The sequence below is a fragment of the Brevibacterium sp. NPDC056726 genome, from assembly GCF_042790515.1.
Classification (GTDB): Bacteria; Actinomycetota; Actinomycetes; order Actinomycetales; family Brevibacteriaceae; genus Brevibacterium; species Brevibacterium sanguinis.
The window spans coordinates 511,941-614,810 of sequence record NZ_JBHTYZ010000002.1 but is presented as its reverse complement, the minus strand read 5'-3'; the positions used below and the strand labels follow the sequence as shown (position 1 = coordinate 614,810).

Genomic DNA, 102,870 nt, shown 5'->3' with positions numbered 1-102,870 from the left:
GTTCTCGTGGGAAGACGGGATCGGTATCCAGTCAGGATGGGGCGGACGACGTCGGTGACACACCCGGCACGGACACACTTTTTGGCCTATAACCCTAGAGGCGGGCCTCCGCGTCGGCGAGAGCGGGATCGCCCAGACGCCAGTGGAACGCCTCGACGTGATCGAGGGCGGCAGCATTCGCAGTCATCAGCGACCACCGCCCATCACGGAGGCGACGGCGGCGCGCTGACGCGGGGTCAGCGGCGTGTTGGCCAGGCGCTCACCGGCACGGCGACCGGCGGCACGGGCGACGGCGATGACGGGATCGAGCCCATCAGACTGCGGAACGGGGGTCGAGTCCTGGGCGATCCCAGGACGGTCCAGCGCGGAAGCGCGGGGAGCGTCGATAACGACAGACATCGGAAGACCTCAGACATGAGTGTGCTTCCGGTTCCCCGCCACCGTAGTTGGGCTGTTTGACCGGCTACTCATCCGGGAGCAGAACCCCGCGCTTCAAAGTCGCGGCCCCGGTGGGATCTTCTTGTCTGTAACCATTCTCCCATGACTCGACTCACCATTGCAATGACGAGTCGAGCCATGAGTCAGTCGCGTCTCGGCTCTATCCGAATGAGATCGGGGTCGAACTTCACGTGACCAGGAACGATGGGCTCGATGGTCACCGTCACCAGTTCGTCCACGAGCATCCGGCGACGGTCCACGTCCAACTCCTTCCACTTCGACTCGACCACCTCGCGGCGCTCCGCGGTGCCGACCGGCTCGTCAACGTCCGCGAGCAGCTTCGCCGCCACCGACACCGATCGGTCGAGCAGCTCCGCGTCGATCTCGTCGATGCGAGCCTTCACGTCGTTGATCGCCGCGGTGATCTCCAGCACGGGCTGGTGGATGTCGCGCAGCAGCGGGCTCAGCTCCTTGACGCGCTCGACCAGGGCGTTCCGCTCGGTCAGCAGCTCTTCGCGGTCCGGCCCAGCGTCTTCCTGCGGCATCACGAGGTCGTGCACGTCCGCCGAGGACAGTCGGGTGAGCACCGCCTCGGTGACCATCGCGTCGACGGGCTCGCGCTGGCGGGTGAGGTGGAACTGCTCACCGCAGCGGTACGTCGGCTGCTTGCGGCTGTTCGTCCCTGAGACGAGCGTCGCGCCGCACTTCCCGCACAGCCCGATCGTGGACAGGAGGTACTTCGGTTGGTTGCCCTGCCTCGCCGACCTCCGCACGTTGTCCTCCAGCTTCGCCACCGCAGCCCGCCATGTCTGTTCGCTGACGATGGGCGGGAACCCCTCGCCCTGCACCGGGTACAACTCGCCCGAGTCGTAGTGCTTGATGTAGCCAGCGTAGAGCGGATTCGCCAGCAGGTACCGCACGGCATCGACGGAGAACTCCGACCCGCGCGCGGTGAGGTGTCCGGCCTTGTTCAGGTCCTCGCGGATGCGACGGATTGACAGCGACGGCTCGCCGAGGAACGCGTCGAAGGCCCGCCGAACCGCGTTGGCCTCTTCCTCGATCAGCTCGCCCTCCCGCGTCCAGCCGAACGCCTTCCAGGTGGACGCCGGTATGCCCTCGGCACGTCGGCGCTCGTTCGACCGGATCTGACGCTCGGCCTTGCGACGTGCCTCGAACCGGGCGAGAGCGGCGAGCATCGTCGCCCGGAACTCGCCGTCCGCCGTCGAGAGGTCGATCTCGCCGTCCACCGTGACGACCCGCAAACCGAGGTCGATCAGCGTGTTCAAGTCCTTCGTGCTGCGCAGCAAGCGGTCCATGTCCACGGCGACGACCATCGAGAACCGACCCGCCCGGGCGTCGTTCAGCATCTCGGCCCACCGAGTGCCAGCGCGGCGCTTCTTCGTCGCCGACACCGCGTTGTCGTCGTAGACCTCGACGACCTCCCAGTCCTTCGCCTCGGCCAGCGCCCTGATCTTCCGCAACTGGGTCTCGACAGTCCACCGGTCGCCCTTGCGGTCCAACGAGGCGCGGACGTACGCCGCCACCTCGTTCGTCTTCCTCAGCGATACCAGTTCGACCATGCAACCAAGCTTACGTCAACGAGTGTTGCAACCTCGATATGTGCTACCGCATGTCGATGACGCCGGTGCCGACCTCGATGTGCTTCGTCTTCGCGGCGATCGCGCTGAGGACGGGGATCGGCGACGCCGCCTGTCTGGCGAAGTGGTGGACGCGGAAGTACGCTCCGTTGACGCCGATCTCGTCGGCGCCGACGCCGATCTCGACAGCCTGCTTCAGGGCTTCCTTCGCGCCGTACTCCCCTGGGGCCGCGCCGGGTCCGTAATGGCCGAAACTCAAGAATCCGAATGCCTTCATATCCATGCCAACCTGGTTGAGGTTTCAATTATTCCGGCCGGTCGCAGGCGGTGCGCGGCTTCCTGCTGGCTGCACGGGCCCCGCATACCCATGTGGGTGTGCGTGCGGGCATTCAGGGAACGACAAAGGCCCCGTCGGGAACGACGGGGCCTTGCTCTGCTCCCCCGGCTGGGCTCGAACCAGCGACCCTTCGATTAACAGTCGAATGCTCTGCCAACTGAGCTACGGAGGAATGTGGCAGTGACCTGCGCACGAGAAATCAGCATAGCAAAGGTGAGCCGACCTCGCCAAAGCGGCGCCCAGTGCGTTAGGTCACACCCGCCCCGCTCGCCCTGGGCCAGCGGTGCCCGAGGCGGACAGCTCCGGTTTCCCCCACCTCGGGGAGACGGGGAACCGGACAATTCCCCCGCGCGCACGACGCTCGCGCGTACTGCACTGTAACATCGGGGGTGACCCTTGCGAGCCATCCCCGACGGAAGCAGAACACGTGACCATTGTGGCCATCGCCTTAGCCGTTCTGGCAGCTGTGGCCCTCGCGTTCGGGGCCCTCTACCAGCACGACGCCGTCGCCGATCAGGACAACTCCCATGACGGTCTGAGCTGGGCGCACTTCAAGGAGCTGCTGGGGAACCGGAAATGGCTGCTCGGGCTCTTCATCCTCGGCCTCGGCACCCTGGGGAACTTCCTCGCCCTCGCCCTCGCCCCCGTCATGGTCGTCCAGCCGATCGGGGCGTTCTCCCTCATCGTCTCCGTCCTCCTCGGCGTGAGGTACCGCGGGCTCAAGGTCAACCGCCGCCTCGTCCAGGCCGTCGTGTGGTGCACCGTCGGCGTCACGGTCTTCGTCGCCCTGTCGGCCACGACTGCGCGGACGTCGGTCCACCTCGGCGCCGATGCCCTTCCGCTCGTGTGGATCACCGGCGTCATCGTCGCCGCCGGGCTCATCGTCATGCTCTTCTTCCGCCACGCCCCGCAGCTCGTCCTCATCACCGCGGCGGGCCTGCTCTTCGCGTGCGTGGCGACGAACGCCCATCTCGTCAGCGTGCAGTTCCTCCGCGCCGGCATCGAGAACGTCACGTGGCTCAACGTCGCAGCCCTCATCGTCGCCGCAGCCCTGGGCTCCTGGTTCGTGCAGAACTCGTACGCCGCCGGTCCCCCGGAGATGGTCATCGCCGGGCTCACCGTCGTCGATCCCATCGCCGCGGTCATCCTCGGCTCCGTCGTCCTCGGTGAGGCCCACGCCGCTCCCCCGTGGCTCGTCGTTGTCATCACGATCACAGGATTGGTCGCGTGTCTCGGGGTCGTTGTATTGTCTCGGTATCATCCCGATGTCAAGGATCGCGAGGACGAACGCCGCGACGCCCGCCAGAACGATCAGTTGACCGACACCGAGGAGAGTTGAGCTCTGTCCGCACAATCGACCCGTCGCATCCTCATCCCCACCGAGACCTACGCCCCCGAGGTCAACGGAGCGGCGAAGTTCGCCGAACGCCTGGCAGCGGGACTCGCCGCCCGCGGACATGACGTCCACGTCGCCTGCCCCTCGGCGACCGGCACCCCCTCGGTGAGCGTGGAGAACGGCGTCACCGTCCACCGCCTCACCTCCCACCGCTGGATGCTCCACCCCACGTGGACGATCTGCATGCCGTGGGAGACGAAACCGGAGATCGCCCGCCTCCTCGACACCCTCAAGCCCGACGTCGTCCACACGCAGGCGCACTTCGTCATCGGCCGCTACGCGTTCTCCGAATCGCACAAGCGCGGCATCCCCGTCGTCGCGACGAACCACTTCATGCCCGAGAACGTCCGCCCCTACCTCCGCGTGCCCAAGCCGCTCGTCGACGGCGGCACCGCGCTTGCCTGGTGGGATCTGCGCCGGAAGTTCCAGTCCGCCGAGTTCATCACCGTCCCCACGCAGCTCGCCGCCGACCTGCTCACGCAGAACGGCTTCAGCTCCCCCATCCGCGCGGTCTCCTGCGGCATCGACCTCGACCGGTTCTCCCACCTCAAGCAGCCCGTGACCGGCGGGAAGGGCTCCTCGTCGGGCACCGAGGCGGCCGCCCCGCGGGTGCTCTTCGTCGGTCGGCTCTCGGCGGAGAAGCACGCCGAGGACATCGTCCGCGCCGTCGCACTCACCGACCCGGCACTCGGCCTCGAGGCCGACATCGTCGGGGGCGGCGATCAGGAGGAGCCGCTCAAGTCGCTCGCCGCGGAACTCGGCATCGCCGAGCGCATCCACGTGCTCGGCAAGATCAGCGACTCCGCGCTCATGGACGCCTACGCCCGGTGCACGTTCTTCTGCATGCCCTCGACGGCCGAGCTCCAGTCGATCGCCACACTCGAGGCCCTGGCCTCGCGCAAACCCGTCGTCCTCGCCGACGCCGTCGCCCTGCCCCATCTCGTCCGCGACGGCGTCAACGGCTACCTGTTCCCACCGCGGGACATCGAGGCCCTCGCCGATCGCTTCACCCGCATCTGCACGCAGACGCCCCCGCAGTACGAGGCGATGTCCCGGGCCTCCCTCGACGTCGTCGCCACCCATGACATCGAGTACACGCTCGACACGTTCGAGTCGATCTACGCCGACGTCATCGCCGGATACGTCGACACCGCGGCCTGAGACCGACTGCCTGAAACGGCCTGAGACGGACCGCCTGAAACGGCCCGCCGCTCAGGCCGCGTCGTCGGCCGGCGGGACGAACACCGTCGGCTCCGACCCCAGCCGCGCGACGTCGAGCCCGGCGATGACGTCCTCGATCGACCGCCACCGGGCACTGCCTCCGGTGGCAGACGTCGGATCGGCCCCGCCGAGGGACTCCCAGATCCATCCGTAGACATCGGCGACCGTCCAGCCGCGGGCGCGCAGCTGCTCGTACGTCACGGCGCCGTCGCGCTTGGCCAGCCGGGACCCCGACTCGTTGAGCACGAGCGGCACGTGCAGCCACGCCTGCTCGGGCAGGTCGAGGAGTTCGGCAAGACGGGCCTGCCGCGGGGCCGAGGAGGCGAGGTCGTCCCCGCGGACCACCTCGGTGATCCCACTGGCCGCATCGTCGACGACGACGGTAAGGTTGTAGGCGAACACGCCGTCACCGCGCCGGAGCACGACGTCGTCGACCGGTGCCGTGATCGTGCCGAGCAGAGCGTCGGCCACGGTGACCTCCCGGTTCTCCGAGCGCAGCCGCAGGGCCGGTCTCCGGCCCGCGGCGGCCAGGGCGGTCCGCGCCTCGGTGCGCTGCTCCTCGGAGAGGTCGCGGCACGTGCCCGGATACGCCCCCGGTGGGGCGTGCGGGGCGGAGGGGGCCTGCTGGATGTCCTTGCGCGAGCAGTAGCATTCGTAGACGAGTCCCGCCTCATCGAGACGGGCGATCGCCTCAGCGTAGACGTCGAGACGCGCGGACTGGACGAGGGGGTCGTCGTCGGGCACGATCCCGAGGTCGGCGAACACCGCCCGTTGGGACTCCGCCGCGCCCGGCCGGACCCGGTCGAGGTCCTCGACGCGCCAGAGGAAGCGCTGGCCCTGCTGCCGGGCGCGCGCATACGCGAGCACCCCGGTGCGGATGTTGCCGATGTGGAGGTCGCCGCTGGGGCTCGGGGCGTACCGACCGGCTCCCGCCCTCACCTGTCGGCGACGAGATCGGCGTACTGCGGGAACCGCTGCAGGTAGTCCTGGACGTAGGTGCACAGCGGGACGATCGTCTCCCCGTTCGCCCGGATCTCGTCGAGGGCGTGCGTGACGAGGGTGCGGGCGAATCCGCGCCGGGAGAAGCCCTCGGAGATGATCGTGTGCTGGAGTTCGAGGGTGCTGTCGCCGATCCGCTGGTAGGCGAGGAACCCGACGAACGCCTCGGGATCGTCGGTGGTGAAGAGTTCGAAGCGCTCCCGGTCACGGTTGTGGCGCATCGTCACCGGGGTGGCGCTGAGTTCGGGTTCCATCCTCACGTCCCTTTCATCGTCGGTGAGCTGCTCAGCGCACCGGTGCCGTCGTCAGCCCTTCGCCCTCGACGTCGGCGGTGGTCTTGCGCTGCAGTCGCCTCTCGAGCCACCGCGCGAAGCTCGCGACGATCATGTTGATGATGATGAAGAGCGCGGCACCGACGATGAACGTCGGCAGAAGGTTATTGTACTCGCGGCCGATGAGGTTGACCTGGTAGAGAAGGTCCTGGTAGGTGACGATGAAGCCGAGCGCCGAGTCCTTGAGGAGGACGACGATCTGCGCGACGATCGTCGGCATCATCGCCCGCAGCGCCTGCGGCATGAGGACGAGGCTCATCACCTGTCCCGGTCGCAGGCCGATCGCCATCGCCGCTTCCCGCTGGCCCTTCGGCACGGCGAGGATGCCGGCCCGGATGATCTCGGCGAGCACCATGCCGTTGTAGAGGGTGAGGCCGATGACGACGGACCAGAACGGGCCGATCGTGTTCCCGAAGAGGAGGAACGTCGCGAAGATGAGGAGGAGGACGGGCACGCCGCGGAAGAACTCGAGGACGATCGTCGCGGGCACGGAGATGATCCGCTTCGACGACAGCCGCAGGAGGGCGAAGACGACGCCGACGGCCAGCGCCAGCACCGAGGCGACGGCGGCGACCTTGAGGGTCGCGAGCATGCCGTCGAGGAGGACGAGCTGGATCTGGGCGAATGTGAACGGATACCACTTCTCGGGTTCGAGCTGTCCGGCGTCGGCGAACTTCCAGATGATCCATGCGATGAGCCCGGCGAGCACGATCGTCGAGACGATCGAGAGGATGACGTTGTTGCGGCGGGCCTTCGGGCCCGGGGCGTCGAAGAGAACCTCTGTCGGTGCGCTCATCGGAGGATCACCAGCTTCCGCTCGAGGTAGGAGAAGATGCGCCCGAGGATGAGCGCGAGGATGAGGTAGGCGACGGCGGTGCCGAAGAGGATCGGGATGACGAGGTCGCCGCGGAGCTCGATCGCGTTGCGCATCGCGGAGATGAGTTCGCGGTTGTTGAACGCCGAGGCGATCGACGTGTTCTTGAGCATCGCGATGATGACGCTGCCGAGCGGCGGGATGACCGTCCGGAAGGCCTGCGGCAGGATGACCTCCGTCAGCGTCTGGTTGAACGTCAGCCCGATGGCCCGGGCGGCCTCGGCCTGGCCGACGGGGATCGTCGCGATGCCCGCCTTGAGGGTCTCGGCGACGAAGCACGCGGTGTAGGCGGTGAGCGCGAGCGTCGCGTAGACGAAGGAGTTGAACGAACTCGAGTCGCCGAAGCGGATGTCGAGGAAGGGCAGTCCGAAGGCGCAGAAGAACATCACGAGCGTCAGCGGGGTGTTGCGGACGATGTTGATGTACGCCGAGGCGGCGATCCGCAGCACCGGGGTCGGTGAGACCCGCATGGCGGCGAGGATCGTGCCGAGCACCAGCGATCCGACGAGGGTGACGGTGAAGAGCTTGACCGTGCCCCAAATGCCGGAGCCGAAGAGCTCGAGCAGGGCGAGAAAGTCCATCCCGGGTTCCTTAATCGATGCGAGGGCACCGGTCGGTGCCCTCGCATCAGGTCAGTGAGGCAGCCGGTGGGCGGCCTCGGTGCGGCAAGCGGTCAGTAGCGGTCGATCTCCGGCATCTTCACGCCCTCGGCCGATCCGAGCGTGTACTCGAAGGCCTCGGTCCACTGCCCGTCGTCCATGCTCGTCTGCACCGCGTCGTTGACCGCGTTGCGCAGGGCCGTGTCGTCCTTGGGCAGGCCGATGCCGTAGGGCTCTTCGCTGAAGGGCTTGCCGACGACCTTGAGCTCGCCCTCGTTCTGCGCCGCGTACCCGCGGAGGATCGCGTCATCGGTCGTCACCGCGTCGACGGCACCGGACTGGAGGTCGGTCACGCACTTCGAGTACGTGTCGTAGGTGACGAGTTCGGCGTCTCCGTACTCGTCCTGGATCCGCTGCGCCGGGGTCGAGCCGTCGACCGAGCAGACCTTGCGGCCGGCGAGGTCCTCGGGACCGGCGATGTCGGAGTCGGACTTCACGAGCAGGTCCTGACCGGCGACGTAGTAGGGGCCGGCGAAGTCGACGACCTGCTTGCGCTCGTCGTTGATCGTGTAGGTCGCAACGACCATGTCGACGGTGCCCTGCTGGAGGAAGGGCTCGCGGTTGGCCGAGACGGTCTCGACGAAGTCGATCTGGTCAGGGGCGAAGCCGAGCTGCGCGCCAACCATCTTCGCGATCTCGATGTCGAAGCCCTCCGGGTTCTCGGAGCCGGTGGTGACGTTGCCGAGACCCGGCTGGTCGAACTTCACGCCGACCTTGAGCTGACCGGCGTCCTTCGCCGCCTGCCAGGTCTTCGAGTCGGCGACGTCGGCGCTCTCGTTGACCGGGTACTCCGGGGCCGCGGCCTGCGAACCGCCGTCGGCCGGGTTGTCGGGGGTGCCGCCCTGCCCGCATCCGCTGAGGGCGAGGAGTCCGACCGCGACCGAGGCGATCGCGACGCTGAGCTTCTTCATGGTTTCTCCTTGGTGGTGTCGAACGGAACAGAGGGTCGAATCGGGGGTGGGTCAGTTCGTGAGGATCTTCGAGAGGAAGTCCTGGGCGCGCCCGCTCTGCGGGTTCGTGAAGAACTCCTCCGGACCGTTGACTTCGACGATCTCCCCGTCGGCCATGAAGACCACGCGATTGCCGGCCTTGCGGGCGAACCCCATCTCGTGGGTGACGACGACCATCGTCATCCCCTCCTTCGCGAGTTCGACCATGACGTCGAGGACTTCGTTGATCATCTCCGGGTCGAGCGCCGAGGTGGGCTCGTCGAAGAGCATGACCTTCGGCTTCATCGCCAGCGCCCGGGCGATCGCGACGCGCTGCTGCTGCCCGCCGGAGAGCTGAGCGGGGTACTTGTCGGCCTGGTGGGCGACCCCGACGCGTTCGAGCAGCGCCATCGCCTGCTTGTCCGCGTCGGCCTTCTTCAGCTTCCGCACCTTGATCGGGCCCAGGGTGACGTTCTCGAGGATCGTCTTGTGGGCGAACAGGTTGAACGACTGGAAGACCATGCCGACGTCCGAGCGCAGCTGCGCGAGCGCCGCACCTTCGGCCGGCAGCTCCTTGCCGTCGATCGTGATCGATCCCGAGGTGATCGTCTCCAACCGGTTGATCGTCCGGCACAGGGTCGATTTGCCCGAGCCGGAGGGACCGATGACGACGACGACCTCACCCTCGTGGATGTCGAGATCGATGTGCTTGAGCGCGTGGAAGTCACCGTAGTGCTTCTCGACGTCGGTCATCGAGACCAGCGGTTGTGATTCAACTCTCATGACCACTGATCTTAGTGAATGACCTGCTCACATGAAAAACGTCACGTGTTCCCAGGACAACTGCAATGAACTTGTGACCTGAGCGACATTCACACGCTGCTGCCTGCGTGAACGATCCTCTCGCCCTCTTCGCGCAACTCGACTTTCCGGATCTTTCCGGACACCGTCATCGGGAACGAGTCGCGGACCTCGACGTACCTGGGGATCTTGAAATGGGCGAGGCGGCCCTCGGCGAACTCCCTGACGTCGGCGGCGGTCAGCGTGTCGTAGCCGTCCTTGAGGATGACCCAGGCCATGAGCTCCTCGCCGTACTTCTCGTCGGGGACGCCGATGACCTGGACGTCGCTGATCGCCGGATGCTGGTAGAGGAACTCCTCGATCTCCCGCGGGTAGACGTTCTCTCCCCCGCGGATGACCATGTCCTTGATCCGGCCGGAGATGTCGACGTACCCGTCGTCGTCCATGATCGCGAGATCGCCGGTGTGCATCCAGCGGGCCGCATCGATCGCCTCGGCGGTCTTGTCCGGCTCCTCCCAGTACCCGAGCATCACCGAGTACCCGCGGGTGCACAGTTCGCCCTTCTGCCCGCGGGGCATCGTCTGGCCCGTCACCGGGTCGACGATCTTCACCTCGACGTGGGGCATGACCCGGCCCACCGTCTGCGTTCGGGCCTCGAGGGAGTCGTCGGCGCGGGTCATCGTCGACACCGGCGAGGTCTCGGTCATCCCGTAGCAGATGGCGACCTCGGACATGTTCATGTCGTCGATGACGTGGCGCATCACCTCGACCGGGCACGGGGACCCGGCCATCACCCCGGTGCGCAGGGTCGACAGGTCGTAGTCGGCGAAGTCGGGCAGGCCGAGTTCGGCGATGAACATCGTCGGCACCCCGTAGAGGGAGGTCGCCCTTTCCTCGGCGACGGCGGTGAGGCTCGCCGCCGGGTCGAAGCCCGGGGACGGGAGGATGACCGAGGCCCCGTGGCTGAGCGCCGCGAGATTGCCGATGACCATGCCGAAGCAGTGGTAGTAGGGCACGGGGAGGACGACGGAGTCGGCGGGCGAGTACGAGAGGAGCTCGCCGATGAAGTAGCCGTTGTTGAGGATGTTGTGGTGGGACAGCGTCACGCCCTTGGGGAAGCCCGTCGTCCCGGAGGTGTACTGGATGTTGATGGGATCGTCGGCGGAGAGTTCGGCCGCCGCCTGTTCGAGGCGCACCGCGTACTTCGCTCCGGGGTCGGCGAGCAGCTCCCGGCCCTGGGTCAGCAGGTGGGCGAACGATTCGCGCTCCCCGATCGTCGCCGTTCCGGTCAGAGCGTCCGGGACGGTGTCGAGGAAGACGAGATCGAGACCCGGCACCGAGGCGGCCACCTCGGTGGCCAGGGCGTGGAAGTCCGAATGGGGCGGGGCGGCGATCTGCGAGATGAGCATCGTCATCCCCGACTGGCCCACGACGAATTCGAGTTCGTGGGCGCGGTAGGCGGGGTTGACGTTGACGAGGATCGCCCCGATCTTCGCCGTCGCGTACTGGACGAGCGCCCATTCCCCGACGTTCTGCGCCCAGATCCCGATGCGATCGCCATTGCCGAGGCCGCGTTCGAGCAGGGCACCGGCCAGCGCGTCGGTGTCGGCGTCGAACTCGGCATACGTCCAGCGTCGGTCGGAGCCGCGGTCGATGAGGGCGATCGCGTCCGGGTGGGCGGCGGCGGTGCGCCGGAAGTTCGCCGGAATCGTCTCCCCGCGCAGGGGTTCGGTCGACGGTCCGGAGGAGTAGGAGAGGTCAGCCACGTCGTTGTCGCCCTTCGTATCCCGTCAGCGGTCACTGACAGCGTGCGGTGTGATCGCCTTCACACTATTCCGGTTCGGTCCGACTCGCAAAGGCCGGGGTGCTCCTGTCGTCGGCCTCCCTGCCGAGGCGGGTGGGGGTGGTGGCGCGGAAGCTGCGGACGAAGTCGTCGTCGCTCCCGGGCCCGGCCTGTCCGTCGGCCTCGACGAGACGCGCGCGACCGGCGTCGATGAGGACGAGCGCGCGGCTGAGTGCCGCGACGTCGGCGGCGTCATGGGTGATGAGCAGGGCGCTGCGTCCGCGCAGCACGTCGGCGAGGACGGCGCGGGTGCTGATCTTCACGTCGACGTCGAGGGCGGCGAGGGGCTCGTCGAGGAGGAGGAGCGTGGGGTCGATGACGAGCGCCCGGGCGAGGGCGATGCGCGCTGCCTGCCCGCCGGAGACCTCGTCGGGGCGGCGGTCGCTGCAGTGGCCGACGCCGAGGCGGTCGAGCATCGCCTGGGCGGTGGTGCGGGCCTCGGCGCTCCGGTGTCCGTGGGCGCGGAGTCCGAACGCGACGTTGTCGAGGACGCTGAGGTGCGGGAAGAGCAGCGGGTTCTGGGCGAGGTGGACGACCCCGCGAGCGTGGATGGGCGGCCAGTGGCCGGCGTCGATGTCGAAGATCGTGCGGTCGCCGAGCCGCAGCGCCCCGGATTCGGCGGGCAGGGCGCCGGTGATGATCTGGAAGAGACTCGACTTCCCGGCCCCGTTGCGGCCGATGAGCGCCGTCGTCTGCCCGGCGGACACGTCGAGGGCGATGTCGAGTCCGCGGGTGGGCAGCTGGGCGCTCAGGCTCAGTCGCCCGTCGCCGGCCCCGGCGGCGGGACTGGTGGCGGCTCCGGCGACGGCGCCCGTGGCGGCTCCGCGGCCGATCTCCGAGGTGACGCCCCTGCAAGCGGCATGGGGTTCCGGTTGGGCCTCCGCCACCGGGAGGACAGCATCGGTGTCGTCCGGCCGGGAGGCGGGTGCGCCCGTGCGCGCGATGGTGGCGCCGGGAGCCGAAGCGCGCGGGCCGAAGCGGCGCAGACGCGGGGCGTGGGGCGAGCGGTACGCGAGGACGATGATGATGAGCGCGGTGACGACGAGGAGCAGGGAGAGGGCGATCGCCGACTGCGGGTCGGACTCGCGGACGAGGTAGATCTGCAGCGGCATCGTCCGGGTCACGCCCGACAGGGAGCCGGCGAAGGTGAGGGTCGCCCCGAATTCGCCGAGGGATCTGGCGAAGCAGAGGACGGCGCCGGTGAGGATGCCTGCCCGCAGCATGGGGAGGGTGACCGTGGCGAACACGCGCATCGGGGTCGCCCCGAGTTCGGCGGCGGCGATCTCGTAGCGCTGCCCGCGCGCGGCGACCGCGGTCTCGACCGACATCACCATGAACGGGAGGGAGACGAAGATCTGGGCGACGACGACGGCCGCCGTCGTGTACGCGAGCCCGAGACCGGCCTCGGTGAGCAGGGACCCGAGATACGCCGAGCGCCCCCACGTGTAGAGGAGCGCGAGGCCGCTGACGACCGGCGGCAGGACGAGCGGGAGGAGGATGAGGGTGCGCACGAGCCGCTGTCCCGGGAACGTCGTCGTGGCGAGCAGATAGCCGAGCGGGAAGCCGAGGACGACGCTGACGAGCGCGGAGATCGTCGACGTGAGCAGGGACAGTCCCATCGCCAGCTGCGACTCGGGGGCCCCGATGACCTCGCCGAGGTGGCCGAGGTCGATGCGGGTGACCATCCCGATGATGGGGACGAGGAGGAACGCGACGGCGAGGACAGCGGGAATCCACAGCCACCTCGGCGCCGTCGCATGCCTCCGGGCACGCCCCGTCACGGATGGTCTCCCGGTGTGGAATCACAGATCATCCACCCATTATCACCCGCAGATGCGGAGTTTCAGAGCATCTGCGTCAGCATCTGAGACTGGTAAGGGTCAGTCGCCGCCAGCGGTGTCGATCCACACCATCGTCGCCTTGACGGCCGCGGTGGCGAGGCTGCCGGGTTCGAGTTCGAGCTGACGGCACGCCTCGGCGGACATCAGGGACACGACCCGGAACGGCCCGCACTGGAGGCTGACCTGCGCCATCACCCCGTCGATGACGACGTCGGTTACGAGCCCGGTGAAGCGGTTGCGCGCCGAGCTGCGGACGTGCGTCGGGTCGTCGAGGGAACCGGCGCCGTCCTGGGCGAGCACGGCGAGTTCGGCCCCGTCGACGACGGACCGGTTCGAGGCGTCCTTGTGCTGCGCGAGCCGGCCGTCGCTGATCCAGCGACGGATCGTGTCGTCGCTGACGCCGAGGAACCGGGCGGCCTCGCTGATGCGCAGCTGAGTCATTCGAGCGCTCCCACCCATTCGTCGTCGCCGTCGGTGAAGAACTGGTGCTTCCAGATCGCCACCTTCTCCTTGACCTCGTCGACGAGCTCGCCGCACGCGACGAAGGACTCCCGGCGGTGCGGTGAGGCGACGACGGCGGCCAGCGCCACATCGCCGACGGTCAGCTCTCCGACCCGGTGGACGACGGAGAGGCGGACCGCGGGATGCCGGGCGGCCACCGCGGCGGCCACCTCGGCGATCTGCGCGGGCGCCAGCGGGTGGGATTCGTAGACGAGCCGGGTGACACCGCGGCCCGAATCGTGGTCGCGGATGATCCCGGAGAAGGTCACGGCGGCCCCGCATTCGGCGGTGACGACCTCGGGTTCGAGGTCGGTCACGCTGATCGGGGACTCGGTGATGCCGGTGGTGATGACGGTCATGACTCCCGCTTCCAGTCCCCGCTCTTGCCGCCGGTCTTCTCGAGGACCTTGATGTCCCCGATGACCGCGCGGTTGTCGACGGCCTTGATCATGTCGAAGATCGTCAGCGCGGCGACGGAGACGGCGGTGAGGGCCTCCATCTCGACACCGGTCACCGACACCGTCTTCACGGCCGCGGTCACCGTGACGGCGGAGTCCGTGAGGGTGAAGTCGACGTCGACGCCGGTCAGCGGCAGCGGATGGCAGAGCGGGATGAGGTCGCTCGTGCGCTTGGCGCCCATCACCGCGGCAATCCGCGCCACCGGCAGGGCATCGCCCTTGGGCAGGCCCGCCTGACCGATGAGGGAGATGACCTCCGGGGTCGTCGTGATCGTGGCCGTGGCCACGGCCCGCCGCCGGGTGGTGCTCTTGTCGCCGACGTCGACCATCCGGGCGGCTCCGGACTCGTCGAGGTGTGTGAGGCTCACGCGATTGTCCACGTTCTCAGCCTATCCCCCGCGGCCGCGAACGGGTCGTCAGGGTCGTCGGTGGGCGGGATGAAGACGAGGTGGGTGCTCTCGGCGTAGCTGTGGAGCAGATGCGACCGGGAGCCGCCGACGAAGGTGATGCCGTCGTCGTCGACGATCGCCCGCCGCACCTGGAGCTTGCCGGCAGGCGGGGTCTCGTCGAGGTCGGCGGCCAGCGGGTGGAAGCCGACGGGGCGGGCATCGAGGCCGGGGTCGATGCCGAGGAGGGCGGGGCGGATGAAGAGCTCAACGCTGATGAGGGCGCTCACGGGATTGCCCGGCAGGGCCACCCAGGGGTGACCGGCGAGCGTGCCCACGCCCTGCGGTCCGCCGGGCTGCATGGCGATGGGTTCGAAGAGCATGTCCGCGCCCGGGTCGAGGGTCGCGGCGAGTTTGACGACCTCGCGAGCGCCCTTCGAGATGCCGCCGGTGGACACGACGAGGTCGGTGTCGACGGCGCGCACTCGGCGCAGCAGCTCCTCCGGGTCGTCGGGCACCCGCAGCTGGGTGACCTCGGCGCCGAGGCGGGTGAGGCTCGCGGTCAGGGTGATGCCGTTGGAATCCTCGATGCCGGCGTCGGCGTCCCCGGCGATCTCGTCTCCGGTGCTGAGGACGAGGATCCGCGGGAGGGTGACGACGTCGAGGTCGACGACTCCGCAGGCGGTGGCGACGCCGAGGCGGGCGGGAGTGAGCAGCGCACCGGCGCGGAGCACGGTGGTCCCGGCGGTGACGTCGCTGCCGCGGGCGCGGACGAACGCGCCGGCTGCGGGTGCGTCCTCGACGGTGATCTCCGTCGCCCCGAAGGTGCCCGGTTCGGTGGCCTCGATGGGGATGATCGTGTCAGCACCCTCGGGCACCGGGGCTCCGGTCATGATCTCGACGACGGTGCCGGGGTCCACGGCAGCGCCCCGGGCTCCGGCGGCGACCTGCCCGACGACGGGCAGCGGGCCGAGGCGGGACCCGTCCCGCGGTGCGGTCGTCAGGGTCTGTGCGGCGACGGCGAACCCGTCCATGCTCGAGTTGTCGAAGGCGGGGACGTCGACGGCGGAGACGACATCGGCGGCCAGCTGCCTGGGCACCTGAAGAAGGGCGGTCAGGGGCATGCGCGCCGAGCCGCGCAGCGGACTGATCGTCTCGAATACCCGACGACGATGCGTGAAGGCGCTGGTCATGGGACGATGATAGCGAAGAGCTTTCGTCAAGGGAGGAGAACGGACATGGGGACGATCGGCCTGCCGACCCCGATGGTGAGGACTCCGACTCTCGACCCGGGCACGTCGTTCACCGCGCACAGCGAGGAGTCGCTCCTCGACACGTTCGGACGGCGGGCGCGGGACCTGCGGATCTCGCTGACGGATTTCTGCAACCTGCGCTGCAGCTACTGCATGCCCGCCGAGGGTGTCGAGTTCATGCCCCGCGATGCGGCGATGAGCGCCGAGGAGATCATCCGCTTCGCCCGCATCGGCGTCGAGCGGTTCGGCGTCGACCAGATCCGGTTCACCGGCGGAGAGCCGCTGACCCGCCACGACATCACCGACATCATCGCGGGCGTCGCCGCCCTGACCCCGCGGCCGAACATCGCCCTGACGACGAACGCGATCGGTCTCGACAAGCGCGCGGCGAAGCTCAAGGAGGCCGGTCTCGACCGGATCAACGTCTCCCTCGACACGGTCGATGCCGACACGTTCGCCGAGATCACCCGGCGTCCGTTCCTCCAGCGCGTCCTCGACGGCATCCAGGGGTCGAAGGACGCCGGTCTCGACCCGGTGAAGATCAACGCCGTGCTCCTGCCGGGGGTCAACGACACGCAGGCACCCGACCTCCTCCAGTGGTGCCTCGGCCACGGACTGTCGCTGCGGTTCATCGAGCAGATGCCCCTCGACGCGGGGCACTCGTGGGATCGCGGGACGATGATCACCGCCGCTGACGTCTTCGCGCTGCTCGAACCCCGCTTCGTCCTCACGCCGGACGAGGCCCCGCGCGGTGGGGCGCCGGCGGAGAAGTTCCGGGTGGCGAGCCGTGAGGATCCGGACACCGACCTCGGCGACGTCGGCATCATCGCCTCGGTCACGCGCCCGTTCTGCGCCGACTGCACCCGCACCCGGCTGACCGCCGAGGGCCGGGTGCGCACGTGCCTGTTCTCCCGCACCGAGGTCGATCTGCTCGTCGCGCTGCGCTCGGGTGCCACGGATGAGGAGATCGCGAACCTGTGGAAGGGCGCGCACTGGGCGAAGCTCGCCGGGCACGGCATGGACTCCGCCGACTTCACCCAGCCGCAGCGACCGATGAGCGCCATCGGAGGATGAGAGAGACCGTGTCGACCACCGCAGCCTCGCATGCCGCCGCACCCGCGACCGTCACCGTGCGCTTCTTCGCCGCCGCCCGGGAGGCGTTCGGCACGAAGGAGTCGACCGCCGAGGCGGCCACTCTCGCCGATCTCATCGCCGTCCTCACTGCTGGGGCCGACACCGAGGCGGTCACGGTCCTTGAGCGGTCGAGCTTCCTCGTCAACGCCCGGGCGCGCACCGACCGGCAAGCGCCCTTGGCCGCCGGAGACACCGTCGACGTCCTCCCGCCCTTCGCCGGGGGGTGAGCGGGACGAAGCGCTGTGTGAGCGCGGGTCCACATTTCGAGGGGTGACCGCCCGCTGGGGTGTGACCCCGTTTTGGGGTGCGACCGTCGGTCAGAACGCGGCGTCGATGCTGCCGCGGGAGAGGTGAGCGAGGTAGCCGCCGGAGATCGACACGGCGTCGATCCCTGCCCGGCGCAGAGCGCTGACCGTCCGGGCCGAGCGCACCCCTGACCGGCAGTAGAGGGCGAAGCGCGCCGACTCCCCCACGACCGTCGCACCGTCGGTCGCCGTGAGCAGCCCGGGATCGGCGAGGAGTCGGTCCATGGGAATGTGGGCGGCTCCGGCGACGCTGCCCGCCGACACCTCGTCGTCGTCCCTGATGTCGACGAGCACGTCGTCGCGGGTGAGGCCCTCCCACGTGATGACCGGGATGGCCTCGTCGGCAGATGGGGTCGCCGAGGCGGCAGGCGCGTTTGCCGCGGCGGGGGCGACGGCTGGCCCCGGTGCACCGCCGCTGCGGTGGTCCTCGAGGCTCGTCACGGGCCGGCGTTCGGGGTCGCGGGCGACGGGGATCGTCTCCCAGCTCGCATCGAGGCTGCTGTGGATCGAGACGGCGTCGCGCAGGGGCGTGCCGATGCCGGCGAGCACCTTGATCGTCTCCATCGCCATCGCCGAGCCGATGCTGCCGCACAGGGCGCCGATGACCCCGGCGGTCGCACAGTTGGGCACGGACCCGGGCGCGGGCATCTCGGGGTGGAGGTCGCGCAGCGTCGACCCGGTGCGGGCGTCGAAGACGGCGAGCTGTCCGTCGAAGCCGAGGATCGTGCCCCACACGAGGGGGATCCCGAGCAGCTCGCACGCATCGTTGACGAGGTAGCGGGTCTCGAAGTTGTCGCTGCCGTCGACGACGATGTCGGTCCCGGTCAGCAGCTCTTCGGCGTTGTCGGCGGTGAGCAGCACCGGGTGCGTGATGATCTCGATGTCGGAGTTGAGTCCGGCCAGCCGCCGGGCCGCGGAGTCGACCTTGCGGTTGCCGACCTCCTCCTCGGCGTGGAGGAACTGCCGGTGGAGGTTGCTCAGCTCGACGACGTCGGGGTCGATGACGCTGATGGTGCCGACCCCGGCGGCGGCGAGATAGGTGAGCACGGGCGCCCCGAGGCCCCCGGCGCCGATGACGACGACATGGGAGGCGAGCAGTCTCTCCTGGGCTTCTGCGCCGAATCCGCGGAGGCGGATCTGGCGGGTGTAGCGGGCAAGGTCCATGGTTCTCAGTCTAGGACCGGTGCGCGCACGCGCGCTCGCCGCCCGCTACCCCGCGAGGCCGGTGGCCGGCAGCGGGAGCACCTGAACGAGGTCGCCGGCGGAGATCGCCGCCGGTGCGGCGGGCACGCGGAGGATCGCGTCGGCACCGGCGAAGTCGCGCAGCCGGGCGCGTTCGGCCGGGACGACGGTGCCCTCGACGGAGACGGTGACGGGGACGAAGGACACGCCCTTGACGTGTCCGGCGAGGTCGGGGCCGGCATAGACGGCCCGCTGCCAGCGTGCGGCGAGGTCGGTCCCCGACAGCAGGGTGAGCGCGAAGAGATGGAAAGACAGGAGCGCGCCGGACGGGGTGCCCGGGAAGTGGAGCAGGGGCACGCCGCCGCGGCGCCCGTGCCCCTGCGGACCCCCGGGACGCTGGCGCACCCGGACGAACTCGGAGTCGGTGCCCTCGAGGCTCGCCCGCACGACCTCGAAGGCCCCGGCGCTGATCCCGCCGGTCGTGATGACGAGGTCGACGTCGGGGAGGAGACCGTCGAGCACGGCGAGGAACTCGGCCGGATCGTCGCTGCTCGTGCCCAGGTGCGGGATCGCCCCGGCGGTGACGATGGCGGCTGAGAGCATCGGCAGGTTCGAGTTCGGGATGATCGGCGCGGTCGCCGTCGCAGCCCCCGGGGCGGCGGCGAGTTCGTCGCCGGTGACGATGAGTCCGACGCGCAGCCGCCGTCGCACCTCGACGGTGGTCTCCCCGAGCATCGCGAGCGACCCGATCGCCGCGGCCCCCAGGCGCTGACCGCCGAGGACGACGATGTCGCCGACCGCGGTGTCCTCACCGACGTCGCGGATGTTCCACCGGCCGACGATCGTCTCCGGCAGGCCGGCGACGGTGATCGTCTCAGGGATCTCTCCGGTCCGAGCGGCATCGGTGAATTCGACGGGGACGACGGCCACGGCACCGGCCGGGACGGCGGCACCCGTCATCACCCGCACCGCTGTGCCGGCGGCGATGTCGACCGGGCGGTGACCGGCGGGCACGTCGCCGACCACGGAGACGGGGGCGCCCGTGCGGGCCCGGGCGAGGGCGCGGGCGTCGAGGGCGTAGCCGTCCATCGCCGAGGTGGCGAAGGCCGGGATCGGATCCCGGGCGACGACGTCGTGGGCGAGGATCCGACCGACCGCCTCGGCGAGGGGCACGCTCTCACTGCCGACCGGCAGAGCTCCGGCGATGATCCGGGAATAGGCCTCGGGGTCCACGCACGTCCTTTCGCTGCGTCGGGCCGGAGGAGTCGCGGTGAGTCGTCCGGTCGGGGATGTCTCCGTCGATCCTAGGACGTGGGCGCCGCTCTTCACCAATGCGCCCTGCCCGTCTCGATTAGAGTGGGTGACGTGGAGGAACAGACCGAACCGAGAAGATGGAGCGTCGTCTCACGTCCCGGGCTCGCCGCGGTCCTCCTCGCCGCCTCGGCGGTGATCCTCTTCGGGATCGGCACGGAGTTCCGGGCCGTCAAGGTGTGGGGCTATGCGCCGATGGCCGCGTCCCTCATCCTCGCGTGGACGACCGCGGACCGGAGCTTCGCCCGGGATCTCAGCGTCATCGCCGGGGCTCTCGCGCTCATCTCCGCGATCTCCGTCGAAGCCGACATCTCGTGGACGAACATCCTGCGGATGGGGATCGTGCTCAGCGCCGTCGTCATCGGGCCCTTCCTCGTCACCCGGTACTGGTTCAAGGAGAAGAGCATCGTCTACCCGCGCCGGCACGGTCAGCCGTGGTCGAAGCTCGAGTGGGGTTGGCTGATCTTCGTCGTCGTCGTCGCCTGGCTCGTCCTCCCCCAGTACTTCTTCCGCACCGGGGTCTACCTCAACTGGCCGGCGGTGACCGAATGGCATGAGATCCTCAGGCTCTTCATCGGCGTCAACGCCGTCGGCCTCTGGGACGAGCTGTTCTTCATCTGCACGGTCTTCGCCCTGCTGCGCCGGCACTTCGACTTCTGGACGGCGAACGTGCTCACGACGATCATCTTCGTCTCGTTCCTCTGGGAGCTCGGCTACCGGTCGATCGGTCCGCTGCTGACGATTCCCTTCGCCGTCGTCCAGGCGGTGATCTTCACGAAGACGAAGTCCCTGCCCTACACCGTCACGGTCCATCTCATCTTCGACGCGATCGTCTTCCTCACGATCGTCGCCGCCCACCATCCGCAGGCGCTGCCGATCTTCATCGGGGTCTGACTCCGACAGGAGAACCGCCCTGTCCGGGAAGTTCCGGACAGGGCGGTTCCCTGCGGTCTGGTCACCCGCGGTGACGGGTGTCAGACATACGGGTGTCAGAGGCGGATCAGCGCACGCCCTTGAGCATCTTGAGCATCGGCTTCGTCAGCGTCAGCGCGAGGAGCCCGAGGACGATCGAGGTGCCGCCGATCGACGTCCAGTACGGGGTCTGGTTCGCCGGATCGAAGTAGCCGCCGAGCACACCCGAGAGTGCGGTTCCCACACCGGAGGCGAGGAAGAACACGGCGATCATCTGCGACTGGAACACCTTCGGGGCGACCTTCGTCGAGAACGACAGGCCGACCGGGGAGATGAGCAGCTCGCCGAAGACGAAGATGGCGAGGATGAGGCAGACCCACAGCAGCGGCGTCGAGTTCGCCGGCGCGGTCGCATACGGCAGGAACATGAGGAATCCGAGGCCGATGAAGACGAGCGAGAGGCCCGCCTTGACCGGGGTCGAGATCTGCTTGGGACCGAGCTTCATCCACATCGTCGCGAACAGCGGCGCGAAGATGATGACGAACGCGGCGGGGATGAGCTGGATCCAGTTGATCGGCATCTCCCACCCGAAGATCGACCGGTTGAGCTGACCGTCGGAGTAGACGGTGAGGACACCGAAGATCTGCTGGTACATCGACCAGAAGACGACGCTCGTGATGAAGAACGGAATGAACGCGAGCACCCGGGAGCGTTCGGTGGCGTTCGTCTGCGGCGAGGTGTACATGACGATGAAGTAGCACGCTGCGGCTGCCGCGGAGATGCCGGCGATCCACCAGTCGAGGTTCTCGGGGTTGACGAGACCGGTCATCCACAGCACGGTGGCGAGGACGACGACGGCGACGACCGCGACGATGAAGAGGTAGAGCTTCGACTTCGGCAGCGGGTTGACCGCGGTGCGCGATTCGGCGGGCAGCTTCTTCCGGCCGCTGCCGTAGATGACGAGGCCGAGCGCCATGCCGACGGCGGCGGCGCCGAAGCCGTAGTGGAAGCCGATGTTCTGCTGGAGCAGACCGGTGATGAGCGGGCCGAAGAGGGCTCCGATGTTGACGCCCATGTAGAAGATCGTGAAGCCCGCGTCGCGGCGGGGATCCTTCTCCTCGTAGAGCTCACCGACGAGCGCGGAGGCGTTGGCCTTGAGGCCGCCGGACCCGAGGGCCACGAGGATGAGGCCGGCGGCGACTCCGCCGAATCCCGGCACGAGCGCCAGCGCGATGTGGCCGGCCATGATGATGATCGCCGAGTAGAAGAGGACCTTCTCCGCGCCGAGGATGCGGTCGGCGACCCAGGCGCCGAGGATGGTGGCGAGGAAGACGGCACCGCCGTAGGCGCCGACGATCCCGACCGCTGTGGCCTGCGGGAGTCCGAGTCCGCCGTCTGTGACCTGGAAGTACAGGTAGAGGGCGAGGATGCCGTTCATGCCGTAGTAGGAGAAGCGCTCCCACAGTTCGAGGCTGAAGAGCTGGAAGAGCGGAAGCGGGTGTCCGAAGAACCGCGTATCGCTCTTGACGACCTCGGTCGTCGAGGTGCTGGTAGACATATCGTGCTTTCCGTTGTGTCGTGCGATCGCGCGATGTAGGAGCGCGAACAACCGGTTACTCTACTCCCACGACATGGCACACAGCACATTTTCGGTGGAATGGGAAGAGGTGTCCCAGATCGCGGAATCTACGTGTGAACCACGTCTCGTTTCCGCTGGCGGAAGCGCACGAGGACGTTGAGGAGGGCGGCGAGGACGACGACGATCGCGGCCCCGATCGGAACGGCGATGGCCGTGGACGTCCCGACCTCCTCGGCGAGGATGCCGCCGAGCGCCGAGGCCACGGACTGTCCGACGATGATCGCCGATCCCGCCATCGACATCACGGTGGCCGAGCGTCCGCGGGGGCTGCGTTCGGCGGCGAGGCTGAAGAGGGTGACGAGCGACGGCCCGATCGCCGTGCCCATGAGGAGGAGCCCGATGACGACCCCGGGCATCGCAGAGGCGGTCGCGAGCACGATGGTGCCGGCGAGCAGCAGCGGGGCGAAGCACAGCAGCCTCGCCCAGAGGGCGAAGCGCGGGGAGAAGAGGGCGACGGAGATCGCGAGGATCGCCGAGCCGATGCCGAGGACACCGTAGACGAGCCCGGCCTGTTCGGGGTGGCCGAGGTCATTCATCAGCGAGGTCAGGGCCGTCAGCGTCGAACCGAAGACGAGCCCGATGCCGAAGACGCCGAGGACGACGACGAAGATCCGTCCGGTGAAGAGGTCGCGCACCGGTCCCTTGACGACGGCGGCGGCTGCGCCCGACGTCGCGATGCGACCGCTGCGGTGGAGGGCGAAGGCGGTGACGAAGATGAGCGTCATGGCGACGGCACCGATGATCGGGGCGACGGGTGAGAACCATGTGGCGAGCAGCCCGACGATGAAGGGGCCGAAGACGAAGACGACCTCGTCGGCGGCGGACTCGTAGGCCATCGTGCCGTTGAGCACCTTCGACTGCCGGGTGCCGGGCAGCACTGAGAGGATGACGTCGACGAGGCGGGAGCGCGACATCGGGGAGACCTGCGGGGCGCTCGCTCCGATGAGGAAGGACGCGAGGAGGACGACGACGTCGGGCAGCGGGGAGAAGACGACCCAGGCGAGGAAGAGCAGAGCCGCGCTGTTGATCGCCCCGACGACGAGGAGGACGGGACGCTGTCCCCAGCGGTCGGCGGCGGCGCCGATGAAGGAGCCGAAGATCGCCGTGCCGAGCCCGACCATCGCGGAGTTGAGGCCGCCGAGGCTGAGCGAGTCGCGGCCGGCGACGACGAGCGTGAGGACGCCGACGACGACCATCGCATAGGGCATGCGGGCGAGGAAGGCAATGGGGAAATAGCTGAGACCGACGGCGCGGAGCAGGCCGGGTTCGGCGGTCGGGGGCTCGGTGTGCGGTGTCCTCTGATCGGGGTGCTGCATGGCGTTCTTCGTTTCTGCCTCGCAATGCGCTGCGAGGATTCGGTGCCGCCGTGGTGAACTGCTCTGCACTCGGTAGATGCACATCGGTGGGATGGGAACTCTGCCCCCAGCCTACCTGCCGAGCGCCCGCGCCAGGCGGTGTCATCGGTCACGATCGCATCAGGCACCCTGTCTCATCGGCACAGGTCAGGGATCAGCGGACGGGGTCGCGGACACGGCTTTCCCATCCCTGACTCAGTGGACCCGCAGACGGGAGTGAAAGGATATGACCATGAACTTCCTCTTCCGAGTCGGCATCAACGCCTTCGCCATCTGGGTGGCCGTGTGGCTGCTGCCCGGCGTGAGCATCGCCGGCAATGAGCTCATCGAGGAACAGGTCGGTCCGGTCTTCGCGATGGTCGTCTCCTACCTCGTCATCGGTCTGATCTTCGGGTTGGCCAATGCCTTCATCAAACCGATCATCAGCGTGCTGTCGGCACCGATCACCTGTCTGACGCTCGGTCTGTTCTCGATCGTCATCAACGCCGCGATGCTCGCGCTGACGAGCTGGCTGAGCGGGTTCACGCCGTTCGTCTTCACGATCGACTCGTTCTTCTTCCAGGCGATCCTCGCCGCGATCATCGTCTCCGTGGTCTCCGCGCTGCTCGGCTGGCTCGCCCCGGAGCGCTCGTACGACCGGGACTGACCTCGCACGCCCGGGACTGACACGGCCCCCGCCGGAATGCCCGTGTCGTTCTCTACGGCATGTAGACTGATGGCTGATCATCGCCGTATCGCCGCAAGTCTCGGAGGAGAACATGTCCAACCCCGCCGCGCAGAGAACGCAGAACTCCGCGAACTTCGCTGACGTCGTCGTCTTCGTCGTCTGCTTCGCGCTCTTCATCTTCTCGATCTACCTCTTCGGCGCGGCGTTCTCCTCCCCCGCCGGCACCGAGTTCTGGGTGTTCTGGGCCGGCCTCGTCGTCGCCTCGATCGCCTTCATGCTGCCGATGATCTACCACGCGATCGTCGATCGTCGCTCCTGATCCTCATGTCGGGTCACCGCTGACCTGAGACATCGCTGACCGCGTCGCAGAGCATCTGCGGCGCGGTCAGTCGCGTGTGCGGGAGAACTCCTCGATCGCCGAGGCGGCCGCCTCGGGCCGCTCGTAGTGGACGAGGTGCCCCACCCCGGAGAGTTCGACGAACCTGACGTCGTCGAGTCCGCGCACGACGGAGCGCGTGACGTCGATCGGGGCGATCGCATCCCGGTCCCCCGCGATGACGAGGAGGGGCATCGTCAGGTCGGGGGCCACCTCGGTGACGGTGTGGGCGACGGACACGTCGAAGGCCTGCGCGAGGGAGCGCCGGTCGCTGAAGGTCGAGAAGTAGCGGGCGTGCTGGTCGTGGATGTAGCGGCGCAGCCCGGGATCCTTCGTCGTCGCCATCACCTCGCTCATCAGCCGGACGATGACGGGACTCGAGAGCAGGGCCCGGCCGGGTCGCTCCGGCAGGCGGGCGCCGAGTTCGTAGTAGACCCGGGTCAGTGCCGTGAGGACGCGTGCCGAGCCCTCGAGGGCGGGCGTGGTGATCGGGTTGATGAGGACGAGTTCGGGCATCGCGGCAGGATCGTCTGCGGCGAGGTGCGAGACGAGGATCGACCCGAAGGAGTGGCCGACGAGGATCGGCACGGCCTCCCACTGAGCGGTCACCTCGGCGATGAGCAGGCGGAGATGATCGAGGTAGGCGGCCAGACTCAGACCGCCGGTCAGGGGCGCCGCCTCACCGAAGCCCGGCAGGTCGGGGACGATGACGGTGCGATCGCGCATCGCGTGGGCGATCCGGTCGAGACCGTGGTGGTCGCCCCGGAAGCCGTGGATCATGAGCACCGGTCGCCCGGGCCTGCGTCCGGGGTGGACCCACACCGGGGTGGGATGCCCGGCGACGCTGAGGTCGCGGCGCTCTGGCTCCCCCACGCTCAGCTGTCGTCGGCCGCGGTGGCCGCCTCGGCGGTGTCGGAGGCCTCCGCAGGGGCGGCGCCGGACAGGGTGCGACGCGGGATGACGACGACGGGCACCGGGAGCACGCGCAGGAGGCGGCGGGCCCGGGCACCGATGAACACGCGCCCGTGACCGAGCCGGCTCGAGCCGATGAAGGCGAGCTCACCGGAGATCCATTCGACGCTCTCGGCGGCCTCCTCGATGTCGGCGCCGGCCTCCGAGACGACGGTGGCCCGGCCGGAGGCGAAGAGGTCGGAGGCGCGACCGGCGAGCATCGCTCCGCCGAACTCCTCGGCGAACTCGGTGACCTCAGCGACCTCGTCCTCGGCCATGCCGTCGTTCTCGATGAGCGCGAGCAGACGGAGGGGCACGTCGAAGGCGGTTGCGGCTTCGATCGCCGACCCGACGAGGGCGGCAGCACCGGGACGGGCGCCGAAGAGCGCAGTAATGCGCGAGACCGGGCCGATGTCCGAGCGCCCGGCCGGGGCGAGGACGACGGGGACCTCGGAGGAGTGGAGCAGCGAGGTGGCGACCGTGCCGATGCGGAACTGGCGCATGAGCGTCGTCGCACGCGCACCGATGACGATGGCGACGGCGTCCTCGTCGGAGGCGACCTCCATGAGTCCCTTCGACTCGTTCGTCGCGGTGTGGATGACACCGCGGGCGGCGATGTCGTCGGGGATGAGCGCGAGGGCCTCCTCGAGCCAGTCGTCGAGCTGCTGGGCGACGATTCCCGTCCCGTCCTTGGGGATCGACCCGGCAGCGTGGAACGTCGAGGTCTCCGGCCGGATGATCGTGACGACGAGTTCGACGGCGACGGAGCGGGCGATCGAGATCGCCAGGGAGATGGCGTCGCGTCCGCGGTCGGTGGCGATGTAGCCGACGACGAGGCGCGGCAGAGAGGCAGCGGATTCTGACATGGAGGACTCCTGGCTGGTAGCGGTTCTCTCAGCGATTCTACGTGGGCGCAGGCGGTCCGCGCTGGGCATTCCGCACATGGTGACATGTGGGTCTGCGCACAATGCCGACGCCACGGGAAATGACCGGCGGAGAGATAAAGTTCAGCAATTCTGACCAGAAGTCCCACAACACTGTAAGACTGTGATAACTTCGTGAGTGCAATTACGGATTCGCAACCATAAACAATTGCATTGTTCCCCATGAGCACTGACGCCGCTCATCGACGATCCACGACCATGAAAGGAGTGCAGCTGAGATGAATATCTTCGACATCTTCCACCCCGTCTTTCCGGACTCCGACATCCGTCCGACGACGCTCGCTGCCTGCTCGGTCGGCGGACTGGGACTCGACGGCTGATCCTTCCAGCCTGACTCGTCTTCTTCCGCCGGCACTCTGAACGCCGGCGATTCCACTGCGCCTCGCGCATCGAACGCCCCCGTGGCCCTCACACCCGGACTGTGATCCTCACGTCCTCCCTGTGATCGTCACGCGGCACGGTGCCGGTGTCTCGGAATTCTGTTCAGCGAGCATTTCACCTCATTGCTTCTCGTGCATTGCCGCACGGTCGAACCAGTGAGTTTCACTCAACACTCTTCTGGGGATTCCCCCTGCCCGAAAACAATTGAGGACTAATCGTGTCGACAACATTTGCATTCACCTTTCCCAGACGGGTCGCCCTGTCCGCGGGTCTGCGCCTGGTCCGGTGGGCTCGGCGTCCGCACGTCGCGTCAGCCGCGGTCACGCAGCGCGACGTCGACCGTCGCATCGCCGAGGTCAGCAGACTGGCCGCCCGGGAGGAACTGGCCCGGCGCCGCGAACGCGACATCGCGCGCTACCTCTGGCACGTCCGCCCGTTCGTCTGAGCGGTCCCGGGCCCGCGGCAGGTCGGACCCTGGTCGCGGGCCCGGTGTCACAGCCTGCCATCGGCGTCACCAGCGCCTTTCCGCGGGATGTGCCGAGCGTCACGCACCGCCGATTTGGCGCACAGCCCGCGCCTGAGTAATATTGATCAGGCAAGCGGGGGTATGGCGCAGTTGGTAGCGCGTCTCCATGGCATGGAGAAGGTCAGGGGTTCGAATCCCCTTACCTCCACCGCTGTGATGTGTCGCGACATCGTTCCTACGATGTCGCGGCACATTTCTCTTTTCTGACCCGGGTATGTCTCACGGCATCGTTCCGGTCTCAGCCGTGGCTGATAGTTCTTCTGCGCATCGATGAGGTGTTCGACGATGATCTCACCAGCCCTGCGGTCGATGACCATCGTCTTCGCTCCGTGGATGAGGAGGATGACTCGGGTCCCGGCGTGGGCGCGACCGATCCCTAAGTACCACAGTCTGCCGGCGTAGCGGACTGAGACCTTCCCGTCGCGGTCGACGCGGTCATAGCGGATGCGCCAGACCTGGGAGTCGACCTCGATGACGGGTTCGGCTTTCGGGGTCGCGAAATACACCTCGGCGGGAGTGGACCGCCCGATCGCCCGGTGGGGTCTTAGCGTGTTGTAGACGTGGGTGAAGCGCTGCAGTTGAGTGTTCAGGTCGGCGAGGGTCTCGGCGGGTCCGGCCGCGGCCAGCCAGCGTTTGAGGGTCTGGTGGAAGCGTTCGATCTTGCCCTGCGTCGTCGGATGGTTCGGTGCCCCGTTGCGTTGGTCGATGTGCAGATCGGCCAGGAGCTGTTCGAACCCGTTGGGCTGCCGGGCCCGTCCGTCCTTTCCCTGCGCGAACCGGGTCGTGTAGACCATCCCGTTGTCGGTCAGTGTCGCCGCTGGCAGCCCGTGCTCGTCCATCGTGGTGATGAAGGTGTCGATGACGATGGGTCCGGTGACTCTCGGGTGGGCGCTGGTGTGGAGGAGTGTGCGGGAGTGGTCATCGAGCCAGGAGATGATCTCGACATCGGTGCCATCGGCCAGGGGCCAATGGGTGAAGTCGGATTGCCAGCATTCGTTAGGGGCCGCGGCTTGAAAGCGGTGCCAGGAGGAGCGGGGGCGTTTCTGGGGTTGGGCGGTGATCTGGTTGTGGCGTTTGAGGATCCGCCAGATCGTGGACACGCTGGGGCGGGTCTGTGGGGGCAGGTGGTCCCAGATGGGACTGCTGAAGGTTTGGTTGACTCCGGGGTTTATGCCGCCAGGGCCAAGACCTCAGTACGAGGCAAGCCGCTGACTGACCGCGAGTTGCGTTTGTAGTGGCGGCAACGTCGAGCGGCGATGCTGCTGGAGCCGATGGCTTGCGCTTGCCAGGCTGGGCCGGCATGTCGGCGCTGAATCTCGCGGTTGAGCGGCCCTGCCGCGATAGACTCAGCCCTAAACGATCGAACCAGCACGCGGTCGGCGATGTGCGCATGACCTCGAAGGAGAGAACCGATGAACGAAGTTTGCAACTATCGGGTTCGATCCTGAAGTTATCAGCTGATCGATATGACAAGCACCGGCTCAGTACCCGAGACCATTCTCGAACTCGTAGTTGAGCACACTGACGAGTTGTTGCCAACCTCTGTGTTTTGTGCAGGCTTCGAGGATGGAGCATGGCGTTCAGAGGACTTGAGCTACGATCTCATCGCTTGGGCAGCTGACTGGATTCTTCCCCCGGAAGAGCTAAGCGGGTATAACCACGCGAATGGCGTCGCTCTGCTCGGAAAAGCATTGAGTCGGGTGTACAAGACAATCGACTACGAGAAGCGAGGTGAGATTGGTGAGTTGCTTCTCCACATTATCCTGCGGAAGTTCTTCCTAAGTTCGAGACTGATTTCGAGAATCTATTTCAAGGATGCCGCGAACGATACAGTAAAAGGTTTCGACTGTGCCCACATTGTCGAGTCGTCTGACGGCTCCGAGATTGAGCTTTGGCTTGGGGAGTCCAAGCTCTATCAAGACAGTTACAGTGCAGCGACGGCAATCTATGACGAACTTAAGCTGCACCTGAGTCGGGACTATCTAAAGTACGAGTTCGCGGCCATTTCTGACAAGATTCCTCAAGATCATCCACAGCGGCAGAAGCTAACAAAACTCCTTGCGCGCGAAACATCTTTGGATCAAACCTTCAAGAGTGTCGTTGTCCCAATCTTCATTTCGTACGACAGCAACGCGGCGGGCAGCCATTTGGAGAGCACGGAAAAGTATATTTCTGACCTCCAAGCGGAAGTGCTAGCCAACTGGGACAGCCTGAGTGGGAGATATGGAAAGTGGACGCTTCCACGGAAAATCCGAGCGCACGTAATTTACTTTCCGATGAGTACTAAAGCTGCACTCACATCCGCATTCGATGGAAGGCTAAAGGCGTGGCAGTCAACTACCAAGATTTAGTCGACCGTCTACACGAAACAACTGAGGAGCCTTTCCACCTGATCGCGGATATCGCCTCATTCACCGCGTTGCATGGTGTCGGAGGCGAGAGTACTGAACTGGTCATACGTGCGCTGGAGTACTTCGATCGCGACGGGGATTATGGCGAGATGCTGCGGAGCCTGATGATCCAGCACGGGCTTTACCCCTACATCGTCGGCCATGAGGGTGGAGTCGCGCTCAGGGACGCGGTCGTGATGGAGATGAATCGGCCGAATGCTACTCAGGAGACGATTTTCCATCGCATCCAATCCCAGGTCTTCCATCGGCTAGTCGAGGGGGAGAATGTTATTCTCTCGGCTCCGACGAGCTTTGGGAAAAGCGTAGTAGTTGATGCGCTAATCGAGACTGGGAACTACAGTAATGTTGTCGTAATCGTTCCTACCATTGCGCTCCTGGATGAGACTCGACGCAGATTGTCTCGTTACGTCGGATACAAGATTATTACGCATCCAAATCAGGAATTCGGGGAGCGAAACATCTGTGTAATGACGCAGGAGAGACTTCTCGCAGTCCCTGTCCTTCCCAGCATCGACCTATTCTTCATCGACGAGTTCTATAAGCTTGCCGATGAGAAGGACGGTCTCTTGGATCAAAGATCTTCAATTCTCAACCAAGCTTTTCTAAGACTCGCCCGAACAGGAGCTCAGTTCTACTTTGCCGGTCCGGTCGTTGAAGGGTTGTCGGAACTGCTGCCTGAGAATTTTCGAGCTTCGTTCATTCGTACTAACTTCTCAACTGTCGCTGCCGACACTATACGGCTTGATGCCTCCAATGATGCCGAGCGCATTGCACGTACGGTGGAGCTGGTTGGTGTTGCGTGTGAACCGACCCTTCTCTACTGCCAATCACCCCAAAAGACGCGCAAGGTTCTTGAGGAACTCATCTCTGTTAGAAGCGAAAGAGCGCAGGATTCGCCGGGGTTGCCTGACGCGGCATCATGGATAGAGGAGAACTACCACCCTGATTGGATAGTGGCGAAAGCGCTTCGCCTCGGAATTGGAGTACATCACGGTAGGTTGCCTCGGTGGCTGGCTCAGCGCGTTGTCCGAGGATTTGAGTCGGGCGATCTCGATGTGTTGGTTTGTACCAACTCCCTTATAGAGGGCGTCAATACGCGCGCCAAGCGCATCATTATCCTCGATCGAAACATCGCGAACAGAGCCTATAATTACTTCACTTTTGCCAACATTAAAGGGCGCGTCGGACGCATGTTCAAACACTTCGTCGGGCAGATTTATCTCTTCCACGACGAGCCGCGCCGTGAACTACCCAATATTGATATTCCGGGGGTAACGCAGAGCGACTCTGCTCCGGGTTCGCTTCTCGTGCAGATCGAGGAAGACGACTGGAGCGAACAGACAAGAGAACGCCTGACGCCCGTACTGGAGGATGCAGGGCTCGGAATGGCAGTTCTGCGACAGGTCAGGGGTGTAGAACCAGAGTCGGTAGCCCAGCTCGCCAACCACTTGAGAGCGCTTCCAGTAGCCAGACTTCGGGGCCTTCAGTGGTCCACGTTGTATCCCAATTGGCAGGAACTGAGTCTCGCCTGTCAACTGATTTGGGACTTCATAGCGCCGGACTACCACGTAGGTCACGGAGCTTACAGTGCGAGCCAGCTTGCATTCAGAATCAACCAGGCGGCACTTGCTGAGGGCCGCATGAAAGATATCCTTGTGAGCTTCGTGGATGACTCAAATGATGGCCGCGGAACGGTAGACGACCGCATTGAGGCAGCGTTTGATTTCGTAAGGTACTGGCTCGACCACAACTTTCCTGCGTCCCTGCGCGCACTAGGTGTGATCTCCGGCGCAGTTTTAAGCGAGCGGGGTCTGGATGCTGGGTCTTTTGACGGTTTCGCTGCCCGAGTGGAAAGTATGTTCTCTGCGCCTCACCTCGCAACTATCGAGGAATATGGCCTCCCTCTTGAGGTGTCGCGACAGCTTCTTCGAAATGTTGGTGGCGCTCGGACGCTAGACGAGATGTTGAGTGCCATCGCCTCAGTCGCAACGCGAGACGTTTCGTCCTTGTCGGTCTTTGAGCGGTCACTGCTAGATGACTTCGTAGCGTCACTGTAACTGCGCGCTCCCTTGTCGGCAGCTCGGTACGGTCAAGCCACGGCTCTACGAATGTCCCTTGTGTGCGTCCAAACCGTCATCCGGTGGATGCCGAACCACCGACAGATGGAGACCACGCTCTCGCCGTTCGCACGGGCAGTTCGGATAGCGTCCACTTGAGTCTCTGTCAGGGGTGTTCTAGCTCGTCTCCTAGGGTTTGCTACGACTCCGGGCTCGTTCTCTGCGGCACCCGGCGGCTCGTCGCGAAGACCGAGTTTCGCCTGTTCCCACGCGGTGTCTCGCCGCTCGAACATCTGCCAGGAGTTCGGTTTGAGTCCACCCGCGTCCACCGCAAGGCGAAGGCCCCGGACGAATGAGTCCGGGGCCTTCGTCGTATGCCGCCTCAGCGTGGTATCTCGCTCGATCAAGGGGCAGTGCGGATGCGGGGCCGGGCACGCGCCCGTATCCGCGCTCCCGCTTGATCGACGCGAAGAAGGCGAGATCGGCCGCCCGTGGCGATGTTCAGGGTCGGCTGAGCGCTGCACCGTGCTCGAGGTCGAGCAGCGTCTGCTTCCTCTCCTCGCCCCACGCATATCCGGTGAGCGCACCGCCGGCGCCGATGACCCGGTGGCAGGGGACGATGATCCTGATCGGGTTCTTCCCGTTGGCCGCCCCGACGGCACGCGCCGCGGTCGGGCGCTCGATCCATCCCGCGAGTTCGCCGTAGCCGGCGGTCTGACCGAAGGGAATCGTCGTCAGGGCCTCCCATACCTGCAGCTGGAAGTCGGTGCCGAGGGGGGCCAGCGGCAGGGTGAACTCTGTCCGCTCCCCCGCGAAGTACTCCCCCAGCTGCGCTCGCGTCGCGACGAGGACGTCGAGGTCGGGATCCTCAACCGGATCGGCGCCGGTGCGCACCGCGAGGCGGTCGAGGACCTCGGCGAATCCGTCGAGGTAGGCACCGGTGAGGCTGGTCCCGTCCGAGGTGAGCAGGATCTGCCCGACGGGTGAGTCGATGATCGAGTAGATGAGGACGTCGGTCCTCGGAGTCGTGAAGGTCATGGTCGTTCCTCTCAGTGGGATGGATGGTGTGGTCGACGGTGCCCTGCCGTCATGGCAGCGGGGTCGTCTGCGGTGAGGACTGCTCTGCGGTCAGGGACCCGGCGCGACTGATCGGGCGTGGAGGGCCCAGAGCAGATGGGTGAGATACGACCGCCACGGACGGGCCCGGTCGAGGTCGGGCAGCCCCCGCGCTCCGGCGTCGGCGGTGAGATCCTCGAGCGCCTTCCGCACCCCGAGGTCGGAGCCGAGGAGGACATCGGGATCGCCGAGGGCGCGCATCCGGATGTAGCCGACGCTCCACGGCCCGACGCCGGGCAGCGCGAGCAGTCTTGCCGCGGCCTCCTCCCGGTCGCAGCCGGGACCGAGGTCGATGTCGCGCCGTGCGAGCGCCTCGGCGAGGGTGCGCAGTGTGGCGATGCGCTTGGCCGGCAGCGCCCACGCGTCATCGGGCAGCTCCGCGATCGCCTCGGCGCTCGGGAACACCCGATCGACGGCACCCGTGCGCATCTCGGTGGGAAGCATCTCACCGGTGGACTCGACGAGGCGGGTGAGATGGGTCTGGGCGGCGCGGATCGAGATCTGCTGGCCGAGCACGGTGCGGACGGAGAGCTCGACCGGATCGCCGTGCCCCGGTGAGCGGATTCCCGGCACGAGGGCGGCAAGGTCGCTCAGCCCCGCCTCGGCGAGGGTCCCGTGGACGGCGGCGGGATCCGCGTCGAGATCGAGGATTCGGCGTGCCCGCGCCACTGCCGCCCCGAGGTCGCGGGTGTCGGCGAGGTGGAGGCGGCAGCTGACGAAGGCCCCGGTCCCGGCGGCGAGCGAGATCACGGCGGGCCCGTGGGCGAGTCGCAGCGACCGGGTGTAGCGCCCGTCCCCGACCTCTTCGATGCCCGGCACGCTACGGGCGGCGAGATAGGCGACGAGATGGTCGAAGTCGAACGGGGACCGGTACGCGAGCCGGACGACGAGGTCGTCGCCGCGCGGCACCCGCGAACCGGTGCGCAGCCGCCCGGGGGCCAGACCGTACGTGTCCCTGAACGTGTCGTTGAACTGACGGATGCTCGAGAATCCCGAGGCGAAGGCGATCTCGCTCATCGTCAGCGTCGTCGATTCGACGAGGGTGCGCGCGGTGCGGACCCGCTCGCTGCGGGCCAGCGCCAAGGGCCCGGCCCCGAGTTCGGCGTGGAGGACCCGGCCGAGCTGGCGGCTGCTGTAGCCGAGTGCCGCGGCCAGTCCCGAGACGCCCGACCGGTCGACGAGGCCGTCGCGGATGAGCCGCACCGCGCGTGCGCTGACATCGGCGCGGACATCCCAGTCGGGGGACCCGGGACTGACATCGGGTCGGCACCGCTTGCACGCCCGATAGCCGGCCTCGACGGCAGCGGCAGCGGTGGGATAGAACGTGACGTTCTCCCGCATCGGCGTGCGCGCCGGGCACGAGGGGCGGCAGAAGATCCGCGTCGTCGACACGGCGGTGAAGAACATGCCGTCGAAGCGCCGGTCGCGGCCGGCGACTGCCTGATAGCACTGATCCGTGGAGAGCATATGACCATTCTGCTCCCCTGCACGGTACGGTGCTAGCGGTTTTCGGACATCGCAGTGCGGGGAACGATCCGCGGCACGAGCCACACGAGGGCGACCATCGTGACGAGTTCGATGAGTGTCTGGGTGACGACGGCCGCGGTGCCCAGGCCGTCCGGATCGACAGCGCGGACGAGAGGCAGCATGACGAGCGAGTTCCTCGTCACTCCGGTGAAGATCAGGGCCCGCCGCTCCCCCGGCCCGGACAGACTCGTCCGGCCGACGAGCCAGCCGATGCCCGTCATCACCACGGCGAAGACGATGAAGGAAAGGGCCGCGGGACCGAGGTCGGAGAGATGGGGAAGGACGACGGCCGCCTCGGCGGCGGCGACGATCGCAAGGGTGAGGAGCATGAGCGGCGTCATCGCCGCGGTCGCTCCCGTGAGCACGCGCGCGGCCCCGGCCGACCGGGCTGCCGCGACCTGGAGGAGCGCCGCGGCGAGGAGCGGGACGATGATGAAGACGACGAGCGCCCAGAGGAAGGGGCCGGGGGTGAGGGCCGCGGTCGCGTCCTCGCCGAGGATGACCCGCAGCCACACCGGGAGCAGGAGGATCTGGGCGAGCATGAGGACGGGGGTGAGCGCGAGCAGCCTGTCCGCGGCCCCGCCGGCCAGCCCGGTGAAGACGATGACGTAGTCGATGCACGGGGTGAGCAGGACGATGAGCACCGGGACGACGACGGGGCCCGGCAGGGGCACAGCGAGGTGGATTCCCGCGACGACGAGAGGGACGACGAGGAAGTTGAGTCCGAGGACCGTGAGCGCGAAGCGCGGCCTTCCGAATGCGCGTGCCGCCCCGGGCAGCGGGATGGTGGCGAACGTCGAGAAGAGCAGCAAAACGAGCACTGGGGTGACGAGCTGTCCGGCGAGGTCCCCGGCACCGGGGATGAGGATGCCGGCGATGATGCCGACGGCCACGGCACCGAGGCAGCCGAGCGTCTGCCAGCCGGTCACGCGACGATCCGCGCACGTTCGTCGGGGAGGGGACCGGGCATCCGCAGGGCGTCCTCCCACGCCGCGGCCAGGCGCGGGGCGACCTCGGCCAGTTCCGCCTCGGCGACGGTGTAGGGCAGGCGGATCCACCGGTCGAGTCCGCCGATCGGGGCGAAGTTCGGACCCGATGCCAGGGTGACGCCGTGCGCCCGGGCGGCGGAGACGAGCGCCCCGGAGCGCTCCTCGGGGAGCCGCGCCCACAGCGCCATGCCGCCGTCGGGCACGGCGACCTGCCAACTCGGAAGGTGGGTGCGCACGTCGGCGACGAGGCGGTCACGGGCCGCGGCGAGCCGGGCTCGCATCTGCGCGACGAGCTCATCGTGGTTGCGCAGCAGTTCGACGGCGACGAGCTGCTCGAGGACGGGCGCCCCCAGGTCGAGGGTGAGGCGGACGGCGGCGGCTTCCTCCATCCGGGCGGCCGGCACCCGCATCCAGCCGACCCGCAGTCCGCCCCAGAAGATCTTGCTCGTGCTCCCCACGGCGATCGAATCGGGGGCGAACACCGACAGCGGCGTCTGTCCCGGCGTGCCGTTGAGGCCGAGCTCGACAAGCGACTCGTCGACGACGGGAACGACTCCGGATCTCCCGAGCTCCGCAGCCAGCGCTGCGCGGTCGGCATCGGGCAGGAGCGCCCCGGTGGGATTGTGGAAGTCGGGGATGAGGTAGGCGGCGCGCACGCGGTTCTCGCGCATCGTCTGTCCCATCGCCCTGACGTCCCAGCGGTGGCGGCCGTCGTCGTCGACCTCGAGCGGGTAGGCGACGATGCGGGCACCGGCGCCCTCGATCGTCGCGATCGCGTTCGGGTAGCTCGGGCTCTCGACGAGGACGCCGCCGGACCCGCCGAGCAGGGCGCGGATGCCGATCGCCGCGCCGCCCAGGGCGCCGGAGGTGATGAGGATGTCGTCGGGGCGGGTCGGCAGCCCGCGCTGCGTGTAGCGGTCGGCGACGAGTTCGCGCAGCGCCGGGATGCCCGAGGGATAGTAGCCGGTGCCCGGCAGATACGCGTGGACCTGCGAGACCGCGCGCTCATAGGCGTCGACGAGCCCGAGCGGTGCGACCGTGGCCGTGCACGTGAGATCGATCGAGCCCGCCGTCGGCTCCGTCGGGGAGAGCAGGTGGTCGATGCGACCGCCGGGCACCTCGGGAAGCTCGACGAGGCTGCCCGACCCCCGCCGCGTGCGGACGAACCCGAGTTCCCGCAGCCGGGCGTACGCCCGCGACGACGTCGTCCGGGACAGGTCGAGGGCGGTCGCGAGTTCGCGTTCGCTCGGCAGGCGGACGCCGACGGGGATGCGGCCATCGGAGACCGCGTGGGCGATCGCCCCGGCAAGCGACTCATAGGCCGGCGGCGCGAACGGGCCGGTGCCGATGATCCGGGCCAGCCGGCGGGCTCCCATCGCAGTCGTCATGGAACCACTTTGTCGCAATTGGCTATTTTCCGCAATGCCAATTCGCGTCATCATGGTCAGACACCGCACTCCCGTGCGGTCCTCCGCCGAAGACCGACCGAAAGTCCACGCCATGGCCTCGACTCCCCCACCGCGCCGCGAACTCGCCAACGTCGGACCGCTCCAGCAGCTGTCCGGAGGACGGCTCCCCCGCCGTCTCGTCCAGCTGCTCGTCGGCCTCTACCTCTACGGTGCGTCGATGGCGATGGTCGTCGTCGCCGGCCTCGGCATGATCCCGTGGGACGTGCTCCATTCGGGCATCCTCAGGCATGTTCCGCTGACGTTCGGCACGATCATCACGATCACCTCGGTGCTCGTCCTCCTCGCGTGGATCCCGCTCAGGCAGATGCCGGGCCTGGGCACGATGCTCAATGCCCTGCTCATCGGTCCGGCCCTCGACGTCACCCTGCTCTTCCTGCCGCGGCCCGAGGACCTGGGGTGGCGGATCGTCCTCCTCGTCTCCGGCGTCGTCCTCAACGGGGTCGCCTCGGCGATGTACATCGGCTCGCAGTTCGGTCCGGGGCCGCGCGATGGCCTGATGACGGGGCTCTCCCGGGTCACCGGACGCTCGATCCGGCTCGTGCGCACGCTCATCGAGGTCACCGTCGTCGCCGTCGGGTGGGCGCTCGGCGGGGTCATCGGGATCGGCACCGCGCTCTACGCGCTGAGCATCGGACCGATCACGCAGGCGCTCCTGCCTGTCTTCACCGTCGAGCTGCGGCCCCGCGGGACCGACCGGGCCTGATCGGGCCTGACGGCACAGGGCCCGGCACCACCGGGCCCGACAACGCCGGGCCTGACGACACTTCACCCGGAAAACGTCGACTTCACCCTGAGAACGCCGACGGCGCCGCTCTCCCTGCATCGGGAGAGCGGCGCCGTCGGATGAGGCGGGCTCACTCCATGGTGTCGAGGATGTCGACGAGGTCGTCGAAGGTCGTGAGCGGATTGACGATCGCGAACCGCGCGTTCGGACGACCGTCGTGGGAGCTGGGGACGACGAAGGCCCTCTGCTCCTCGAGCAGCTTGTCCGACCAGGCGTCGTAGTCCTCGCGCTCCCAGCCGACGCGTTCGAAGACGACCACGGAGAGCTCGGGGTCGCGCACGAGGCGGAGGTTCGGCCGCTTCTTGATCTCCGTGCTGATCTGCCGGGCGAGATCGATCGAATGGCTGATCGCGTCGCGATAGGTCTGCGCACCGTAGGTCGCGAGCGAGAACCACAGGGGCAGGCCGCGCGGGCGGCGCGTGAGCTGGATGGCGTAGTCCGAGGGACTCCACTCATCGGACTCGGTGAGGGTGTCGAGGTACTCCGCCTTCTGCGTGTGGGCGCGCCGGCCGTTGCGGGGATCGCGGTAGATGAGCGCACACGCGTCGAAGGGAGCGAAGAGCCACTTGTGCGGGTCGACGATGACGGAGTCGGCCCGTTCGACACCGGCGAACTTGTGCTTGGCGAGCGGTGAGAGCATCGCGGCGAGCCCGTACGCGCCGTCGATGTGGAGCCAGAAGTCGAAGTCGTCCTTGAGCGCGGCGATTCCGGCGATGTCGTCGATCGTCCCGAAGTTCGTCGTCCCCGAGGTGGCGACGACGGCGATGACGGCATCGCCGTGCTCCTCGAGCGCCTCCCGGACGCCCTCGGGTCGGAGGATTCCGGACTCATCGGTGGGCACGGGGGCGATGTCGACGTCCATGACGTCGGCAGCGGACTTCACCGAGGAGTGCGCCTCGGCGCTGCAGACGATGACCCACCGGCCCGGTCGCGTGTCGCCGAGTTTCGCCTTCTGCGCCTCCCGGGCCGCGACGAGCGCGGAGAGGTTGCCGATCGTGCCGCCCTGGACGAACACCCCACCGGCGGTCTTCGGGAGGCCGAACTCCGAGGCGAGCCACGACAGCACCTCGTTCTCGGCGTGGACGACTCCGGCGCCTTCGAGCCACGACCCTCCGTAGAGGGCGCTGGCGGAGACGACGAGGTCGAAGGCCACGGCGGCCTTCGTCGGGGCGCTGGGGATGAAGGAGAGGTACTTCGGGTGGTCGGTCGTGATGCACGCGGGGGCGAAGATGTGTTCGAAGATCGCGAGTGCACGGGCCGATCCGAGGCCCTCCTCGCTGATCGTCGGCCCGGCCAGCCGCGTCAGCTCGGAGTCCTTCATCGGGTGGTCGAGCGGGGTGTCGACGGCGAGGGTGCGCCGCCGTGAGTAGTCGAGCACGAGGTTGACGAGATTGCGGGTCTCATCGGAGACGACGTGCATGCGGTCGTGGGGAGTGTCGGTCATCGGGGCCTCCGAGAGAAAGTGCGGGTGTTCATTCGTCCGAGGATATCGGTTCGCCGCGGGTTTCCCGACCCCGCCCAGGCCACGGGCCGCACCGCGGAGCGGTCGGCGGCATCCGCGTGACGGTCGGCGGCATCCGCGCGGCCCGCCGATCACCAACGACGGTGACCGCTGACCACACGCTGCTCTCCCGCTGCGCCCACGCCACCGGAATCGCAAACACTGATTGATCATCATATTTCCTTGCGATTGCCGCAGACGCTGTCGTAGGCTCGAGGCATGGCCACCAGCATCGCCGCCCGCGCCCGGGAGACCGTCGCCGGCAGCGGCCTGTCCCAGCGCAGCCTCGCCCGGGCGATCGGCATCGACGAGACCAAACTGTCGAAGTCGCTCTCGGGCCGGCGCAAGTTCACCGCCGAGGAGCTCCTCGGCCTCGCGACGGCGACCGGCGTGACCGTGCGGTGGCTGCTCGGCGACGAGTCGACGGTCTCGGCGGTCCCCGCCGGACTGCGCACCGCCTCGGCGCTCGACGAGGCCGATCAGTCCTCGCCGCGCCGTCTCATCGTCGAGACCGCCTGGGACCTCTTCGCCCGCCACGGCTACGATGCCGTCCGCATCGCCGACATCGCCGAGGCCGCCGGCGTCTCGAGCGCGGCCGTGCACTACCACTTCGCCGGAAAGTCGGAGCTCTTCGACGCCACCCTCGAGTTCTCCGTCAAGCTCGCCTTCGACCGTCAGGTCGCGTGGCTCGACGAGATCGTCTCGCCGCGCCGGCGCCTCGAGCGCCTCCTCGAACTCCAGTCGCCCATCGGCCCCGACGCGCGTCGGGAATGGTCGATCTGGATTCAGACGTGGAGTCGCCTCGCCGTCGAGGACCCGGCGGAGTCCGCGTATCCCGCCGGATACGACCGGTGGTCGCGGACGGTGCGCGCCACCCTCGAAGACGGTCAGGCCAGCGGCGTCTTCCGGCCCGGCGATGCGACGGAGATGACCGACGAGCTCACCTCCGTCGTCGACGGCCTCGGCATCAAAGTCGTCACCGGAATCATGGACGTGCCGACGTTCCGTCACCGCCTCGACCGCTACCTGCGGCGAGCGATCATCACCCCCGAACCTGATGAGGAGTCATCATGAATCGCAAAGTCATTCTCACCTGTGCCGTCACCGGTGCCGGCGATACCGCGGGCAAGAGCGAGCACGTGCCCGTCACCCCGGAGGAGATCGCCGCCGACGCGATCGCCGCCGCCCGGGCCGGCGCCTCGGTCGTCCACATCCACGTCCGCGATCTCGAGACCACGCTCGGCTCCCGGGAGGTCGCCTACTACCGCGAGGTCGTCCGCCTCATCCGCGCCTCCGACGTCGACCCCGTCATCAACCTCACCGCAGGCATGGGCGGCGACCTCGTCATCGACCCCCAGGATCCGACGACGCAGATGCCGGGCACCGACCTCGTCAACGCCCTCGAGCGCCTCCCCCACGTCGAGGAGCTCCTGCCGGAGATCTGCACGCTCGACTGCGGATCCCTCAACTTCGGCGAGGGGTCGAACATCTACGTCTCGACCCCGGACATGCTGCGCGAGGGGTCGAAGAAGATCCAGACCCTGGGGGTGCGACCCGAACTCGAGATCTTCGACACCGGCAACCTGTGGTTCGCCAACGTCCTCGTCGAAGAGGGGCTCATCGACCCGCCGCCGCTCTACCAGCTGTGCATGGGCATCCCCTACGGCGCCCCCGTCGACGCCGGTCTCCTCCAGGCCATGGTCCACCTCCTGCCCAAGGGCGCGGAGTTCACCTCGTTCGCGATCGGCCGCAACCAGCTGCCGTGGGTCGCGCAGTCGGTGCTCGCCGGCGGCCACGCCCGCGTCGGCCTCGAGGACAACCTCTACATCTCCAAGGGGGTCAAGGCGACGAACGCCGGCCTGACCGACCGCGCCGTGTCGATCATCGAGGACCTCGGCGCCGAGGTGGCCACCCCCGACGAAGCCCGCGAGATCCTCGATCTGCGCGTGCAGACCGCCACCGCGATGGGAGCCGACCTGTGACCGCACCTTCCTCCTTCCCCGCCCCCGAGTCCGTGCGGACGATCACCTGCATCGGCGCGGGAACGATCGGCGGCGGCTGGGCAGCGTACTTCCTCGCCCGCGGGTACACGGTCAAGGTCTGGGACCCCGATCCCACGGCCGGTGAGCGCCTCACCCGCCTCATCGACGCCGCCTGGCCCGCCCTCGCCGAACTCGACATGGTCCCCGGTGCCGACCGCACCGCCTGGACGATCCACACCGACCTCGCCGAGGCGCTGGACGGCACCGATTTCGTCCAGGAGTCCGCGCCGGAGAACCTCGACCTCAAGCGCCGCCTCTTCGCCGACATCGACGTGCTCACCCCCGCCTCGGTGATCATCGGGTCATCGACGTCGGGGTACTCGATGACGGAGATGGCCACCGAGGTGACCCGCCCCGAGCGCTTCGTCGTCGGGCACCCGTTCAACCCGCCCTACCTCATCCCCCTCGTCGAGGTCGTCGGCGGCGAGGCCACCGACCCGGCCGCCGTGGACTGGGCCGCGGACTTCTACGCCCGCATCGGGAAGTCCGTCATCCGCATGGACCGCGAGGTCCCCGGGTTCATCGCCAACCGCCTCCAGGAGGCGCAGTGGCGCGAGGCCCTGCACATGGTCGAGACGGGCGAGGCCACCGTCGAGCAGATCGACCGGTCGATCACAGACGGTCCGGGCCTGCGCTGGCCGTTCCAGGGGCCGATGCTCACCTTCCACCTCGCCGGGGGTGAGGGCGGCATGGCCCACATGCTCGACCACTTCGGTCCCTCGCTGAAGTCTCCGTGGACGCGACTCGACGCCCCCGAGCTGACGCCTGCGCTGCGCGATGCCGTCGTCGTCGGCTGTGAGGACGAGAGTGCGGGGCGCTCGATCGCCGACCTCGTCTCCGCCCGCGATGCCGGCATCGTCGCCCTGCGCAGGCTCACCGCCGACCTCGCCTCGGGCGGGAGTGCCACTGCTGCGGCGACCCCGGCTGCGACTCAGCCTGACGCCGCCGCGACAGACGATGGCGCCGGCCCAGGCGCTGCCGACCCGGACGCGTCCGGCACCGGGCGTCGACTCAGCGAGTACCGCACCGCTGTCCGGGAGGAGTGGATCGACTACAACGGGCACCTCTCCGAGGCGTTCTACGTCCTCGTCTTCGGGTTCGCCACCGATGCGATCATGGACGAGCTCGGCCTCGATGCGGCGTATCGGGAGGCCACCGGATGCTCCCTCTACACGGTGGAGTCCCACGTCCGGTACCTCGACGAGGTCTCGCTCGGGTCGACGCTCATCGTCCGTCCGCAGCTCGTCGCCGCCGGGGCGAAGAAGCTCCATCTCGCCTACGAGATGATCGTCGACGGCCGCGTCGTCGCGACCGAGGAGATCCTCGCCCTCCACGTCGATCAGACCGCGGATGCCGTCACGGAGTTCCCCGCGGAGATCGCAGCAACGATCGCCGAGGTGGCCCGCAGCACCCCTGAATGGTCCGGTCGCCGCGTGGGCTGAGTCAGGCGAGGCTCGTCCAGCTGCCTGCCGCGGCGCGGAAGGCGGCTGGGCGCAGCTGTCCGGCGCCGGCGGGGACGGCGCCGAGCACCGGAGCGCTGTCGCCGAGGCGGCGACGGTTGTCGACGGCGACCGGAGCGGGATCGGTGGGCCACGAGCCGAGGACGATTCCGCCGATGGGAAGCCCGCGGGCCCGCAGGGCCTCACAGGTCAGTGCCGTGTGGTTGAGGGTTCCGAGGCCCGCCCGGCTGACGATGACGAATTCGACCCGGACCGCGGGATCGAGCTCGATGAGCGCGGAAGCGATGTCGGCCAGCGTGTGACCGTCGCCGAAGTCGACGAGGAGACCCCCGGCCCCCTCGACGATGACCGCGGCGGGGTCGGCCGTATCCCGACCGCACGCGAGGATCGCCTCGGCGTGGTCACGGGGCGTCGGCAGCGAGACTCCGGCCGCAACGGCGGCGGCCGCCGGTGCCATCGGCAGTCTCAGGCTCACCCCGGTCGACCAGGGGACGCCGGCGAGCGTCCCGGCGATCTCGGCGTCACCGCGGGTGACGAAGTCGGTGTAGAGGGCTTCGAGGTCGCCGCGGTGCGGGTCGTCGGCGGCGATGAGACCGGTCTGCACCGGTTTGCGGAGGTGCACCGCGACAGAGCGCTGCCGCAGTCGGACGGCGAGCGCCGCTGACACGATGGTCTTGCCGACCCCCGTGTCGGTCCCGGTGATGACGATGCAGCGCATCCTCAGCCCATCTCCGCGACGACGGCGCCGATCGCCTCGGCGGCGGTGTCGACGTCGGCCGCGGTGAGGTCGCCGCGACAGGTGATGCGCAGGCGGGAGATGCCGTCGGGAACCGAGGGCGGACGAAAGCACCCCACGGTCAGGCCCCGCTCCCGGAGTGCGTCACGCGCGGCGACGGCCGCCCGGGCCGAGGGCATCGGCACAGACGCCACGGCCCCGGCCGGCTCCTCGATTCCGAGAGCCGTCGTCAGAGCTCGCCGGTTGGCGGCCAGTTGCGCCACCGGTGCCTCACCGGCGGCGATGAGCTGGATTGCGGCGGTGGCCGCGGCCGCTGCGGCCGGGGCGAGTCCGGTGTCGAAGATGAAGGTCCGGGCGGTGTTGACCAGGGCGTCCCGGACCGCGGCGGGTCCGAGGACCGCTCCGCCTTGGGCTCCCAGGGACTTGGACAGGGTCGCCGTGACGACGACGCGGTCACGGTGGTCGACCAGTGCCGCGGCCGCGCCCGCTCCCCCGCCGACGACGCCGATGCCGTGGGCTTCGTCGATGACGAGCAGGGCATCGAAGCGTGCGCAGAGCTCGAGGAGACGCGCAAGGTCCGGGGCATCGCCGAGGACCGAGTAGACGGACTCGACGACGACGATCGCCTCGGGCTGGGTGCGCTGCCGCAGGGCCTCCTCGACGGCGGTGGCGTCCCCGTGCGGGGTGCGCACGACCTCGGCCTTCGAGAGACGGCAGGCGTCGATGAGCGAGGCGTGGTTGTGGGCGTCGGAGACGATGAGACAGTCGGGTCCGGTCAGCGCGGTGAGCACCGCGAGGTTCGCGGCGTAGCCCGAGGAGAAGACGAGCGCCGTGTCCCGCCCGGTGAGCGCGGACAGCGCCGCTTCGGCCTCATGGTGGGCCGGGGTGGTGCCCGTGACGAGTCGTGAGGCCCGCGCGGATGTGCCCCAGCGTGCGATCGCCTCGCATCCGGCGGCGATGACGCTCGGATGGTTCGCGAGTCCGAGATAGTCGTTCGAGGCGAGATCGAGACCGTGCGGCCCGGCATCGACGCGGTCGAGCCCGGCCTCGGCACGGGCTCGCGCCTCGGCGCCGAGGCGGTCGAGGATCCGGTTCGCCTCACGCACGGGCGCGGTCACGGGCAGCCCTCCGCGGCGGCGAGCATCGCCGCACAGATCCCGGCGACGTCCTCGGTCGTCGCGATGTACGGCGGCATCGTGTAGATGTGCGTGCGGAAGGGGCGCAGCCAGACACCGTGGTCCGCGGCGATGCGGGTGACGGTGCCGACGTCGACGGGGCGATGCATCTCGAGGACGCCGATCCCACCGACGACGCGGACGTCGGCGACCCCGGGCAGCGCCGCGGCCGGTGCCAGTCCCGCAGTGAGGCCCTCCCCGATCCGGGTGACGGCTGTCGCCCACGCAGGCGTGCCGTCGGGGGTGGCAGCGAAGAGCAGATCGAGGGACGCCCGCGCCGCAGCGCAGGCCAGGGGGTTGGCCATGAATGTCGGCCCGTGCATGAGGGCACGGTGAGGTGATCCGGCGATCACCTCGGCGAGATCGCTCGCACAGAGCACCGCGGCCAGGGTCATGTACCCGCCGGTCAGCGCCTTGCCGAGGCAGAGGATGTCGGGAACGATGCCGGCCTGTTCGCAGGCGAACGCGGTTCCGGTGCGGCCGAAGCCGGTGGCGATCTCGTCGGCGATGAGCACGGCGTCGAGGTCGCGGGCACGGGCGGCGAGATGGCGGAGTGCGCGGACGTCGTACGGGCGCATCCCGCCCGCACCTTGGAAGAGGGGTTCGACGATGATGCCGGCGAGCTCGTCACCGTGGCGGTCGCAGAGCTCGTCGACGGCCGCACACCACGCGTCGATCTCGGCATCGGGGGCGCCCGGCAGCGGCGGCCGCGGGGCGAAGAGCTGTTCGGTGAGCACGGCCCGGAAGTCGGCGTGCATGCTCTCGACCGGGTCGCACACGCTCATCGCACCGGTGGTGTCGCCGTGATAGGCCCCGCGCAGGGCGAGGAAGCGTCCGCGGTCGCGGCCCTGGGCGCGCTGGTACTGGATGGCGGTCTTGAGTGCGACCTCGACCGAGACCGACCCGGAATCGGCGAGGAACACGTGGTCGAGGCCCGTCGGGGTCACGGCGACGAGGCGCTCGGCGAGGTCGACCGCCGGTTCGTGGGTGAGCCCGCCGAACATGACATGGGAGAACGACCGCAGCTGGGACTCGAGTGCCTGGTCGAGTGTGGGATTGCGGTACCCGTGGACGACCGACCACCAGGAACTCATCCCGTCGAGGGCGGTGATGCTGCGCCCGTCGCGTCCGACGAGGTCGACGCGGGGGCCGCGGGCACCGGCGACCGCGAAGTGCGAGCCATCGGCGAGGGCGCCGTAGGGATGCCAGAGCAGGCCGCGCTCGCGGTCGTGGAGACCGGCGACGGTCGTGGTCTCACGCATTGGGGGCCGCGGCCGTTCCCGCCCCGCGGCGGCGGATCGTGGGGACGACGATCCCGTCGGGCGCGGTGGAGGCCGCGGCCGTCTTCCCGCACGGCAGGCTCGAAGAGGCCGGGGAGGCCTCGGGAAGAAGAGCGGCGGTGCGGGCCGCCTTCGCCGCGCGCACCTGCTCCCGCAGTTCGGCTGCGCTGTCGGCGCCGACGATGGAGAAGCCGCCGTCGACGATCATATCGAGATCCGCCTCGGCGTCCTGGCCCTCGCTCGTGAGGTAGTCGCCGAGGAACAGGGAGTTGGCGACGTGGAGGGCGAGCGGCTGGAGAGTGCGCAGGTGCATCTCGCGACCGCCGGCGATGCGCAGCTCGCTGTCCGGGCACATCAACCGCACTGCGCAGAGGATGCGCAGGCAGTGCTGGGGAGTGAGTTCGTGGGTTCCCGCCAGCGGGGTGCCCTCGAACGGGATGAGGAAGTTGACGGGGATGGAGTCGGCGTTGAGGCGACGCAGTTCGAGGATCGTCTCGACGATCTGCTCCGGGGTCTCCCCCATGCCGACGATGAGCCCGGAGCACGGGGAGAGTCCCGCATCGCGGGCCTGCTCGACGGTGTCGACGCGGTCGGCGAAGGTGTGCGTCGAGCAGATCTCGGCATAGTTGGACTCGGCGGTGTTGAGGTTGTGGTTGTAGGCGTCGACCCCGGCCGATCGGAGGCGCTCGGCCTGACCGCCTTTGAGGAACCCGAGGCACGCGCAGACCTCGACGTCGGGGTTGTGGGCTTTGATGTCCTCGGTCATCGACGCCACCCGTTCGACGTCCCGGTTGGAGGGGCCGCGGCCGCTGGCGACGAGGCACACCCGGGAGGCACCGCCGGCGAGACCGAACTCCGCTTGCCGGCGCGCTTCGTCACCGGGCAGCCATGAGTACTTGAGGATCTCCGATTCCGACCCCAGGCGCTGGGAGCAGTAGCCGCAGTCCTCCGGGCACAGTCCCGATTTGAGGTTGACGAGATAGTTGACCTTGACCGCGTCGCCGAAGTGCAGGCGGCGGACCCGCGCGGCGGCCGCGACGACGTCGAGGAGGTCGTCATCGGAGGACTGCAGAATGGCCAGAGCCTCGTCGAGGGTGGCCGGCGAACCGGAGCAGGCGCGATCGGCGATGGTGGTGAAAGACGGCATGGCCACGATCATTGAACACTGTTCAGGAAAAGTCAATCCTCCTCGCGGCTCCGCCTGTCGCCTCCCCCGGCCCCGGTCGCAGAGGATGATGGGCGCAGAGGGTGATGAGCGCACCGGTCAGGAATCGAGAAGCCTGCTCAGCTGCCCGCGAGTATCCTGGGACAAGAGCAGTTGAGGGGATCCGGACGGCCGGATCCCGGGCCCGTGAGGAGAGACATGGCAGCGACGCAGACCGCACCGATCGAGTTCGCCGGAGAGGTGTCGACGCTCGGTGATCGCACGATCATCCGGCTGAGTCCCGACGCGAGTGCGGAACTTCCCTCACGAGGTCAGGTCGCCGCCGAGGCGGTCGTCGGCGACGCGCGGTTCGCGACGGTTGTCGAGCCCGATGGGATGCGCGGTCACTGGCTCAATCTCGATGAGGTTGCGGGCCTCGCGGACGGCGCGACGGTGTCCGTGACGCTGACGCCGACGAAGGACTGGCCCGAGGTGAGCGTGCCGGAGGATCTCGCCTCGGCACTCGCGGATGCCGGCGATCTCGATGACACGTGGGCGAGCCTGACCCCGATGGCCCGGTGGGAGTGGGTGCGCTGGATCAAGGCGACGAAGAACCCCGCGACGCGAGCCAAGCGCGTCGGCGTGGCCATCGACAAGCTCGAGAACGGCAAGCGCCGACCGTGCTGCTTCGACCTGTCCTCCTGCACGGATCCGGAGCTGTCGAAGAGCGGGAAGCTCATCGACTTCCGCTGACACCCTCCCGGTCGAGCACTCCGACTCGTCGTCATGAGCGGCTGACGAGCGGCCGGCATCTCCTCGCATTTTCAGGATATCAGCGCACAGGGGGCTTGCCGCAAGGCCCCGGACAGGGTGAACAATGGGTGCCTCACCTCGCCGTTCACCCTCCAGGAGCCTCCTTGCGAACCAGCGCCTTCGCCCTGCCCGCTCGTCTTTCCGCCAAAGCCCGACCGCACCTCATCGCCGCCGACGACGCGCTGTTCTCCCGCGTCTCCCAAGCCCAGGAGACCGAGTCCGACCGGCTGACCACCCGCCTCGCCGAGCTGCGAGCGACACCCGCGGCCTCCGGTGAGGCGGCCGTCGAACGCGACGCCCTCGTCCGCGATGCCTCCGCGCAGCTGAGCCTGCTCGGCCGCTTCGACCTCGACCTGTGCCTCGGTCGGATGGTGACCACGACCGGTGAGACGATCCACATCGGCCGGATGGGCATCCGCGACGAGCATGGCGACCCACTGCTCGTCGATTGGCGCACTGCTGCGGCCGAACCGTACTTCGCCGCCACCCTCGCCTCCCCCTTCGGTCTCACGAGCAGGAGGCGATATCGCTGGCGGGACGGCGTGGTCATCGACTACTGGGATGAGCAGCTGAGTCCCGACGGCGGTGCCGATGCCGCTGTGCTCGACGACCAGTCAGCCTTCCTCGCTGCACTCTCCGCAGTGCGCTCGCCGCAGATGCCCGATGTCCTCGGCACCATCCAGGCCGACCAGGATGCGGTCATCCGCACGTCTGCTCGTCGACCGCTCGTCGTCGACGGCGGGCCGGGCACGGGCAAGACCGTCGTTGCGCTGCACCGGGCCGCCTACCTGCTCCATTCCGCACCGCAGGTGAGATCCGGAGGCGGGCTGCTCTTCATCGGCCCGACCGCATCGTATCTGCGCTACGTCGACGACGTCCTCCCCCGCCTCGGCGAGGATGCGGTGCAGATGTGCACGCTGAGCGACCTCGTGCCGGAGACTGCCACGGCTCCCGAGTCTGCGGACTCCGCCCGGATCAAAGGCGCGCTCGATCCCGCCGAGGTGGTCGACCGGGCCGTCTCGCTCTTCGAGCAGCCGCCGACCGACGACCTGAGCGTCCCGACTCCGGCCGGCGAGATTCCGGTCGGACTGGGGATGTGGGCCGAAGCGTTCCGGGCCGGGATCGGGACGACGCCGCACAACGACGCCCGTGATGAGGTGTGGGACGAACTCGTCGACATCATCGTCGACCATGCCCGGGACCTCGATGAGGACATCGACGAGGGGTTGACTCGGCGCATGGTCCGCTGCGATCCGGCGCTTCGGGCGGCACTGACCGCCGCATGGCCCGTGCTCGATCCGCTCGACGTCGTCGGCGACCTGTGGACCGTGCCGGCCTACCTGGGCATGTGCGCACCGGGGCTGGCGCCGACGCAGATCGACGCGCTCATCCGCCGTGGGCCGCGGGACTGGACAGCATCGGATCTGCCGTTCCTCGATGCCGCCCGCCGTCGCATCGGCGACCCGGACGCTCTCCGTCGTCGACGCACCGACGAGCGCGAGTCCGCCGCCGAACGCGCGCGGATGAGCGACGTCATCGACGACCTCATCTCCGCCGACGACAGCGAGCTGCGGGAGATGACGATGCTCCGCGGTGCCGACCTGCAGACCGCTCTCGAGAATTCCGGTGGTCGAACGGTGCCGCAATCGGATCGGCTCGCCGGTCCGTTCGGTCACATCATCGTCGACGAAGCCCAGGAGCTCACCGATGCCCAGTGGCGGATGATCCTCGACCGGTGCCCCTCGAAGTCGGTGACGATCGTCGGCGACCGCGCTCAGGCGAGGGATGGGTTCGCCGAGACGTGGGAGGTACGGCTGTCGCGGGCGGGGCTGAGCGTCGAGACGGTGCATCTGAGCGTCAACTATCGCACCCCTGCCGAGGTGATGGCCGAAGCCGGTCCCGTCATCCGCGCCGCCCTCCCCGATGCGAATGTGCCCGACTCCGTGCGCACCGCCGGACACCCGGTGCGCCGTGAACGGACGGAGGCGCTCATCCCCGTCGTCGAAGCGTGGCTGAGCGCCCACGAACAGGGCACTGTCGGCATCATCCCGGCCGACCCCAGTGTCCTCCCCGTCTCGGATCGCTGGCGGCGATCCGAGCGGGTGAACGCGTTCACTCCACTCGAGGTCAAGGGTCTCGAGTTCGATCTCGTCGTCCTCGTCGACCCCGATCGGTTCGGCGACGGCATCACCGGTGCCGTCGACCGCTACGTCGCGATGACCCGATCAACCGCGGAGCTGGTTATCCTCTCCTGACGCCGCCCGAATTGAGGCCATCAGTCTGGCTCAGCACAATGACACCATTCGCGCAGGCCTCGAAGAGCGCGGCGATGCCGCACGGAGCGTGCTCGCACGCGCATTCGGGGGTGACGACGAAAGGGACGGTTCGCGTCACTACGCGATGCTCATCGGCGTAGCCGCCCAGTGGCTGCTCGACCCGGACTCGGCGCCGAGTGCTGAAGAGATCACCTCGCCGATTTCGGAGGACTAAGGCGCCGTGCCGGTCTCGTCGCCACGCGACGCGGGACGAAGAGCGAGGAGGATGCCGAGACTCCCGGCGAGCACCGCGCCGGTGACCGTCCACGGCAGGCCCACAGCAGAGGAGATCCCGCCGATGAGCAGCGGACCGATCAGACCCGCGGTGTAGCCGACCACACTGATGCGGGCGATCGAGGCCGCCGGATCGCCGAACCGGGAGGCCCGGCTCAGGGTGATCGGAAACACCGGACCGATCGCCAAGCCGATGACCACGATCGACCCCACGACGATCCCGGGCACCGCGCTGAGCATTCCGATCGTCATCGCCGTCGCGGCCGTCACTGCCCCGGCACAGAGGATCACCGTTTCGCCGAGGCGGTCGGCCAGCAGGTCGGTGACTGCCCGTGATCCGACCATGGCCACGGAGAACAGCGTGAGCGCCAACGCACCCTGCGTTGCGGTGGCGCCCAGGTCACGAGTGAGCAGGAGCGCCGACCAATCGGTGATGACGCCCTCGAGCAGCAGTCCGCAGATGGCCATGACGGCGATCGCCGCCGGGAGGTGCGAGGTGAAGCGAGGACCGTCGGGAGGGCGTGCGGTTTCGGGCACGCGCTCCCGCTCAGGCCCTCGTCCCTCAGCGCGCAGGAGACCGGGAGCAGCAGTTGCCGCGAGGACAACGAGCACGGCTGCCACGACCGCGAAATGCCCCGCGACGCTCGCACCGAGGGCGGTCGCGACGAGCGCACCGACACCGCCGGCCACGACCCCGAGACTGAATCCGGCGTGAAGCCGTCCGAGCACGCCCGAGCGCAGTCGATGCTCGATGCGCACCCCTGTGAGGTTCATCGTGATGTCGCACAGGCCCCCGGCGACACCCATGCCGAAGAGAGCCGCGAAGAGCGCAACGAGGTTCGGTGCCGCGGCGATCACCGGCAGGCCGAGGGAGAACGCCGTCGCAGAGAGGAGGCTGACGAGTTCGGGCGACACCCAACGGGTCAGGTGACCGGCACACAACATCGCCGGGATGGCTCCGGCGGCGAAGCCGAGCAGAGCGATGCCCAATGCCGCGTCACCCACGTCGAGTGCGGCTGCGACCTCGGGAATGCGCGGCGACCAGCTGGCCATGACTGAGCCGTTGATGAAGAAGATGAGCCAGAGGCTCACGAGGTGGTGGCGCTGAGACATGGTGACCCCTTGGGCCGCCCTCACGATGCCTGCTGACGTCTGCCCGGACGGGTCAGGCACACGGGCACTCGCTGCGTCCAGGCTACCAATGACCGCCGTTCGGCGCACCGACCGGAGGTCGGTCCTGCGCGCCCCTGTCGGTGGCGATCGCCCACGACATCTGCACGAGGGGAATCTGCAGCGGCAGGCGCGCGAGCGCGATTGCCCGCCCGCGGGGTGAGTGCCAGTACTTGACCACGGTGTAGATGTTGGCCGGGTAGACGGCGACCATGAGTGCCGCCGAGGCGGCCCCTCCGAGGCGTCGTGTGCCAGGGTTGGCGAGCAGGGCGGCGCAGCCGAGTTCGGCGACCCCGCTCGCATAGGTCCACGCCCGCCGATTGCCGAGGGCAGGCGGGACGATCGAGTCGAATGTCCGCGGTCGGATGAAATGCATGGCTCCGGCGAGTCCGAGCAGGCCGGTCATCAGTGCAGGTCTCAGTCTCATCGGACTCCTCTGGGTGAATATGTCAGCGTCACGGACAGGTCAGTCGTCAGGCTAGTCGATCTCCGCGTGACAGTGTTACCGATGAGTATTCGAAGGCCCGGCGCACTCGGATGGACCGATCCGACGTGCGTCCCCGGGGCCGCGTCCGGTCACTCAGGTGCGGCTGGACTCCTGATCCCGTCGGATGGGTCGAGCGGCGGCAGAGGCGGCAGCGGTCGCCGGGCAAGGTCGCGCGCCTCCTCACGCGAGATCCCCACCATCCGCAGCAGGTACTGCGTGTAGGTGGCGACGACTTCATCGGACCCCCCGCGCTCAAGTCGCAGACGCATCGCCGAGAGCAGCGCCCCGAAGGTCATCGCCCCGGCCAGGGCGACGTCGTCGATGTCGAAGCGACCGCTGTCGACGCCCTTCTGGATGTCCCGGTTGGCGCGCGGACCCAGCACGTCGAGCAGCCCCGCATGGGCGAGACCGAGCCGGACGAGCAGCCACCCCCACACCGGATCGGAGATCGCCGTCGTCGCCAGGTGCCGCAGAGACACCGCGTAGACCTCGGCGGCATCGTCGAAGTCCCCGGTCAGCGCATCAAGACGCTGGCCGAAGGTCTCGACGAGATCGAAGACGACCTCATCGGTGAGCTGTTCGACGGAGGTGAAGTAGTTGTAGAACGTCCCGACGGCGATATCGGCGCCGTTCGACACAGCCCGAATCGTCAGCGCCTCCGGTCCGCCGGTGGCGATGACGTCGCGCGCGGCATCGAGGATGCGACGACGGGTCGCCTCGGCCTTGCGGGCACGCCGGTCAGGAGATTCTGCCATGGACACGATTGTGCCTGCTCAGGCCACGCCTCGGCCAGCAGGCGCGCGAGGTCGGAGGAGATGGGAACGGACGACAGCCTCGGCGCGCGGGGAGAACTCCCAGGCGGAATCCGCGGACAAACCCTTGACGGCCTCTCACCCCCTCCCCATAATGAACATAAGTTCAACGATGAACAGATGTTCACATAGGAGTGAGACATGACCCCCGCATCCGCACCCACCGTCGAACACACCGCCGATGTCGTCATCAACGGCCTCGGTCCCGTCGGCCTCCTCGCCACGATCCTCCTCGGTCGCCAGGGCTACCGCGTTCACGCCCTTGACCGGTGGCACACGCAGTACGGACGCCCGCGTGCGGTGACGTTCGATCATGAGATCGCCCGCGTGCTCGCGATGATCGGGATCGACCCCGACAACGACCCGGCGATCGACTTCCACGACGACCACTACTACTGGCTCAACGGGGACGGCGAGATCCTCATGGAGATCGACTGGCTGGGCAAGGAGGACAACGGGTTCCGCAAGCGGTACTGGTTCAGCCAGCCCGAACTCGAGGACCGGCTGCGCGTCATCGCCCAGACCCTGCCGAATGTCACCCTCCATTTCGGACGCGACACCGTCGCCTTCGCCCAGGACGAGGACGGTGTCACCCTCGACTTCCGGGAGACGGTGCCCGGTCTGCGCACCGTCGACTACGCCGAGGGCGGGGAGTCCGGTCGGATCCGGGCGCGGTATGCGATCGGGGCGGATGGGGCGAATTCGTTCCTCCGGGAAGCGGTCGGGGCGGAGATGACGGATCTCGGCTTCCTCTTCCACTGGCTCATCGTCGACACGAAGCCCGAGGTCATGCCCTCGTACATGACGCACCACTTCCAGGTCTGCGATCCCGTGCGGCCGACCACGGTCGTGCCGGGCGGACCGGGCAGGCGCCGGTGGGAGTTCATGATGCTGCCCGACGACGATCTCCAGGAGATGCTCACCCCGGAGGCGGCATGGAAGCTCCTCGAGCCGTGGGACATCCGTCCCGACAACGCCTCGCTCGAGCGCCTGGCCCTCCCCCGGTTCGAGGCGAAGTACCTCGAGAAGTGGCATCACGGGCGGACGATGCTCGTCGGAGATGCCGCCCATCTCATGCCGCCGTTCGCCGGTGAGGGCATGTGCGCGGGGCTGCGTGACGTCGTCAATCTCGCATGGCGCCTCGATCTCGTGCTCCAGGGGCTCGCCGACGGGAACCTCCTCGACGCATGGTCCGACGAGAGGCGCGATCAGGCGAAATGGTACATCGAGTTCTCCGTCGACCTCGGCAAGATCATCTGCATCACCGATCCCGCCGAGGCGGCGGCCCGGGACGCGCGCATGCTCGCCGAACATGCCGAACAGTCGAAGGTCGGGCCGCTGCCGGCGCATGAGACGATCCTCGGCCCCGGCACCTGGGTCGCCGAGGACGGCACCGCGGGCAAGACGGGCATCCAGGGGCGTGTCGCCCACCGGGGGCGGACCGGACGGTTCGACGATGCCGTCGGCCACGGCTGGTTCCTCCTATCGACTCCCGAGGCGGCCGGAGACCTCGATCCGGGTCTGGCCGCCGACCACGAGAGAGTCGGGGGCCGGCAGCTGACGGTCGGGGGTCCCGACAGCGGTGCCGAGGTCATCGATCTCGACGGCACGTATGCGACGTGGATGGGTGAGCACGGTGCCCGCCACCTCCTCATGCGACCGGACTTCTACGTCGCCTTCGTCGCCGGTGATGCCGCCGAACTCAACACGCGCCTGGAGGCGATCCTCTCGGGGATGATCGTGCGGGCGGCAGCATGAGCGACATCTCCCCCGAGCAGTCGGCGCGCGAACAGGGACTCGTCGATGAGGTCATCGCGTCGTTCGCCGGCACCGACGACGCTCGCCTCAAAACTGTCATGGAGGCCCTCACCCGGCATCTGCACGCCTTCCTCCGGGAGGTGCGCCTCACCGAGGCGGAGTGGAACGCCGGCATCCGCTTCCTCACCGATGCCGGGCACATCACGACCGAGACGAGGCAGGAGTTCGTGCTCCTCTCGGACACGCTCGGGGCATCGATGCAGGTCGTGGGCATGAACAATCCCGAGCACGCGAATGCCACCGAGGCGACGGTCTTCGGGCCCTTCTTCGTCGACGATGCCCCGGAGATCGCCCGTGGAGAGGACATGGCGTTCGGGGCGCTCGGCGAACCCTGCCTCGTTGAAGGGTCGGTCACGGACACTGAGGGCAATCCGATCCCCGGGGCGCGCATCGAGGTGTGGGAGGCCGACGAGGACGGCTTCTACGACGTCCAGTACGACGACGAGAGAACGGCTGCCCGGGCGCATCTGTTCTCCGACGAATCCGGCACCTACCGGTTCTGGGGGCTGTTTCCCACGCCGTACCCGATTCCCGACGACGGACCCGTCGGAGCGATGCTCGCCGCGACCGGGCGCTCGCCGATGCGCGCGAGCCATTTGCACTTCATGGTCACGGCACCGGGATTCCGGACGCTCGTCACGCACATCTTCGTCCGCGGTGATGAGCAGCTGGAGATCGGTGACAGCGTCTTCGGCGTCAAGGAGTCGCTCATCATGGACTTCTCGCATCATGCGCCCGGCACCCCGACCCCCGACGGACATGACGTCGGTGGCAGAGGGTGGGCTGAGACGCGTTTCGACATCGTCCTCGCCCCCGGCGATGGGGAGGGCATGCGCGTCGCGGGGTCATGACTTTCCCGCCGGTCGCCTCGCATCACCTCTGATCGTCCTACGATGAACGCAGACCGCGTCTCCGGTTGCCGCATCCCCAGCGCGATCGGCGGCGATCGCGTTCGACGAGGAGGGCGAGGCACATGAGGCAGCGCTGGCGAATTGGGGCAGCTTTCTGGGTGGCCAGCGCGCTGCTGCTGCCCGTCCAGCTCATCGTGGCCCTGCAGTGGCCGGACGGGTACTCGGTGACGCGGAATGCGATCAGCGACCTCGGTGTCACGGTCTGCGGCCCGTTCACCGAGGGCGGGGACGTCCGCGAGGTCTGCTCACCGTGGCACGTCGGGTTCAATGCGGGCATGGTCGCCTCCGGTGTACTGACGGCCCTTGGTGCAGTGCTGCTGCACGGCTGCTGGAGGCGCCGGACTGGACGCGTGGCGACGATTCTCATGGCCGTCGTCGGAGTGTGTGTCGTCGCGGTGGGCTTCGCGCCGTGGGATCAACAGCCGGCCCTGCATGACGGCGCCGCGGCAGCTCAGGCTCTCGTCCAGTGGGCGGCGATGCTCCTGCTTGCCGTTGCCGTCGGTCGCAGTGTCTTCAGGTGGCTGACGATTGCCGCCGTCGCCGTCTCGATCCTCGGATTCGCAGCATTCCTCCTTGCCCTCGACGGCGCCGCGCTGCCGGGTCTGAGCTTCGGTATCGCCGAACGTCTCTCCTTCGACACGCTCACCGTCTGGACGGCAGCGGTCGGCGTCGCCGTGCTCCTCGGTAGTCGATCTGGTCATGGATAGGCAGACAGGGCTTGGCGTAGTCCACCGGCGTCACCTCCGGACAAAGAAAATCGGCCCGAGCCGTGAAGCGAGCGGGCCGATCATGATGAACCCAGTGTAGCTGGAGTCATGGTCGGGGACCGCGGGCGGGGGGGGAACCGCTGCGACGACACCGATGACTTCTGACTTCACCGGCTGGGAATGGGAAAGGCGCCGCGTTCACGCGGCGCCTCCGACAGGGTGGAGCTAAGGGGAATTGAACCCCTGACCTCTTCATTGCGAACGAAGCGCTCTACCAACTGAGCTATAGCCCCTGACACCGCACTACTCTAGACCCGAGCACCCAGGAAGCACAAAACCGGGAGTGGTTGACTCGGGATTCCGACAGTAGAGTCTGTGACAAGGACCCCGATACAGCAAGGAGCGAGCATGGCCCAGGAATTCGGAATCGTCGTCATCGGTGCGGGAATCGGCGGAGGTCAGGTGGTTGAGGCCCTGCGCAATGACGGCTTCGCCGGCACCATCGCCCTGGTGGGCACCGATCCCCTTCCGCCGTACTACCGTCCTGATCTGTCGAAGAAGGTCATGCTCGAGGACACCGACCCCGCGGACTCCGCACTGCGCGGCGCGGAGTGGTATCCGGCCCATGACGTCACGACGTTCTTCGGCGACACCGTGACGAAGCTCGACACCTCCGCCAACACGGTGACCCTGGCCTCCGGCGAGGAGCTCACCTACGCTCAGGCGATCCTCTCGACCGGTTCGACCCCGCGCACCCTCGAGGTTCCCGGTCAGGTGCTCGCCAACGTGCACACCCTGCGCACCGCCGGTGACGCCGTGGCCATCCGCTCGCAGTTCGGCGAGGGCAGAAAGGTCGTCATCATCGGCGGCGGCTGGATCGGCCTCGAGGTTGCCGCTGCCGCCCGCACCCACGGCTCCGATGTCACCGTCGTCCTTCGCGACGCTCCCCCGCTGAAGAACGTCCTCGGCGACGAGCTGGGACAGTACTTCGAGGATCTGCAGTCGAAGAACGGCGTGAAGTTCCTCGCCGACGCCGACACCACGGGCTTCGCGGGCGAGGACTCCGTCGATACCGTCCAGACGACGAAGGGCGACCTGCCCGCTGATCTCGTCGTCGTCGGCATCGGCGCGGACCCGACGATCGAACTCGCCGAGGCGGCCGGCCTCGACATCGACAACGGCGTTCCCGTCGACGAGAAGATGCGCTCGAGCGTACCGAGCGTGCTCGCCATCGGCGACATCGCCAACGCCTTCAACACCCGACTCGACTCCCGGATCCGCGTCGAACACTGGGACAACGCGGTGCGCCAGGCCGATGTCGCCGCCTCCACACTCACCGGCGGCAGCAAGGTCTACGACTGGGAACCGTACTTCTACACCGACCAGTTCGACCTCGGCATGGAGTACGTCGGCCACGGCTCGGGAGACGACGACGTCGTCATCCGCGGGGACAAGGACTCCGGCGAATTCATCGCGTTCTGGACCAAGGACGGCACCGTCACCGCTGCGATGAACGTCAACGTCTGGGATGTCAACGACGACCTGCGCACGATCGTCGGCACGCAGGTCGACGCCTCCCGCCTCGCCGACGAATCGGTTCCGCTCGCCGACCTCTGAGGCGTCCATGCCCGCCCTCTTCGCCGACGACGCCTTCGACCGCGGCCCCCGGGTCATCGCGCCCGGGGCCGTGTGGCTGCCCGGCTTCCTCGACGATGCCGGGCAGGCGTGGATCGTCCGCCAGTACGCCCAGTGGCGGACCGGCCCTGTCCCACCGCACTCGACGACGATCATGGGGCACCCGATGAGCGTGACGACGATCGGACTCGGGTGGCATTGGCGGCCTGGCCGCTACGACCGCGAAGCCGTCGACGTCAACCGGGAGCGCGTCCCGCCGTTCCCCGACTGGATGACACGGCTCGGGCGCCAGATCCTCACCGCCGCCGCCGAGGCGGTCGATGCCGACCCCGACCACCCCACCGGGGCGGCTGACGCCTGGGGGTTCGACCCCGCGCACTACTCCCCCGACGTCGCCCTCATCAACTACTACGACGAGGCGGCGAAGATGGGAATGCACCAGGACAAGGACGAACACGATCCGGCCTCGGTCGTCTCCCTCTCCCTCGGCGACACGTGCACCTTCCGATTCGGCAACACCGAGACGCGGAACCGGCCGTACGAGGACATCCGGCTCGCCTCAGGCGACGCCTTCGTCTTCGGCGGTCCCGCCCGGTTCGCCTACCACGGGGTGACGAAGATCCACCCGGACACCGCCCCGGACTCGGCGCGGCTGAGCGACCTCGGCGGCGGCAGGATCAACATCACGATGCGCACGACCGGCCGCGACTGAGCGCGCTCACCCGAAGAGCGTCTGCCCGATCCAACCGCCCCTGCTCACGCCCGGCGGGATCGCGAAGAGCCCCGACCCCGTGTGGAGCAGGTATTCGCTCAGCGCGTCCTGGGATGCGAGCCGGTTCTGCATCGGCACATAGTGACGGGCGGGATCGGCGACGAAGGCGATGAAGAACAGACCCGCGTCGAGGTTGCCGCGCGCATCCGCGCCATCGGCGTAGTTGTATCCGCGGCGCAGGAGCCGCACGCCGCCGTTCTGCTTCGGATGCGCGAGATGGACGTGTGAGGTCACCGGGATGATCGGCTGACTGCCGGCCCCGGCCATCGCGAAATCAGGGGTCGTGAACTCCTCGCCGCCGGACAGCGGCGCGCCGGTCATCTTCGTGCGGCCGAAGATCCGCTCCTGCCCGTCGAGGCTCTCCCGATCCCACGTCTCGATGTGCATGCGGATGCGCCGAGCGACGAGGAAGCTGCCGCCGTCGAGCCATGAGCCGTCCCGGACCCACACGTTCTCGTTGAGCGCGGTGTCCTCGTCGGAGCGGATGTTCGCCGTGCCGTCCTTGAAGCCGAAGAGGTTGCGCGGGGTCTCCTGGACCGGAGACGTCGACGCCGTACGCCCGAAGCCCAGCTGCATCCACTTCGTCGAGACGATGCCGAAGCCCATCCGGATGAGGTTGCGCACCGCGTGGACGGCGACCTGCGGATCGTCGGCACACGCTTGGATGCACAGGTCCCCGCCGACGCGCGCCTCGTCGAGCTGATCACCGGGAAAATGCGGCAGGTCGATGAGCCCGACTGGCAGCTTCTTCCCGATGCCGAAGCGATCCTTCCCCTCGGCATCGGTGAAGAGGCTGCGGCCGAACCCGATCGTCACCGTGAGGTGGCCGGCGCTCAGCCCCTGCGCCTCCCCCGTGTCCTCGGGCGGAGCGTACCGAGAGCCGTCGGCGACGCCGCCCTCGACGACGGGCAGCCCCTGACTGAGATTGGCCGCCGCGGCCGTCCACGTCTTGAGGAGCTCGATGAGCTCCTCACGGTCGTCGGTGAGGACGTTGATCGCGGCGAAGCACATGCGGTCCTGGGCCTCGGTGACGATCCCGGCCTGGTGCGTGCCGTAGAAGTCGACGACATCGGAATCGGCCCCGACCGCCTCGGCGAGCGGATCATGGGCGAAGTACCCGGCCGCAGCACCGGCCGCGACGGCACCCGCCCCGATGCCGAACATCGCCCTCCGCGACACACCCGGCCGGTCCGCCATCAGCCCACCACTTTGTCAGTGAGCTGGGAGAGCGGTTCGGAGAGCGCGTTGACGGAATCGGACAGGGCCTTGACCTCGTCCTCGCTCAGCTCGGTGTAGAGGACGAACCCGTCGCCCTTCCGGTGCTCGTCGAGGAGGGCCTGGAGGTCGGCGAAGCGCGTCTTGAGCGTCTCATCGAGCTCCTTGTCGCGGGTGGCCAGCAGCGGCTGGAGATTCTCGTACGCGACCCGGGCGCCGTCGACGTTGGCCTGGAAGTCCCACAGGTCGGTGTGCGACCAGGTCTCCTCCTCACCGGTGACCTTGCCGGTGGCCACCTCGTCGAGGAGCTCCTTGGCCCCGTTGGAGAGCTGGTCGGGGGTGAAGCTCATGTCCCGGGTCCGGTCGTAGAGGACCTGCGTGTCGGAGACGAGGAGGTCGGCGTACTTCGTCCGGTCACCCTCGCTCAGCGCCGTGTACCCGTCCTTCGGCGGCCACAGGTCCTTCTCGATGAGGTGCCAGCCGGTCCACTCCTGTCCCTCCTCGAGGTCGGCCTCACGCAGGTCGAGCTTGGGGTCGAGGTCGCCGAAGGATTCGGCGACGGGCTCGATGCGCTCCCAGTTCGTGCGCACCTGGGCGTAGAGGGTCCGCGCCTTGTCGTCGTCGCCGTCCTTGTACGCCTTCGCGAACTCCTCGGTGCCGGTGAGCAGCTGCTCCGTCTGATCCTTCACGTACGCCGCGTACTGCGTCGTCGCCTGCTCGGCGAGCTGCGAATCCTCGGCGCTCACGCTCTGCCCCCCGGTGCCCTTCGTCACTGTGAAGTCCCCGCGCAGCCCGTCACCGACCATGCCCGGTTTGCATGCCGTGAAGTACTTGCCCTCCGGGGCGGTGACCGTGAGGGTGCGCTCGAGTCCCGGCGCGATGTTCTCGACCTCGCCGATGATGCGCAGTCCGTCCTCGCCGAGGAGGTAGAACTCCGTGACCTTCGAACCGTCGTTCGTCACGGAGAACTTCAGGGTGCCCGCCGGGGCCTCCTGCGCGGCGACGTCGCACGAGTCGTCGGTGCTCGTCACCGCGATCGTGCCGTCGCCTGGGTCATTGGGTTCGCAGCCGGTGAGCACGAGCGCACCGCCGACGGCGAGGCCGATGGCGAGACGGGGCCAGAGAGTGGTCATATCGGTCCTTTGATCGTTGTCCTGCACAGAGGCGGAGGGAGGTCCGCCGAGGCGGTCGCCGGGGAATCGGCAGAGGTGGAGTCAGGGTGGGCCGCCGGTGGCAGCGGGGGTTCAGGCGGCGGCGACGCCGCGGGCGGCCGGTCGCGCTGCCGGAGTCGGGGAGGCGCGGAGGCTGCGGATGAAGAGCGCGCCGACGACAATGACGTAGAGCCACCACACGGTGAACTCGACCCACGTCGTCGCCGGTGAGAAGTTGAAGATGCCCTTGAGCAGGACCCCGTACCAGCTCGTCGGCGGAACGGCGGCGGAGACGTCGAAGGCGAGGGCATGGAGACCGGGGACGACTCCGGCCTCCTGGAGGTCGTGGAACCCGTAGGCGAGGACGCCGGCGGCGATGAGGATGAGGAACGCCCCCGAATAGCGGAAGAACGCCGAGAGGTTGAGTCTGAGCAGGCCCTTGGCGATGAGCCACGCGAGGACAACGGCGATGGCGATGCCGGCGATCGCGGCCGCCGTGAGGCCGAGCGCCGACGCGGTGCCGGTGGCGTTCGCGCGGGTGGCGGCCCAGAGGAAGAGCGCGGTCTCGAGCCCTTCCCGGCCGACGGAGAAGGCGCCGAGGATGACGAGCCCGATGACGGGACCGTCGAGGGCCTTGTCCGCCGCGGCCCGCAGCTCACCGCCGAGGCTCTTCGCCGTCCTGGCCATCCAGAAGATCATCCACGTGACGAAGCCGACGGCGATGATCGAGAGGGTCCCGCCGATGAACTCCTGGGCCTCGAACGTCAGCGTCGAGGGACCGAAGGTGAGCAGCGCCCCGAAGCCGAGGGACACGAGGATCGCCGCGGCGATCCCCCACCACATCGCCCTGACCTCACGGGTCCGGCCGATCTTGCCGAGGTAGCCGATGAGGATGCTCACGATGAGAGCGGCCTCGAGGCCTTCGCGCAGGCCGATGAGGAATGTCTGGAACATAGGCGGCTTTCTGGTCCTGGGGAGCGCCGCGGGGCACGGCTCGCTCAGCCTAGCATAAGGAAAGCCTTACTTAATCCTCAGAGCGCCGCGAAATCTCAAGCGCCGGCTCACGGAGCCGGATCCTCGATGCCCTCCGGCGGCTGGGCCAGACGGTTCGGCGAGGTCTTGCGGTAGATCGGCTGCCCCGACAGCACGCTCGCCCGCGACAGCGTGTTGCTCGCGACCGAGGAGACGATGATGAGACAGAGGATGGCGATGAGCGCGATGAACAGCGTCATCACCCTGAAGCCCTCGGTGTGGAGCGTGTGGATGTAGGCGGCGATGACGATGAGCGGCATGCCCAGGCCGGTGGCCGGGGAGAACACGTTGATCCGGGAGAGCGCGTCCTTGACCCGGAACATCGCCAGCGCCGAGGCGAGCATGAGCAGGGAGCCGGTGATGCCGAAGATTCCGACGAGAACGGTGGCGACGGTGTCCGACATCAGCGGTGCCCCCTCGTGAGGATCCGGGACAGGGCGATCGTCGCGAGGATGCCGACCATCGAGGCGAGGAAGATGACGTCGAGGACGATCGAGGAGGACACGCTGATCGCGATCATCGTCAGTATCCCGATCGCACAGAAGTAGATGAGATCGCTGACGACCGCGCGGGACCCCAGATCGCGGGCGGTGAGCACGCGGATGAGGCCGACGACGATCGCGGCGGCGAGAATGATCGCACAGATGGCGACGATGACGGTCATCGCCGTCTCCTCTCCTCTTCGGCGGACGGGTTGTGGGGGCCGGGATCGACCCAGGCGGCCTCCACCTCGGCGACATCCGAGGCCGAGGACTGCGGCGCCCGGCCGCGGGTCATCGCGAGCAGGCGCGATTCCATGTCGTAGAGACCGGCCAGCGCGTCCTCCTCGGAGTCCTCGAAGAGGCAGTGGACGAAGAAGACCGGCGGGGTCGTCGCGGTGCCCGCGGCGATCGCGGTGACGAGCGTGCCCGGGGTGATCGTGATCGACGAGGCGAAGAGGGTGACCTCGAGGTCGGTGCGGCAGCGCAGGGGCACCTCGACGATCATCGGGTGGGCGTAGGGCCTCCCGACGCGGAAGAGGTGGCCGACGACCGTCGCCGATCCCGTGATGATCGCCCAGAGGATGTAGAGGACGTAGGAGATGCCGTGGATGATGCGCATCATCGTCCGATCACCGCCTCGATGTATTCGGTGTGGTCGAGCAGTCCCGTTGCGGCCCGCCCGGTGATCTCGAGCAGGGGTTCGGGCCAGACGAAGATCGCCACGGACAGCGCGATCATGATCGTCGCCGGCACGAGCAGTCGACCGGGGATGCGCACGTCATCGGTGATCGCCACCGAGGCGGCGCGTCCGGTCTCCGCGGAATCGGGGCGGTACGACTGCATCGGGGCGCCCCAGAACGTGTTGCGCCACGTGTTCTGCAGGGCGAGCATGGAGATGAGCGAGCCGATGACGATCGCCGAGACGAGCCACCAGCCGGCGGCGTCCTCGACGGCAGTGGCCGCGGAGATCAGGCCGATCTTCCCCCACATGCCCGAGGTCGGGGGCAGGCCGATGAGGGAGAAGAGTCCGAGGACCATGAGCACTGCCGCCCACTTCTCGCGACTGGCCAGACCGGAGAGCTTCTTGAACGACCCCGTGCCGTACGTCTGCTCGATCGCGCCCATGACGAGGAGGAGACCGGCCATCGTGATCATGTGGTGGACCATGTAGAAGGCACCGGCGGCCAGCGCCTGGGCGGTGAGCAGGGCGACGCCGAGGAGGATGTGGCCGACACCGGAGGTCATCTGGAACGCGAGCACGTTGCGCACCCGGTTCTGCCCGAAGCCGGAGAGGGAGCCGACGATGATGCTGACGACGGCGATCGCGATTATGGCGTTGGCCCAGGCCGGGGGCTCACCGTAGACGGTCGTGCAGATGCGGTAGATCGCGTAGAGGGCGACCTTCGAGTGGAGACCGGCGAAGAGCGACATCATCCCCGCCGAGGTGTTCGGGTAGCTGCGGGCCAGCCAGCCGTGGAACGGAGCGCCGCCGGCCTTGACGAGCAGCGCGAAGAGGACGATCCCGAGCGCGAGCGCCCCCTGTCCCGTCGGGGTGCCGAGGGAGGCGAGGACGGCGAGGTTGACGGTGCCGAGGGCACCGTAGACGAAGCCGACGCCGATGAGCAGCAGGGTCGAGGTGAGCAGGTTGACCATGACGAACATCCGGCCCACGCCGAGGCGGCGCCACGTTCCCGTGACCGCGATGAGCGCGTAGGCAGGCAGCACCATGACCTCGATGAAGACGAAGAAGTTGAAGAGGTCGCCGGTGAGGATCGCCCCGTAGACGCCGGTGAGCATCATGAGGATGAGCGCCGGCACGAACCGGTACTGGTCCTCCCCCGTGCTCACGAGGAAGATGCAGCTGACCAGCGACGTCACCGACGTCAGCAGCAGCATGAGGGCGGTGAACGTGTCCGAGACGAATGGGATCGCCAGCCCCGGGATGTAGCCGCCGACGGAATGGGCGACGACGGGTTCCGTGCGGTGGAGGATGAGCAGTCCGATCGCCGCGGCCCCGACGAACGAGGGCACGACGAAGAGGAGGATGCGGTCGAAGGTGCGGGAGGTGATGAGCACGCTGAGCGCCGAGGCGAGCAGCGGGATCGCGACGAGGAGGAGCAGGAGGGAGGAGTTCACGATTCGCGGACCTCCCCGGTCTCCGGGGCCCGCTTCTGGTCGTCGTCGTGGCCGAGCACGGCGAGGGCGAGCATGAAGATCGTCACCGCAAGGGTGATGACGATGGCGGTGAGGACGAACGCCTGCGGCAGCGGGTCGGCGGCCATCGTCTGGTCACCGCGTTCGGCCAGCGGCTCGACGCGCCAGGCCCCGACTCCGGCGGACAGCAGAATGAAGTTCGCGGCATGCGAGACCAGGGTGAGGCCGAAGACGCCGCGGACCATCGACCGCTGCATCATGAGGTAGACGCCGCCGGCGGTGAGCACGCCGATCGTCAGGGCAAGGATCATCGCGGATCCCCCTCCTTCGTGGTCGGGGCTTCACCGCGGTCGAGCGGTGCATCACCGTCGAGGATGTGCGTCGTCGAGGCCTTCGCTTTCTCCTCCGAGCCGCGGCCGACGATCCTCTCTCCGCGGCCGGGCCGCTCGCCTCTGATCGACTCGAGCGGACCGCGCAGCTCACCGTAGAGGAGCTCATCGGCGCGTTCCCTGGTGAGTTCGACGTCACGGCGGATGATGCCGTCGGTGAGCACGTCGTCACCGGCCGGGGTCGCCGCGGAGTCGGAGACACCGAGGATGTTGAAGGAGAGGAGGATGAGGCCGAGGACGGCGAGGTAGACGCCGACGTCGAAGAGCATCGACGTCGTGAACCGCTGGCCGAGGATGTAGGTGTGCAGCGGCTCGAGGAACGAGCCGGCGAAGATCAGCCCGAGCAGGCCGGTGACCACGGCGATGCCGATGCCGAGGCCGATGAGGTAGAGCGGTGCCCGCGGGGGTCCGATGGCCCGGTCCTTGGCCGTCGACATGTAGAGGAGGCCGATGACGGCGGAGCCGACGAGTGCCGCGATGAAGCCGCCGCCGGGTTCGTTGTGTCCGCGCCAGAAGATCATCAGCGAGGCGATGATGAGCAGCGGCCCGAGCACCTTGATCGTCAGCTGCAGCGGGATGACGTTGGGCCACGCCTCGTGGACGCCGCGGTAGGCGCTCGTGCCCTTCGGGCGCACCGTCACCCACGCCCGCCTCGGCGGTTCCGGGATGTTCTCCGCCGGTGGGTCGATGTAGCGGTCCTTGACCGTCGACATCACCGCGACGATCGCGATGCCGGCCATGCCGAGCACGGTGAGCTCGCCGAGGGTGTCAAGGGCACGGAATTCGACGAGGATCGTGTTGACGATGTTGTGGCCGCCGCTGATCTCCGGGGCCTGCTCGATGTAGTAGAGGCCGAGGTCGGAGCGCTCACGGCGCCCGTTGAGCATGAGGGTGAGCACGGTGACGGCGATGCCGACGAGGATCGCGAAGATCGCCCGGGTCGACTGCAGGCGCTTCGAGTAGCGCCAGAACGAGCGCGGCAGCTTCTGGAGGACGAGCATGATGACGATGATCGTCATCGCCTCGACGAGCAGCTGGGTGAGGGTGACGTCGGGCGCGCCGAGGGCGAGGATCTGCACGGTGGCGAGGATGCCGATGGCCGAGAGCGCGACGACCGTGGTCAGACGCGAATGCGAGGTGCACACGACGAGGACGGCGACGGTGATGAGGACGAGGAGGATGATGTCGGCGGGCCGCCACAGGTTCGGCTGGAGCGGCGGCAGGCTCGGGTAGACCGCGGGCACGGAGAGGAACGTGATGAGCGCGAGCCCGCCGAGCGTCGTCGCGAGGTAGGGCGTCGAGTTCATCGGGCGCACGACGATGCCGAGGCCGCGGCCGAGGCGCTGGAGACCGTCGGCGATGCCGGCGATGACGTCGGCGCCGTCGAAGCTGAGCCGGGCGCGGTGGAAGAAGACGAAGACGCGGGAACGGTTGATGATGACGACGATGCCGATGGCGATGATGAGGCCCGAGGCGATGAGCTCGGGGGTGAACCCGTGCCAGAACTTCACGTGGACGGGTTCGATCTCGCCGGGGAGCGCCGCGGCGACCACCGCGGTGAGCGGGGTGTCGAAGAGGTAGAGGACGAGGCTGAGCGGCAGGGAGGCGACGATCGGCAGGGCCGCGGCGGCGAGCATAATCGGCGAGGAGTGCTCGAGTTCGGACTTCGTCACCGGTTTGCCGTCGATGAACGCCCCCCACACCGTCTTCGCGCAGTAGGCGAAGGTGAGCACCGAGGCGGCCACGGCGATGACGAAGAGCATCCACCCGGCGCCGCCGGATTCGACGAGGGCGGTGAACAGCGACTCCTTCGACACGAAGCCGAGCAGCGGCGGGATCCCGGCCATCGAGGCGCACCCGAGGATCATCACGACGAAGGCCGTCGGGGCCGGGCCCATGAGGCGCGGGATGCGGGTGAGTTCGCGGGTCCCGGCGAGGTGGTCGACGACGCCGACCATCATGAACAGACCGGACTTGAAGAGCGCGTGGGCGATGATGTGCAGGGCCGCCGCGGCGATCGCGGCCTCGGTGCCGACGCCGATGACGGCGGTGATGAGGCCGAGCTGGGACACCGTCGAGTACGCCATGAGCTTCTTGACGTCGTGCTGGTTGAGCGCGAACCAGCCGCCGATGCACGCGGTGATGAGTCCTGAGGCGATGAGGAGGACGTTCCAGGCCGGGGTGGCGTGGAAGGCCGGGGAGAACCGGAGCATGAGGAAGACGCCGGCTTTGACGACGGCCGCGGCGTGGAGGTACGCGGAGACGGGGGTGGCCGCGGCCATGGCGTCGGGCAGCCACGAGTGGAACGGGAACTGCGCGGACTTCGTCATGCCGGCGATCGCGACGAGGACGGCGACGAGCGTGGCGGCCGCCGGCTGCGCGGCCCACGCTCCGGAGAGCAGCGCCTCGTTGAGGTTCGTCGTGCCGGTCACCGCGATCGTCAGACCCACCGCGACGAGGAGCGTGAGGCCGCCGATGAAGGTGATGAGCAGGGTGCGCAGGGACGGCGCCTGGCCGGGCGATCCGGAGCGGGCGATGAGGAAGAACGACGCCAGCGACGTCAGTTCCCAGCAGATGAAGAGGACGATGAGGTTGTTGCTGAGCACGAGGGCGACCATCGAGAACGTGAAGATCACCATGAGCCAGTAGAAGCTCGTGTTGCGTCCCCGGGGCAGGTACCCGGTCGAATAGATGAAGACGACGGCACCGATGACGAGGGCGATGTACGTGAAGATCACGCCGATGCCGTCGGCGCGCAGGGCGATGTCGACGCCGAGGCTCGGCACCCACGAGACCGTCTCCTCCGGCGTCGACCCGGCCATCACCTCGGCGGCGGTGGGAGTGAAGAGGGCGGCGACGGCGAGGTAGGCGGCGGCCAGCGGCCATCCGGTGGCTCGACCCATGAGGCGGGTCAGGAGCGGGGTGAGGACGACGAGGGCGGCGAGTGCGATAATCGTTAGGATCATGACCGGAGCCTCAGGGCTTCGGACGCAGGTGCTGGTTCCTTCACTCACTGGCCCTTCGTCGCGGCGAACGCTCACTTTCGAATGTTCAGACTATCGACTCGGAGTTCCATGAGCAAAAACCCACGCGGTCCACAGGCCCCCGATCGAATCAGGGTCTTCTTCGACGCGCGCTTCACCCGAACGACCCATCATGATGGGATCTCCCGGTACGGGTCGTGCCTGCTCGAGGCCCTGCTCGAGGCGACCGCGGGCACGGACATCGAGGTCACCGCGATCATCAGCGACGACGCCCAGCTCGCCCTCCTCCCCGAGTGCCCGTGGGTCAAGCTCAGCTCCCCGCTCTCCCCCGCCGAGGTGGGCATCGCGAAGCGGCTCAACGACCTCGGCGCCGATGTCGTGTTCTCGACGATGCAGGTCATGGGGTCGACCGGTCGCCGCTACGGGCTCATCCTCACCGTCCACGACCTCATCTACTACTCCCACCCGCTCCCGCCGGCCGACCTGCCGGCCCCGGTGCGGCTGCTGTGGCGGCTCTACCATCTCAGCTACACCCCGCAGCGGCTGCTGCTCAACCGGGCCGATGCGATCGCCGCGGTGAGTGAGACGACGAAGGCCCTCATCGCCGATGAGCATCTGACGACGAAACCGGTGACCGTCGTGTCCAACGCCGCCGAGGTCGCGGCCGCCGCACCCCGGTCGGTCGATCGGTCGGGGGCGAAGTCCCTGGTCTACATGGGCTCGTTCATGCCGTACAAGAACGTCGAATCCCTCATCCGCGCCCTGGAGCACCTGCCCGGGTGGACGCTGCACATCGCGAGCCGGATCGAGGGGCGTCGGGAGGCGGCGCTGCGGGCGCTCATCCCCGACCGCGCGCGGGTCGTCTTCCACCGCGGGGTCAGCGATGAGGAGTATGCGCAGCTGCTCGAGGAGGCGACGGCGCTCGTCACGGCCTCCCGCGCCGAGGGCTTCGGGCTGCCCGTCATCGAGGCGATGGCCAAGGGCGTGCCCGTCGCGGTCTCCGACATCCCGATCTTCCATGAGATCGCCGGGGACGCCGCGGAGTACTTCGACCAGGACGATCCCGCGTCGATCGCCGAGGCGGTCGGGAGGCTCACCGAGCCCGCGGCCTGGGCCCGGGCCGCCGCGGCCGGGCAGGTGCAGTCGCAGAGGTTCGCGTGGTCGGAGTCAGCCGCTGCTCTCGTCGGCCTCATCCGGGATGTCCACGCGAAGCGACGGTGATCAGTCGGGGGCTTCGCCCCAGTTGCGCAGCACCCACGTGTCACCGGTGAAGCCGAATTCGCCGTGTCCGCAGTTCGCGAGGACAGCGAGTCGGCCGGATCCGGTCATGTCGAGGAGGATCTCAGCGGCCCCGCGGAGCACCGCGCCGTGGGCGACGATGGCGATCGACTCCGCGTCCGAGGTCGTGACGATGTCGGTGATGGCGCGGGCCACCCGCAGCGAGGACTCGCTGCGGGTCTCTCCCCCGGGCGGCTTCGGGTCGCCGCCGGAGACCCACTTGTGCAGCTCCTCGGGCCAGACTGCCGCGATCTCCTCGCGGGTCAGGCCCTCCCACTCGCCGAAGGCCATCTCCCGCAGACGCGGATCGCGTGCGACGCTCGTCCCCAGCCGGTCGGCGAGGGTGTCGGCGGTGACCGCTGCTCGCAGCAGGTCGGAGGAGACGATGAGCTCGGGGCTGCGGGCGGCGAGGACGGCGGCGGCCCGCTCGGCCTGATCGAGTCCGACGGCGTTGAGCGGAATGTCGGACTGTCCCTGGAAGCGCCGCTGCAGGTTGAAGTCCGTCTGCCCGTGCCGCCAGACGATGACGGTCTTCGTCATCGAGTCTCGGAGTCGGTGCCGGTCGAAGGCCCGCCGGACTCGGCGTCGTCAGATTCGGTGCCGTCGGCCGCAGCGCCGTCGGACTCAGTGTCGCCGGTCGCAGCGTCGCCGGACTCGGTGTCGTCGATCGTCACGTCGATGACGGGAACGTCCTTCCACAGGCGCTCGAGCGCGTAGTACTCGCGCTGTTCGGTGGAGAAGACGTGGACGACGATGTCACCGTAGTCGAGGAGCACCCAGTCACCGGTGCCGCGTCCCTCCCGGCGCAGCGGTTTGCGACCGGCCTGCTTGAGCAGCGCTTCCTCGACGCCGTCGACGATCGCACCGACCTGGCGTTCGTTCTCCGCGGACACGATGAGGAAGGCGTCGGTGATGTAGAGGGTGGAGCTGACGTCGAGGGCGACGATGTCGGTGCCGAGCTTGTCATCGGCGCCTTTGGCGGCGATCCGAAGCAGTTCAGTGGTGTCCACGTGGTCCTTTCCCAGGGTTCAGGTTGTCACAGCAGCATGACGAGTGCGATGACGATGAGGGCGACGGCGAAGAGCGCGGCCACGCCCAGCACGATAAAGGGTACTTTGGATGGCTCTTCGCCAACAAGGATCTGCCCGTCGTACCCGGTCACGGCACTCGCCTTGATGCGGGTGCCCGGCGGGTTCTCGGTCTCTTCGTCCTCGTAGTCGGAGTTCGGCAGGGACCATGCCTCGGGGACGGTGTCCATCGGACGGGTCTCGGGGTTCGCGGCGAGTTCGCGGGCGGCGTCGTCGGCCGACTGGGCGGTCGGCTCGGTGCCGGCGTCACGGTCCTGTGCGGTATCCGACGCGGTGTCCGACACCGAGGCGGCCGGTGCCGTCCCAGCGCTCGTCGACGCTGAACTGCCCGTCGACGCGGCACCGTCCTTCGAGCCGGCGTCCCCCTTCGAGGCCGCACGGTCCTTCGGGGCCGGGGACTCCTTCGCGACGGGTTCGGAGACCTTCGCCGAGGCGGCGGTGACGACCCGCACGCCCGAGGTGCTCGGCGGATTGACGATCGGCATCCGTCGGGATCGGGTGGCCGGTTCGGGACCGTCCGAGTCCGTTCCGGCGGTGGGCTGCCCAGCCGCATCGAACTTCGCGGCGGGGGTCGTCTTCGTGGCGGCGTCCGTCTTCGCGTCGGTCGCGTCCGACTTCGCAGCAGCGGCGTCGGTCGTGGCGGCGTCCGTCTTCGCGGCGGTCGCAGCGGTGTCCGCTGTCGCCGCCTTCCCCGCCGCAGCGTCTCCGCTCGGCGTCGTCGGCGCGGAGGCTGAGGTCGTCTCCGGGAGAGGACGGGAGAGCGCGTCGTCGGGACCGGAGGCCGGTCGCGGCGCGGAGTCGGCGGTCACCGGTGATTCGAAGTCGCGGGCGGCCACTTCGGCCGAGGACCCGCCGAAGCCGGCGGCGTCGAACGATTCGTGCCCGGCCGAGGATCCCCCCGTGCCGCCGGACTGCGGGGCCGCGTCGCCGGACTGGGAGGCCGCGTCGGCCTCGGCGGGATCGGCGATGACCGGGATCGCCCCGGTCGAGAGGTCGCCGTCCATCGACAGGCCGTGTTCGCGCAGGTAGCGCTTGCGTGCGGCGCGCGATTCGAAGTGCGGCAGCGGTGCGCGGCGGGGGTCGAGCCGATCCTCGGCGTTGACCGGCGGCCGCTCCTGCGGCAGGTGATCGGAGGCCAGTGCCCCGCGCTCGTGGGAGACCTTCGGCGTCGGCGCCGGGTCGATGCGCGACGACGGGAGGTCAGCGGGGGTCGATCCCGCGCTTCCGCCGCCGGCCGGGGCCGGTTCCGCCGCGGCGGGCTGGGTCGGCGACTCGGGAGCCGGTGTCGCCGGAGACGCAGGAGCTGAAGCGGCCTGCGGAGCCGCAGGCGTCTGCACGGACGGAGAAGTCTGAGGCGGCGCGGCCGGAGGCGCCGACGGCGCGGACGCGGGGGCGCTCGACGGTCGTGCGGACGGAGCCGCCTCACCGGCGCCCGGGGCTGCACCGCCACCGGCGGCGGCCGGAGCGTCGCCGCCTGAGGCGGTGTCCGCCTCGGCGGTCGTCGGCTTCTCGGTCGGACGCTTCGGCGGGGTGAGGAAGTCCGCGCGACTGCCCTCGGGGCCCTGGGGAGCGGACGACCTGGCCTCGAACTCCTCTTCCGCGGCCATTCGCTCGGCTTCGCGCCTGGCACGTCGAGACGTGAACTGCTCTTCAGCCATTTCCACTCCTGTACAGATCGTGTTTCGCGATGTACTGCACCACGCCGTCCGGTACGAGGTACCAGACCGGGGCCCCATCCATCACCCGTTGCCTGCAGTCCGTTGACGAGATCGCCAGCGCCGGGATCTGCGCGAGACTCAGCCGGTCGACGGGCAGGCCCTCGCTGCGGAGTTCGTGCCCCGGCCGGCTGACCCCGACGAAGTGCGCCAAGGAGAACAGCTCATCGACATTCTTCCATGTCAGAATCTGAGCCAAAGCGTCCGCGCCGGTGATGAAGAACATCTCCGTGTTCTCGCCGAGGCTGTTCGACAGATCCCGCAGGGTGTCGATCGTGTAGGTCGGCCCGGGGCGGTCGATGTCGACGCGGGAGACGCGGAACCGCGGGTTCGACGCCGTCGCGATGACCGTCATGAGGTACCGGTGCTCGGCGTCGGTGACGGTCTTGTCGTCCTTCTGGTACGGCCGGCCGGTGGGGACGAAGACGACCTCGTCGAGGTCGAACGTCGACTGCACCTCACTGGCCGCGACCAGGTGTCCGTGGTGGATGGGGTCGAAGGTGCCGCCCATGACACCGACCCGACGTGTGCGTTCTGCCATATCAGTGGCGGTACGAGATGCCCTTCCACGACCGTGCGACGACGGCCATCGAGATGAAGATCGCGAGGGTGATGAGGCCGTAGCCGATCGGCTCCATCGGCAGCTCGGTGTGTGCCGCGCCTTCGGTTGCGGCGGCCAGCAGAGTTGCGTTCACGAGAGTGCTCCTTGTCCCTTGATGAGTCTGTTCACTTCAGTTTCTCACGCCCTGTCGTCTGCGTGCGCAGCGACATGGGCGAAGTCAGTCGCGGATCTGCCCGTTTCCGAGCATGACCCACTTCGTCGTCGTCAGCTGCTCGACGCCCATCGGTCCGCGGGCGTGGAGCTTCTGCGTCGAGATGCCGACCTCGGCGCCGAACCCGAACTCGCCGCCGTCGGTGAAGCGGGTCGAGACGTTGACGCCGACGGCGGCGGCGTCGATGGCTGTGACGAAGGTCTCGGCGTTGTCGATGTCCTTCGTCACGATCACCTCGGTGTGACCCGAGGTGTAGGCGCGGATGTGCTCGATCGCCTCGTCGATGCCGGAGACGAGCTTGATCGCGAGTTCGAGGTCGAGGTACTCCTTGGCCCAGTCCCGGCGCGAGACGCGGCGGATCTTCATCGACTCGGGCGCCAGAGCCGCGACATCGGCGTCGGCGTGGACGACGACCCCGGCCTGGTCGAGGCGTTCGAGGATCTTCGGCAGCACCCGCTTGGCGGCCTTCTCATGGACGAGCAGGGTCTCGAGTGCGTTGCAGACGCTCGGCCGCTGCGTCTTCGAGTTGAGGACGAGGTCGACGGCGTTCTTCACCGTCGCCGATGAGTCGATGAACATGTGGACGTTGCCGATGCCCGTCTCGATGACGGGCACGATCGACTCCTGGACGACCGTGTTGATGAGCTCGGCCCCGCCGCGCGGGATGAGGAGGTCGACGTAGTCGCGCGAGTTCATCAGCACGACGGCGCCGTCGCGGCCGTGCTGGTCGATCGTGTTGATCGTGTCCGCGGGCAGGCGGACGGATTCGACGGCGCGGCGGAGGACGGAGACGAGTTCGGCGTTCGTGTTCTCCGCGGCCGAGCCCCCGCGCAGGATCGTCGCATTGCCGGCCTTGAGCGCGAGGATCGCGATGTCGACGGTGACATTGGGGCGGGCCTCGTAGATCGCGCCGATCACGCCCATCGGCACCCGGTTCTGGGTCAGGCGCACACCGTTGGGCAGGGTGCGGCCGACGACGACGGTGCCGACCGGATCGGGGATGTCGATGACCTGTTCGACCGCCGAGGCGATCGCGGAGATCCGCTCCTCGTCGAGGCGGAGGCGATCGAGGAGGGATTCGCTCATCCCGTTCTCGGCGCCCGCGGCGAGGTCGGTCTCGTTGGCTTTGACGATGCGCGCGGAGTTCGCCCGCAGCCCGTCGGCGATCGCCTGGAGGGCGGCGTTCTTCTCCGCGGTCGAGGTCGTCGCCAGACGTGCGGCGGCCGTCTTCGCGTTCCTGGCGATCCGCGTCACCCCGCGCACGATCTTGGGATGGATGTCGGCAGCAGCGGGCATGGACTAACTCCTCTCGCTCACATGCGTGAGGACGAGATCATTGCGATGGATGACTTCTTTACGGTAGTCACTTCCCAGCCGGGTGCCAAGTTCCTCGGTGGTCAGGCCGAACATCGTCGGCAGCTCGGCGGCGGAGAAGTTCGTCATCCCCCGCGCCACGATCTGCCCGCCGGTGTTCCTGATCTCGACCGGATCCCCGGCCTCGAAGTCCCCCTCGACGCCGACGACGCCGGCGGCGAGCAGGCTCGTGCCGCGCGACCGCACGGCCGCCTCGGCGCCGTCGTCGATCGTCACCGAACCGAACGTCTTGGCGAGGTGGCGCAGCCACAGCAGCCGAGTGCCGCGGCGGCGGTGGGTGACGGCGAACGACGTGCCCGCACTCCCCCCGGTGAGCACGTCGCCGACCCGGTCGGCGGAGGTGAGCACGGCGGGGATGCCGGAGTCGGTGACCATGAGGGCGGCGTCGACCTTCGTCGCCATGCCCCCGGTGCCCGTGCCGGCCGTGCCGACTCCGCCGATCGCCACGGCACCGAGGTCGTCGGGCCCGGCGACATGGTCGATGCGCCTGGCGTCGGGCTGGGACGGGGGTCCCGTGTAGAGGGCGTCGACGTCGGAGAGGAGGACGAGGGCGTCGGCGTGGGAGAGGTGGGCGACGAGCGCGGCGAGCCGGTCGTTGTCGCCGAAGCGGATCTCCTCGGTGGCCACGGCGTCGTTCTCGTTGACGATCGGCAGCGTGCCCAGGGACAGCAGCCGGTCGATCGCCCGCTGCGCGTTCTTGTACCGGGTGCGGCGGATGAGGTCGTCGGCCGAGAGCAGGACCTGGGAGGGGACGAGGTCGAAGCGGCCCAGCGCCCGCGCGTACGCGGCCATGAGGAGCCCCTGTCCGACTCCGGCGGCGGCCTGCTGGGTGGCGAGGTCGCGCGGCCGGCGGCGCAGGCCGACGGGTTCGAGTCCCGCGGCGATCGCTCCCGAGGAGACGAGGATGATCTCCCGTCCCTCGGCCCGGTGGGCGGCGATGACGTCGGTGAGCGCCACGAGCCGTGACTCGTCGAGCCCGCCGTCGAGGGTCGTCAGCGACGAGGAGCCGACCTTGACGACGACGCGCTTGGCGCCGGCGATGTCGGCCCGCACGGTCGCGGAGTCGGCGGCCGCGGACGTCGCCGTCATCGCTCGTCGGAGGAGTTCTCGCGGGCGGCGCGCTCGGCGAGCCGCTCCTTCTCGAACTCCGCCCGGGTGGCGGCCTTCGCGTCCTGCCGCTCGTGGTAGGCGGCCTTGCGCTCCTTGCGGCTTGCGCGGGCCTCCTCCTCGAGGCGCAGGTCGGTGCCGCGGGAGCCGAGCAGCTCGGCACCGCCGACGCTCGTGGGGTCCCAGTCGAAGACGACGCCGTCGCCTTCGCCGATGACGACGGTGTCGCCCGGGGTCGCGCCGGCCTTGAACAGGGCCTCTTCGACGCCGAGGCGTTCGAGGCGGTCGGCGAGGTAGCCGACGGCTTCGTCGTTGGCGAAGTCGGTCTGGACGACCCAGCGTTCGGGCTTGTCGCCGAGGACCCGGAAGACCGGACCGTCGGTGTCGCGTTCGCTGCGGATCGTGAAGCCCTTGTCGTCGACGGCCTTGGGCCGGATGACGACGCGCTGCGGCACGGCCTCGAGCTCGGCCCGCCGTTCGCGTTCGGCGGCGACGAGGCCGGCCATCGCGAAGGAGAGTTCGCGCAGCCCCGCATGGCTGACGGCGGAGACTTCGAAGACCCGGTAGCCGGCGGCCTCGAGGTCGGGGCGGACGATGTCGGCGAGTTCGCGGCCGTCGGGGATGTCGACCTTGTTGAGGGCGACGAGCTTCGGGCGCTCCGACAGCGGGAGGTCGCCGCCCTCCTCGCCGAGGTCGACGGAGTACGCGGCGAGTTCGGATTCGATGACCTCGAGGTCGGAGACGGGGTCGCGGCCGGGCTCCCACGTCGCCATGTCGATGACGTGGACGAGGGCGGCGGTCCGTTCGACGTGGCGGAGGAACTCGAGGCCGAGGCCCTTGCCCTCGGACGCCCCGGGGATGAGCCCGGGGACGTCGGCGACGGTGTAGCGGACATCCCCGGCTTCGACGACGCCGAGGTTGGGCACGAGCGTCGTGAACGGGTAGTCGGCGATCTTCGGCTTCGCCGCCGACAGTGCGGCGATGAGACTCGACTTGCCCGCCGAGGGATAGCCGACGAGCGCGACGTCGGCGATCGTCTTGAGCTCGAGGACGAGCGTGGAGGCCTCACCGGGTTCGCCGAGGAGGGCGAATCCGGGCGCCTTGCGCTTCGTCGAGGCGAGAGCGGCGTTGCCGAGCCCGCCGCGGCCGCCGGCCGCGGCGACGAACTCGGTGCCGGCGCCGACGAGGTCGGCGAGGATCTCGCCGTCCTGGGTCTTGACGACCGTGCCGTCGGGCACGGGCACGATGAGGTCCCTGCCGTCGGCGCCGTGGCGCAGGTCGCCCTTGCCGATGCCGCCGCCGTCGGCTTTGAGGTGCGGGCGGTGGTGGAGGGGCAGCAGGGTCGTCGTCTGCGGGTCGACGACGAAGGTGATGTCACCGCCGCGGCCGCCGTTGGCCCCGTCGGGGCCGCCGAGCGGTTTGAACTTCTCCCGCCGGATCGACGAGCAGCCGTTTCCGCCGTCGCCGGCCGCAAGGTGTACCGTGACGCGATCAATGAACTCGGTGGCCATGATGTCCTTATATCAGATGAAGGGTGAGTCGAGAGACTCACCCTTCATGGACCCCTGAAGCGGGGCAGATCAGATCGTATCGGTCAGACGCCGACGATGTTGACGATCTTGCGACCGTTGCGCTTGCCGAACTCGACGGCGCCGGCGGTCAGAGCGAAGAGCGTGTCGTCTCCGCCGCGGCCGACGTTCGCGCCGGGGTGGAACTTCGTGCCGCGCTGGCGGACGATGATCTCACCGGCCTTGACGACCTGGCCGCCGAAGCGCTTGACACCGAGGTACTGCGGGTTCGAGTCGCGACCGTTGCGGGTCGAGCTGACTCCCTTTTTGCTTGACATGTCAGAGGCCTCCTCTTACTTGATGTTCGTGATCTTCAGACGGGTGAGGTCCTGGCGGTGGCCCTGACGCTTCTTGTACCCGGTCTTGTTCTTGTACTTCTGAATCACGATCTTGGGACCGCGGAGCTCACCGACGACCTCGGCGCTGACCGAGATCTTGGAGAGGGCATCGGCGTCGGTCGTGACCGCGTCGCCGTCGACGAAGAGAACGGGTTCGAGCGTGACGCTGTCCCCGGCCTGCGCCTTCATTCGATTCACTGTGATGATGTCGCCGACGCTGACCTTTTCCTGGTGGCCACCGGCACGGACAATGGCGTAGACCATGGTCGAACCCTTTCTGCGTAAGAAATCTTGCGAACGGCGGTTGATGCCTTGGCTCGACAGGGAGCGGACTCCCTGCACGACAGACCCATTGAGAGGAATCACCGGCCGTGGTGCGACGGACGCACCGACGTTCAAGTTTAGTCGATCCCGGCCGCGAACGGCAAACCGGTGCGGAGGTGACCTCCGCCTCGTCACGGGACCGGATGCTCAGCCCTCGCGGGACTCCGCGATCCGCTCGTGATGGTGGATCACCTCGGCGACGATGAAGGCGAGGAACTTCTCCGCGAACTCCGGATCGAGGTGCGAGTCCTCGGCGAGCCGGCGCAGGCGGGCGACCTGCCGGGCCTCCCGGGCCTCGTCGGCCGGGGGCAGGCCGTGGTCGGCCTTGAGCACGCCGACGGATTCGGTGAGCTTGAAGCGCTCGGCGAGCAGGTGGATGAGGGCGGCGTCGATGTTGTCGATGCTGCCCCGCAGCTCGAGCAGGCGGTCGGCGGCCCGGGAGGCGGCGGTGTCGTCGTCAGTCACGCGAACAGTCTAGACAATCCGCGGGTGCCGTGGGGCCGGTGACAGCGCCGCGGACACGGCCGTGCCCCGACCGTCGCGGGGACGGCCGGGGCACGGGAGGGTGAGGGTCAGGCGGGCTGCTCGACCGGGACGGCGTCCTTGGTGTCCGGGTCGGTGAGGGTGCCGGCCTTGCGGTCGGCGAGGTACTTCTTCATCTCCTTCTTCACGACCGGCATGAGGAGGTAGAGGCCGAGGATGTTGATGAAGGCACACATGAACAGCGCCGCATCGGCGAACTCGACGACCTTGCTGAAGCTGGCGACACAGCCGATGACGACGAAGACGCAGACGAGGACGCGGAAGGCCATGATCGTCGCCCGGCCGCGGCCGAAGAGGTAGCTCCAGGCCCGTTCGCCGTAGTACGTCCACGTGATGAGGGTGGAGAACGCGAAGAGCGCGACGGCGACGGCGAGCAGCGCCGGGTACCACGAGGCGACGGTGGAGAAGGCGTCCGAGGCCAGGGCCACACCGCCGATCTCGCCTTCGCCGAGGTCCTCGCGGTACGAGGGCTGGTTGGCGACGATGATCGTCAGAGCGGTCATGGTGCAGATGACGACGGTGTCGATGAAGGGCTCGAGGAGGGCGACGAAGCCCTCGGAGATCGGCCGGCGGGTCTTGACCGCCGAGTGCGCGATGGCGGCCGAGCCGATGCCGGCCTCGTTCGAGAACGCCGAGCGCTGGAAGCCGATGATCATGACGCCGACGATGCCGCCGGCGATGCCCTGCGGGTTGAACGCGCCTTCGAAGATCTCGCCGATCGCCATCGGGATCTGCTGGAAGTTGATGCCGAGGACGAGGAGGCAGGAGACGACGTAGAAGATCGCCATCGCCGGGACGAGCTTGTCGGTGACCTTCGCGATCGAGCGGATGCCGCCGAGGATGACGAGTCCGACGAGGAGGGCGAAGAGGATGCCGAAGATCAGTCCGGCCCATGCGCCGCCGAGGAAGCCGTCCGCGCCGCCGGTGGCGGTGCGGACCTGGGCGAACGTCTGGTTGGCCTGGAACATGCCGCCGCCGACGACACCGAAGATGAGGATCGCGACGGCGAAGACGCCGGTGAGGATCGCGGCCACGGGCTTGGAGAACCGGCGGAAGGCCACCGGCAGGTACTTGAACGGTCCGCCGTGGACGACGCCGTTCTCATCGATCTCGCGGTACTTCACGCCGAGCGTGCACTCGACGAACTTCGTGCACATGCCGAGCAGACCGGCGATGATCATCCAGAATGTCGCACCCGGTCCACCGAGGGCGACGGCGACGCCGACACCGGCGATGTTGCCGAGTCCGACGGTGCCCGAGAGCGCGGAGGCCAGGGCCTGGAAGTGGGTGATCTCGCCGGGGTCGGTGGGCTTGGAGTACTTGCCGCGGACGACGTCGAGGGAGACCTTGAAGCCGCGGAACTGGATGAAGCCGAAGTAGAGGGTGAAGATCAGGGCTCCGAGGATGAGCCAGAAGACGACGAACGGGAAGGAGATCTCGCCGATCGTGACGGGCACGAAGATCACACTGGAGAACCAGGTGGCGATCGGAGTGAACCAGGAGTTGATGGCATCGTCGACGGGTGACGTCGGTGCGTCTGACGCAAGCAGCAGTATGTCCATGTCGATCAAATGTTCCGCAATGCGACACCGGGATCAAGCAATCGACCTTCCAATATTCGGACAGTTACAGAACTGTTATCTGCATCACACCGACCCCGTCGCAAGAGACATTGGTCTCACTGCGGGTTTCGGATAGTGGATTTCCGGTGTGACCTAGACTGGCCGCATGTCACAGAACCCTCCCCCGCCCCAGCGTCCGACGCCTCCGCCCCAGCAGCGCTGGCAGCAGGGACAGCCCCCGATGCCGCAGCAGTCCGGACGACCGGGCGAGCAGCTCCCCCAGATGCACGGCGGACCCGCAGGCGGTCGACCGGGGGCCGATCAGCCGACCCGCATCGAATCGGTCGAGGGCGATCGGGTCCGCGAACGACCGGCCGGCGCGGTCTCGGGGTACTTCGCGATCGTCGGCGCCGTCGTCCTCCTCCTCGTGGCGATCCTCCTCGGGCTCGTCGGCTTCGGCCTGATGATCGCGCAGAACCCGCTCGGCGTCATCCTCCTCGTCCTCGGCGTCCTCGCCTTCATCGCCTCGCTGTTCCTCTTCAAGGGCTGCACCTCGGTGGCGCCCGGTCATGCCGTCGTCCTCCAGCTCTACGGCAAGTACGTCGGCACGGTGCGTCAGTCGGGTCTGCGTTTCGTCAATCCCCTCTTCTCGAAGATCCAGATCTCCACGCGCATCCGCAATCACGAGACCTCGACCCTGAAGGTCAACGACCTCGACGGCAATCCCATCGAGATCGGCGCGGTCGTCGTCTGGCAGGTCCGCGACACGGCCCAGGCGATGTTCGAGGTCGACGACTTCGAGGAGTTCGTCGCCATCCAGGCCGAGACGGCGGTGCGCCACATCGCGAACTCCTACGCCTACGACTCCTCCGATCCGCAGCGGATGTCCCTGCGCGACAATGCCGATGAGATCACGGAGAAGCTCTCCGCCGAGGTGGCCGCCCGGGTCGCCGCCGCCGGCGTGTCGATCATCGAATCCCGGATCACCCAGCTCGCGTATGCGCCGGAGATCGCCCGGGCGATGCTCCAGCGGCAGCAGGCCACCGCCGTCGTCGCGGCCCGGCAGCTCATCGTCGAAGGGGCGGTGGGCATGGTCGAGACGGCGATCGAGCAGATCGAGCGCCGTGACATCGTCTCGCTCGGGCACGCCGAGCGCAGCGACCTCGTGACGAACCTCATGATCGTCCTCTGCGGCGATCAGGCCGCGCAGCCGACGATCAGCACGACCCGGAACAAGCAGTCGGGCACCTGACCCGCCGGTCGCCCGCAGCGGCTCACGTGCCCGGCCCGCGCGCATCCGGGGCCGGGCATGTGAGCCGGGCAAGGGCCCTGAGCCCGGACCCCGGTCACGGACAGCACAGCGCCCCACGTCGACTGACGTGGGGCGCTGTGCCGTCGCCGGCGGAGGGAGGATCTCAGGCGGGTGAGCCTCAGTCCTCGCCGATGATGACGAACGAGGTCGGCAGCGCCTCCTGGGGCTTCTCGACCGGCTTGTCCTTCTTCGCCGGGGCCTTGCGGCGCGGAGCTTCGGGCTCGGCGGCGACGGCGACCTTCGTCGTCGTGTCGGCGCCGATCATCAGCGGCATCTCCCCCGCAGGCTCGGCCTCCGGTGCGGAGTCAGCCGATGCGGTGGTCTCCGACGACGATTCGACGGGCAGCATCGGCTGCTCGTCGCCCGTGCTCGGCTTCTCGTCCTGAGCGGCGGTGTCGCCGTCGCCGCGGTCGGCCTCGGCGGACCGGTCGGCCTCGGCGGACCGGTCGGCGTTCTTCGTCCGCTTGCGACCGCGGGACTTCGCACGGCTCGGCTTCTCCTCGGGCGCGGTGTCGGCTGCGCCCGTGTCGGTCTGTGCGTCCGCCGGCGCCTCGGCGTCGTCGTCCTTCTTCAGCGTCGCCTTCGCGATGGCTGCGACCGCGGAGCGCGAGGCGTCGTTGCCGACCGACTCGGACTGGGACTCCGACTCGCTGCTCTTCGACGACCGGCGCTTGCGGTCGCGTTTGCCGTTGCCCGACGATTCGGAGTTCTGCGAGCGGCCCCCGCGATGGGACTTCGACCCGTCCTCCTCCGACCCGGGCAGGAGCAGCCCGCGTCCGGTGAGGTCGGCTCCGGCGGAGACCATCGATTCGGCGAGTCCGGTGCCGATGCGCTTGCGCGTCATCTGCACGAGACCGAGCGAGGTCACCTCGGCGACCTGATGCTTCGTCCGGTCACGGCCGAGGCACTCGACGAGCCGGCGGACGACGAGGTCGCGGTTCGACTCGAGGACCATGTCGATGAAGTCGACGACGATGATGCCGCCGATGTCGCGCAGACGCAGCTGCCGGATGACCTCTTCGGCCGCTTCGAGGTTGTTCCGCGTCACGGTCTCCTCGAGATTGCCGCCGGCACCGGTGAACTTGCCGGTGTTGACGTCGATGACGGTCATCGCCTCGGTGCGGTCGATGACGAGCGAGCCGCCCGAGGGCAGATTGACCTGGCGCTGCAGAGCCTTCTGGATCTGCTCCTCGATCCGGTAGTGGTCGAAGATCCCCTCGTCCTCGGAGTAGCGGTGCACCCGCTCGAGGAGGTCGGGGGCGACGGCCTCGACGTATTCGTGGATCGTGTTCCACGCTCCGTCGCCGTCGATGACGAGCGAATTGAAGTCCTCGTTGAAGACGTCGCGGATGATCCGCACGATCATGTCCGGCTCGCTGTAGAGCAGCTGCGGGGCGAGGACCTTCGTCGACTTCGACTTCTTCTCGATCGTCTCCCAGCGCTTCGCGAGGCGCTCGACGTCGCGGCTGAGCTCCTTGTCCGTCGCGCCTTCGGCGGCGGTGCGGACGATGACGCCGTTGGAGTCGCCTACGAGCTCCTTGAGGAGCTTCTTCAGGCGGGCCCGTTCGACGTCGGGCAGCTTGCGGGAGATGCCGGTCATCGAGTTGCCGGGCACGTAGACGAGGAAGCGTCCGGGCAGGGAGATCTGGCTCGTCAGGCGGGCGCCCTTGTGGCCGACGGGATCCTTCGTCACCTGGACGAGGACGGAGTCGCCGGGGCTGAGCGCGGCCTCGATGCGACGGGCCTTGCCGTCCATGCCGAGCGCGTCCCAGTTGACCTCGCCGGCGTAGAGGACGGCGTTGCGGCCCTTGCCGATGTCGATGAAGGCGGCCTCCATGCTCGGCAGGACGTTCTGCACCTTGCCGAGGTAGACGTTGCCGATGAGGGAGGACTGCTGGCGGTTCTCCTTGAGGTAGTGCTCGACGGCGATGCCGTCCTCGACGACGACGAGCTGCGTCTGATCGCCGTTCTCGCGCACGAGCATCGTACGGTCGACGGATTCGCGGCGGGCGAGGAACTCGGCCTCCGTGATGACGGGGCGGCGGCGGCCGGCTTCCCGGCCCTCCTTGCGGCGCTGACGCTTGGCCTCGAGACGCGTCGAGCCCTTGAGCGAGGTCACCTCGTCGCTGTCGGAGCCGCGGGAACGCGAGCGGCGGCGCCGGCGGCGGCGCGAACCGCCGTCCTCGTCGTCACCGTCGTCGTCGCCCTCGCTCGTCCTGTCGCGGGCGTCGTCGTCGGATTTCTTCTCCGCCTTGTCCCCGCGCCGGTTCGCGCGGGAGGGACGCTCATCGCCGTCTGTGGTCTCGGAGTCCTTCTCCGCCGGCTTCTCCGCAGGCTTCTCGCGGGTCTTCTCGCTGCGGGAGCTCTGCGCCTCGGACTCGTCGTCGTCGCGGCTGCGCGAGCGGCGACCGCGTCCGCCGCGGCGGCGGCGCCGGCCTCCGCCCTCGTCGTCGCGGTCGTCACGGTCCTCGCGGTCGTCACGGTCCTCACGATCCTCGCGGTCGTCTGTGCGGTCGTCGGTCTCGTCCTCGTCGATGTCCTCATCGTCGAAGTCGTCGTCGATGCTCACCGCCTCGGCGAGTTCCGCCTTGGGCACCTGGAAGATCAGTCCGCCGTGCTGGGGCACCGCAGCGGCCGGACGACTCGCGGGTTCTGCGGGCGCGGGGGCGACCGGCGCGGCGAAGGGATTGCGGGGGTCGAAGGCCGGGGCCTGCGGCGGCTGCGGGGTCGAGTCGTCCTCGTCGTCCTCGGCGCTGGGGTCGAGTCCTTCGTCGGTCTCGCGGACGAACTGCTCGAAGACGAGTCCGCGGTTGGCGACGGCGTCGCGGGCCCGTTTGGGTCGACGGCGACCGCGCTCCCGATCCTCGTCGTCGCGCTCGGGGCTCTCCCGCAGAGAGCCCGCGGCATCGGCGAGGTGGTCGAGCTCCTCGCGGACGCCGTCGTCGACCGTGTGCTCGGTGCCCTTGGCGGCGGCCGCATTGGCCTGCAGATCGGCGAGATCGGCGAGGATGCCCTCGGTGGGATCGGCTGTGCCGTTGCTGTCGTTCGTGGAATCGCTCATGTTCACTCCTACCGGAGCCTCCGCTCACACCATACGGATCTCCGGTGTCCTGCATGGTCCCCGTGGGACCGAAACCTGTGGATGGCGTCTTCGGCTCGCGCTCAGCGCGTAGGCCGTCGATGCTGCCTCTTCTTCGTGTCGACCTGCGAGGCCGTTCCCTCGACTCGGTGGAGGCACTTCTCCTGCCCGGTGTGGGAGCAGGTATCCGTCGCATCATTATGTCACAGATCTGCTGTCCGACCGCTGAGACCGGGCCCGCCGGGTTTGCCGCATGCCCCGCGGGCAGGCATCCTTAGGAGTGTGAACACGGCACCCGCGCTTGCAGACGACGACCTCGACGATGCCATCGACGCGCCTCCGCGGAAGCGTCCGTGGGTGCTGCGCCCGACGGCGATGGGCGTCTTCCTCATCGTCACCTCGGTGATCGGCTTCATCTCCTCCTTCGCCCTGTCGGTGGAGAAGTACGAGAAGCTCGAGAACCCCGACGCCGTCCTCTCGTGCGACCTCAACCCGTTCTTCTCGTGCGGATCGGTCATGGAGTATCCGCAGAGCCAGCTCTTCGGTTTCCCCAATCAGCTCCTCGGAGTAGCGGCATTCATTGTCCCGCTGCTCATCGGCGTCCTCCTCGTCGCCCGCACGAAGCTGCCCGGCTGGATCATGATCGGCCTCAACATCGGCCTCGCCCTCGGCGTCGTCCTCGTCATGTTCCTCTACTACACGTCGATCTACGTCATCGGCGTCGGATGCCCGTGGTGCATGGTCGTGTGGACGATGACGATCCCGATGTTCTGCGCGGTCACCGCCCACAATGCGCTCGCGGGGAACTTCGGCCGCGGGGTCCGCGACAGCGCCGTGGTCACGGTGCTCGCCCGGGAGAACGTCGCGATCGCCGTCGTCTGGCTGCTCATCATCGCCACGACCATCGTCGTCCAGTTCTGGAACTTCTTCGCAACCCTCTTCTGAGACTCCCGACCCAGACGCCCGACTTGAGGCTCCAGGCCGGAGATCCCCGTCCTCAGACTCCCGTCCGGAGACCCTTGTCCGCCGCACGCGGACGACGGCAGAGACACGTGGTGCCCCGCAGATCATCTGCGGGGCACTACGTGTCTGTGCGGATGGGCGACCTCAGTTGGGGAACCAGATGCCGATCTCGCGTTCGGCCGACTCGGGCGAGTCGGAGCCGTGGACGAGGTTCTTCTGCACCTTCTCGCCCCAGTCGCGGCCGAGGTCGCCGCGGATCGTGCCCGGGGCGGCCGTCGTCGGGTCGGTGGCGCCGGCCAGCGAGCGGAAGCCGGGGATGACGCCCTCACCGGAGGCGATGATCGAGACGATCGGGCCCTCCGACATGAAGTCGACGAGCGGCTGGTAGAACGGCTTGCCCTCGTGCTCGGCGTAGTGCGCCGCGAGCTCCTCCGGGGTGGCCGTGCGCAGGCTCAGAGCGTCGATCGCGTAGCCCTTGGCCTCGATGCGGCCGACGATCTGACCGATGAGGCCGCGGGCGACGCCGTCGGGCTTGATGAGGATGAGGGTGCGTTCCATTCGGGTCCTTCCGTAGAGTTCGTCGATGGACAGTGTACCCGGGGCACACGGGCGGTCAGGACCGCTCGGCGACCTCCCGATCGATGCGGGCCGCCCAGTAGAGGGCGACGACCCACAGGGCGATGAAGATCGCGGCGATGAAGAACATCGGCGGGAGGATGAAGCCGGTGGCGAGCAGCAGCACCTGCGTGATCCAGCCGAGGACGACGCCGGGCCGCTTCTGTCCGATGCGCCGCGGCAGGAGGATCGTCGCGACGATCGCGACCACCGCGATGACCGAGGCGCCGATGAGGAGCTGGGAGAGCTCGAGGGTGCCGTTGGTCTTCACCGTCAGCCCGTACGCCGCGAGTGCCGCGAAGTAGACGACGACGAGTTCGCAGATGAGGATCGACCCGGCGAGGACGGGGTACTTCGACTTCATGCCTCGTCCCCCCGGCCGAGCAGAAGGCGCGCCTCGGCGACGGTGTAGAGGGAGCCGGTGACGATGATCCCGGGCCGCTGCGCACCGCTGCCCTCGACGAGGTCGAAGGCCGTCATCAGGGCCGCGTTGAGATCGGGGGCCACGGTCACCGCGTCCTCGTCGACCCATTCCCGGGCCGCCTCGGCGAGCGTCTCCGCGTCGAGCGCGCGGTCGCTGACCGGGGCGGTGACGACGAAGGCGTCGGCGGTGCGGTGGAGTTCGTCGAGGACGCCGTGGACGTCCTTGTCGGCGAGCATGCCGATGACGATGACGGTGAAGTCGAAGTCGAACGCCTCGGTGATGGTGTCGGCGAGCACGCGGGCGGCGTCGGGGTTGTGCGCCCCGTCGACGACGACGGCCGGGCCGGTGCGGACGAGTTCGGCGCGTCCCGGCGAGGTCACGCGGGACAGTCCCTCGGCGACCGTGTCCCGGTCGAGCGGCTTGTCCTCGTCGCCGAGGAAGGTCTCCGCGGCGACGATCGCGACGGCCGCGTTGTGCGCCTGATGCTCGCCGTGGAGGGGAAGGAACAGGTCGGTGTAGACGTCCCGGATCCCCTGGACGGCGATGAGCTGTCCGTCGACGGCCCGCTGCCGGTCGATCAGGCGGAAGCTGCGGTCCTCGACGAGCGCGGGCACCTCACGGCGGGCCACCTCGGCGTCGAGGGCGGTGAGCGCCTCGTCCTCCTGTGCCGCGATGATCGCCACCGGCTCCGGGGCCGGGGTCGGGTCGATGGTGCGGTTGAGGATCCCCGCCTTGGTCTGCGCGATCGCGGTGAGGGTGTCGCCGAGGTAGGCCTGATGGTCGAGGCCGATGCGGGTGAACACGCACACCTCGGCGTCGGAGACGTTCGTCGAGTCCCATTCCCCGCCCATCCCCACCTCGGCGACGACGACGTCGACGGGAGCGTCGGCGAAGATCGCGAAGGCGAGGACGGTGAGGACCTCGAAGTACGTGAGCTTGGGGCGACCGGAGTCGACGAGCTCGGCATCGACGATGTCGAGGTACGGGGCGATCTCGTCGAAGATCCGCACGAACGTCTCCGCGTCGACGGGCTGCCCGTCGACGGACACGCGTTCGGTGACCGAGTGGAGGTGGGGGCTGGTGAACCGTCCGACTCGCAGATCGTGGGCGGAGATGATCGCATCGATCATCCGCGCCGTCGACGTCTTCCCGTTCGTCCCCGTCACCGTGATGACGGGTGCGGCCCGGTGGATGTCGCCGAGGAGCTCGACGGCCCGGCGGGTCGCGTCGAGGCGGACCTCGACGGCGGCCTCCCCCGCCCGGGTGAGCAGGGTGGCATAGACCCGGGTGAGGTCGTCTGTGCTCATGCCCTCACCACCGAGATCCGGGTGCCCGCAGGCAGCTCTTCGGGGGTGAAGACCTCCGCGGACTCGGCGACGGGAGCGAAGTCGAGTCCCGTCGCCAGGGTCTCGGTGCTGATGAGGTCCCGGTGCGTGCCGAGCGCCTCGGTGACGGCCTCATCGGCCTCGATGACGACGGTGATGCGGTCGGCGACGTGGAGGTCGAGCTGCTTGCGGATGCCCTGGATCGCCCGCACGGTGTCCCGGGCCACGCCCTCGGCTTCGAGCTCCGGGGTGACCCGGGTGTCGAGCGCGAGGAATCCGGAGTCGAGGGCGGCGAGCTCCATGCCGTCGGTGCCGGACTCGGCGACGGACTCGAGCGTGTACTCGCCGTCGACGAGTTCGACGCCGCCGCTGGTCACGGTGCCGTCAGCGGCGACCGACCAGTCACCGGTCTTCGAGCCCCTGATCGCCGCCTGCACCTGCTTGCCCAGTCGCGGACCGGCGGCGCGGGCGTTGACGACGAGGTTCTGGGTGAGCGAGAAGCCCGCGTCCTCGGCGGCGGCGAGATCGAGGGCCTCGACCTCGCGGACGTTGAGCTCATCGGCGATGATGTCGGTGAACTCGCGGCTCAGCGGGGTGCTGCCGGCGACGACGAGGCGGCTGAGCGGCAGGCGCACCCGCAGCCGGTTGGACTTGCGCACCGAGGAGGCCGTCGAGCTGATGTCGCGGGTGAGGTCCATCGCCGCGACGAGGTCGGGGTCGGCCGGGAACTCCGCGGCATCCGGGTAGTCCTCGAGGTGGACCGACCGGTGCCCGGTGAGCCCGCGGTAGATCTCCTCAACCGTGAACGGCAGCAGCGGGGCGGCGACCCGGGCGAAGGCCTCGAGGCACGTGTAGAGGACGTCGAAGGTCTCGTGGGTCGCAGCGCTGCCGTCCCAGAAGCGCCGGCGCGAGCGGCGGACGTACCAGTTCGTCAGCATGTCGAGGTAGCTGCGGACGATCTCGCAGGCCGCCCAGATGTCGAAGTCGTCCATCGCCGCGGCGAAGTCGACGATGAGGTCGTGCGTCTTCGCGAGCAGGTAGCGGTCGAGGACCTGGGAGGAGTCGAAGCGCTTGGACGCCCGGTAGCCGGCCACCGCCTCGGCGTCGTCGGTCCCTGCCGCCGAGTCCGCGGTGTTCGAGTACGTCGCGAAGAACTGCCACGTGTTCCACAGCGGAAGCACGACCTGGCGGACCGCGTCGCGGATGCCCTGTTCGGTGACGACGAGGTTGCCGCCGCGCAGGATCGACGAGGCCATGAGGAACCAGCGCATCGCGTCCGAGCCGTCGCGGTCGAAGACCTCGTTGACGTCGGGGTAGTTGCGCAGGGACTTCGACATCTTCTGCCCGTCGGAGCCGAGGACGATGCCGTGGGAGATGCAGTTGAGGAACGCCGGGCGGTCGAAGATCGCGGTAGCGAGAACGTGGAGGAGGTAGAACCAGCCGCGCGTCTGCCCGATGTATTCGACGATGAAGTCGGCCGGGAAGTGGTTGTCGAACCACGCGGCGTTCTCGAACGGGTAGTGGACCTGGGCGTAGCTCATCGATCCCGAGTCGAACCACACGTCGAAGATCTCCGGGATCCGGCGCATCGTCGACTTCCCCGTCGGGTCGTCGGGGTTGGGACGGGTGAGGTCGTCGACCCACGGACGGTGGAGGTCGACCTCGCCGCGGTCGTTGACCGGCAGACGGCCGAAGTCGGCTTCGATCTCGGCCAGCGACCCGTAGACGTCGGTGCGCGGGTAGGTCGGGTCGTCGGAGATCCACACCGGGATCGGCGAGCCCCAGAACCGGTTGCGCGAGATCGACCAGTCGCGGGCGTTCTCGAGCCACTTGCCGAACTGTCCGTCCTTGACGTTGTCGGGCACCCAGTTGATCTGCTCGTTGAGTTCGACCATCCGGTCCTTGAACTCGGTGACGCGGACGAACCACGACGACACTGCGCGGTAGATGAGCGGGTTGCGGCAGCGCCAGCAGTGCGGGTACGAGTGCTCGTAGGACTCGTGGCGCACCAGCAGGGCGTGGCGATCGGCCAGCGGTCCCGTGTGGTCGCGCAGATCCCGGATGATCGGCCGGTTGGCGTCGAAGACCTGCTCGCCGGCGTAGTCGGGCACGGTGGCGTCGAAGAGGCCGGCGTCGTCGACGGGGCGGACGGCAGTGATCCCGAAGGCGTCGGTGAGCTCCTTGTCCTCCTCACCGAAGGCCGGAGCCTGGTGGACGATGCCGGTGCCGTCCTCGGTGGTGACGAAGTCCGCGGGCAGGATCGTGTGCATGCGCTGCCCGAACTCGTCCTGGCGTCCCTCGAAGTAGGGGAACGGCGGCTCGTAGGAGCGTCCGACGATCTCGCTGCCGGGGAACGTCCGCAGCACCTCGGGGTTCTCCCCGAGTTCACGGGCGTAGGCGCCGAGGCGCGCCTCGGCGAGGATGAGGGTCCTGCCCTGGAGTTCGGGGGCTCCGTCGGGACCGGGGACGACCGCGACGAGCGGGATCTCCGGGTTGACGGCGACGGCCTGGTTCGACGGCACCGTCCACGGAGTCGTCGTCCAGATGAGGACCCATTCGTCTGAGTCGGTGAGCTTGTAGCCGATCGTCACCGCCGGGTCCTGGCGCATCTTGTAGACGTCGTCGTCCATGCGCAGCTCATGGCTCGACAGCGGGGTCTGGTCCTTCCAGCAGTAGGGCAGGACGCGGTAGCCCTCGTAGACCAGGCCCTTGTCCCACAGCTGTTTGAACGCCCAGATGACGCTCTCCATGTACTCGACGTTGAGCGTCTTGTAGTCGTTCTCGAAGTCGACCCACCGGCCCTGACGGGTGACGTACTCCTCCCACTCCTGCGTGTAGCGCAGCACCGAGGACCGGCACGCGTCGTTGAAGGCGGCCAGACCCATGCGGCCGATCTCGGACTTGTCGGTGATGCCGAGCTGGCGCTCGGCTTCGAGTTCGGCCGGCAGCCCGTGGGTGTCCCAGCCGAAGCGGCGGTCGACCTTCTTGCCCTGCATCGTCTGGTAGCGGGGGACGACATCCTTGACGTAGCCGGTGAGGAGGTGACCGTAGTGCGGGAGGCCGTTGGCGAAGGGCGGGCCGTCGTAGAAGACGAATTCGTTCGACCCGTTCTCACCGGGATCGCGTTCGGCGATCGACGCGGCGAAGGTGTCGTCCTGCTTCCAGTACTCGAGCACCGCGCGCTCGATCTCGGGGAAGTTCGGCGAGGCGCTGAGGCCGAAGGCCGAGGTCGACACCTTGGGATAGAGGGGTTGCGTCATGAGCGTCCTTCACGGTAGCTGCGGTCACTGGCCGCGAGGACGACATTGCTGCCGCGGTACCACCCCGCTTATCCGCCGTCAGGCCGCAGTGCCGACCGGCACGGTGCCTCAGCGACGGATCGCTCATTGATGCGGACGATGACGGGTCCGACCGTCCGGGTCTAGTGAGCATCCCATCCCGCCGAGGTGGTCGGCCGTGGATCGGTCATGCTGTTCTTCCGGATGCTCCCCGGTGATGGCCGGATCGACGCGTCCTCAATTCTATACCCGCGGGCCGCGCCCACACCAGTCACCCGGGGCGCTGACGGGCGGTCGCTCCGGCAGGGGTGTCGCAGGTGCGTGCCCGGTGCCCGCGAGCGGCTCAGAGGCCGTGGTGGCGGGCGGTTCAGCGCCCCTGGTGGAGAGTCGCTCAGAGCCCCTGGTGGCGGGCGACCTTGTGCTGGGCGGCCTGGGCGATCGGGCGGATGACCATGAGGTCGACGTTGAAGTGGTGCGGGCGCGTGAGCGTCCAGGTCACGGCGTCGGCGACGTCGTCTGCGGTGAGCGGGTTCTCCACGCCCTCGTAGACCTTGTCGGCCCGTGCGGTGTCCCCGCCGACGCGTTTGAGGGTGAACTCGTCGGTGGCGACCATGCCCGGGGCGATCTCGATGACGCGGACGGGCGAACCTGCGAGTTCGAGGCGCAGGGTCGCAGCGATCGAATGCGTGCCGTGCTTCGTCGCGACGTAACCGCCGCCTCCCTCGTAGGCCTGGTGACCGGCGGTCGAGGACATGACGACGATGTCGCCGCGGCCGGAGTCGATGAGAGCGGGCAGGAACGCCTGGACGACGCGGAGGACTCCGAGGACGTTGATGTCGAACATGTCGCGCCATCCCTCGACCGACGCCTCGGCGACGGTGTCCGTGCCGAACGCGGCACCGGCGTTGGCGACGAGGGCGTGGACGGGACCGCCGGCGAGCACCTCGGCGGCCATCGCGGCCACGGCGGCGTCATCGGTGAGGTCGGCGGTGATCGCGGTGGCACCGGTCTCCTCGGCCAGGGCGGTGAGCTTGTCCCCGCGTCGGGCCACGGCGACGACGTCCCAGCCCTGGTCCCGCAGCCGGCGCACGGTGGCGGCGCCGATGCCCGAGCTCGCTCCGGTGACGACTGCTCGCAATGCCTGCATATGCCTCAACTCCCTCTCGACTGACAACGGGTCGCTCTCAGTCTACGGTCGGGGCCCTAGCGGGTGCCGTCGGGCGCCTGGTCCCCGTCCGGTGGGGCGTCTTTCGGTGGCGCCGCCGGCTTCGACGGGGTGTACGGATTGCGGGGTCCGCCCTCGCCGAACACGGCGCGCAGACCGGGGATCTTCACCGCCACCCACGTCACGGCGACGCAGATCGCGGTGTAGACGAGGACCATGACGACGCCGTGGAAGAGCACTCCGGGCACGGTCGTCGGCAGGCCGATGAGGTTACGCAGCGGGTAGAGGACGAGCGGGTGGAGGAGGAAGACGCCGAACGAGTACGGGTAGAACCAGTGGAGGACCCTGAACCCGGTGCGCATGTAGTGGTGGAGCAGGAGGTAGGCCGCGAGCGAGGCGACGACGACGCCCGGGGACAGGTACTCGTAGGGATAGAGCCACGGCTTCTCCCCCGGCCCGAAGCCCGCCCACAGCGCGGTCACCGCGGTCGCGGCGACGAACGCGACCCAGGCCCACACGACACCGCGGGTCGAGAGGACGACGTCGCGCAGCACCCAGCCGAGGATGTAGAACCCGGCCATCGGCAGGAACCTGGTGGCGATGTTCGCCTCCCCGACGGAGAAGATCATCGACACGAACTGGTCGAGCATGCCGATGCCGAGGAAGATCAGCCCCGTCCCCCACTGCAGACGCCGGGAGCCGTGGACGCTGAGCAGGCGGAAGAACGGCGTGAGCAGGGTGAGGCCGGCGAGGACGTAGAGGAAGTAGAGCTGGACGAAGGGCGAGCCGGAGAGGATCGCGAGCAGCGCATTCCAGTCGGAGTCCGGGGACAGGAGGTAGTAGCGGCGGAAGGCGACGTAGACGATCGTCCAGAAGACGAGCGGGATGCCGATGCGCCACACGCGCTTGGAGAGGAACTTCCGCGGCTTGCTGCCCCGCAGCGGGTCGAGCGCGAGGGCACCGGAGATCATGATGAACACGGGCACCGACCAGCGGCTCGCCGAGTCGATGACGTTGGCGACCCACCAGTCGGGCCCCATCGAGGCGAAGTTGACCTCGACGACGGTGCCGAGGGAGTGGATGGCGACGACGGCGAGGATCGCGAAGGCTCTCGCGGGGTTCATCCACCCCGTCGAGGTGGGAGGCGGATTCTCTGTCCCGATTCTGTCCAAGGTCGCCATGCGTCCATCGTCTCATCCGACCAGGTGGTCGCGTTCGAACCTCCCGTTCAGGCAATTCTGCGGCGGTTGTCGACACAGCTTCCCGGCGGTTGTCGACACAGCGTGGGCACCGGGTCCGATTCATGGCCGGGAACGGTGCTGCGACCGGTCGGGCTCACCGCCGGAGACGGCGGGACGACCGGTTTGGCGACTGGGTCCGCGAGTGGGAAAATCGACAACTATGAACTCTGCCTATTCCGACTCGACGCACGAGTCTGTGAACCTGCCGGACAAGCCGGCTCTCGAAGGTCTGCGCGACAAGTGGGACGCCGCCTGGAGCGAGTCCGACGTCTACGCCTTCGACGCCGACACGGACCGGGAGCAGGTCTACTCGATCGACACTCCCCCGCCGACGGCCTCCGGGTCGCTCCATGTCGGTCACGTCTTCTCGTACACGCAGACGGACGTCATCGCCCGCTTCCAGCGCATGCGGGGCAAGAACGTCTTCTACCCGCTCGGCTGGGACGACAACGGCCTGCCGACCGAGCGTCGGGTGCAGAACTACTACGGCGTGACGTGCGACCCGTCGCAGCCTTACGACGCCGACTTCACTCCCCCGGCCAAGCCCGCGAAGAACTCGCGGGACTTCGAGCGGGTCTCGCGCCGGAACTTCATCGAACTCTGCGAACGCCTCTCGGCCGAGGACGAACAGGTCTTCGAGGACCTGTTCCGCTCGACCGGTCTGTCCGTGGACTGGAAGTACACGTACCGGACGATCGACGACACCTCACGGGCCGTGAGCCAGCGGGCGTTCCTCACCGACCTCGCCGGCGGACACGCGTACTCCCAGGATGCCCCGACGATGTGGGACGTGTCCTTCGGCACCGCCGTCGCCCAGGCCGAACTCGAGGACCGGGAGAAGGAGGGCGCCTATCACAAGGTGAAGTTCTTCCCGCGCGGAGCCGACGGACTGGCCGACACCTCGGCGGATCCGATCATCATCCTCACCTCACGGCCCGAGCTCATTCCCGCCGTCGTCGCCCTCGTCGCCCACCCTGATGACGAGCGCTACCAGCCGCACTTCGGCACGACCTTCGTCTCCCCGCTCTTCGGCGTCGAGGTCGAGGTCCGGGCCCACGAGCTCGCGAAGTCCGACAAGGGCACGGGCATCGCCATGGTCTGCACGTTCGGCGACCTCACCGACGTCACGTGGTGGCGCGAACTCGACCTGCCCACGCGGGCGGTCGTCAACCGCGCCGGGCGCCTCGGCCTCGAGGTGCCCGAGTGGATCGCCGCCTCGCCGAAGCCCGATGCCGTGGGCAACTACGAGCAGCTGGCGGGCAAGACGACGTTCACCGCCCGCAAGGACATCGCGGAGATGCTCCGGGACTCCGGTGACCTCGTCGGCGAGATCGAGGCGATCACCCATCCCGTGCCGTTCTACGAGAAGGGCGACAAGCCGCTCGAGGTCGTCACCTCCCGTCAGTGGTACATCCGCAACGGCGGTCGCTCGGCGCAGCTGCGCGACGAACTCATCGCCCGCGGGCGTGAGATCGAATGGCATCCGGCGTTCATGCGCTCCCGCTACGAGAACTGGGTGGAGAACCTCAACGGCGACTGGCTCGTCTCCCGCCAGCGCTACTTCGGGGTGCCGATCCCGCTGTGGTACCGCCTCGATGCCGACGGCACCCCGGACTACGAGAACCCGATCGTGCCCGAGAACCTGCCGGTCGACCCGATCGCCGAGGTGCCGGCGGGCTTCTCGGAGGACCAGCGTGACCAGCCGGGCGGCTTCACCGCCGACCCCGATGTCCTCGACACGTGGGCGACGTCGTCGCTGACCCCGCAGCTGCTGGGCAAGTGGAGCCGGGACGAGAAGTTCTTCGAAACCGTCTTCCCGTTCGATCTGCGGCCGCAGGGCCACGACATCATCCGCACGTGGCTCTTCTCCACGGTCGTGCGGGCGAACTCGCTCAACGACGCCGCCCCGTGGAAGCGTGCGGGACTGTCCGGGTGGATCCTCGACCCCGACCGGAAGAAGATGTCGAAGTCGAAGGGCAACGTCGTCGTGCCCTCGGACATCCTCGCCGAGGCGAAGCCCGGGTTCGGTCCCGACGCCGTGCGCTACTGGGCGGCAAGTGCGAAGCTCGGCGCCGACACCGCCTACGACGTCTCGCAGATGCAGATCGGCCGCCGCCTGGCGATGAAGCTGCTCAACGCCTCGAAGTTCGCGCTCGCGCAGGGCGTGCACGCCGGACTCGTCGGACAGGTCGACGCGGTCAGCCATGACCTCGATTGGGCCCTGCTCGCCCGCCTCGGCGAGGTCGCCGCGAGCGCCACCACCCACATGGAGGCCTATGACTACGCGCACGCGCTGCGCGAGGTCGAGAGCTTCTTCTGGGAGTTCACCGACGACTACGTCGAACTCGTCAAGGACCGCTCGTACGGTGCCGCCGGAGAGGCCGATCAGCTGTCGGCCCATGTCACCCTGGCCACCGCCCTCGATGTGCTGCTGCGCCTGTTCGCCCCGTTCATGCCGTTCGTCACCGAGGAGGTCTGGTCGTGGTGGCGCACCGGGTCGGTCCACCGCGCACCGTGGCCCACCGATGAGGCGACGTTCGCCGAGGCCGGCGCCGCCGACCCCGAGCTGCTGCGCTCCGTGGCTGCCGTGCTCTCAGAGATCCGCCGTGCGAAGACCGAGGCGAAGGTCTCGCAGAAGACCTCGGTGCTCAGCCTGACGATCGAGGCTCCGGCCGCGATCACCGGCGCCGTCGCCTCGGCGGAGGGCGATCTCAAGGCCGCCGGGCGCGTGCAGAGCCTGACGACCGACGTCGGCGGAGACGAGATCACCGTCGCCGCGATCGAGTTCGAACCGCAGGCCTGAGGTTCTCTGCCGCGAGGCGGGGCCGGGACATGCTCCCGGTCCCGCCTCTCTGCGTTCGCGGAATCGCGCTGGCCCGCCTCTCTGTGTTCGCAGGTCGCCACCCAGCGGTCGCCTCGGTGCGGGACCTGTTCCCAAATGAGCACACGAATCGTCCCGGAATCCCTGTGTGACCCACATATCATGGAGTCGTCGCAGACGCCGGGGCACTCGGTCCCGACCTGACTGAAAGGCATGACAGACCATGAGAAGTGAGCTCTTTGCGCAGCGCAACGCCGAGGTCCAGAACCGGGATCGGTGGACGCTGCAGTCGAGTAAGATGCTGCGCACCGTGATCACGCCGGACGCTCCGATGATCGCCACGAAGGGCGCCATGGTCGCCTACCAGGGCGATATCCACTTCTCCCACCAGGGGTCGAAGTCGGTCGGCCAGTTCATGAAGAAGGCGGCCACCGGCGAGGGCGGCAACGTCATGCGCGTCGAAGGCAACGGTGAGGTGTTCTTCGCCCGCGAAGCCTCGAACATCTTCATGATGTCCCTCGAAGGCCAGCAGGACGCGCTCACCGTCAACACGTCGAACCTCCTCGCCTTCGACGACGCCCTCAACTGGGAGATCAAGCGCATCAAGGGCGGCATCGGCGCGCTCGCGAGCGGTTCGGGTCTCTTCAACCTCGAGCTCTCCGGCACCGGCACCGCGGCGATCTGCTGCAAGGGCGACCCGATGGTTCTCGACGCCTCACAGCAGCCCACCTTCGTCGATCCGCAGTCCGCGGTCTGCTGGTCGTCGTCGCTGGCCCCGCAGATCAAGACCGACGTCAGCCTCGGCTCGTTCTTCGGCCGCGGCTCCGGCGAATCGATCCAGCTCGCCTTCCACGGTCCCGGTTTCGTCGTGGTCCAGCCCGCCGAGAACGCCGTCTACTCGGCCCAGGCCTGAGCACACTCCCCACCCGCTCCACGCATCCCCGCTCCACATCCCCAGCGGCCGTCGGTCCCCACCGGCGGCCGCGCCGCGTCACGCTCCGTTTCCCACACGCACTGCCCGGCACTGGCCCACTCGCGCTGCTCACCGGTGTGCCGACAGATCTCCGCCCGCACCGACTACCCGCCGGTCCCCTGACAACCCTCCGCCCCACGCACAACCCTTGAGCTCGCGCACAACCCTGGAACTCTCGCACTACCCGCAGCTCGCCACTCACACCGCGCAGTCGCAGATCCACCCCGTGCACGCGTAGTTCGTCAAGCTCCGCATCCGGGTCGGCACGCGACGCGCCTCGACGCACCGGCAAACACCACCCACAGCCGCACACACAACCCGTCGGTCTGCTCGCAACCCTCCGCCGCACGGACAACCCTTGAGCTCTCGCACAACCCGCAGCTCGCCACACACAACGCGCAGTCGCAGTTCCACCCCGTGCACACGTAGTTCTTCGAGCTCCGCATCCGGGTCGCCGCGAGACGCTCCTCGAGCACCGGCGAACACCACCCGCAGCCGCACACACAACCCGCCGCTCACCGCACAGATATGTCGGAGATTCTTGACATGTCGGATATTCCCGACATAACCTCGAGGGCGTGAACACCGATGTCTTCGCTGCCGTCGCGAACCCCACACGCCGTGAGATCCTCGAGGCGGTGCGCGACGAACCGCGCTCCGTCACCGAACTGACAGCGCTCTTCGACCTCAGCCGCCCCGCGGTCTCCGAACACCTGCGAATCCTCCGTCTCGCCGGCCTCGTCCGCGAGGAGCCGCAGGGTCAGCGGCGGATCTATCATCTCGAACCGGCGCCCCTGGCCGAGCTCGGCGAATGGCTCCACCCCTTCGAACGGTATTGGCGCGACCGCCTCGGCGATCTGGCGCGCACCCTCGACGACATCACCGAACCCGACACTGAAGCCCAGCCCGATACCGCCACGGAACACGAAACCCGACCCCGAAACGGAGACCAACGATGACTGACGAACGGACCATCGAAGTCGACCAGTTCCTCACCCACTCACCGCACACCGTCTGGCGGGCACTCACCGAACCCGAGCTGCTCGCGCGATGGTGGGCGCCCGGCGACATCGCCCCGGTCGTCGGCCACGCCTTCACCCTCGACATGGGCGGCTTCGGTGAGCAGCCGTGCACGGTGACCCGCGTCGAACCCGAACGCCTCATCGCCTTCACCTTCGCCGAGGGCAGCCTCGACTCGACCCTGACCTGGACCATCGAACCCGAGGGCACGGGCACACGCCTGTTCCTCGCCCATTCCGGTCTCGACGTCGACTCCCCGCTCGGTCAGCAGGCGTACAAGGGCATGGGATCGGGATGGCCGGGCATCCTCGCGAACATGGAGTCGGCGCTCACCGGGGTGTGATCGCCGAGGTGTGATCGCCGGGGTGTCATCGCGGAGGTGTGATCGCCGAGGCGGTCCCCCGTCGGCCCTCACCAGCACTGACCACGGCTGGCCCTCGCCGAGGCGGTCCCCGCCTTCTGCCACATGGCCTCGAGCCGGCGGCTCAGGCCACCGAGCGCGTCTCGTCCGCCCCGCCCCTCTCGACACGGTAGCGTCGGAACGCCGGGAAGACTGCGGCGCAGATGAGGACGAGCACGATGACGGCGATGCCGCCGCCGGCCGAAGCGATCGTCGTCGTGGTCGCCTCAGCGGCATAGCCGTGGACGATGTCGGCGATGCGCGGTCCACCGGCGACGACGACGATGAACACGCCCTGCACGCGCCCGCGCATGTCATCGCTGGCGGCCTCCTGGAGCATCGTCGACCGGAAGGCCGCGGAGATGATGTCCGCTCCCCCGCCGAGTGCGAGCCCGAAGAGCGCGACGATGAGCGCGGCCATCCAGAAGCCGCTCGCGAACGGCAGCGCGAACCCGAAGATCGTCATCGCCGCACCCCAGACGATGATCGCGACGATGACGGCGAGCCCCTGACGTTCGACCTTCGAGACCCACCCGGAGAAGATCCCGGCCAGGGCACTGCCCGCAGCCAGCGCTGCGAAGAGAAGCGAGAAGACGATGCCGCCCTCGGGCGGACCGCCGAAGGTCTCGGTCGCGATCTGCGGGAACAGCGCACGGGGCATGCCGAAGACCATGGCGATGACGTCGACGAGGAGGGAGACCATGACGACGGTGTTCGTCCCGAGGTACCGGAACCCGTCGACGACGCCCTTGAACCCCGACCGCGTGTCCGGCTGCTTCCCCGGCACGAGCGGGGGAAGCCTGACCACGGCATAGAGAGTGGTCGCGAGGAAGAGAGCGTCGAGGATGTAGAGCATCTGGTAGCCGAAGACCGGAATGAGCGCCCCGCCGATGACGGGACCCGCGACCGCTCCGAGTGTCGCGACCGTCATGTTGAGCGAGTTCGCCGCCGGCAGCAGTGCGAGCGGCACGATCGTCGGCAGCAGCGCCCCGCGGGCGGGCTGGTTGAGTCCGAAGAAGGCCTGCTGCATCGCGAACACGCTGAGCAGCACCCACACGTTGTCGATCTGGATGACGGCGAGGAACGCCAGCAGCGCACTCGTGACGATGAGGCCGACGGTCGAGATGATGAGAAGCTTGCGCCGGTCGACGACATCGGCGAGCGACCCTCCCCAGAGCCCGAAGACGATGAGCGGGACGAGCCCGAAGACACCGCTGAGCCCGACGTACCCGGAGGACCCGGTGATGTGGAAGATCTGCGCCGGGATGGCGACGACCGTCATCTGCGCACCGAGTACGGTGACGATGTTGGCCAGCCACAGCCGGCGGTAGTTGTCGTATCTGAGCGGTCTCGTGTCCGCGAACAGCCTCATGCTGCGCGCGAAGCGCTCACGCGGACTTCTTCGTCGTCCGCGTCTGCTCGTGCGGGATGAGGGTCGGGGCGACGTTGCTCTCGACGACGTCCTTGGTCACGACCACCTCGGCGACGTCCTCGCGGGAGGGCACATCGAACATGATCGGCTGGAGGACTTCCTCCATGATCGACCGCAGACCGCGGGCTCCGGTGCCTCGCAGGAGCGCGAGATCGGCGATCGCCTCGAGGGCTTCGGTCTCGAAACGGAGCTCGACGTTGTCGAACTCGAACATCCGCTGATACTGCTTGACCAGGGCGTTCTTCGGTTCGGTGAGGATCGACATGAGCGCCGGCCGGTCGAGGTTGGACACGGTCGCGAGCACCGGCAGACGGCCGATGAACTCGGGGATGAGCCCGAACTTGAGCAGATCCTCGGGCAGGATGTCCGCGTAGAGGTCCTCGTCGTCGTTCTTCGACTGGAGCAGGGCGCCGAAGCCGATGCCGTGCTTGCCCTTGCGGCCGGCGACGATCTCCTCCATACCGGCGAAGGCGCCGGCGACGATGAAGAGGACGTTCGTCGTGTCGATCTGGAGGAAGTCCTGATGCGGGTGCTTGCGGCCGCCCTGCGGGGGCACCGAGGCCTGCGTGCCCTCGAGGATCTTCAGCAGCGCCTGTTGCACGCCCTCACCGGAGACGTCGCGGGTGATCGACGGATTCTCCGACTTGCGGGCGATCTTGTCGATCTCGTCGATGTAGATGATGCCGTGCTCGGCGCGCGGGATGTCGAAGTCCGCGGCCTGGATGAGCTTGAGGAGGATGTTCTCGACGTCCTCGCCGACGTAGCCGGCTTCGGTCAGCGCGGTGGCATCGGCGACAGCGAAGGGCACATTGAGGCGCTTCGCGAGCGTCTGGGCGAGGTAGGTCTTGCCGGAGCCGGTGGGGCCGACGAGGAGGATGTTCGACTTCGAGATCTCGACCTCGGAATCGGCGCTGCCGAGCGTCTTCGCGTCGTCCCCGCCCTGGAGGGCGCGGATGCGCTTGTAGTGGTTGTAGACGGCGACGGAGAGGGCCTTCTTCGCGGGATCCTGGCCGACGACGTACTCGTGGAGGAAGTCGAAGATCTCCCGCGGCTTGGGCAGTTCGAGTTCGGCGTGCTCCGTCGTCGACTCGCTGAGCTCCTCTTCGATGATCTCGTTGCACAGTCCGATGCATTCATCGCAGATGTACACCCCAGGTCCGGCGATGAGTTTCCGCACCTGCTTCTGTGACTTGCCACAGAAGTTACATTTGAGCAGATCTGCTCCGTCCGCACTGCGAGCCACTGTCACAACCTTTCGCCAGGGCGCCTCGCCCCAACTCTACCGCTCGTGTTTCCTGTACCTCAATAGCTTCCCATATGACACTGACGCAGCGCCTGCGCGGGGTCATACGGTGTGTCGGAACCGCCTCGGCGGATCACCCACCCGACCGGCGGCGGAGACGACAGCGGGCCCGGACGACCGCCGCCGTCCGGGCCCGCTGACTGCCGGGGCTCAGGCTCCCTTGCGGGAGGTGAGCACCTGGTCGACGAGACCGTAGTCCTTCGCCTGCTCGGCGGTGAGGAAGAGGTCGCGTTCGATGTCGTTCGACACCTGCTCCTCGGTCTTGTTCGAGTGCTTCGACAGCGTCGCCTCGAGCCACTGGCGCATGCGCAGCACCTCGGCGGCCTGGATCTCGATGTCCGAGGCCTGGCCCTGTCCCTGGCCCTGCATCGAGGGCTGGTGGATGAGGACGCGGGCGTTGGGCAGCGCGAGTCGCTTGCCGGGGGTGCCGGCGGCGAGCAGCACGGCCGCGGCGGAGGCCGCCTGGCCCAGGCACACCGTCTGGATCTCCGGCTTGATGTACTGCATCGTGTCGTAGATCGCGGTCAGCGCGGTGAACGAGCCGCCGGGCGAGTTGATGTAGAGGGTGATGTCGCGGTCGGGGTCCTGCGATTCGAGGACGAGCAGCTGCGCCATGATGTCGTCGGCGCTCGTGTCATCGACCTGCACGCCGAGGAAGATCACACGATCCTCGAACAGCTTCGTGTACGGGTCCTGACGCTTGAAGCCGTACGGCGTGCGCTCTTCGAACTGCGGCATGACGTAGCGCGACACCGGCATCTGGCCGGCGGTCGACCCTGGCATGAGATTCATTGAGTTCATTCTTCCCTGTCTCCCCGTCACTTGTCGTTGACTTCGGACGCCTGGGTCACGACGTCGTCGATGAAGCCGTATTCGAGGGCTTCCTCGGCGGTGAACCAGTGGTCGCGGTCGTTGTCCTTGAGGATCTGCTCGAGCGACTTGCCGGTCTGCTCGGCGGTCAGCTCGGCCATCTGCTTCTTCATGTGGAGGATGAGCTCGGCCTGGATCTTGATGTCCGTGGCCGTGCCGCCGATGCCGCCGAGCGGCTGGTGCATGAGGATGCGCGCGTGCGGAGTCGCGTAGCGCTTGCCCTTGGCGCCGGAGGACAGCAGGAACTGCCCCATCGAGGCGGCCATGCCCATCGCGACGGTCGCGACGTCCGGCTTGATGTACTGCATGGTGTCGTAGATCGCCATGCCCGCGGTGACCGAGCCGCCGGGCGAGTTGATGTAGAGCCAGATGTCGGAATCGGGGTCCTCGGCCGCCAGCAGCATCATCTGCGCGCAGATCGCGTTGGCGTTGTCGTCGCGGACCTCCGAGCCGAGCCAGATGATCCGCTCCTTGAGCAGACGGTTGAAGATGTGGTCGTCGAGGCCCATGCCCCCACCGGCGTCGAGGCCGACGGGCGCTGTCGTGTCGTGTGCGCTCACGTTTCTCTCCTGTTGGTCTAGATTGGCTTGCTATGGACTCTAACTGGTGCGCCGCAGGTTTTAGTCCCCCCGATCAGCCGTGTTCGCCCTCAGCGTGA

General features: G+C 68.2%; 94 protein-coding genes, 3 tRNA genes and 1 pseudogene. 30 read left to right on the top strand and 68 right to left on the bottom strand.

Translation table 11 applies throughout. The features are described from left to right. Positions 1-186: 186 nt before the first annotated feature. The 4 genes from ACFQ91_RS06315 to ACFQ91_RS06300 all read right to left on the bottom strand — a co-directional run bounded on the left by ACFQ91_RS06315 (position 187) and on the right by ACFQ91_RS06300 (position 2,545). The gene (locus ACFQ91_RS06315) at positions 187-399 is read right to left on the bottom strand and encodes a hypothetical protein (RefSeq protein WP_342037492.1); all 213 of its coding nucleotides are present in this window, start codon (positions 397-399) and stop codon (positions 187-189) included. A gap of 182 nt (positions 400-581) precedes the next feature. Further along, complete coding sequence (locus ACFQ91_RS06310; protein WP_094426304.1) at positions 582-2,018, bottom strand: recombinase family protein; 1,437 nt, start codon at positions 2,016-2,018, stop codon at positions 582-584. Positions 2,019-2,061: 43 nt separating this feature from the next. After that, positions 2,062-2,319: an LLM class flavin-dependent oxidoreductase gene (locus ACFQ91_RS06305; protein ID WP_344249592.1), complete on the bottom strand. Its 258-nt coding sequence runs from the start codon at positions 2,317-2,319 to the stop codon at positions 2,062-2,064. A 153-nt stretch (positions 2,320-2,472) separates the two neighbouring features. Next, a tRNA-Asn gene (locus ACFQ91_RS06300) sits at positions 2,473-2,545 on the bottom strand. A gap of 255 nt (positions 2,546-2,800) precedes the next feature. Here ACFQ91_RS06300 and ACFQ91_RS06295 point away from each other — a divergent pair. Further along, complete coding sequence (locus tag ACFQ91_RS06295; protein ID WP_249120863.1) at positions 2,801-3,712, top strand: DMT family transporter; 912 nt, start codon at positions 2,801-2,803, stop codon at positions 3,710-3,712. A 3-nt stretch (positions 3,713-3,715) separates the two neighbouring features. Then, a complete protein-coding gene (locus ACFQ91_RS06290; RefSeq protein WP_344259356.1) occupies positions 3,716-4,930 on the top strand; it encodes a glycosyltransferase in 1,215 nt (404 codons plus the stop codon). 51 nt (positions 4,931-4,981) lie between these two features. Here ACFQ91_RS06290 and gluQRS read toward each other — a convergent pair whose 3' ends face one another. From gluQRS to ACFQ91_RS06230, 12 genes are all read right to left on the bottom strand, one after another. Then, positions 4,982-5,929: a tRNA glutamyl-Q(34) synthetase GluQRS gene (gene gluQRS / locus ACFQ91_RS06285; RefSeq protein ID WP_344249595.1), complete on the bottom strand. Its 948-nt coding sequence runs from the start codon at positions 5,927-5,929 to the stop codon at positions 4,982-4,984. Beyond that, positions 5,926-6,243 (bottom strand): GNAT family N-acetyltransferase, encoded by a 318-nt coding sequence (locus ACFQ91_RS06280; protein WP_198498688.1) that lies wholly within the window; start codon positions 6,241-6,243, stop codon positions 5,926-5,928. The genes gluQRS and ACFQ91_RS06280 overlap by 4 nt, the downstream gene beginning before the upstream one ends. 31 nt (positions 6,244-6,274) lie before the next feature. Continuing rightward, positions 6,275-7,117 (bottom strand): amino acid ABC transporter permease, encoded by an 843-nt coding sequence (locus ACFQ91_RS06275; RefSeq protein WP_198498687.1) that lies wholly within the window; start codon positions 7,115-7,117, stop codon positions 6,275-6,277. Then, entirely contained in the window at positions 7,114-7,776 is a 663-nt protein-coding gene (locus tag ACFQ91_RS06270; RefSeq protein ID WP_211977658.1) for an amino acid ABC transporter permease, read from the bottom strand. Before ACFQ91_RS06270 ends, ACFQ91_RS06275 begins: the two co-directional genes overlap by 4 nt. 92 nt (positions 7,777-7,868) lie before the next feature. Further along, positions 7,869-8,765, bottom strand: coding sequence for a glutamate ABC transporter substrate-binding protein (locus ACFQ91_RS06265; protein WP_344249603.1), 897 nt, complete (start codon positions 8,763-8,765; stop codon positions 7,869-7,871). 51 nt (positions 8,766-8,816) lie between these two features. Then, complete coding sequence (locus tag ACFQ91_RS06260; protein ID WP_211979286.1) at positions 8,817-9,545, bottom strand: amino acid ABC transporter ATP-binding protein; 729 nt, start codon at positions 9,543-9,545, stop codon at positions 8,817-8,819. Positions 9,546-9,655: 110 nt separating this feature from the next. After that, positions 9,656-11,350 carry an AMP-binding protein gene (locus ACFQ91_RS06255; RefSeq protein WP_344249605.1) on the bottom strand — a complete coding sequence of 565 codons (1,695 nt, stop codon included), beginning with the start codon at positions 11,348-11,350 and terminating at the stop codon, positions 9,656-9,658. 64 nt (positions 11,351-11,414) lie between these two features. Beyond that, on the bottom strand, positions 11,415-13,208 hold the full coding sequence (locus tag ACFQ91_RS06250) for an ABC transporter permease (RefSeq protein WP_344249607.1): 1,794 nt from the start codon (positions 13,206-13,208) through the stop codon (positions 11,415-11,417). A gap of 99 nt (positions 13,209-13,307) precedes the next feature. After that, on the bottom strand, positions 13,308-13,709 hold the full coding sequence (locus tag ACFQ91_RS06245; protein ID WP_198498682.1) for a molybdopterin-binding protein: 402 nt from the start codon (positions 13,707-13,709) through the stop codon (positions 13,308-13,310). After that, positions 13,706-14,128: a molybdenum cofactor biosynthesis protein MoaE gene (locus ACFQ91_RS06240; RefSeq protein ID WP_344249609.1), complete on the bottom strand. Its 423-nt coding sequence runs from the start codon at positions 14,126-14,128 to the stop codon at positions 13,706-13,708. The genes ACFQ91_RS06245 and ACFQ91_RS06240 overlap by 4 nt, the downstream gene beginning before the upstream one ends. Beyond that, a complete protein-coding gene (gene moaC / locus ACFQ91_RS06235; protein ID WP_376871846.1) occupies positions 14,125-14,556 on the bottom strand; it encodes a cyclic pyranopterin monophosphate synthase MoaC in 432 nt (143 codons plus the stop codon). The genes ACFQ91_RS06240 and moaC overlap by 4 nt, the downstream gene beginning before the upstream one ends. Positions 14,557-14,591: 35 nt before the next feature. Further along, positions 14,592-15,806, bottom strand: a complete 1,215-nt coding sequence (locus ACFQ91_RS06230; RefSeq protein WP_344249613.1) for a molybdopterin molybdotransferase MoeA — start codon at positions 15,804-15,806, stop codon at positions 14,592-14,594. 45 nt (positions 15,807-15,851) lie between these two features. On the opposite strand from ACFQ91_RS06230, the gene moaA reads away from it, so the two are divergent. Next, positions 15,852-16,940 (top strand): GTP 3',8-cyclase MoaA, encoded by a 1,089-nt coding sequence (gene moaA / locus ACFQ91_RS06225; RefSeq protein WP_344249615.1) that lies wholly within the window; start codon positions 15,852-15,854, stop codon positions 16,938-16,940. Positions 16,941-16,948: 8 nt separating this feature from the next. After that, positions 16,949-17,227: a MoaD/ThiS family protein gene (locus ACFQ91_RS06220; protein WP_344249617.1), complete on the top strand. Its 279-nt coding sequence runs from the start codon at positions 16,949-16,951 to the stop codon at positions 17,225-17,227. Between the two features lie 90 nt (positions 17,228-17,317). On the opposite strand, the gene ACFQ91_RS06215 is transcribed toward ACFQ91_RS06220, so the two are convergent. Together ACFQ91_RS06215 and ACFQ91_RS06210 are read right to left on the bottom strand one after the other, a co-directional pair. Beyond that, the gene (locus ACFQ91_RS06215) at positions 17,318-18,469 is read right to left on the bottom strand and encodes a ThiF family adenylyltransferase (RefSeq protein ID WP_344249619.1); all 1,152 of its coding nucleotides are present in this window, start codon (positions 18,467-18,469) and stop codon (positions 17,318-17,320) included. 45 nt (positions 18,470-18,514) lie between these two features. Then, positions 18,515-19,720, bottom strand: coding sequence for a molybdopterin molybdotransferase MoeA (locus tag ACFQ91_RS06210; protein ID WP_344249621.1), 1,206 nt, complete (start codon positions 19,718-19,720; stop codon positions 18,515-18,517). A 132-nt stretch (positions 19,721-19,852) separates the two neighbouring features. Between ACFQ91_RS06210 and ACFQ91_RS06205 the strand changes: the two genes are divergently transcribed. Further along, the gene (locus tag ACFQ91_RS06205; protein WP_344249623.1) at positions 19,853-20,692 is read left to right on the top strand and encodes a type II CAAX endopeptidase family protein; all 840 of its coding nucleotides are present in this window, start codon (positions 19,853-19,855) and stop codon (positions 20,690-20,692) included. A gap of 106 nt (positions 20,693-20,798) precedes the next feature. On the opposite strand, the gene ACFQ91_RS06200 is transcribed toward ACFQ91_RS06205, so the two are convergent. Both ACFQ91_RS06200 and ACFQ91_RS06195 read right to left on the bottom strand, forming a co-directional pair. Next, the gene (locus ACFQ91_RS06200) at positions 20,799-22,268 is read right to left on the bottom strand and encodes a peptide MFS transporter (protein ID WP_198498673.1); all 1,470 of its coding nucleotides are present in this window, start codon (positions 22,266-22,268) and stop codon (positions 20,799-20,801) included. Between the two features lie 128 nt (positions 22,269-22,396). After that, complete coding sequence (locus tag ACFQ91_RS06195; protein WP_344249626.1) at positions 22,397-23,665, bottom strand: MFS transporter; 1,269 nt, start codon at positions 23,663-23,665, stop codon at positions 22,397-22,399. Between the two features lie 271 nt (positions 23,666-23,936). On the opposite strand from ACFQ91_RS06195, the gene ACFQ91_RS06190 reads away from it, so the two are divergent. Both ACFQ91_RS06190 and ACFQ91_RS06185 read left to right on the top strand, forming a co-directional pair. Next, positions 23,937-24,350, top strand: coding sequence for a phage holin family protein (locus ACFQ91_RS06190; protein WP_140955080.1), 414 nt, complete (start codon positions 23,937-23,939; stop codon positions 24,348-24,350). A 112-nt stretch (positions 24,351-24,462) separates the two neighbouring features. Next, positions 24,463-24,690, top strand: coding sequence for a hypothetical protein (locus tag ACFQ91_RS06185; RefSeq protein ID WP_344249631.1), 228 nt, complete (start codon positions 24,463-24,465; stop codon positions 24,688-24,690). A gap of 66 nt (positions 24,691-24,756) precedes the next feature. On the opposite strand, the gene ACFQ91_RS06180 is transcribed toward ACFQ91_RS06185, so the two are convergent. Both ACFQ91_RS06180 and ACFQ91_RS06175 read right to left on the bottom strand, forming a co-directional pair. After that, positions 24,757-25,620, bottom strand: coding sequence for an alpha/beta hydrolase (locus ACFQ91_RS06180; RefSeq protein ID WP_344259353.1), 864 nt, complete (start codon positions 25,618-25,620; stop codon positions 24,757-24,759). Positions 25,621-25,622: 2 nt separating this feature from the next. Beyond that, entirely contained in the window at positions 25,623-26,564 is a 942-nt protein-coding gene (locus ACFQ91_RS06175; protein WP_232623582.1) for a universal stress protein, read from the bottom strand. Positions 26,565-27,240: 676 nt separating this feature from the next. Between ACFQ91_RS06175 and ACFQ91_RS06170 the strand changes: the two genes are divergently transcribed. Together ACFQ91_RS06170 and ACFQ91_RS06165 are read left to right on the top strand one after the other, a co-directional pair. After that, complete coding sequence (locus ACFQ91_RS06170) at positions 27,241-27,468, top strand: hypothetical protein (protein WP_344249637.1); 228 nt, start codon at positions 27,241-27,243, stop codon at positions 27,466-27,468. A gap of 156 nt (positions 27,469-27,624) precedes the next feature. Then, positions 27,625-27,697, top strand: a tRNA-Ala gene (locus ACFQ91_RS06165). A 424-nt stretch (positions 27,698-28,121) separates the two neighbouring features. Here the strand turns inward: ACFQ91_RS06165 and ACFQ91_RS06160 are convergent. Continuing rightward, positions 28,122-28,649 (bottom strand): annotated as a pseudogene (locus tag ACFQ91_RS06160) (DDE-type integrase/transposase/recombinase); the annotation flags it as partial. Between the two features lie 366 nt (positions 28,650-29,015). On the opposite strand from ACFQ91_RS06160, the gene ACFQ91_RS06155 reads away from it, so the two are divergent. Both ACFQ91_RS06155 and ACFQ91_RS06150 read left to right on the top strand, forming a co-directional pair. After that, a complete protein-coding gene (locus tag ACFQ91_RS06155; RefSeq protein ID WP_344249639.1) occupies positions 29,016-29,900 on the top strand; it encodes a DUF1837 domain-containing protein in 885 nt (294 codons plus the stop codon). After that, positions 29,876-32,017 (top strand): DEAD/DEAH box helicase, encoded by a 2,142-nt coding sequence (locus tag ACFQ91_RS06150; protein WP_376871815.1) that lies wholly within the window; start codon positions 29,876-29,878, stop codon positions 32,015-32,017. Before ACFQ91_RS06155 ends, ACFQ91_RS06150 begins: the two co-directional genes overlap by 25 nt. A 501-nt stretch (positions 32,018-32,518) precedes the next feature. On the opposite strand, the gene ACFQ91_RS06145 is transcribed toward ACFQ91_RS06150, so the two are convergent. From ACFQ91_RS06145 to ACFQ91_RS06130, 4 genes are all read right to left on the bottom strand, one after another. Then, entirely contained in the window at positions 32,519-33,055 is a 537-nt protein-coding gene (locus ACFQ91_RS06145) for a methylated-DNA--[protein]-cysteine S-methyltransferase (RefSeq protein WP_376871812.1), read from the bottom strand. A 90-nt stretch (positions 33,056-33,145) separates the two neighbouring features. Then, a complete protein-coding gene (locus ACFQ91_RS06140) occupies positions 33,146-34,600 on the bottom strand; it encodes an Ada metal-binding domain-containing protein (RefSeq protein WP_344249645.1) in 1,455 nt (484 codons plus the stop codon). Between the two features lie 32 nt (positions 34,601-34,632). Beyond that, positions 34,633-35,589, bottom strand: coding sequence for an arsenic resistance protein (locus tag ACFQ91_RS06135; RefSeq protein WP_344249647.1), 957 nt, complete (start codon positions 35,587-35,589; stop codon positions 34,633-34,635). Beyond that, the gene (locus ACFQ91_RS06130) at positions 35,586-37,037 is read right to left on the bottom strand and encodes a PLP-dependent aminotransferase family protein (RefSeq protein ID WP_344249649.1); all 1,452 of its coding nucleotides are present in this window, start codon (positions 37,035-37,037) and stop codon (positions 35,586-35,588) included. The genes ACFQ91_RS06135 and ACFQ91_RS06130 overlap by 4 nt, the downstream gene beginning before the upstream one ends. Before the next feature lie 112 nt (positions 37,038-37,149). On the opposite strand from ACFQ91_RS06130, the gene ACFQ91_RS06125 reads away from it, so the two are divergent. Beyond that, entirely contained in the window at positions 37,150-37,821 is a 672-nt protein-coding gene (locus tag ACFQ91_RS06125; protein ID WP_344249651.1) for a hypothetical protein, read from the top strand. A gap of 151 nt (positions 37,822-37,972) precedes the next feature. On the opposite strand, the gene ACFQ91_RS06120 is transcribed toward ACFQ91_RS06125, so the two are convergent. After that, a complete protein-coding gene (locus ACFQ91_RS06120; protein WP_198498664.1) occupies positions 37,973-39,346 on the bottom strand; it encodes an aminotransferase class V-fold PLP-dependent enzyme in 1,374 nt (457 codons plus the stop codon). 276 nt (positions 39,347-39,622) lie between these two features. Here ACFQ91_RS06120 and ACFQ91_RS06115 point away from each other — a divergent pair, with 276 nt between their 5' ends. Genes ACFQ91_RS06115 through ACFQ91_RS06105 form a run of 3 tightly spaced genes read left to right on the top strand, consistent with a single transcriptional unit; the run spans position 39,623 to position 42,887 of the window. After that, positions 39,623-40,477, top strand: a complete 855-nt coding sequence (locus ACFQ91_RS06115; protein WP_344249654.1) for a TetR family transcriptional regulator C-terminal domain-containing protein — start codon at positions 39,623-39,625, stop codon at positions 40,475-40,477. After that, entirely contained in the window at positions 40,474-41,385 is a 912-nt protein-coding gene (locus tag ACFQ91_RS06110; RefSeq protein WP_198498662.1) for a 3-keto-5-aminohexanoate cleavage protein, read from the top strand. Before ACFQ91_RS06115 ends, ACFQ91_RS06110 begins: the two co-directional genes overlap by 4 nt. Then, the gene (locus ACFQ91_RS06105) at positions 41,382-42,887 is read left to right on the top strand and encodes a 3-hydroxyacyl-CoA dehydrogenase NAD-binding domain-containing protein (protein WP_344249656.1); all 1,506 of its coding nucleotides are present in this window, start codon (positions 41,382-41,384) and stop codon (positions 42,885-42,887) included. Before ACFQ91_RS06110 ends, ACFQ91_RS06105 begins: the two co-directional genes overlap by 4 nt. A gap of 1 nt (position 42,888) precedes the next feature. On the opposite strand, the gene bioD is transcribed toward ACFQ91_RS06105, so the two are convergent. Genes bioD through bioB form a run of 4 tightly spaced genes read right to left on the bottom strand, consistent with a single transcriptional unit; the run spans position 42,889 to position 47,243 of the window. Continuing rightward, positions 42,889-43,623, bottom strand: a complete 735-nt coding sequence (bioD, locus tag ACFQ91_RS06100) for a dethiobiotin synthase (protein ID WP_344249658.1) — start codon at positions 43,621-43,623, stop codon at positions 42,889-42,891. 2 nt (positions 43,624-43,625) lie between these two features. Then, entirely contained in the window at positions 43,626-44,759 is a 1,134-nt protein-coding gene (locus ACFQ91_RS06095) for an 8-amino-7-oxononanoate synthase (protein ID WP_344249660.1), read from the bottom strand. Then, positions 44,756-46,078 carry an adenosylmethionine--8-amino-7-oxononanoate transaminase gene (locus tag ACFQ91_RS06090; protein WP_344249662.1) on the bottom strand — a complete coding sequence of 441 codons (1,323 nt, stop codon included), beginning with the start codon at positions 46,076-46,078 and terminating at the stop codon, positions 44,756-44,758. The genes ACFQ91_RS06095 and ACFQ91_RS06090 overlap by 4 nt, the downstream gene beginning before the upstream one ends. Continuing rightward, positions 46,071-47,243 (bottom strand): biotin synthase BioB, encoded by a 1,173-nt coding sequence (gene bioB / locus ACFQ91_RS06085; RefSeq protein WP_344249664.1) that lies wholly within the window; start codon positions 47,241-47,243, stop codon positions 46,071-46,073. The genes ACFQ91_RS06090 and bioB overlap by 8 nt, the downstream gene beginning before the upstream one ends. A gap of 216 nt (positions 47,244-47,459) precedes the next feature. Between bioB and ACFQ91_RS06080 the strand changes: the two genes are divergently transcribed. From ACFQ91_RS06080 to ACFQ91_RS06070, 3 genes are all read left to right on the top strand, one after another. After that, positions 47,460-47,993 carry a YdeI/OmpD-associated family protein gene (locus ACFQ91_RS06080; RefSeq protein ID WP_344249666.1) on the top strand — a complete coding sequence of 178 codons (534 nt, stop codon included), beginning with the start codon at positions 47,460-47,462 and terminating at the stop codon, positions 47,991-47,993. Between the two features lie 164 nt (positions 47,994-48,157). Further along, positions 48,158-50,308: an RNA polymerase recycling motor ATPase HelR gene (gene helR / locus ACFQ91_RS06075; protein WP_344249668.1), complete on the top strand. Its 2,151-nt coding sequence runs from the start codon at positions 48,158-48,160 to the stop codon at positions 50,306-50,308. Between the two features lie 88 nt (positions 50,309-50,396). Further along, positions 50,397-50,543 (top strand): hypothetical protein, encoded by a 147-nt coding sequence (locus ACFQ91_RS06070; RefSeq protein WP_344249670.1) that lies wholly within the window; start codon positions 50,397-50,399, stop codon positions 50,541-50,543. On the opposite strand, the gene ACFQ91_RS06065 is transcribed toward ACFQ91_RS06070, so the two are convergent. From ACFQ91_RS06065 to ACFQ91_RS06055, 3 genes are all read right to left on the bottom strand, one after another. Beyond that, positions 50,540-51,715: an MFS transporter gene (locus tag ACFQ91_RS06065; RefSeq protein WP_344249672.1), complete on the bottom strand. Its 1,176-nt coding sequence runs from the start codon at positions 51,713-51,715 to the stop codon at positions 50,540-50,542. The two genes, ACFQ91_RS06070 and ACFQ91_RS06065, sit on opposite strands and share 4 nt — an antisense overlap. An 82-nt stretch (positions 51,716-51,797) precedes the next feature. Beyond that, on the bottom strand, positions 51,798-52,199 hold the full coding sequence (locus tag ACFQ91_RS06060; protein ID WP_344249674.1) for a hypothetical protein: 402 nt from the start codon (positions 52,197-52,199) through the stop codon (positions 51,798-51,800). 149 nt (positions 52,200-52,348) lie between these two features. Next, a complete protein-coding gene (locus ACFQ91_RS06055; protein ID WP_344249677.1) occupies positions 52,349-53,014 on the bottom strand; it encodes a TetR/AcrR family transcriptional regulator in 666 nt (221 codons plus the stop codon). A gap of 198 nt (positions 53,015-53,212) precedes the next feature. On the opposite strand from ACFQ91_RS06055, the gene ACFQ91_RS06050 reads away from it, so the two are divergent. The 3 genes from ACFQ91_RS06050 (at position 53,213) to ACFQ91_RS06040 (ending at position 56,507) form a co-directional block, all read left to right on the top strand. Further along, complete coding sequence (locus ACFQ91_RS06050; RefSeq protein ID WP_344249679.1) at positions 53,213-54,829, top strand: bifunctional 3-(3-hydroxy-phenyl)propionate/3-hydroxycinnamic acid hydroxylase; 1,617 nt, start codon at positions 53,213-53,215, stop codon at positions 54,827-54,829. Further along, positions 54,826-55,740, top strand: coding sequence for a dioxygenase (locus ACFQ91_RS06045; RefSeq protein WP_344249681.1), 915 nt, complete (start codon positions 54,826-54,828; stop codon positions 55,738-55,740). The genes ACFQ91_RS06050 and ACFQ91_RS06045 overlap by 4 nt, the downstream gene beginning before the upstream one ends. 122 nt (positions 55,741-55,862) lie before the next feature. Next, the gene (locus ACFQ91_RS06040; RefSeq protein WP_344249683.1) at positions 55,863-56,507 is read left to right on the top strand and encodes a DUF998 domain-containing protein; all 645 of its coding nucleotides are present in this window, start codon (positions 55,863-55,865) and stop codon (positions 56,505-56,507) included. Positions 56,508-56,727: 220 nt separating this feature from the next. Here the strand turns inward: ACFQ91_RS06040 and ACFQ91_RS06035 are convergent. After that, positions 56,728-56,800 (bottom strand) — tRNA-Ala (locus ACFQ91_RS06035). A 115-nt stretch (positions 56,801-56,915) separates the two neighbouring features. Here ACFQ91_RS06035 and ACFQ91_RS06030 point away from each other — a divergent pair. Continuing rightward, positions 56,916-58,124 (top strand): FAD-dependent oxidoreductase, encoded by a 1,209-nt coding sequence (locus ACFQ91_RS06030; protein WP_344249685.1) that lies wholly within the window; start codon positions 56,916-56,918, stop codon positions 58,122-58,124. Between the two features lie 7 nt (positions 58,125-58,131). Further along, a complete protein-coding gene (locus tag ACFQ91_RS06025) occupies positions 58,132-58,854 on the top strand; it encodes an alpha-ketoglutarate-dependent dioxygenase AlkB (protein ID WP_198498650.1) in 723 nt (240 codons plus the stop codon). Between the two features lie 6 nt (positions 58,855-58,860). On the opposite strand, the gene efeB is transcribed toward ACFQ91_RS06025, so the two are convergent. The 9 genes from efeB to ACFQ91_RS05980 all read right to left on the bottom strand — a co-directional run bounded on the left by efeB (position 58,861) and on the right by ACFQ91_RS05980 (position 68,303). Beyond that, positions 58,861-60,111, bottom strand: coding sequence for an iron uptake transporter deferrochelatase/peroxidase subunit (efeB, locus tag ACFQ91_RS06020; RefSeq protein ID WP_198498649.1), 1,251 nt, complete (start codon positions 60,109-60,111; stop codon positions 58,861-58,863). Next, positions 60,111-61,262 carry an iron uptake system protein EfeO gene (efeO, locus tag ACFQ91_RS06015; protein WP_198498648.1) on the bottom strand — a complete coding sequence of 384 codons (1,152 nt, stop codon included), beginning with the start codon at positions 61,260-61,262 and terminating at the stop codon, positions 60,111-60,113. Before efeO ends, efeB begins: the two co-directional genes overlap by 1 nt. Positions 61,263-61,373: 111 nt before the next feature. Beyond that, the gene (gene efeU / locus ACFQ91_RS06010) at positions 61,374-62,234 is read right to left on the bottom strand and encodes an iron uptake transporter permease EfeU (protein ID WP_198498647.1); all 861 of its coding nucleotides are present in this window, start codon (positions 62,232-62,234) and stop codon (positions 61,374-61,376) included. 107 nt (positions 62,235-62,341) lie between these two features. Further along, a complete protein-coding gene (locus ACFQ91_RS06005) occupies positions 62,342-62,716 on the bottom strand; it encodes a monovalent cation/H(+) antiporter subunit G (RefSeq protein ID WP_198498646.1) in 375 nt (124 codons plus the stop codon). After that, complete coding sequence (locus tag ACFQ91_RS06000) at positions 62,716-62,976, bottom strand: monovalent cation/H+ antiporter complex subunit F (RefSeq protein WP_198498645.1); 261 nt, start codon at positions 62,974-62,976, stop codon at positions 62,716-62,718. Before ACFQ91_RS06000 ends, ACFQ91_RS06005 begins: the two co-directional genes overlap by 1 nt. Continuing rightward, positions 62,973-63,416: a Na+/H+ antiporter subunit E gene (locus ACFQ91_RS05995; protein WP_232623578.1), complete on the bottom strand. Its 444-nt coding sequence runs from the start codon at positions 63,414-63,416 to the stop codon at positions 62,973-62,975. Before ACFQ91_RS05995 ends, ACFQ91_RS06000 begins: the two co-directional genes overlap by 4 nt. Further along, positions 63,413-64,930: a monovalent cation/H+ antiporter subunit D family protein gene (locus ACFQ91_RS05990; protein WP_198498644.1), complete on the bottom strand. Its 1,518-nt coding sequence runs from the start codon at positions 64,928-64,930 to the stop codon at positions 63,413-63,415. Before ACFQ91_RS05990 ends, ACFQ91_RS05995 begins: the two co-directional genes overlap by 4 nt. After that, positions 64,927-65,259, bottom strand: coding sequence for a sodium:proton antiporter (locus tag ACFQ91_RS05985; protein WP_198498643.1), 333 nt, complete (start codon positions 65,257-65,259; stop codon positions 64,927-64,929). The genes ACFQ91_RS05990 and ACFQ91_RS05985 overlap by 4 nt, the downstream gene beginning before the upstream one ends. Continuing rightward, positions 65,256-68,303 carry a DUF4040 family protein gene (locus ACFQ91_RS05980; RefSeq protein WP_198498642.1) on the bottom strand — a complete coding sequence of 1,016 codons (3,048 nt, stop codon included), beginning with the start codon at positions 68,301-68,303 and terminating at the stop codon, positions 65,256-65,258. Before ACFQ91_RS05980 ends, ACFQ91_RS05985 begins: the two co-directional genes overlap by 4 nt. 108 nt (positions 68,304-68,411) lie before the next feature. On the opposite strand from ACFQ91_RS05980, the gene ACFQ91_RS05975 reads away from it, so the two are divergent. After that, positions 68,412-69,542, top strand: a complete 1,131-nt coding sequence (locus tag ACFQ91_RS05975; RefSeq protein WP_232623577.1) for a glycosyltransferase family 1 protein — start codon at positions 68,412-68,414, stop codon at positions 69,540-69,542. Here the strand turns inward: ACFQ91_RS05975 and ACFQ91_RS05970 are convergent, their stop codons facing one another. From ACFQ91_RS05970 to ACFQ91_RS05915, 12 genes are all read right to left on the bottom strand, one after another. After that, positions 69,543-70,139 (bottom strand): histidine phosphatase family protein, encoded by a 597-nt coding sequence (locus tag ACFQ91_RS05970; protein WP_198498641.1) that lies wholly within the window; start codon positions 70,137-70,139, stop codon positions 69,543-69,545. Continuing rightward, positions 70,136-70,609, bottom strand: a complete 474-nt coding sequence (gene rsfS, locus ACFQ91_RS05965) for a ribosome silencing factor (RefSeq protein ID WP_198498640.1) — start codon at positions 70,607-70,609, stop codon at positions 70,136-70,138. The genes ACFQ91_RS05970 and rsfS overlap by 4 nt, the downstream gene beginning before the upstream one ends. Positions 70,610-70,635: 26 nt before the next feature. Continuing rightward, entirely contained in the window at positions 70,636-72,345 is a 1,710-nt protein-coding gene (locus ACFQ91_RS05960; RefSeq protein WP_198498639.1) for a hypothetical protein, read from the bottom strand. Continuing rightward, complete coding sequence (gene nadD / locus ACFQ91_RS05955; protein ID WP_137825315.1) at positions 72,338-72,943, bottom strand: nicotinate-nucleotide adenylyltransferase; 606 nt, start codon at positions 72,941-72,943, stop codon at positions 72,338-72,340. The genes ACFQ91_RS05960 and nadD overlap by 8 nt, the downstream gene beginning before the upstream one ends. Before the next feature lies 1 nt (position 72,944). Next, positions 72,945-73,097, bottom strand: coding sequence for a hypothetical protein (locus tag ACFQ91_RS05950; protein WP_171007026.1), 153 nt, complete (start codon positions 73,095-73,097; stop codon positions 72,945-72,947). Positions 73,098-73,181: 84 nt separating this feature from the next. Then, positions 73,182-74,471: a glutamate-5-semialdehyde dehydrogenase gene (locus tag ACFQ91_RS05945; protein WP_198498638.1), complete on the bottom strand. Its 1,290-nt coding sequence runs from the start codon at positions 74,469-74,471 to the stop codon at positions 73,182-73,184. Positions 74,472-74,474: 3 nt separating this feature from the next. Next, positions 74,475-75,638 (bottom strand): glutamate 5-kinase, encoded by a 1,164-nt coding sequence (proB, locus tag ACFQ91_RS05940; RefSeq protein ID WP_198498637.1) that lies wholly within the window; start codon positions 75,636-75,638, stop codon positions 74,475-74,477. Further along, positions 75,635-77,167, bottom strand: a complete 1,533-nt coding sequence (gene obgE, locus ACFQ91_RS05935; protein ID WP_198498636.1) for a GTPase ObgE — start codon at positions 77,165-77,167, stop codon at positions 75,635-75,637. Before obgE ends, proB begins: the two co-directional genes overlap by 4 nt. A gap of 83 nt (positions 77,168-77,250) precedes the next feature. Continuing rightward, positions 77,251-77,502: a 50S ribosomal protein L27 gene (rpmA, locus tag ACFQ91_RS05930; protein WP_137825319.1), complete on the bottom strand. Its 252-nt coding sequence runs from the start codon at positions 77,500-77,502 to the stop codon at positions 77,251-77,253. Between the two features lie 15 nt (positions 77,503-77,517). Further along, on the bottom strand, positions 77,518-77,826 hold the full coding sequence (rplU, locus tag ACFQ91_RS05925; protein WP_137825320.1) for a 50S ribosomal protein L21: 309 nt from the start codon (positions 77,824-77,826) through the stop codon (positions 77,518-77,520). Between the two features lie 207 nt (positions 77,827-78,033). Continuing rightward, positions 78,034-78,351, bottom strand: coding sequence for a chorismate mutase (locus ACFQ91_RS05920; protein WP_198498635.1), 318 nt, complete (start codon positions 78,349-78,351; stop codon positions 78,034-78,036). Between the two features lie 107 nt (positions 78,352-78,458). After that, positions 78,459-79,991 carry a sodium:alanine symporter family protein gene (locus ACFQ91_RS05915; RefSeq protein WP_198498634.1) on the bottom strand — a complete coding sequence of 511 codons (1,533 nt, stop codon included), beginning with the start codon at positions 79,989-79,991 and terminating at the stop codon, positions 78,459-78,461. A 166-nt stretch (positions 79,992-80,157) separates the two neighbouring features. Between ACFQ91_RS05915 and ACFQ91_RS05910 the strand changes: the two genes are divergently transcribed. Then, positions 80,158-81,243, top strand: coding sequence for an SPFH domain-containing protein (locus ACFQ91_RS05910; RefSeq protein ID WP_232623576.1), 1,086 nt, complete (start codon positions 80,158-80,160; stop codon positions 81,241-81,243). Positions 81,244-81,421: 178 nt separating this feature from the next. Here the strand turns inward: ACFQ91_RS05910 and ACFQ91_RS05905 are convergent, their stop codons facing one another. Then, the gene (locus ACFQ91_RS05905) at positions 81,422-84,364 is read right to left on the bottom strand and encodes an Rne/Rng family ribonuclease (RefSeq protein ID WP_232623575.1); all 2,943 of its coding nucleotides are present in this window, start codon (positions 84,362-84,364) and stop codon (positions 81,422-81,424) included. 300 nt (positions 84,365-84,664) lie between these two features. Here ACFQ91_RS05905 and ACFQ91_RS05900 point away from each other — a divergent pair, with 300 nt between their 5' ends. Further along, entirely contained in the window at positions 84,665-85,327 is a 663-nt protein-coding gene (locus ACFQ91_RS05900) for a vitamin K epoxide reductase family protein (RefSeq protein WP_198498632.1), read from the top strand. A gap of 162 nt (positions 85,328-85,489) precedes the next feature. Here the strand turns inward: ACFQ91_RS05900 and ndk are convergent, their stop codons facing one another. From ndk to ACFQ91_RS05870, 6 genes are all read right to left on the bottom strand, one after another. Continuing rightward, entirely contained in the window at positions 85,490-85,903 is a 414-nt protein-coding gene (gene ndk, locus ACFQ91_RS05895; protein WP_198498631.1) for a nucleoside-diphosphate kinase, read from the bottom strand. A 55-nt stretch (positions 85,904-85,958) separates the two neighbouring features. Next, the gene (locus ACFQ91_RS05890) at positions 85,959-86,324 is read right to left on the bottom strand and encodes a DUF4233 domain-containing protein (RefSeq protein ID WP_198498630.1); all 366 of its coding nucleotides are present in this window, start codon (positions 86,322-86,324) and stop codon (positions 85,959-85,961) included. After that, positions 86,321-87,691 (bottom strand): folylpolyglutamate synthase/dihydrofolate synthase family protein, encoded by a 1,371-nt coding sequence (locus tag ACFQ91_RS05885; RefSeq protein WP_198498629.1) that lies wholly within the window; start codon positions 87,689-87,691, stop codon positions 86,321-86,323. Before ACFQ91_RS05885 ends, ACFQ91_RS05890 begins: the two co-directional genes overlap by 4 nt. After that, a complete protein-coding gene (ileS, locus tag ACFQ91_RS05880; protein WP_198498628.1) occupies positions 87,688-90,969 on the bottom strand; it encodes an isoleucine--tRNA ligase in 3,282 nt (1,093 codons plus the stop codon). The genes ACFQ91_RS05885 and ileS overlap by 4 nt, the downstream gene beginning before the upstream one ends. Positions 90,970-91,378: 409 nt before the next feature. Further along, positions 91,379-92,134, bottom strand: a complete 756-nt coding sequence (locus ACFQ91_RS05875) for an SDR family oxidoreductase (RefSeq protein WP_198498627.1) — start codon at positions 92,132-92,134, stop codon at positions 91,379-91,381. A gap of 56 nt (positions 92,135-92,190) precedes the next feature. Beyond that, positions 92,191-93,276 (bottom strand): acyltransferase, encoded by a 1,086-nt coding sequence (locus tag ACFQ91_RS05870; protein ID WP_232623574.1) that lies wholly within the window; start codon positions 93,274-93,276, stop codon positions 92,191-92,193. Positions 93,277-93,553: 277 nt separating this feature from the next. Between ACFQ91_RS05870 and valS the strand changes: the two genes are divergently transcribed. From valS to ACFQ91_RS05850, 4 genes are all read left to right on the top strand, one after another. After that, positions 93,554-96,196 carry a valine--tRNA ligase gene (gene valS / locus ACFQ91_RS05865; protein WP_198498625.1) on the top strand — a complete coding sequence of 881 codons (2,643 nt, stop codon included), beginning with the start codon at positions 93,554-93,556 and terminating at the stop codon, positions 96,194-96,196. Positions 96,197-96,437: 241 nt separating this feature from the next. Continuing rightward, positions 96,438-97,127 carry an AIM24 family protein gene (locus ACFQ91_RS05860; protein WP_198498624.1) on the top strand — a complete coding sequence of 230 codons (690 nt, stop codon included), beginning with the start codon at positions 96,438-96,440 and terminating at the stop codon, positions 97,125-97,127. A 638-nt stretch (positions 97,128-97,765) separates the two neighbouring features. Then, complete coding sequence (locus tag ACFQ91_RS05855; RefSeq protein WP_198498623.1) at positions 97,766-98,146, top strand: helix-turn-helix transcriptional regulator; 381 nt, start codon at positions 97,766-97,768, stop codon at positions 98,144-98,146. Then, positions 98,143-98,550 (top strand): SRPBCC domain-containing protein, encoded by a 408-nt coding sequence (locus tag ACFQ91_RS05850; RefSeq protein WP_198498622.1) that lies wholly within the window; start codon positions 98,143-98,145, stop codon positions 98,548-98,550. Before ACFQ91_RS05855 ends, ACFQ91_RS05850 begins: the two co-directional genes overlap by 4 nt. Positions 98,551-98,692: 142 nt before the next feature. Here ACFQ91_RS05850 and ACFQ91_RS05845 read toward each other — a convergent pair whose 3' ends face one another. The 4 genes from ACFQ91_RS05845 to ACFQ91_RS05830 all read right to left on the bottom strand — a co-directional run bounded on the left by ACFQ91_RS05845 (position 98,693) and on the right by ACFQ91_RS05830 (position 102,721). Beyond that, positions 98,693-99,979: an MFS transporter gene (locus tag ACFQ91_RS05845; protein ID WP_198498621.1), complete on the bottom strand. Its 1,287-nt coding sequence runs from the start codon at positions 99,977-99,979 to the stop codon at positions 98,693-98,695. 16 nt (positions 99,980-99,995) lie between these two features. Next, positions 99,996-101,282: an ATP-dependent Clp protease ATP-binding subunit ClpX gene (gene clpX / locus ACFQ91_RS05840; RefSeq protein WP_198498620.1), complete on the bottom strand. Its 1,287-nt coding sequence runs from the start codon at positions 101,280-101,282 to the stop codon at positions 99,996-99,998. A 210-nt stretch (positions 101,283-101,492) separates the two neighbouring features. Continuing rightward, positions 101,493-102,134, bottom strand: coding sequence for an ATP-dependent Clp protease proteolytic subunit (locus ACFQ91_RS05835; RefSeq protein ID WP_137826318.1), 642 nt, complete (start codon positions 102,132-102,134; stop codon positions 101,493-101,495). A gap of 26 nt (positions 102,135-102,160) precedes the next feature. Beyond that, on the bottom strand, positions 102,161-102,721 hold the full coding sequence (locus ACFQ91_RS05830; protein ID WP_137826332.1) for an ATP-dependent Clp protease proteolytic subunit: 561 nt from the start codon (positions 102,719-102,721) through the stop codon (positions 102,161-102,163). Between the last annotated feature and the right edge of the window lie 149 nt (positions 102,722-102,870).

Coding starts and splice junctions, on each gene's coding strand:
- ACFQ91_RS06315 (WP_342037492.1), bottom strand. CDS start 399: ATGTCTGTCGTTATCGACGCTCCCCGCGCTTCCGCGCTGGACCGTCCT.
- ACFQ91_RS06310 (WP_094426304.1), bottom strand. CDS start 2,018: ATGGTCGAACTGGTATCGCTGAGGAAGACGAACGAGGTGGCGGCGTAC.
- ACFQ91_RS06305 (WP_344249592.1), bottom strand. CDS start 2,319: ATGGATATGAAGGCATTCGGATTCTTGAGTTTCGGCCATTACGGACCC.
- ACFQ91_RS06280 (WP_198498688.1), bottom strand. CDS start 6,243: ATGGAACCCGAACTCAGCGCCACCCCGGTGACGATGCGCCACAACCGT.
- ACFQ91_RS06275 (WP_198498687.1), bottom strand. CDS start 7,117: ATGAGCGCACCGACAGAGGTTCTCTTCGACGCCCCGGGCCCGAAGGCC.
- ACFQ91_RS06270 (WP_211977658.1), bottom strand. CDS start 7,776: ATGGACTTTCTCGCCCTGCTCGAGCTCTTCGGCTCCGGCATTTGGGGC.
- ACFQ91_RS06265 (WP_344249603.1), bottom strand. CDS start 8,765: ATGAAGAAGCTCAGCGTCGCGATCGCCTCGGTCGCGGTCGGACTCCTC.
- ACFQ91_RS06245 (WP_198498682.1), bottom strand. CDS start 13,709: ATGACTCAGCTGCGCATCAGCGAGGCCGCCCGGTTCCTCGGCGTCAGC.
- ACFQ91_RS06240 (WP_344249609.1), bottom strand. CDS start 14,128: ATGACCGTCATCACCACCGGCATCACCGAGTCCCCGATCAGCGTGACC.
- moaC (WP_376871846.1), bottom strand. CDS start 14,556: ATGGTCGACGTCGGCGACAAGAGCACCACCCGGCGGCGGGCCGTGGCC.
- ACFQ91_RS06230 (WP_344249613.1), bottom strand. CDS start 15,806: ATGACCAGCGCCTTCACGCATCGTCGTCGGGTATTCGAGACGATCAGT.
- moaA (WP_344249615.1), top strand. CDS start 15,852: ATGGGGACGATCGGCCTGCCGACCCCGATGGTGAGGACTCCGACTCTC.
- ACFQ91_RS06215 (WP_344249619.1), bottom strand. CDS start 18,469: ATGGACCTTGCCCGCTACACCCGCCAGATCCGCCTCCGCGGATTCGGC.
- ACFQ91_RS06200 (WP_198498673.1), bottom strand. CDS start 22,268: ATGTCTACCAGCACCTCGACGACCGAGGTCGTCAAGAGCGATACGCGG.
- ACFQ91_RS06195 (WP_344249626.1), bottom strand. CDS start 23,665: ATGCAGCACCCCGATCAGAGGACACCGCACACCGAGCCCCCGACCGCC.
- ACFQ91_RS06190 (WP_140955080.1), top strand. CDS start 23,937: ATGAACTTCCTCTTCCGAGTCGGCATCAACGCCTTCGCCATCTGGGTG.
- ACFQ91_RS06185 (WP_344249631.1), top strand. CDS start 24,463: ATGTCCAACCCCGCCGCGCAGAGAACGCAGAACTCCGCGAACTTCGCT.
- ACFQ91_RS06175 (WP_232623582.1), bottom strand. CDS start 26,564: ATGTCAGAATCCGCTGCCTCTCTGCCGCGCCTCGTCGTCGGCTACATC.
- ACFQ91_RS06155 (WP_344249639.1), top strand. CDS start 29,016: ATGACAAGCACCGGCTCAGTACCCGAGACCATTCTCGAACTCGTAGTT.
- ACFQ91_RS06145 (WP_376871812.1), bottom strand. CDS start 33,055: ATGACCTTCACGACTCCGAGGACCGACGTCCTCATCTACTCGATCATC.
- ACFQ91_RS06140 (WP_344249645.1), bottom strand. CDS start 34,600: ATGCTCTCCACGGATCAGTGCTATCAGGCAGTCGCCGGCCGCGACCGG.
- ACFQ91_RS06130 (WP_344249649.1), bottom strand. CDS start 37,037: ATGACGACTGCGATGGGAGCCCGCCGGCTGGCCCGGATCATCGGCACC.
- ACFQ91_RS06125 (WP_344249651.1), top strand. CDS start 37,150: ATGGCCTCGACTCCCCCACCGCGCCGCGAACTCGCCAACGTCGGACCG.
- ACFQ91_RS06120 (WP_198498664.1), bottom strand. CDS start 39,346: ATGACCGACACTCCCCACGACCGCATGCACGTCGTCTCCGATGAGACC.
- ACFQ91_RS06115 (WP_344249654.1), top strand. CDS start 39,623: ATGGCCACCAGCATCGCCGCCCGCGCCCGGGAGACCGTCGCCGGCAGC.
- ACFQ91_RS06110 (WP_198498662.1), top strand. CDS start 40,474: ATGAATCGCAAAGTCATTCTCACCTGTGCCGTCACCGGTGCCGGCGAT.
- bioD (WP_344249658.1), bottom strand. CDS start 43,623: ATGCGCTGCATCGTCATCACCGGGACCGACACGGGGGTCGGCAAGACC.
- ACFQ91_RS06090 (WP_344249662.1), bottom strand. CDS start 46,078: ATGCGTGAGACCACGACCGTCGCCGGTCTCCACGACCGCGAGCGCGGC.
- bioB (WP_344249664.1), bottom strand. CDS start 47,243: ATGCCGTCTTTCACCACCATCGCCGATCGCGCCTGCTCCGGTTCGCCG.
- ACFQ91_RS06080 (WP_344249666.1), top strand. CDS start 47,460: ATGGCAGCGACGCAGACCGCACCGATCGAGTTCGCCGGAGAGGTGTCG.
- ACFQ91_RS06065 (WP_344249672.1), bottom strand. CDS start 51,715: ATGTCTCAGCGCCACCACCTCGTGAGCCTCTGGCTCATCTTCTTCATC.
- ACFQ91_RS06060 (WP_344249674.1), bottom strand. CDS start 52,199: ATGAGACTGAGACCTGCACTGATGACCGGCCTGCTCGGACTCGCCGGA.
- ACFQ91_RS06055 (WP_344249677.1), bottom strand. CDS start 53,014: ATGGCAGAATCTCCTGACCGGCGTGCCCGCAAGGCCGAGGCGACCCGT.
- ACFQ91_RS06050 (WP_344249679.1), top strand. CDS start 53,213: ATGACCCCCGCATCCGCACCCACCGTCGAACACACCGCCGATGTCGTC.
- ACFQ91_RS06045 (WP_344249681.1), top strand. CDS start 54,826: ATGAGCGACATCTCCCCCGAGCAGTCGGCGCGCGAACAGGGACTCGTC.
- ACFQ91_RS06040 (WP_344249683.1), top strand. CDS start 55,863: ATGAGGCAGCGCTGGCGAATTGGGGCAGCTTTCTGGGTGGCCAGCGCG.
- ACFQ91_RS06030 (WP_344249685.1), top strand. CDS start 56,916: ATGGCCCAGGAATTCGGAATCGTCGTCATCGGTGCGGGAATCGGCGGA.
- ACFQ91_RS06025 (WP_198498650.1), top strand. CDS start 58,132: ATGCCCGCCCTCTTCGCCGACGACGCCTTCGACCGCGGCCCCCGGGTC.
- efeB (WP_198498649.1), bottom strand. CDS start 60,111: ATGGCGGACCGGCCGGGTGTGTCGCGGAGGGCGATGTTCGGCATCGGG.
- efeO (WP_198498648.1), bottom strand. CDS start 61,262: ATGACCACTCTCTGGCCCCGTCTCGCCATCGGCCTCGCCGTCGGCGGT.
- efeU (WP_198498647.1), bottom strand. CDS start 62,234: ATGTTCCAGACATTCCTCATCGGCCTGCGCGAAGGCCTCGAGGCCGCT.
- ACFQ91_RS06005 (WP_198498646.1), bottom strand. CDS start 62,716: ATGTCGGACACCGTCGCCACCGTTCTCGTCGGAATCTTCGGCATCACC.
- ACFQ91_RS06000 (WP_198498645.1), bottom strand. CDS start 62,976: ATGACCGTCATCGTCGCCATCTGTGCGATCATTCTCGCCGCCGCGATC.
- ACFQ91_RS05995 (WP_232623578.1), bottom strand. CDS start 63,416: ATGATGCGCATCATCCACGGCATCTCCTACGTCCTCTACATCCTCTGG.
- ACFQ91_RS05985 (WP_198498643.1), bottom strand. CDS start 65,259: ATGATCCTTGCCCTGACGATCGGCGTGCTCACCGCCGGCGGCGTCTAC.
- ACFQ91_RS05980 (WP_198498642.1), bottom strand. CDS start 68,303: ATGATCCTAACGATTATCGCACTCGCCGCCCTCGTCGTCCTCACCCCG.
- ACFQ91_RS05975 (WP_232623577.1), top strand. CDS start 68,412: ATGAGCAAAAACCCACGCGGTCCACAGGCCCCCGATCGAATCAGGGTC.
- ACFQ91_RS05970 (WP_198498641.1), bottom strand. CDS start 70,139: ATGACGAAGACCGTCATCGTCTGGCGGCACGGGCAGACGGACTTCAAC.
- ACFQ91_RS05960 (WP_198498639.1), bottom strand. CDS start 72,345: ATGGCTGAAGAGCAGTTCACGTCTCGACGTGCCAGGCGCGAAGCCGAG.
- nadD (WP_137825315.1), bottom strand. CDS start 72,943: ATGGCAGAACGCACACGTCGGGTCGGTGTCATGGGCGGCACCTTCGAC.
- ACFQ91_RS05945 (WP_198498638.1), bottom strand. CDS start 74,471: ATGCCCGCTGCTGCCGACATCCATCCCAAGATCGTGCGCGGGGTGACG.
- proB (WP_198498637.1), bottom strand. CDS start 75,638: ATGACGGCGACGTCCGCGGCCGCCGACTCCGCGACCGTGCGGGCCGAC.
- obgE (WP_198498636.1), bottom strand. CDS start 77,167: ATGGCCACCGAGTTCATTGATCGCGTCACGGTACACCTTGCGGCCGGC.
- rpmA (WP_137825319.1), bottom strand. CDS start 77,502: ATGTCAAGCAAAAAGGGAGTCAGCTCGACCCGCAACGGTCGCGACTCG.
- rplU (WP_137825320.1), bottom strand. CDS start 77,826: ATGGTCTACGCCATTGTCCGTGCCGGTGGCCACCAGGAAAAGGTCAGC.
- ACFQ91_RS05915 (WP_198498634.1), bottom strand. CDS start 79,991: ATGGACATACTGCTGCTTGCGTCAGACGCACCGACGTCACCCGTCGAC.
- ACFQ91_RS05910 (WP_232623576.1), top strand. CDS start 80,158: ATGTCACAGAACCCTCCCCCGCCCCAGCGTCCGACGCCTCCGCCCCAG.
- ACFQ91_RS05905 (WP_232623575.1), bottom strand. CDS start 84,364: ATGAGCGATTCCACGAACGACAGCAACGGCACAGCCGATCCCACCGAG.
- ndk (WP_198498631.1), bottom strand. CDS start 85,903: ATGGAACGCACCCTCATCCTCATCAAGCCCGACGGCGTCGCCCGCGGC.
- ACFQ91_RS05890 (WP_198498630.1), bottom strand. CDS start 86,324: ATGAAGTCGAAGTACCCCGTCCTCGCCGGGTCGATCCTCATCTGCGAA.
- ACFQ91_RS05885 (WP_198498629.1), bottom strand. CDS start 87,691: ATGAGCACAGACGACCTCACCCGGGTCTATGCCACCCTGCTCACCCGG.
- ileS (WP_198498628.1), bottom strand. CDS start 90,969: ATGACGCAACCCCTCTATCCCAAGGTGTCGACCTCGGCCTTCGGCCTC.
- ACFQ91_RS05875 (WP_198498627.1), bottom strand. CDS start 92,134: ATGCAGGCATTGCGAGCAGTCGTCACCGGAGCGAGCTCGGGCATCGGC.
- ACFQ91_RS05870 (WP_232623574.1), bottom strand. CDS start 93,276: ATGAACCCCGCGAGAGCCTTCGCGATCCTCGCCGTCGTCGCCATCCAC.
- valS (WP_198498625.1), top strand. CDS start 93,554: ATGAACTCTGCCTATTCCGACTCGACGCACGAGTCTGTGAACCTGCCG.
- ACFQ91_RS05860 (WP_198498624.1), top strand. CDS start 96,438: ATGAGAAGTGAGCTCTTTGCGCAGCGCAACGCCGAGGTCCAGAACCGG.
- ACFQ91_RS05850 (WP_198498622.1), top strand. CDS start 98,143: ATGACTGACGAACGGACCATCGAAGTCGACCAGTTCCTCACCCACTCA.
- ACFQ91_RS05845 (WP_198498621.1), bottom strand. CDS start 99,979: ATGAGGCTGTTCGCGGACACGAGACCGCTCAGATACGACAACTACCGC.
- ACFQ91_RS05835 (WP_137826318.1), bottom strand. CDS start 102,134: ATGAATCTCATGCCAGGGTCGACCGCCGGCCAGATGCCGGTGTCGCGC.
- ACFQ91_RS05830 (WP_137826332.1), bottom strand. CDS start 102,721: ATGGGCCTCGACGACCACATCTTCAACCGTCTGCTCAAGGAGCGGATC.